We start from the raw sequence: 91,416 nt of genomic DNA on the forward strand, positions 1-91,416 counted from the left end.
GCCGGCGGACCACGCTCCGACGGCGAAACCGTTCGCCGAACGGAACGGCGCTCTGCTTGGCTCACCCCATGAGTGATCTCCACATCCGCTGCGCCGACCTCGCCGACATCGACGCCGTACTGCGGTTCTGGCGCGAAGCCGCCGAGGGAACGAGCATCAGCGACGACCACGACGGGGTGACCCGGCTCATCTCCCGGGACCCCGGAGCCCTGCTGCTGGCCGAGCGCGACGGCCGCCTCACGGGGACCGTCATAGCCGGCTTCGACGGCTGGCGATGCTCCGTCTACCGGCTGGCCGTGCACCCCGCCTGCCGCCGGGAAGGCATCGCCACCGCCCTGATGGAAGCGGCGGAACAGCGGTTCCTGGCACTCGGCGGGCGACGGGCCGACGCCATGGTCCTGGAGGCCAACGAACGGGCGCACCACACATGGGCCGCCGGTGGCTACCACCGCGAGGATCGTTGGCGGCGCTGGGTGAAGCCGCTCACGCACTGAGACAATCACCGAGGACCGGATGGCTTTGCCGGTCCTTTACCATGGGTGTTCCGCTGTCCGATCCTTCCGAAAGGTGTGAGCGTCCGCCCATGGGCGAGCCTCCCAGTAGCCGACACCGCCGGCATCGAGCGATCCTCCTGACCCTGCCCGATCATGGGACGGAGGTGAACCGATGACCGAAGTGCTTCTGCTGCTCGTGGCAGTGCTGCTCTCCCTGGCCTGCGGTGCCTTCGTCGCGGCCGAGTTCTCTCTGACGACGATCGAGCGCGGCCAGCTCGAACGGGCCGTCGAGCGGGGCGAGCGGGGCGCGGCGAGCGCCATGAAGGCCGTACGCAGCCTCACCTTCCAGCTTTCGGGCGCTCAGCTCGGCATCACCGTCACCAACCTGGTGGTCGGCATGCTCTCCGAACCGTCCATCGCGAAACTGATCCGCGGCCCGGTGGAGGCGGTGGGTCTGCCGCCGGGCGTGGCGTCCTCGGTGGCCCTCGTCCTGGGCACCGCCCTGTCCACCGTGTTCCTGATGATCGTCGGCGAACTCGTCCCGAAGAACTGGGCCATCTCCTCCCCGCTCGCCGTGGCCCGGACCGTCGCCACGCCGCAGCGGGCCTTCACCGCCGTCTTCCGGCCCTTCATCAGCCACCTCAACAACACCGCCAACCGGATCGTGCGCCGCTTCGGCCTGGAGCCGGCCGAGGAGCTGGCCTCCGCGCGCAGCCCGCAGGAGCTGGCGGCGCTGGCCCGGCACAGTGCCAAGCAAGGCGCGCTGGAGGCGGACACGGCCGAGCTGTTCGTCCGCACGCTGAACCTGGCGGAACTGACGGCGGAGAACGTGATGACTCCCCGGGTCCAGGTCACCGCGCTGGAGGCGCAGGCGACCGCCGAGGACGTCGCGAACGCCACCCGGGCGACGGGCCTGTCCCGCTTCCCCGTATACCGCGGCAGCCTGGACACCGTCATCGGTGTGGTGCACATCAAGGACGTGCTGGCCGTCCCGGCCGAGCAGCGCTCCCGTACCCGCGTCTCGGAGATGCTGCGCCAGCCGCTGCTGGTGCCGGAGACCCTCACGGTGGACCGGCTCCTCGACCGGTTGTCCGGACAGCTCGCCATGGCCGTCGTCATCGACGAGTACGGCGGCACGGCCGGAGTCGTGACGCTGGAGGACATCGTCGAGGAAGTGGTCGGTGAGGTGCGCGACGAGCACGACCCGCACGAGACCGCGGACCTCGCACCGGCCGGCGAGGACACCGACGGACGGACCCTGTGGTCGGCCGACGGCGCCGCCCGCGTCGACCAGCTGAAGACGATCGGACTGCGGGTGCCGGACGGACCGTACGAGACACTCGCCGGGCTCATCGCCACCGAGGTCGGCCGCATCCCCGCCGTGGGTGACACGGTCGAGCTGGCGGGCTGGCGGATCGACGTGGCCGACGCGTCCGGACGCCGCGCCGCACGGGCCCTGCTGCACGCGCCGCTGCCCGGCGACGAGCGGACGGAGGACGCACGATGATCGCCGTCCAGCTCTTCATCGGACTGATGACCCTGGTCGTCAACGCCTTCTTCGTCGGCGCGGAGTTCGCGCTGATCTCCGTACGCCGCAGCCAGATCGAGCCCGCCGCCGAGGCCGGGAACAAGCGGGCGCGAAGCGTCATCTGGGGTCTGGAACACGTGTCGGCGCTGCTCGCGGCGGCGCAGCTCGGCATCACCCTGTGCACGCTGGTGCTCGGTATCGTCGCCGAGCCGGCCATCGCGCACCTGCTGGAGCCGGTCTTCGACACGGTGGGCGTGCCGCACGGACTGATCCATCCGATCTCGTTCGTGATCGCGCTGTCCGTGGCGACGTATCTGCACATGCTCCTCGGCGAGATGGTGCCGAAGAACATCGCCCTGGCCGAGCCCGTCCGTGCCGCGCTGCTGCTCGGACCGCCGCTGGTGGCACTCGCCAGGGCGCTGCGCCCGGTGATCTTCGCGATCAACGCCTTCGCCAACGGGATACTCAAGATCCTTCGGGTCGAGACGAAGGACGAGGTGTCCGCCACGTTCTCCGACGACGAACTGGCCCGGCTGGTGACGGACGCGGGCGACGCCGGGCTGGTCGACGACCGCTCGGCCGAGCGACTGCGTCACGCCCTCGAACTGGGCCGTCGCCCGGTGCGGGATGTGGTGATGCCGGTGGACCGGGTCACGTACGCCAGGATCGGGACCACTCCGGAGCAGCTGGAACGGCTCTCCTACGAGACCGGCTTCTCGCGTTTCCCCGTGATGGACGGCGAGGAGCGGATCCTGGGTTACCTCCATGTGAAGGACGCCCTCGATGCCACGCCGCGCGATGTGCCCTTCCCGGTGACCGCGATGCGCCCCATCGCCCGGGTCCGGGCCGGCACACCGCTCGACGACGTCCTGACCGCGCTGCGGCGCAGCCGTACGCACCTGGCGGCGGTTCTCGACGAGGACGGCCGGCTGGCCGGGATGGTCACCATGGAGGACGTGCTGCGCGAACTGGTGGGACGCCCGAAGGCACGCTGACGGGCGCGGGGCGCGGTACGGATTCCGGCCGCGCCCCTTCCCCGGCAGGGCCGTGACCCCCGGAAGCGGCCGGTCCCACCGCGATACGATCGCATCGCCATGGAAATAAATGCCTCCTACACCAGTCTTGTCGCGGTCGGCGACTCGTTCACCGAGGGCATGTCGGACCTGCTGCCCGACGGTTCGTACCGCGGCTGGGCCGATGTCCTCGCCGGACGGCTCGCCACCCGCACCCCGGGATTCCGCTACGCGAATCTCGCCGTACGGGGCAAGCTGATCGGCCAGATCGTCGACGAGCAGGTCGATGCCGCCGCCGCCATGCGGGCGGATGTCGTCACCCTCGTCGGCGGGCTCAACGACACGCTGCGGCCCAAGTGCGACATGGGCATGGTCCGCGGTCGGCTCGAAGAGGCGGTGGAACGCCTCGCGCCCTCGTGCGAGAAGCTCGTGCTCATGCGGAGCCCGGGGCGCAACGGCCCGGTGATGGAACGCTTCCGTCCGCGGATGGAGGAGCTGTTCTCCCTGGTCGACGACCTGGCGGCCCGGCATGGCGCGGTGGTCGTCGATCTGTACGGAGCCCCGGCGCTGGGTGATCCCCGGCTGTGGGACGTCGACCGGCTCCATCTGACGGCCGACGGACACAGCAGGGTGGCCGAGGCGGTCTGGCAGACGCTGGGGCTGCCGCCGGAGAGCGACTGGCGAACGCCCCTGCCGGCCGCCGTGCCGCCCAAGTGGGCCAGGCGACGCGTCGACGACCTCCGTTTCGCCCGTGAACACCTGGTGCCGTGGATCGGGCGCCGTCTGACCGGCCGCTCCTCCGGAGACGGACGGACGGGGGCCCAGTACAGCTCCGAACTGGGAAGCGCGTTCTGGGTCACCCCCGAGAAGGGCCGCGCCCCCGGACCCGTGGCCACGTGGCGCCGGGTCGACCCGACGCCGCTCCCATAGCGACCCACGAACCGGACCGCATACCGTTCACCGCGGCGTGACCGATCCGCCGGTGCCGTGCGTCGTGGAGTCGCGCCCTTCACGTCTCCGGCTCTCGCATGAGCCGGCAGGCGTGCTCGCGGAAGAGCCGCTTCGGGTGAATTCCCGGCATGTTCCCGCCGGGTGGGTCCCCCTGCGCAGGGGTCCACGCCCACGCTCGGTCGGGACGGACCGCAGCCACCGGGAGATCGCCGTGCACATCCTGCTTGTCGCCAGCGCCTTCAACAGCCTTACCCAGCGTGTCCAGGCGGAGCTGAGCGACCACGGGCACTCCGTCGCCGTGCAGCTCGCACACGCGGAGGACGCGGTCCGGGAAGCCGTCCGCCGGGAGTGTCCGGACCTTGTGGTGGCGCCGTACCTGAAGACCGCGATCCCGAGGGACGTCTGGTCGGTCCGCACCTGTCTCGTCGTCCATCCGGGGCCGGTCGGCGACCGCGGGCCCTCCTCGCTGGACTGGGCCGTCCACGAGGGAGCGGACCACTGGGGCGTCACGGTGCTCCAGGCGAACGCGGAGATGGACGCGGGCGACATCTGGGCGTCCGTGACCTGTCCGCTGCCCCCGGTGGGCAAGAGCGACCTGTACCGCAACGAGATCTCGGACGCCGCCATGGAGGCGGTGCTTCTGGCGGTCGGACGTGTCGCGTCGGGGACGTACGCCCCGGCGCCGCAGGCCTCCGGCGCCGGGGAAGGCTGCCGCCCCCTGTTCCGGCAGTCCCTGCGCCGCATCGACTGGCGGTCGGACTCCACCGCGGCGGTGGTCCGCAAGCTCAGGGCGGCGGACTCCCAGCCCGGTGTGCTCGACGAGTTGCTGGGCGGTGATTGGTTCCTGCACGGCGGGTATGCCGAGTCCCGGCTGGGCGGGCGTCCGGGGGACGTGGTGGCCACCCGGGACGGCGCGATCTGCCGGGCGACCACCGACGGCGCGGTGTGGATTCCCGAGCTGCGGCCACGGCGGGCGCCGGGCGGCCCGGCCACCTTCAAACTCCCCGCCACCTCGGCGCTGGCCGGGCGGCTGTCCGCCGTACCCGAGCGGCCGGCTCCGCTGCTCCGGAGCGGGGACGACGACACCTGGTGCGAGATCGGCTACCGGGAGGAGGCCGGGACCGGCTTCCTGTCGTTCTCGTTCCGGGGCGGCGCGATGAGCACGGTGCAGTGTCAACGCCTGCTGCGTGCCTACCGGTTCGCCTGCTCCCGGCCCACCTCGGTGCTGGTCGTCGGCGGCGGCCGGGACTTCTTCTCCAACGGCATCCACCTCAACGTGATCGAGGCGGCGGCCGATCCCGGCGCCGAGTCCTGGGCCAACATCAATGCCATGGACGATCTGGTGGAGGCGGTGCTGACCACCACGGACCGCCTCGTCGTCGCCGCCCTGGCCGGGAACGCCGCGGCGGGCGGGGTGATGCTGGCCCTCGCCGCCGACGAGGTGTGGTGCAGGGCGGGCGCGGTGTTCAATCCGCACTACCGCCTGATGGGGCTGTACGGATCGGAGTACTGGACGTACACACTGCCGCGGCGGGTGGGCGTAGCGGCGGCCGACCGGCTCACGCGGGACGCCCTGCCGGTCAGCTCCACCGCGGCCCACCGGCTCGGGCTGGTCGACAGGGTGATCCCGTGCGCCCCTGGGTCGTTCGCATCGGAGGTCGGCGTCCTGGCGTCCCGCCTGGCAGCCCTGCCCGCGACGCAGTCCCGGATCCACGCGAAGAAGGAGGAGCGGGACCGGGTCGACCTGGCCCCGTACCGGGAGGCCGAACTCGCCCGTATGCACCGCATCTTCGCGGATCCGCACCACCCGTACCACGGGCTGCGCCGGGCCTTCGTCCGCAAGGAGCGCCCCGCGACCGGCACCGCGGTCCCGCGGCCCCCGGTCCCCCGGGGCTGACCGCGGTCCGGCGGCGGGGCGGCTACCGCTGCTCCGCCAGCCAGTCGTACCAGTGGGCCAGGCCCTCGCCGGTGGTCGCGGAGACCGTCAGCACGCGCACGTCCGGGTTCACCGAGCGCGCGTGCCGCTCGCACTGCTCCACGTCGAAGTCGACATGGGGCAGGAGATCGGACTTGTTGATCAGGATCAGGTCGGCGGCGGCGAACATGTACGGGTACTTCAACGGCTTGTCCGTGCCCTCGGTGACCGAGATGATCACGACCTTGCTGCGTTCCCCCAGGTCGAACAGGGCGGGGCAGACCAGGTTCCCTACGTTCTCCACCATGAGCAGCGAACCCTCGGCCGGGGACAGCGCCGTGAGGGCGTCCCGCATCATCTCCGCGTCGAGGTGGCACCCCGCCCCCGTGTTCACCTGCACCACGGCGCAGCCCGTACGCCTGATCCGGTCGGCGTCGAGCCTCGTCTCCTGATCACCCTCGACGACGGCCACCGGCCGACGTCCGCCGAGGTCGGTGACGGCGCGTTCCAACAGGGTCGTCTTGCCTGCGCCCGGCGAGCTCATCAGGTTCACGGCCACGACGCCGCGGTCGCTCATCCACGTCCGGTTGCGCTCCGCGAGCAGGTCGTTCTTGGCGAGTACCTTCTGCTCGATGGTGACGGTCCCACCGGCTCCACCCGGCCGAAGACGCCCATGCGGATGAGGGTGCGGATCCGGATGCGGATGTCCGTGGTCCGGTGCACCATCCTCCCTCAGCATCACGATCCTGGTCCCGCCGGACTCCTCGGCACAGCCGCAGGTACCGCACATGGTTCAGCCCACTTCCATGGAGACGATCTGCAGTTCCTGTCCCGATGTGATCTCCACATCCGCGCTGCCGCAGGGACACAGCAGAATCAGGTCGGTCAAGGTGAATGCGACGGCGCAGGTGCGGCAGCGGCCGGCGCCGGGCGGCTGGTCGATCTCCAACCGCGCGCCCTCGGCGGCCGTTCCCTCCGTGACCAGGCCGAAGCAGAACCGCATCGAGTCGGGCACCACTGCCGTGAGCACGCCGACGCGGACGCGGACCGACCGGATGGGACGTCCCCCGGCGCGTGCGCACACCGAGTCGACGACGCTCTGTGTGATGGCCAGCTCGTGCACCGGTGCTCGTCCTTCCGCGGGTGACTCCGACCGTAGGGCCACGGGAGGACCGGGGCGCCGTCCGACGGGACCGGTCCCCCGCGCGGATCACCCGAGCGGTCGACCGCATGCCGTCATTCGGGCCCCGGTGACAGGGCGGAGCGGCGAATTCCCCTGTTGCCGGGGCTCGCGAATCGAGGCGTGATGGTAGCAATGTGCGCATACCCACCTGTGGGGGCCGATGGCCGGAAGGCCGTCATTCTGAAAGGCGGCACTGCCATGCCGACAGAGGAAGCGGTAAAGGCGGAGGACACACTGATCCATGTCCTGTGGATCAACGCAGGACTGAGCTGTGACGGCGATTCCGTCTCCCTGACCGCCGCCACGCAGCCGAGCATCGAGGAGATTGCGCTCGGTGCCCTGCCGGGGCTTCCACAGGTCGCCGTCCACTGGCCGCTCATCGATTTCGAATGCGGTCCGAACGGCGGCGCGGACGATTTTCTCGAATGGTTCTTCAAGGCCGACCGGGGAGAACTGGAACCGTTTGTTCTCGTGGTCGAGGGATCCATTCCGAACGAGCAGCTGCATGACGAGGGTTACTGGTGCGGGTTCGGCAACGACCCCGCCACCGGCCAGCCGATGACGACCAGCGAGTGGCTCGACCGGCTGGCTCCGAAGGCGACGGCGGTCGTCGCGGTCGGCACCTGCGCGACGTACGGCGGCATCCACGCCATGGCGGGGAACCCGACCGGCGCAATGGGGGTTCCCGATTACCTGGGCTGGGACTGGAAGTCCAAGGCCGATATCCCGATCGTGTGTGTCCCCGGGTGCCCGATCCAGCCGGACAACCTCTCGGAGACGCTCACCTACCTGCTCTACATGGCCACCGGCCAGGCGCCGATGATCCCGCTCGACGACGCGCTGCGGCCGACGTGGCTGTTCGGGTCGACGGTCCACGAGGGCTGTGACCGGGCCGGGTACTACGAGCAGGCCGACTTCGCGACGGAGTACGGCTCGCCGAAGTGCATCGTCAAACTGGGCTGCTGGGGCCCCGCGGTCAAGTGCAACGTGCCCAAGCGCGGCTGGATGAACGGCATCGGCGGCTGCCCCAATGTCGGCGGCATCTGCATCGGCTGCACCATGCCCGGGTTCCCGGACAAGTTCATGCCGTTCATGGACGAGCCCCCCGGCGGAAAGCTCTCGACCAACGCGGTCGGGCCGTACGGATCGACGATCCGGCGGCTGCGCCGACTCACCACCCACGCCCTGGACCGCGAACCGAAATGGCGCAGGCCCGGCAGGAAACTCACGACGGGCGCCACACGCACCTGGTGAGTGACCGCGTACATCACCTCAACGGACAGAAAGAAGAGGCGGCCAATGACCGCGACGCAGCACAAGGGTGCCGGAGGCGGCCAGGGCAAGAACGACCTGGTCGAAATGGCGTGGGATCCCATTACCCGGATCGTCGGCAGCCTGGGGATCTACACGAAGATCGACTTCAAGCAGAAGGTGGTGGCCGAGTGCCACAGCACCAGCTCCATCTTCCGGGGCTATTCGGTCTTCATGAAGGGAAAGGACCCGCGGGACGCGCACTTCATCACGAGTCGCATCTGCGGAATCTGTGGTGACAACCACGCCACGTGTTCCTGTTACGCGCAGAACATGGCGTACGGGGTGAAGCCGCCGCACCTCGGTGAATGGATCGTGAATCTCGGCGAGGCCGCGGAGTACATGTTCGACCACAACATCTTCCAGGAGAACCTGGTCGGGGTCGACTACTGCGAGAAGATGGTCGCGGAGACCAACCCCGGCGTGCTGGAACAGGCCAACCGCACCCCTTCCCCGCACGCCGACGCACACGGGTACCGGACGATCGGCGACATCATGCGGTCGCTGAATCCGTTCACCGGCGAGTTCTACCGCGAGGCGCTCCAGGTCAGCCGGATGACCCGGGAGATGTTCTGCCTGATGGAGGGCCGGCACGTCCACCCCTCCACGCTCTATCCCGGCGGGGTCGGCACCGTGGCGACCATCCAGCTGATGACGGACTACATCACCCGCCTCCAGCGGTACGTCGAGTTCATGAAGAAGGTCGTGCCGATGCACGACGATCTCTTCGACTTCTTCTACGAGGCCCTGCCGGGGTACGAGCAGGTCGGCAACCGGCGGATCCTGCTGGGCTGCTGGGGCTCCTTCCAGGACCCCGAGCACTGCAACTTCGCGTACAAGGACATGACCGACTGGGGCCGGAAGATGTACGTCACCCCCGGTGTCGTCGTCGACGGGAAGCTGGTCACCACCGACCTGGTGAAGATCAACCTCGGCATCCGGATCCTGCTCGGTTCGTCGTACTACAACGACTGGGACGAGCAGGAGACGTTCGTCTCCCACGACCCCCTCGGCAATCCGGTCGACCGGCGCCACCCCTGGAACCAGCACACCAACCCGCAGCCGCAGAAGCGGGACCTGGACGACAAGTACAGCTGGGTCATGTCACCCCGGTGGTTCGACGGCAAGGACTACCTGGCGCTCGACACGGGCGGCGGGCCGCTCGCGCGGCTGTGGACCACCGCGCTGGCCGGTCTGGTCGACATCGGCTACATCCAGGCCACCGGCCACAGCGTCAGGATCAACCTCCCCAAGACCGCCCTCAAGGGGCCGGTGGAGCTGGAGTGGCACGTTCCGAAATGGAGCAACACCATCGAGCGCAACCGGGCGCGCAGTTACTTCCAGGCCTACGCGGCCGCCTGCGCCCTGCACTTCGCGGAGAAGGCGCTCGTGGAGATCCGCTCCGGGAACACCAAGACCTGGGAGAAGTTCGAGGTGCCCGAGGAGGGCGTGGGCTGCGGGTTCACCGAGGCGGTGCGGGGCGTCCTCTCGCACCACATGGTGATCCGGGACGGCAAGATCGCCAACTACCACCCGTACCCGCCCACTCCATGGAACGCCAGCCCCCGCGACACCTACGGCACACCCGGCCCCTACGAGGACGCCGTGCAGGGCCAGCCGATCTTCGAGGAGAACGACCGGGAGCACTTCAAGGGAATCGACATCATGCGCACGGTGCGCAGCTTCGACCCCTGTCTGCCCTGCGGTGTGCACATGTACCTCGGCGAGGGCAAGAAGCTGGAGCTCCTGCACTCCCCCACCCAGTCCGCGGGCAGTGAGTGATGGCGCAGCAGGATTCCCCGGCCGTGCCCGACTGGCGGACAGCCGGTGAACGCATCGACACCCTGATCGCCGCCAGCGGCTCGGGCGGCGCGGTCGCCCGCGAGCGCAGCGAGGAACTGGTCCGGGTCGTCGCCGACTTCTACGGTGCCGGGCTGGAACGGCTGCTCGACCTCGTGCACGAGCAGGGGCGGCTGGACGACGACGTCCTGGCCGCCCTGGCCGACGACGAGCTGGTGTCCGGCGTCCTGCTGGTGCACGGGCTGCATCCGTACGGCGTGGAGACCCGGGTCGAGCGGGCGCTGGAGAGCGTACGACCGTATCTGGGGTCGCACGGCGGCGATGTGGAGCTGCTGGCCGTCACCGACGAGGGCACCGTCCGGTTGAGGCTGCTGGGCAGTTGTGACGGATGCCCGTCGTCCTCGGTCACGCTCAAGCTGGCCGTGCAGGGCGCGGTGGAGGCGGCGGCGCCGGAGATCACCTCGATCGAGGTCGAGACCGCGGCCGACGAGGATGCCGGGGCAACGGGGCCGCTGGTACCGGTGGACTCGCTGTTCGCCCGGCTGCACGTGGAGTCAGGGCCGCACACGGAGTCCGGGACGGCCGGCGACGGCGCGTCGTGGGAGGTCGTGCCGGAGCTGTCGGGGCTGGAGTCCGGCGCCGTGGCCCGGTTCGATGTCGGCAGGATGCCGGTGGTGGCCTGCCGGGTGGGCACGGATCTCTTCGCCTTCGAGGACCGGTGCGCGCGCTGCGAGCGGCCGTTCGAGGGTGCCACGGTGGCGCGGCGGCTGGGTGGTCCGTCCGGGGACGCGATCCTGCGGTGCGCCGGGTGCCGTGCGCACTACGACGTGCGGCGGGCCGGGATCTGCCTCGACGTGGACGGTCTGCACCTGGCCCCGCTGCCCCTGCTCTCGGACGGTGCCGTGGTCTCGGTTTCGGTCCCCTCGGCGGTGGCGCCGTGATCGCCGCCGGCCGTTCCGCCTCGCCGGCCTCCACCCTGCTGCGGCTCACCCGCGACCGGCCGCGCCCGCCCGCCGGTGAGCGCTGCGAGATGTGCGCGGAACCGATCGGCGAGAGCCACCCCCATGTGGTGAATCTCGACAGCCGCGCCCTGATGTGCGGGTGCCGGGCCTGCTATCTGCTGTTCACCGACGAGAACGCGGAGCTGCGCTACCGGGCGGTCCCCGAGCGCTATCTGTACTTCGCCGGGCTGACCGTGGACGGGCGCGCCTGGGACGAGTTGCAGATTCCCGTGGGGCTCGCCTTCCTGTTCCGCAACTCCGTCCAGGACCGGATGGTCGCGTTCTACCCCGGGCCCGCCGGGGCCACCGAGTCGGAACTGCCGCTGGACGCCTGGGCGTCCGTCGTCGAGTCGAGCCCGGAACTCGCCGTGCTGCGTCCGGACGTGGAGGCGCTGCTGATCCGGCGTACGGCGGAGGGCGAGGGGTCGTGCCATCTGGTGCCGATCGACGCCTGTTACGAGCTGGTGGGGCAACTGCGCCGACTGTGGCGCGGGTTCGACGGTGGCACCGAGGCCCGTGGAGCGATGGACGGTTTCTTCGCGCGGGTGGCGGACCGCAGCCGGCCCGCCGCGGGGATCGGGGCGCCGTGAACGACTTCGCGTTCTCCGTGCTCGACGTCGTCGCCGAGCCGTACGCGGCCGCTCCGCAGCTGACCGCGCGGCTGCGGATCGAGGAGCGGACGGGCCGGCGGATCCACGCCATCGCGCTGCACTGCCAGGTCCGTATCGAACCGCAGCGGCGCCATTACGACGAGGCCGAACAGAGCGGTCTGGTGGCGCTGTTCGGCGGCCGGCACCGCTGGACGGACACCCTGAGGCCGTTCCAGTGGATGAGCTGCGACACCACCGTGCAGGGGTTCAGCGGTGCGACCGAGGTCGATCTCGCCCTGCCCTGCACCTACGACTTCGACGTGATCGGTTCCCGCTATCTGCACGCCCTGGGCGAGGGGTCGGTGCCCCTCGCCCTGATGTTCTCCGGCACGGTCTTCACCCGTGGCAGCAAGGGCTTCGGGGTCGAGCAGGTGCCGTGGGACTGCGAGGCCCGGCACCCGATGCCCGTCGAGGTGTGGCGGAGCATGGTGGCGGCGCACTACCCGAACACCGGATGGGTCCGGCTGGACCACGAGGTGCTGGCGCGCTTCGCGGACTTCCGGGCCCGGCGCGGGCTGATCAGCTGGGACGAGACGGTCCAGGCCCTCCTGGCCGAGCACGACGAGGTGGTCCGGTGAGTCTTGACCAGGTGCGTTCGATCGCCGATGCCGTCCTGTACGAGGGGTACCTCCTGTACCCGTACCGGGCGAGCTCGCACAAGAACCGGTCCCGCTGGCAGTTCGGGGTCCTCGGTCCGCCGCGGGCCACGGCTGCGAGTTTCGGCGAGGAGCCGGAGATGGAGATGCAGTGCCTGCTGGCACCGCACGACGGACCGGCCGCCGTCACCGTGCATCTGCGCTTCCTCCAGCTCCAGGTCCGCGAAGTGCGCAGCACGGGCGAGGACGGGGTAGACGTACCGGTCGGGCAGCTCATCGTCGACGGGGTGCCGGTGATGTCCTGGGACGAGGCCGTCGAGCGTGAAGTCGTCCTGACCGCCCTGCCGTTGGACGAGGCGGCGGACGCCGTCCACGAGGTCCCGGGCGGCGAGGAAACCGAGCCGGTGACCGACGCGCGGGGCGCGGTGGTGGGACGGATCGTGCGGCGGCGGTTGCCGTTGGCGGTCCGGGTCCGCACGCGGGCCGTCGTCGACGACGGGTATGTACGCCTCTCGGTGGCGGTGCGCAACGAGCATCCGGAGCCCGTGGCGACCAAGGACGCCGCGATCCGGTCCTCGCTGATCGGCGCGCATGTGCTGCTGCGGGCGCACGACGCCGGGTTCGTCTCGCTGCTCGAACCGCCCGCCGGGGCGGCAGCGGCCGCGGACCGGTGCCGGCAGCACAGGTGCTGGCCCGTGCTGGCCGGACCGAAGGGGACGACCGACACCCTGCTCTGCGCGCCGATCATCCTGTACGACTACCCGGAGGTCGCCGAGCAGAGCCCCGGCGCGCTGTTCGACTCGACCGAGATCGACGAGATCCTGACCCTCCGCGTGATGACCATGACGGAGGAGGAGAAGGCGGAGGCCAGGGCCACCGATCCCCGGGCCCGGGAGATCATCGACCGGTGCGACGGCATGTCGCCCGCCGATCTCCAGCAACTGCACGGCCTGCTGCGCGACCCGCACGCGCCGGGGCCCGCGACTCCCATGGGCCCGGTGGCCGATGTCCGGGACGTGGAGCCCGCCGCCTTCGACACTGCGGGCGCCCCCTGGTGGGACCCGGCGGCCGACGCCTCGGTACGGCCCGGGAGCGACGCGGTCGTGATCGACGGGGTCCGGGTGGCCAAGGACAGCCTGGTCCGCGTCCACCCCTCCCGGCGGGCGGACGCGCAGGATCTGTTCTTCGCCGGACAGGTGGCCCGGGTGACCGCGGTCCTCTCGGACGTGGACGGTGGTACGCACATCGCCCTGGTCCTCGTCGACGACCCCGCGTCGGACCTGCATGACTGGTACGGCCGCTACTTCTACTTCGCGCCCGACGAGCTGACACCCCTGAGCGCCGAGGAGACGGCGCTGCACCGAGAGGAGAACCGATCGTGAAGACCCTGGGCATCATCACCGCCGGAGCGGCCGCGGCCGTGGCGGTCGTCGCCGTGGCGGTCGGGATCAGGTCGATCCCCGACATCCGCCGCTATCTGCGCATCCGTTCGATGTGAACCCCGATCCGACTGAAGTGAGTGAGGAGCACCCCATGGCTGAGACACCGGAGAAGAACAGCGGCGTCGAGGAGGAGCCGCAGAAGGAACGGGGCCCGAAGGGATCCCGTGACACCGGCTCGGACCGGCCGTCGGGCGGCCCGGCGGACCGCCCCTCGGGCACCTCGGACGAACGCTCCGACACCTCCGTGCACCCGGAGAAGACCCAGGACCCGGATTCACCCGACCTCCCGTCCGGGGGCGGCTGAGCCGAGGATGACGACGGAACCCGACATGGCTGCCCGGGTGCTGGTCGCGGGCATCGGCAATCTCTTTCTCGGCGACGACGGCTTCGGCCCGGAGGTGGTGCGCCGACTGGCCCGCGACGGAGGGATGCCCCCGCAGGTCCGGCTGGTGGACTACGGCATCCGCGGCATGCATCTCGCGTACGACCTGCTCGACGGGTATGACGCGCTGGTTCTGGTCGACGCGTATCCGGGGGGCGGCGCCCCCGGGGAGATGACGGTGCTCCACATCGGCATGGAGGACCTCGGATCGGGTGAATTCGATGCACATGGGATGAATCCGGTTGCTGTCCTGGCAAATCTGGGTCAACTGGGCGGTACGCTGCCGCTCACCTACCTCGTCGGCTGCACACCCGCCGGGGTCGGGGAAGGCATCGGGCTCAGCGAAGCAGTCGACAGCGTGGTGCCCGAGGCGATGCAGGCAGTGCACACCCTGGTCCGGCAGCTCGTGCCGTCCGTACCGACCGTGTCCGTGAACAGCACCGAACCGCGGAGATCCTGATCATGTGCCTAGGCATTCCTGGCCGCGTCGTGGAGATCGTGGACGGGTATGCGGGCCAGCTGGCTCTGGTGGACGTGGAGGGCGCCAGGCGCCGCGTCAATATCGGCATGCTCGACGAGGCGCCCGGTCGTGACGACTGGGTGCTTCTCCACATGGGCTTCGCCGTCGAGCTCATCGACCGGGCGAAGGCCCGGGAGGCCCTGTCGGGGCTGGAGATGATGGGCCGCGGCCGCGAGCAGCGGGTCCGGCGCAGATTCGAGGTGCGCGGCGTCGTGCAGGGTGTGGGCTTCCGGCCCTTCGTCTATGTCACCGCCTCGGAGCTGCTGCTCACGGGCTCGGTGACGAACACCGGCGACGGGGTGCTGGCCGAGGTCGAGGGCACGGCCGGGGCCGTGGAGGAGTTCGGCCGTCGGCTGCGCTGCGACGCCCCTCCGCTCGCGGTCGTCGAGGACGTGCGGACGAGCGAACAGCCGACGCGCGGCGGTACGGGCTTCACCATCGAGCGGTCCAGCGCGTCCGACCGGGCCAGGACGCTGGTCTCGCCCGACATCGCCACCTGCCGGGACTGCCTGGACGAACTGGGCGATCCGTCGAACCGGCGCCACCGCCACCCCTTCATCACGTGCACCCACTGCGGCCCCCGGTTCACGATCGTCACCGGTCTCCCGTACGACCGGGCCGCCACCACGATGGCGGACTTCGAGATGTGCGGGGCCTGCCGGGCGGAGTACGAGGACCCGCTCGACCGGCGCTTCCACGCCCAGCCGATCGCCTGTCACGACTGCGGACCGCGGCTCGAACTCGTCGGCAAGCAGGGCGTGGCCCCGTCGCACCACGAGGACGCGCTGCGGACCGCGCGGAAACTTCTCGCCGAGGGCGGAATCATCGCGGTCAAGGGCCTCGGCGGCTACCACCTGGTGTGCGACGCCCGCGACGACGCGGCCGTGGCGGAGCTGCGCCGGCGCAAGCGGCGCGGTGGCAAACCGTTCGCGGTGATGGTGCCGGGCCTCGACGTCGCGCGTGAGCTGGTGAGTCTCACGGCGGACGAGGAGGAGCTCCTGAGCGGTGGGCGCCGGCCGATCGTCCTCCTCCCCCGGCACGCCGCCCGGCACGGGGTGGGGGTGTCCGACGCCGTGGCGCCCGGCAGCCCCCACCTCGGACTGCTGCTGCCGTACACCCCGTTGCACGTCCTCCTCTTCGGCATCGGTGACGACCCGCCGGGCCCGGACGCGCTCGTGATGACGTCGGCCAATCTGTCGGGTGAGCCGATCGTCACCGACGACGGCGACGCGCTGACCGCCCTGGCACCGCTGGTCGATGCCTGGCTGCGGCACGACCGGCGCATCCATGTGCCGTGCGACGACTCCGTCAGCCGCTGGGCCGCCGGTGCGGAACTGCCGCTGCGCCGCTCGCGCGGATACGCCCCGCTGCCGATCGCACTGCCCTTCGACGTGCCCCCGACACTCGCCGTGGGCGCCGACCTGAAGAACACCTGTGCGCTGGCCGAGGGCCGCTACGCCTGGCTGAGCCAGCACATCGGCGACATGGACGACCTGTCCACGGTCGACGCCCTGACCCGGACCGAGAAGCATCTGGAGGACCTCACCGGGGTGGCGCCCGCCCGGCTGGTGGCCGACCGCCATCCCGGTTACCACTCCGGCGACTGGGCTCGCGCCCACGCGGCCGGGCGGCCGGTCCGCACCGTGCAGCACCACCACGCGCACATCGCGTCCGTGATGGCGGAGCACGGCCTGGGCGCGGACGAGCGCGTGATCGGCATCGCCTTCGACGGCACCGGCCACGGCACCGACGGGGCGGCCTGGGGCGGTGAGGTCCTGGTGGCCGGCTACGCCTCGTTCAGCAGGGCCGCGCACCTGCGTTACGTACCGCTGGCCGGGGGCGATGCGAGTGTGCTGCGGCCGTACCGGATGGCCCTCGCCCATCTGTACGCGGCCGGCATCCCCTGGGACGAGGACCTGCCTGCGGTCCGTGCCTGCCCACCCGCCGAACGCGACGTGCTGGCCCATCAGTTCGCGACCGGGTTCGGCTGTGTGCCCACGTCGGGCATGGGACGGCTCTTCGACGCGGTCGCGTCCCTGGCCGGCGTCCGGCACGTGGTGGCGTACGAGGCGGAGGCGGCCATGGAACTGGAGGGGCTGGCCCGTACCTCGGCAGCCGGCCCCGCGACGTCCGAGGGCGGCTACCGCTTCGCCATCCGGCCCGGGAAGGGGGAGGAACCCGCCGTCGCGGATCCGGGCCCGGTCGTCCGGGCCGTGGTGTCCGATGTACGGGACGGCGTTCCGGCCGGGCTGATCGCCGCACGTTTCCACGCCGCCGTCGCCGCTCTGACCGCCCGCCTCGCTGACCTCTGCCGCACACATACCGGCCTGTCCACCGTGGCGCTGGGCGGCGGTGTCTTCCAGAACGCCGTACTGCTCGATGCGACGCAACGCGGCCTGACCGAAAGAGACTTCACCGTCCTTCGGCCGCGTCTGCTCCCGCCCAACGACGGCGGGATCGCCCTCGGCCAGCTCATGATCGCCGCATCGGGCTGACCCCACCGCACGACCGTACCGCCGTACCTCAAGAGGTATCCACAGAGGAGAGGGACCATGTGTCTGGCTGTTCCGGGGCGAGTCCTCAGTACCGCCGAAGTCGACGGCACCGTGATGGCCGAGGTCGACTTCGGCGGGGTGCACAAGGAGGTGTGCCTCCAGTACATCCCCGATGTGACGGTCGGTGAGTACGTCATCGTGCACGTCGGATTCGCCATTCAGCGCCTCGACGAACGGTCGGCCCTGAACACCCTCGCCGACTTCGAGCGGCTCGGCATCCTGGCCGAGGAGTTCGGGGACGGCCTCGAACGCGCAGCTCAGCAGAGTACCTCCCCAGAAGGAGCCGTCCGGTGAAGTACCTCGACGAGTTCAGCGACCCCGATGTCGCGAAGAAGCTGATCGACCGGATCCACGCGGCCACCACGCAGAAGTGGGCGCTGATGGAGGTCTGCGGCGGACAGACCCACTCGATCATCCGGCACGGCATCGACCAACTGCTGCCGGACAGTGTGGAGATGATCCATGGACCGGGGTGCCCCGTCTGCGTCACCCCGCTGGAGGCCATCGACCGGGCGCTGGCGATCGCCGCGCGCCCCGGCGTCATCTTCTGCTCGTTCGGCGACATGCTGCGCGTGCCCGGCAGCAGCCGGGACCTGTTCTCCGTCAGGAGCGCGGGCGGCGACGTACGCGTGGTGTACTCGCCCCTCGACGCGCTGAAGATCGCCCGGGACAATCCCGACCGCGAAGTGGTCTTCTTCGGGATCGGGTTCGAGACCACCGCCCCCGCGAACGCCATGACGGTGTACCAGGCCCAGCGGCTCGGGGTGCGCAACTTCTCCCTCCTGGTGTCCCATGTGCTGGTGCCGCCCGCGATCGCCGCGATCATGGAGTCCTCGACGTGCCGGGTGCAGGCGTTCCTCGCCGCAGGCCATGTGTGCAGCGTGATGGGGACGGCCGAGTACCCGCCGCTGGCCCGGAAGTACAAGGTGCCGATCGTGGTCACCGGCTTCGAGCCACTGGACATCCTCGAAGGGGTCCGCCGGACCGTCGTCCAGCTGGAAGAGGGCCGGTACGAGGTGGAGAACGCCTATCCCAGGGCCGTGCGCGAGGAGGGCAATGTGCCCGCCATGGAGATGCTCGCCGATGTCTTCGAGGTGACCGACCGGACCTGGCGCGGCATCGGCGCGATTCCCCGCAGCGGCTGGCGGCTCTCCGAGAAGTACCGGGCGTTCGACGCGGAGCAGCGGTTCGAGGTGACGGACATCCGCACCGCCGAATCGTCGCTCTGCCGCTCGGGCGAGGTCCTCCAGGGCCTGATCAAACCGCATCTGTGCGAGGCGTTCGGCAAGGAGTGCACGCCGAGGAACCCGCTCGGCGCGACCATGGTGTCGTCCGAAGGCGCGTGCGCCGCGTACTACACCCACCGCCGCCTGGAACTGGTCGATGCGAAGTGACTGACGCGATGCACGATGTGACCGCCGTGGTGAACGATGTGCCCGACCTCGACTTCGAGGGGTGGACCTGCCCGGTACCGCTGCGGGACATCCCGTCCGTCGTCATGGGCCACGGGGGCGGCGGGGCGATGTCCGGCGAGCTGATCGAGCACCTGTTCCTGCCCGCGTACGGTGCCGCGGCCGCCGCCGACCTCGGCGATTCGGCCGTCCTGACGGTCGGCTCCGGCACCCGTCTCGCCTTCTCCACGGACTCGTTCGTGGTGAAGCCGATGTTCTTCCCCGGTGGGTCGATCGGTGACCTGGCGGTGAACGGCACGGTCAATGACCTGGCCATGTCGGGTGCGACGCCCCTGTTCCTGTCCACCGCCTTCATCCTCGCGGAGGGCACGGCGCTGAACGACCTCGGCCGGATCGCGCAGGCCGTGGGCCGGGCCGCCGAGGACGCCGGCGTACGCCTGGTCACCGGGGACACGAAGGTCGTGGAGCACGGCAGTGGTGACGGCGTCTACCTCAACACCTCGGGCATCGGCGTGGTCCCTCCGGGCGTCGACATCCACGCGCGCCGGGCGCTCCCCGGCGACGCCGTGCTCGTCAGCGGCGACATCGGCGTGCACGGTGTGGCCGTGATGAGCTGCCGGGAGGGCCTTGAGTTCGGTACGACGGTGGAGAGCGACACCGCCGCGCTGCACGGGCTGGTCGCCGCCATGCTCGCCACCGGTACCGACCTCCATGTGCTCCGGGACCCCACGCGCGGAGGCGTCTCGGCTTCGCTGAACGAGATCGCGCGCGCCTCGGACGTGGGCATCGAACTGGTCGAGCGGCTGCTTCCCGTACCGCCCACGGTGCGCGACGCGTGCAGCCTCCTCGGGCTCGACCCGCTCCAGGTGGCCAACGAGGGCAAACTGATCGCGATCGTCCCGGCCGAGGACGCGGACCGGGTGCTGGAGGCGATGCGGGCCCATCCCCTGGGCCGGTCCGCCTGCCGGATCGGCAGCTGCGTTCCGGATCACGCCGGAATGGTCGTGGCGAGGACGGGGCTGGGCGGGAGCCGGGTCATCGGGCTGCCGATCGGCGAGCAACTACCGAGGATCTGCTGAGTGAGCGCCGAGGGCGCGCTGCTGTTCGCGCGATACGCCTACCCGCCCAACGAGCTCGGCTACTGCGGCCCCGCCGACGCGACGGCCCTCCTGCGCCGTGACGCGACCGCCGACATCGAACGGCGTGCCCGGCAGTTCGAGGGGGCCTGGTGCTATCTCCAGTTCCTCGCGGAGACGGCCGGACTGTCGGACCCGCTGGATGTGCGGGTGGTCGAGGCGTACTGGATCGGCAACGACCTGCTGGACCGGGCCGATCCCGCCGCTCTGGTGGAGCGCATGACCGACCGGTTCCGGGGGCAGCTCGGCGGCTCCTGGCGCGACGCCGGGCGGCGCGCCCTGGCCCATCACAGCTTCCAGGTGTTCGAGGTGTATCCATGGGCCCCGATGCTGCGGTCGATGGGCCATCCGACCGCCCTGTCCGTGCTCGACCAGTGCCGCATCCGTACGGGAGTGGTCGTGGCCGCCGACAGGGACCTCGCGACCGTGCGGTCACGCCCGCTGTGCTGGGACGGTGCGCGGCTGACCGACGGCGCGTGGCGGGAGGAGACCGTGCGCTGCTCGGCCGGTGGGCTGACGCTGCTCGACGGGCTGTCCGCCGGTGACCTGGTGGCGCTGCACTGGGACTGGGTGTGCGATGTGATCACCGACGAACAGGCCCGGCGTATCGAATTCCTCGAAGGGCGTCGCCGCACCGGCTTGGGCCTCTCGTCCTGCGAACCGGGTCGCGGCGCCCACGGCGCTCCGGGCTGACGGCCGCCGGCTGCGCCGATTCCTGCCCCGGCCGGTCGGGGGCGTGGCACGGTGAGTGACCCGTATACGTTCCGGCCGCGAGCCGACGGATTCCAGGAACAACCCTCAGGCGACGCGATATGCTGATGCAGATTGTGCAAGCCGTTTGCAAAATGAGGAGGGTCATGGCTACGCGGGCGACCGACGCCGGGACGAACCAGAGCGTCGAACGAGCGGTCTCGGTGCTGCGCGCACTCGACTCCGGCCGTCCGGAACTGCGCGTCTCCGACGTCGCCGAACTCACCGGACTGGGCTCCTCCACCACCTCCCGCCTCCTGTCCACGCTCGAACGCCTCGACATGGTGGAACGCGACCCCGTCAGCAACCTCTACCGCCTCAGCCTCGGCATCCTCCCGCTGGCCGCCACCGCCACCAACCGCCACCCCGTCCACCGCGCCGCCCGCATGGTCCTCCAGGACCTCGCCACCCGCACCGGACTCGGAGCCAACGTCGCCGTCCGCCGGGGCACCGAGCTGATGTTCCTGTGCAATTTCGAGGGGCCCCGCACCCCCAAGTCGTACACACAGGCCGGACACACCGCCCCGCTGCACGCCACCAGCATCGGCAAGTGCCTCCTCACCGGCCTCACGCCCAAGGAGCGCCGCAAGCTGCTTCCCGAGCCGCTCGTGGCGCACACCGACTACACGACGACCAGCCACGACCTCCTCGACACCGAGATCGACACCGTCCGACGCACGGGCTACGCCGTCGAAGCCGAGGAGCGCGCCCTGGGCCGTGCTTCGCTCGCCGCCCCCGTCCGCGACGCCTCGGGGGACGTCGTCGCCGCCATCTCCGTCTGGGGCCCCACGTCCCTCCTCGGCAACCACACCGAGGCCGAGGGGCAGCGCCTGGCCCTGACCCGCGAGGTCATCGAAGCCGCCGACGCCATCAGCCAGGCTCTCGGCGCCCTCTGAAACGCACGGCGAAGGGGCCGGGTGAAGGCCGTTCGGCCTTCACCCGGCCCCTTCGCCGTGCGGCTACGCGCCGTACGCCTTGAACGCGATCACGTGCGCGTGCCGCGCCCCGTGCGTCGCGTCCACCACGAGCCGTAGCGCATCGGTGCGCACGGGCCCGCCGTCCGGGCCGTTCAGCTCGTGCACGCGGTGGCGGCGGCGGTTGCCCGTCACGGTCAGCAGCGTGTGCCAGGTGCCGTCGGGCTCGCGGCTCTGGACGCGGTAGTCGCGGACCAGTTCCGGCATGACCTCGAACGGGGTGCGATGGCGGTGCAGGTTGTTGAGGTACTCGTCGACGTCGTCGTCGAACACCAGGCGCGTCTCGGTGAGTTCCCGCTCCTCGTCCCAGTCGAGGCGCAGCCACTGCGCGGCCCGGTCCGCGTCGGGCAGCGCTTCGGACGACCACATCTGCGGTCCCCCGTAGGCGCGCTGGAATCCGCCGACGGCCCGCTCGGGCAGGAACGCGGCGGTGTCCGGGGTGGCCCGGAAGCCGAAGGTCCGACGGCGCAGGCCGCGGGCCTGCCACTCCAGGACCAGCTGCCCCTCCTCCTCCGGGATGTCGTGGTCGACGGCCGCGTCCCCGTCGACCCTGCTGCGCAGGGCGAGGACGCCGTCGGTGCGTTCGGGGACGAGGACCAGCGCCGCGTCCGGGCAGGCGCGGACGATCAGTACGACGTTCTCCGGCGCGTCCGGGCGGTGGTCGAAGCGGGCCGTGACCCAGTGCGGGCCACCGGCCGGCACGGTCACCGTGGTGGTGAGCACGTGGTCGACGGGGACCGCGTTCTCGGGGCGGCCGGTGCTCCACAGTTCCACGGTCAGTTCGCTCGGCCGCTCGCCCCGGGCGCCGTGGACGAGCAGGTCGACCGTGTCGAGCGCCGGGTCCACCGGCAGCAGCAACGCGAGGTCCCGGGTGAGCGGGTACGGCTCGCCGGGCACGTCCGGCGTGGGCTCGGCGGCCAGGCGGCTCAGGTACGAGGAGGCGCTGACCCGGGCCGTGCGCGCCAGGTTGTCGGGGTCGTCGTCGAAGAGGCCGATGACCGAGGCGTCCTGTCGCAGCAGGGTGCGGCGCACCAGCTCGGGGTGGTCGGCGGCGAGTTCACGCGGGCCGATGCCCTCGGCGACGCACAGCGCGGCGGCCGTGCCCGCGGCCTCGCCGAGCGTGGCGCAGGTGGCCATGACACGAGTGGCGCCGAAGGCGATGTGGGTGGCGGAGATATTGCGCCCGGCGAACAGGAGATTCGTGACGTTCGCCGAGTACAGGGAGCGCAGCGGGATGTGGAAGATGCCGTCCGCGTACCGCTGGCGGGCGCCGGGCTCGTCGGCGTACATGCCCTGCACCGGGTGGAGGTCGACGGACCAGCCGCCGAAGGCCACGCGGTCGGCGAACTGCCGCTGTTCCAGGATGTCCTGCTGGGTCAGCATGTGATCGCCGAGGAAGCGGCGGTACTCACGCTTGCCGGGGAGACTGCCGACCCACTCCAGCGTCAGGTTCTCGGCGTCCGGGAACTCTCCGGAGTTCTTGATGTGGTCCCAGATGCCCATGATCACGGCCTGGAGTTCGTCGCGGATGCGCTCGTTGTCATGGACGGTGTCCAGCTCGCCGCCCCACTCGATCCACCAGTAGTCGCAGCCGTTGTCGCCGGTGCGCAGCACGCGGTTGCGCAGGATGGGCGTGGTGGTGAGGTCGCGGGCGCCGTCGGGGCGCACGAACTTCACCGGCCGACCCGTGTCCTTGGTGTGGAAAAGGATCGTCGACCCGAGCAGCGCCTCGTCCCCGTTCTCCGGCGCCCAGGGCTCGCCGAACTCCGAGCGTGCCTCGCGGCCGATCCGGTAGTGGGCACCTGCGAGGTGGCCGAGCAGGCCGTCGCCGGTGCAGTCGAGGAACTGCCGTGCGTGAAAGGTGATACGCCTCTCGGAGCCCATCATCCAGCCCGTGCAGGAGTGCACCTGGCGTGCGTCGTCCGGGCCGCTCGCGTCGACCTCCCGTACGTCGGTGTTGAGGTACAGGTCGATGCCGGGTTCGGCCCGGACGGCGTCGAGGACCACCTGGTCCCAGTAGTACGGGTTCCCTTCGGGGTTGCGGTACTGGTTCTCGGTGTACAGCTCGCCCATGATGCCGGTCTCGCGGGCCCAGCGGTGCACGCCGTGGGCCGTGGCGCCGCAGACCCAGACGCGGACCTCGCTGCTGGCGTTGCCGCCCAGGACGGGACGGTTGTTGACCAGGGCGACGCGTCGGCCGAGCCGGGCCGCGGCAATGGCCGCGCAGGTCCCCGCCAGGCCACCGCCGATGACGGCGATGTCGTAATGGACCTCTTCTTCCCGCACGGAGCGGCCTCCTTGGTGTGATGCTCGGATGCTCTCCGCCACAGCGGAGCGGCCTTGAACGTACATCACATCCATATTGTGCAACCACTGTTCGGACAGTGGGATGTGTTGTAAGTTTCCAGCGCAGCCGACGACACCGCCGCCGTGGGCCAACAGCCAAGCTCATGGCATGTGCGGCGACTTCGCCGGTCTGTACGGAACCGGCGATTCACCGACCAAAAGGGTTGACGCCGTCGCACGATATGGAGAACGATCCCGCATGCTGCAACTTGCGTTCGACGGAGCATGCATGGCATTCACACAGGGCCTCGGTCGAAGCAGGGGACGGCGCGGCTCGCCGCTCACACCCGGCCACGTCACGTCCGTCCACCGGCGCACGGCCTCCCGTGCCACGCCCTGCACCACCGCTCCCGCCCCGTTCGAGAGGACACACCCATGAGTACGGCCGCACCTCCACAGAAGGCCGCTCCACGCCGTGAGCGGTCCGGCGGACGGCTCTCCAACGGCGCGTTCGCACTGCTGCTGACCGCACCGGGGCTCGCCCTGTTCGCGGCGATCATCATCTATCCGCTGCTGTCCGCCCTGTTCACCGGCTTCTTCAAGCAGGACCTGCGTCTGCCGGGCCGGGAGTTCGTCGGCCTGGAGAACTTCAGCTACTGGCTGGACGGCGAGTTCCTCACGATCCTCAAGCAGACGCTGATCTTCACCTTCGGTGCGACGCTCGTCCCCTTCGTGGTCGGTTTCGCCCTCGCGCTCGCGCTGAACTCGGGCCTGAAGGGCAGCGGCTTCCTGCGTGGGCTGTTCCTCTTCCCCTGGGTGATCCCGGGCGTGGTGGTCTCCTTCCTGTGGATGTGGATCTTCAACGCCAACTACGGCGTACTGAACGGCGTCCTCATGAAGGCCGGGATCATCGAGGAGTCCATCTCCTGGCTCGGCCAGCCCGGCACCGCCATGCTCGCCGTCATCGTCACCAAGACCTGGGCGAGCTTCCCCTGGATGATGGTGATGCTCCTGGCCGGTCTGCAGACCGTGCCCAAGGAACTGCACGAGGCCGCGTCGATGGACGGAGCGGGCTCGATCCGTCGCTTCTTCGCCGTCACCTGGCCCCAGGTCCGCGGTGTCGCCTCGATCGTGCTGCTCCTGGAGTTCATCTGGAACTTCCAGCACTTCGACACCATCTACGTGCTCACCGGCGGCGGCCCGGCCGGAACCACCGAGACCTTCGCGACCGCCGTGTACCAGACCGCCTTCAAGGGCTTCGACATCGGCCGGGCGACCGCGCTGGGCGGTCTGTGGATGGTGCTCCTGCTCATCCTGGTCGCCGTCTACCTCAGGATCACCGAGCGGAAGGGCGACGCCCGATGACCTCCACGACCTCCACCCCGCTGGCCGGTACCGACCGGCTGAGGCCGTCCGCCACGTCCGCCGGACGCACCTCGCGACGCCGGATGCGCAAGGACCTGCTGCGCTCCCGGATCGCCGCCTGGACCGCGATCGTGGTGATCGGCGCCTTCGGCATGCTGCCGGTCTACTGGCTGCTGGCCACCGCCCTGAGCAGCCCCGAGCAGACCTTCCAGTTCCCGCCGAAACTCATCCCCACCGACATCACCTTCAGCAACTTCACGGCTCTCGCCGAGAACGACCAGCTGATCACGTACCTGGTCAACTCCCTCATCGTGGCCTCGATCACCGCCGTGCTGAGCGTGGTCGTCGCCACGTACATGGGGTACTCGTTCTCCAAGTTCCGCTACCGCGGGCGGCGGTCGCTGATGCACATGGTGCTGGCCTCCCAGATGTTCCCGCAGGCGCTCCTGCTGGTGACGCTGTACGCCGTGTTCTCCAGTTTCGGCCTGCTGAACACGTACACCGCCCTGGTGCTGTCCTTCACCACGTTCACGATGCCGCTGTGCGTCTGGATGCTGAAGGGGATCTTCGACACGATCCCGGACGCGCTGCTGGAGGCCGCGTCCATCGACGGCGCGTCCCGGTGGCGGACGCTGCACTCCATCGTGGCGCCGCTGGCCGCGCCCGGGATGATCGCCGCCGGGCTGTTCGCCTTCGTCCGCGGCTGGAACGACTTCATCTTCGCCGTGACGCTGGCCGACAAGGAGAAGCAGACCCTGCCGCCCGGCCTCGTCTCCACCTACATCGGCGAGTTCCAGACCGCCTGGCCCGAGCTGATGGCCGCCTCGCTGGTGGTGTCCGCGCCGGTGGTCGTCGCCTTCATGTTCCTGCAGCGCTACCTCGTCGGCGGCATGACCGCCGGCTCGGTCAAGAGCTGAGCCACCGGGACCTGCCCGCACTCTCCCCCACGCACTTCCCCTTCCGCCCACTCCCCATGGAGACACCATGACCACCTCTGGCATCACCCGGCGCGGCGCGCTGCGCATGTTCGGCATCGGCGCGCTCGGTGTGGCCGGCGCCGGCGCGCTCGGCGCCTGTGCGCCGTCCGGCGCCGGCACCTCCTCCGGCGGCGACACGAAGTCCAAGAACTTCGACTTCACCTCCTGGTCGCTCAACGAGGAGGCCGCCAAGCCCTCGATCGAGAAGATCATCGCGGCGTGGGAGAAGGCCGAGGGCTCCAAGATCCGCGCGGTCTCGTACCCGTACAACGAGTACCTGAGCCAGCTCACCCTCAAGCTGGGCGGCGGGGAGACGACCGGCGCGGTGCACCTCGACATCGCCTGGCTCGCCGCGGTGGCGCAGATGGGCAAGCTCGCCGACCTCGGTTCCGTGGCCCTCAAGGGCGGCTACACGAATGTGGCGCTGGACAGTGGCATGTATGACGGCAAGCAGTACGGCCTGCCGTGGAACACCGGCTCGATCGGTGTGATCGCCAACTCCAGTCTCCTGGAGAAGGCCGGCATCAAGAAGCACCCCACCACCGTGGAGGAGTTCGAGGGTGCGCTGCGGGAGCTGAAGGGGCTCGGCGGCGGTGTCGTGCCGTACGCCGCGGCTACCAAAGTCGCGCAGCTCAAGGACATCTTCCCGTGGATGCAGACCTTCGGGTGCACGCTCCTGGAGGACAGCAAGGTGACCATCGGCGACGACGCGTCCATCGACGCGGTCACCTGGTACAAGAAGCTGCACGACGAGAAGCTGATCGCCGCCGACGTGGACCGCTTCGACGCCCGTGCCCTGTTCGGGCAGGGCAAGGCCGCCTTCTACGACGACGCCATCATCGGCAAGGGTGTGACCGCGGCGCAGTCCAAGGACAAGACGCTGGCCGACGCGATGCGGCCGATGAAGCGGCCGGTGCTGCGGGCCGGTGACACGCCGCAGGCGCTGCTGTGGGGCGGTGTGATCGCGATCGTCAAGGGCAAGGGGCAGGACGCGGCGACGGAGTTCGCGCTGCACACCACCACCGACCGCGCCACCACCACCGAGTACTTCGCCGCCCGTGCGCTGCCGCCGTCGACCACGGCGGGCCTGTCCGACCCGAAGGTCGCGCAGGACACCTTCACCACCGAGTGGACCGAGAAGATCACCGATACGGCGACCGGCAGCCCGTTCTGGCAGTTCGCACAGAACGCCCAGATCGAGGAAGCCGTGGCCAAGCAGGTCCAGGCCGTCCTGGTCGGCACGTCGAAGCCGAAGGACGCGATGAAGAAGGCCGCCGAAGAGGTCAACGACCTCATCAAGCGCTGAACCGGAGCACGGGGGTCCGGGGCCCGGCGAAAGAGGACGTCCTTCGCCGGGCCCCTTGCCATGCCTGCACGCACCTTCCCCAAGGCGTATCTCAGATCCGCATTGCGCAATCTCTATTCACACTATGGGGATCTGTTGTAAGTTTCCGGCGCGACGGAGGGGTGGAGGGGTGGACCGGTCAGCGGGCCGCTCCTGTTCCGCCTCACCGTCACGCCCGTAGCGCCCCCGCTTCACGCCCGCATCACGCCCGCGAAGGAGTTCATCTTGCGTCGTCCCACGGCACGCGCGTATGCCGCCTCAGCCGCGGCCCTGGCCGCCCTGCTCACGCTCGTCCCGGCCGCCCAGGCCGACAGCACGGACCTCACGGCAGCCGCGACGACGGTGATCGAGAAGGTCCCGTACGCGATGGACTCGTCGAACCAGGCCGCGTGGTGGACGCCGGCCGCCACGTACAAGGGCCGGGGTCAGTACACGTACTTCGCCTTCAACGAGCCCGGGGCGACGGCTGCCACACACCGTCCGGCCATCGCGCGGCGCGACCCGGACGGGGTCTGGAGCCGTCTGCCGCTGCTCGACAAGAACGGACAGCAGGCCGAGTTCGCCGACGACAACGGTCACAATCAGCCGTCCGTCGCGCGCGACGGCAGCGGCCGCCTGCATGTGTTCGCCTCCATGCACGCCAACGCCTGGCGCTACTTCCGCACCGAGGCCCCCGGCGGGGACGTCACGGACCACGCGGCCGAACTGCCCGACCAGGGCGTGGGCATCACCTACCCGATCGTGACGACCGCGCCCAACGGCGATCTGTACCTGGCCGCCCGCGTCGGCGCCGGTGCCGACCAGCGGCCCGGCAAGCTGTACCGCTGGGACAACGCCGCCGCGCAGTGGAGCGTGGTCGCCACCTTCGCCGGTGCGCTGAACCGCTCCGTGTACCCCGACGACCTGACGGTGGACGCCGCCGGGCGCGTGCACCTGCTGTACGAGTGGGCCAAGGCCCCGGCGACCGGGTTCCGGCACCAGCTCTCCTACCTGCGCTACGACCCGGCGACCGGCGCCTTCACGGACAGCGCAGGCGCGGCCGCCACCACTCCGGTGACGCCCGCGACGTCCGATGTGATCCAGGACCTCACCGCGGGCGAGGAGTGGAGCATCGACAACGCCTACACGGGTCCGGCGGTGCAGAGCGCCAAGCTCACCCTCGACGGCTCCACCCCGAAGGTCGCCTACCGCTACCGGTCGGCCGACAGCGGCGGAGACTTCCGCGTCTACTACGCGTCTCCGAGCGCCGGCGACTGGGCCCGCCAGACCGTGTACGCCGGTGGCCCGACCACCGCGGCCCTCGGTATCACCTGGGACGAGACGGACGCCGGACGCGTCTACTACGTGACCGGCTCCGGCACCGACCGCGTCTTCGCCGCGACCTCGGCGGGCAGCACGTGGACCTCTCAGTCCGCCGCGCCGGGCGTGAGCGCGGACCGGCTCGCGGTGCGCCGCGACTCGGACGGGAACGACGTGCTGTACCTGCCGGACACCGCCCACGGCTCGCTCTACTACGGGCGCCGTTGATCCCCTGCCCCATGGGCACTCCCGGCGGCGTGATGGACCGCTGACCGCTGCGGCAATCGGTGACCTGGAAACGCCGGGCCGGAGCCGTCTCGTCTCACGCACGTCTCACACGGCGTGCGTGAGACGGCGGCGCAGGCACCTCTGACCTGGACCTTCCTGGACCCCATGGACCCCGCGGGCGCTCACGAACCGCCGGAGACGGCAGGTAAGCTCTGGACACGTGACTGCTGTGTCTGCGAAGCCTCGCATCCCCAATGTCCTGGCCGGCCGCTACGCCTCCACGGAGCTGGCCGTCCTCTGGTCCCCCGAGCAGAAGGTGAAGCTGGAACGCCAGCTGTGGCTGGCGGTGCTGCGCGCTCAGAAGGACCTCGGGATCGAGGTGCCGGACGCCGCGCTCGCCGATTACGAACGTGTCATCGACCAGGTCGACCTGGCCTCGATCGCCGAGCGCGAGAAGGTCACCCGGCACGACGTCAAGGCCCGGATCGAGGAGTTCAACGCCCTCGCCGGCCACGAGCAGGTCCACAAGGGCATGACGTCCCGCGACCTCACGGAGAACGTCGAACAGCTTCAGATCCGGCTCTCCCTGGAGCTGATGCGCGACCGCACGGTGGCGGTCCTGGCCAGGCTCGGCAAGCTGGCGGGTGAGTACCGCGAGCTGGTCATGGCCGGTCGCTCGCACAACGTCGCCGCTCAGGCGACCACGCTCGGCAAGCGCTTCGCGACCGCCGCCGACGAGCTCCTGGTGGCGTACGGGCGGCTGGAGGACCTGCTGGACCGCTACCCGCTGCGCGGCATCAAGGGCCCCGTGGGCACGGCTCAGGACATGCTCGACCTGCTGGGCGGCGACGCCGGGAAGCTCGCCGACCTCGAACAGCGCATCGCCGCGCACCTCGGTTTCGCACAGGCCTTCACCTCGGTCGGCCAGGTCTACCCGCGCTCGCTCGACTACGACGTGGTGACCGCGCTGGTCCAGCTGGCCGCGGCGCCCTCGTCGGTCGCCAAGACGATCCGTCTGATGGCCGGGCACGAGCTGGTGACCGAGGGCTTCAAGCCGGGTCAGGTCGGCTCGTCCGCGATGCCGCACAAGATGAACACCCGCTCCTGCGAGCGCGTCAACGGCCTGATGGTGATCCTGCGCGGCTACGCGTCGATGACCGGCGAGCTGGCCGGCGACCAGTGGAACGAGGGCGATGTGTCCTGCTCCGTGGTTCGTCGCGTGGCGCTCCCTGACGCCTTCTTCGCGTTCGACGGTCTGCTGGAGACCTTCCTCACGGTGCTGGACGAGTTCGGGGCGTTCCCGGCCGTCGTCGCCCGTGAGCTGGACCGCTACCTCCCCTTCCTCGCCACGACCAAGGTCCTGATGGGCGCGGTGCGCGCGGGTGTCGGCCGTGAGGTCGCCCACGAGGCGATCAAGGAGAACGCCGTCGCCTCGGCCCTCGCCATGCGTGAGCAGGGCGCCGAGCGCAATGAGCTGCTCGACAAGCTGGCCGCCGACGACCGCATCCCGCTGGACCGCGCACAGCTCGACGCCCTGATGGCCGACAAGCTCTCCTTCACGGGCGCGGCGGGCGACCAGGTCACCGCGCTGATCTCCCGCATCGAGGAGATCGCCAAGCAGCACCCCGAGGCCGCCGCATACACGCCGGGCTCCATCCTCTGACTGCCTCGACCACAGTCGGATGACGCCCGAAGAGCTCCAGGCCGCCCGCGACCGCACCGTTCCCGACGTGGTCGCGGGTGGCCTGCGTGTGCTGTTCTGCGGAATCAACCCGAGCCTCATGACAGGGGCTACGGGGCACCACTTCGCCTACCCCGGCAACCGCTTCTGGCCGGTACTCCACCGGTCCGGCTTCACACCCCGGCAGTTGAAGCCGGCCGAACAGGCCGAACTGCTGCGGTACGGCCTCGGCATCACCAACGTGGTCGCGCGGGCCACTGCTCGCGCGGACGAGCTGTCCGCAGAGGAGTTCCGCGAGGGTGGGAAGATCCTGGCGGCGAAAGTCGAGGACCTGCGGCCACAGTGGCTGGCGGTCGTAGGTGTCACCGCGTACCGCACGGCCTTCGGCAGGCGAACCGCCCAGATCGGTCCGCAGGAGCACACGATCGGCGGTGCCCGCGTCTGGGCCCTGCCCAACCCCAGCGGCCTGAACGCTCACTGGAACGCTCAGACGATGGCAGAGGAGTACGGACGCCTCCTCGCCCGCGTCGGCCCCGACGCCGCCTTCACCACCGAAGAGCCCTGACACCTGGCCCTCGACGCCTGTGCCAGCACCGGCAGGACGGCCTCGGTCGGTTCGGTCGGCTTCGGTTGGGTTGGCTTGGGTTGGCTTCGGTCGAAGAGTCCGGCAACCGTGTCGGTCTCCACCCCCGCGATGGCCCCGGCCTACCGCCCACCACCTGCCACCTGCCACCTGCCACCTACCGGCAGACGTCGGCCGCCGCAGCCTGATCTGCTACCTCCGCCCGTCTCACCCGGCGTGCAGCGGCCCGTCGCGAAGTGAGCAGTGTCCGGGCCCCTCGCAGGGACCGGAACCGGACTCCGACCTGCCCGCCCGTCCCGCCGAACGGTGGACGGTGGCGGAGCTCGTCGCGGCGCGATTCCCCGACCCGGCCACCGCAACAAACGGCTCCGTGCCCGTCCAGCGGGGACAGCGGCCTGTTCACCTCACGGCGGATCGCTCTCCGTCACCACGACGTTCAGCTCGCACCCGGGACCTTCCTCCTCCAGGTAGAGCCCCATGGCGATCCAACGGTCCTCGATCCTCCACACTTGGAGGTACTCGCAGCCCGCAATCGCCTCGACCCATGCCTCCGGTATCTCCTCACCGGCGGCCATCCGCTCCTGCGCACTCCACAGGCTGACCAGCTGTGGTTCACCCCAACGACCGGTAAGCAGCGTGAGCAGTGCATCGTGCTCCGCGAGGCACTGGGCCCGGTGCTCCAGTCTCCGCACCTCGTCGTCGTCCCAGTGATCGACGTCCGCGTGCAGGGACGCCGTGTGATACCCGGGCCCGCTGACTCCCGAGCCAGACCGGATGCGCTCCGTGGGAAAGTCCAAGGTGCGCATCGCGTCGATGAGGCGGAGATGATGTGCGGTGGTCATGCCGCCAGTAAACCGCCCGGCACTGACAATCCGCTCCTCGCCAGGAGCTTTGAGGCCCTTTCAGCCGTTCTGATCCGCATTGAAGCCGTTCCGAGCGGCATCCGAATCGTGGCAGTGGCCTACGCGTCCCTGCGCCGAACCGCCCACCACCCTGCCAGCAGCGCAGCCACGGCCCAGACCGCAGCCACTGCGAGTCCACCCCACGGTCCGAGGCTTCCCTCGGGGTTCTGATGGAGCACCATCTGTCCCGCCCGGTCCGGCAGAAACTGTGCGACGCCGCTGGAGGCGTCACCGACCACGAACGAGACGATGAGCACGAACGGTATGAGCAGGCTGAGTACGGCTACGGCACTGCGCAGCACCACTGTCAGTCCGGCGGCCAACAGCGCCATCAGCATCAGATAGATGGCGCCACCGAGGGCTGCCCGCAAAGCTCCCGGCTCGCCCAGGTCGATCGCGTACTTCCCCATGAACGTCTGGCCCAGGAAGAAGGTACTGAAGCTGCTGACCAGGCCGACGGCGAGTGCCGGCGCCCCGACGACGGTGATCTTGACGGCGTAGAGGAGACTGCGACGCGGTACAGCGGCGAGTGATATCCGCAGAGCTCCGTTGAGGTACTCGGCGGAGAGCGCGGTCGCCCCGAAGCTGATGGCCGCGATCTGGCCGAAGTTCAGTGCGTAGAAGGCGTTGAAGACCGGATCGGCACCGGCTTGGGCCGCCTCGGACTGACCGACCGTGGAGAAGGCGAGCAAGGTGACGGCGAGTGTCACGATGAGGACGGCTATCAGGGATCCCGCCACGGAGCGGAGCGATCTCATCTTGATCCACTCGGAACGCAGCACTGCGGTGGTCGACATGTTCAGGCCTCCTGAGGGTGGGCGGACGAGGCCGACGCGAATTCCGTGGCGTCGGCGGTGAGGTCGAGATAGGCCTGTTCCAACGTGGCCTGCTCATCGGTGAGTTCGAGGACAGCAATGCCTTCGGTAGCGGCTATCGCGCCGATCTCCCCGGCCTTCGCTCCTTCGATGGTCCAACGGCCGTCTTCGCCCTGCACAGGGTCGTAACCTTTGCGTATCAGGACATCGCGCAGCCGTGTGGAATCGGTCGTGCGTACTCGTGCGCGGGGTCTGCTGCGGGAGTCCAGGAACTCCTGCATCGGCAGGTCGGCGAGGAGCCGGCCGCGGCCGAGGATCACGAGGTGGTCGGCGAACGACGAGGTCTCGTTCATCAGATGGCTGGATACGAGGACCGTGCGTCCCTCCCGGGCAAGCCGTTTCATCAGCTCGCGGATCCAGATGATGCCTTCCGGGTCGAGGCCGTTGGACGGCTCGTCCAGCATCACCACCTCCGGATCACCCAGCAGGGCGGCCGCTATGCCCAGCCGCTGTCGCATGCCGAGTGAGAAGGTCTTGATCCGGGCTTCTCCCACCTCGCCGAGGCCGGCCTCCACCAGGACTTCCTCGACCCTGCGCGCACCGAGGCCGTTGCTGACCGCCAGGGCGAGCAGGTGATTCCGTGCGGTGCGCGCGCCATGGGCGGCCTGGGCGTCCAGCAAGGCGCCCACCCGGCGCAGTGGATCGCCGATGGTGGCGTAGAACTGCCCGCCGATGGTGGCCGTGCCGCCGGTGGGCCGGTCGAGGCCGAGAACGAGTCGCATAGTGGTCGACTTGCCCGCGCCGTTGGGGCCGAGAAAGCCGGTGACACGTCCGGGGCGCACGCTGAACGTGAGGTTGTCCACGGCACGGGTCGAGCCGAATTCCTTGGTGAGTTCATGGACGTCGATGCTGGTCATGTCCCAAGCCTCGCGGCCACGCCCCGTGTCTCACCTCCCCCACGGGTGGGGATCGTCTCCCTCTCTCGGGGGAGCCGCCACGACCACTCGGACTGACACGATGGCTTGCATGTTCCGCCTCCTGCGCCCGCTCGCCGAATCGGCCACCTACACCCGGTGGCTCCATCTCCTCATCCCGATGGCGGGCTACAGCGTGTGGGTATTCATCTCGCCGAACACGCCCTGGGTGCCCGTGCTCCTCGCCGTGCCGGTCGGGCTCGTGCCGGGGATGCGGCTCGCCGAGGGAGTGCAGGCACAGCTTCTGCTCGCGCCCGAGCAGAGAGGCAGCGCCCACGCCACGATCTCCGCGGCCAAAGCGACCACTTGGGCCGATCGCTGGAGAACGGTGCTGTGGCTGGAGGTACGAATAGCGCTCGCTGTCCCCGTGTGGTTCGCCACGGTATGGCTGCCGGCAACCACGGTGGACCTCGTTCTCACCTCTTTCGGCAACGGCCCCAGCGATGAATGGCTCTTCCGCGGAGCGGAGCCGCACTGGTGGTATGCCCTGCTGGCGCCCCTGCCGCTCTTGATGCTGCTTCCCATCGTCGTGATCAGCGGCCGGCTGACCACCGCGAGCGCTCAACGTCTTCTCGGCCCCTCGCAGGTGCAGCGGTTGACCGCTCTGGAGGAGCGCACCGAGCAGTTGCTGGAGCGCAACCGCATCGCACGTGAGCTGCATGATTCGATCGGGCACGCGTTGACGGTCGCGGTCGTGCAGGCCGGCGCGGCCAGGGCGGCTCAGGACCCGGATTTCACCGAACGGGCACTGGCCGCGATCGAGGAGACGGGCCGGGACGCGCTCGACGATCTGGAACGGGTCCTGCGGGTGCTGCGTGAATCGGGCACACCGGTGGGACAGCGGCCGACGCTGGTGGAAGCGGACCGGCTCCTGGACTCCGCGCGCGGTTCGGGTGCGAAGATCGACGCGGACGTGTCAGGGCCGTTGGAACAGGTTCCTGGCGCGATCTCCCGCGAGGGGTATCGCATTCTTCAGGAGTCCCTCACCAACGTGCTGCGTCATTCGGGGGCGGTCCCTGTCCGCGTGCGGATCACTGTCGCCAACCGCCGACTGGAGTTGGAAGTCACCAATCCGCTTAGTGGGGCGACCGTCGCGCCGGGGGGCGGGAGCGGGCTGCGGGGCATCCGGGAGCGGGCCTCGCTTCTGGGTGGAAAGGCCGAGACGGGTCCACACGAGGGGGAATGGCGGGTGCACGCGAGCCTTCCGCTGGACGGCCTGAGGGTTGCCCCGTGAGCCCCGGTGAATCCACGAGCGGCGTCGCATGCCACGCGTCGTACGGCGGAGGGGCACCTGCGTACCGGGCGGACAGGGGCGCCCGGGGCGCCCGGGGCTCCATGGGTATACGAGGCGTCCCTGGCCGTGACGCCAGTACGGCGGGGTGGTGCGGCCGATGTCGTACGCCCACCAGGGACCACTGGACAGCCCGTAGGCTGGCCCCATGCCGGTTAGCGTACTTCTGGTCGACGACGAGCCCCTTGTCCGCGCGGGGTTGCGCGCGGTTCTGGAGGCTCAGCCCGATATCGAGGTGGTGGGCGAGGCAGGCGACGGCGCCGCTGTGATCCCACTGCTGCGTCAGCTGCGCCCCGACGTGGTGGCCATTGACGTCCGGATGCCTTTGATGGACGGCATCGAGGCCACGCGAGTGGTGCTGCGCACAGTGCCGGATCCGCCGAAGATCCTCGTGGTGACCACCTTCGAGAACGACGAGTACGTCTACGAGGCGCTGCGTGCCGGTGCGGACGGCTTCCTTCTCAAACGTGCCCGGCCCGCCGAAATCGTGCACGCGGTACGTCTGGTCGCAGAAGGCGAGTCGCTGCTCTTCCCGGCGGCGGTCCGGCAGCTCGCCGCCGAGTACGGGACGAGCAAGGCGCGCGCCGCCATGGACCGGGCGGCGCTCACCGAGCGGGAATCCGTGGTCCTCCGGCTGATGGCCCGTGGCCTGTCGAACGCGGAGATCGCCGCCAAGCTCGTGGTCGGTGTCGAGACGGTGAAGACCCATGTCAGCGCGGTACTGGCCAAGTTGGGTGCGAGGGACCGCACCCAGGCGGTGATCGCGGCATACGAATCCGGGTTCGTCGCTCCGGGCTGATGTCCCCGGCCGGGGAAGCCCATCGCGGCCCACGGTCGCCCCGTACCTGGGCAGCGAGTACCATCCGCCTGACATGCGCTCGAGCTGGGAGGACACACCGTGGGCCGGCTGACCGGTGGGGATCCATCGCTGTTGCGACGCATCAATTCCGCGGTGGTGCTGCACGCTCTGCGTGGCGCCGACTCCCCTACTCTGACGGACCTGACCCGGATCACCGGGCTGTCCCGTCCGACGGTCGAAGGCGTCATGGAGGGGCTCTTCGAGGCCGGACTGGTCGTCGAGTCGGTGCCGGACGAGGGCGAGGCCCGGCGTCAAGGGCGTCCGGCCCGCCGGTTCCGGTTCCGTGCCGAGGCCGGGCATCTGCTCGGCATCGAGATCGGCCCGCATCGCGTCTCCGCACTGCTGTCGGGGCTGGATGGACGGATCATCGGCGCGGGTGCCCGCGAGGTGTCGGAGACCGCCTGCGCCGACGACCGGCTCGACAAGGTCAGGGCCGTGGTGGCCGACCTCCTGCGACGGACGGGGGTGGCCCGGAGCAGCCTCCGTGCGGTGGGGGTGGGCAGTCCCGGCATCGTGGAGGCGGACGGGACGGTACGGCTGGGGACCGCCCTGCCCGGCTGGACGGGTCTCGCGCTGGGCGAGCGGTTGAGGCGCTCCTTCCGTTGTCCCGTTCTGGTGGAGAACGACGCGAATGCCGCGGCCGTCGCGGAGCACTGGAAGGGTGCGGCCACCGAGTCCGACGACATCGTGTTCGTTCTGGCGGGGCTGAGTCCGGGCGCCGGTTCGCTGATCGGCGGACGACTGCACCGCGGCTTCGGCGGCGCGGCGGGCGAGATCGGTGCGCTGCACCTGCTCGGACGTGAAGTGACGCCGGAGCGACTTCTCTCCACGACCGACACCCCGCTCGATCCCTTGGACGAACCCGCGGTCGCCCATGTGTTCGCGGAAGCCCGGCAGGGCGATGTCCGGGCGCAGGCGGCGGTCGAGCGCTTCATCCAGCGCCTGGTGCACGATGTCGCGGCGCTGGTGCTGGCGCTGGACCCGGAGCTCGTAGTGGTGGGTGGCTGGGCCACCGGTCTGGACGGTGTGCTGGATCCGCTCCGCAGCGAACTGGCCCGCTACTGCCTTCGGCCACCGCGGGTCACGCTGTCGCTGCTCGGCGAGGCAGCGGTGGGCACCGGTGCCCTGCGGCTGGCACTCGACCACGTCGAGGAGCAGCTCTTCGCGGTGGAGGGATCGGTGACGGCCCGCCGCTGAGCGCGACGGGCCGTACGTACCGACGGGGAGTCGGCGGAGCCGACCGTGCTCAGGACGCCTGGCGCTCCTGGTCGTGGTGGCTGATCTCCAGGTCACCCGAGTCCCCGAAGGTGAGCCGGCAGGTGTCGGCCCGGTACGTGGCGACGGAGAGCGCGGCCGTGCCGCCCGCCACGAGGTAGCGGGTGGTGACGACGAGTACGGGGGCACCGGGAAGCCGGTCGAGTTCCTTGGCGTCGTCCGCCCGTGCCGATCCGAGCTCCACCGACCGGTCCTGGCCGTCGAGACCGAGACGGTGCAGCTCGCGCAGGACTCCGCGTGCCCGCGCGGGTCCGGACGGGGCCTCGATCGCGGAGAGTTCGGGCACGGACGACGACGGGACGTAGAGGAGTTCCGCCGCGACCGTCTGGCCGTGGGTCACCCGGATCCGGCGCACGATGTGCACCGGCTCGTCGGCTTCCACGTCGAGCACGGATGCCACCGAGGACGGCACGACCGCCGTCGTGCAGTCCACCGGTTGCCAGGCCTCCACCGCACCGCCGCCGGACCAGTCCCGCTGCGCCGTGGAGACGGCGACTCCGACGCGCGGCGGGGCGACGGTGGTCCCGACGCCACGGCGACGCTGCAGCCTGCCTTCGAGTTCGAGCTGCTCCAGCGCCTGCCGGAGCGTGGCTCGGGCGACTCCGAAACGGGCGGCGAGCTCGCGCTCGTTGGGCAGGATCTCTCCCACCGCAAAGTCCGAGTCGAGTGCCTCACTGAGCACGGTCTTGAGGTGCCAGTACTTCGGCTCCTGCACCGATTCCAGCTGCGTGGTCCCCACCCTGTCCTCCGCAATCGCCCAGCGGCTATTCCGCGATGTTATTTATTAAAGGTTCCTGTCTTAACGTTGAGACCATAAGACCGTACACACCCTTGGTCAAGACCAATCCTCGGTCCGTCACGCAGCGAAACGGGCCTCTGCCGCAGAGCGTTCACAGGACGTTCGTAGTGCTGTGGGGCGAGCACAGGACAAAGCCCCACAAAAAGGAAGAATGCGAGGCTTCCACGAGCAAAGCGACGCAAGCCCTGGACAGCCGGAGTCACTGGCCCCGGCCGCACGTGCGGCAGGCAGGCAGGCAGGCAGGCAGGCAGGCAGGCAGGCAGGCAACGGTCCGCCAACCCTGGGCCCGCTACTCCTCCGGGAGGTCCGAGAAACGTGTGAGCTTGTCAGGGTTCCGCACGATATATACGCACTGGATGAGCCCGTCCCTGACGTCCACCTGAACGACCGAGTCGACCTTCCCGCCCAGGAACAGCAGCAGGCCCGGCCCGCCGTTGAGCTCCAGGAGCCGGGAGTCGAAGGCCTCGACCTGACCATGGGCGACCGCGAAGAGGAAGCGCCCGACCTTGTCGGCGCTCTCGATGACCCGCAAGGGCGCCTTGGACTTTCCACCGCTGTCCCCGACGAGGCGCGCGTCCGGCGCGAGCAGGGCCAGCAGCTCCTCGATGTCGCCGCCCGCCGCCGCGGCGAGGAACCGCTCGGTGAGGTCACGGCGATGGACCGGGTCGACGTCGTAGCGCGGTTTGCGCTCCTCCACATGGCGCCGCGCACGCCCCGCCAGCTGACGCACCGCGGCCTCGGTCCGGTCCAGCGCCTCGGCGATCTCCGCGTATGGAAAGCCGAACGCCTCGCGCAGCACGAAGACGGCTCGTTCCAGCGGCGAGAGGGACTCCAGGACGACGAGCACGGCGACCGATACGGAGTCCGCCAGGACAGCCTGTTCCGCGGTGTCGGGCACCGCCGGTCCGAAGTCGGTGCGGAGCGGTTCCGGCAGCCACGGGCCGACGTACGCCTCACGCCGGGACTGCGCCTGTCGCAGCCGGTCGATGGCGAGGCGGGTGATGATCCTCATGAGGAAGGCGCGCGGCTCCCGTACGTCCTCGCGGGAGGCTGAGGACCAGCGGAGCCAGGCCTCCTGCACCACGTCCTCGGCATCGGCGATCCGACCCAGCATGCGGTAGGCGACGCCGGTGAGCACGGGGCGGTGGCTCTCGAAGACATCAGTCGCGGTGTCGGCTGTCACCCCTCCATCCCAGCCGACCCGTCGCACCCTGTCCAGCGCGAATCGCCCGCCCCTCTTGAACTGCAGACTACTGAGCGGTAATTGTTATTGACGAGACGTCTAAGTCGCCTTCAGGCATGGCCCCTTCATGCCGGATCACCCCGGGAGCACCAGCATGGCCACCACGGTCTCGTTCAGCGTCGACTCACCGAATGGCCCGCGGACCGTGTCCGTGGCGTATGAACGGACCGGCTCCGGTGAGCCGCTGCTCCTGCTCCACGGCATCGGCCACCACCGTCAGGCCTGGGACCCGGTGTTGTCCGTACTCGCCGTGGAGCGGGAGGTCATAGCCGTCGACCTCCCCGGTTTCGGCGCCTCTCCGGAACTGCCCGCCGGACTGCCGTACGACCTGTCGACCGTGGTCGGGGTGCTCGGCTCGTTCTGTGAGGAACTGGGCCTGGACCGGCCGCATGTGGCGGGCAATTCGCTCGGCGGTCTGCTGGCGCTGGAGCTCGGCCGGGAGAAGCTCGTGCGGTCGGTGACGGCTCTGTCGCCCGCCGGTTTCTGGACCGAGAGCGAGCGGCGCTACGCGTTCGGGACGCTGCGGGCCATGCGGCAGGCCGCGTTGTCGATGCCGGTCCCGTTGATCGAGCGGCTCTCGCACAGCGCGGCCGGGCGCACGGCACTGACCAGCACCATCTACGCCCGGCCCGGCCGTCGTTCACCCGATGCCGTCGTCGCGGAGACCCTCGCCCTGCGCGAGGCCACCGGCTTCCACCGGACGCTCGCCACCGGGCGGAGCGCCGCGTTCACCGCCGATGTGCCGGGGCTGCCCGTGACCGTCGCCTGGGGCAGCCGGGACCGGATCCTGCTGCGTCGGCAGGGAATCAGGGCCAAGCACACCATCCCCGACGCCCGGCTGGTCCGGCTGCCGGGCTGCGGTCATGTGCCGATGAACGACGATCCGGCGCTCGTGGCGCGCGTCATTCTGGACACCAGTCGCTGAGACCGTGCCGGGCGCCGCCTCCGCGCCCCGGGCCGCTCCGTTCCGGGTCAGGACGCCCGATCCGAGGGCGACACCCAGCCCGACCAGAAGGCTTCCGCCGGCCTGTGCGGTGCCGTACGAACCGGCGCCGACCAGCGGGGCGGTGAGCGCGGCGGAGACCGGGATCAGGCCGGAGAACAGCGTGGCGCGCTCGGCGCCGATGCGTTGCATGCCCATGTACCAGCAGACGAACCCGATGACGGTGACCACGGCCGCCTGCCACAGCAGCGCGGTCGCCTCTGCCGCGGTGGGCATCCGCAGAAAACCGCTGCCGTCCAGGACCACGCCGAGCCAGGCCGATTCGACGGCGGCGATGCCGCAGACCGTGGCGGAGAGCAGCTTCGGCCCCAGCGGCCGCAGGACCGGTACGGCCAGGACGGCGAAACCCACCTCGCCCGCGAGAGCGCCGACCGAACAGAGGATGCCCGCCAGGTCCGTGCGCCCCCAGCCCTGGACGGTGAAGGCCCCGGCGGCGACAAGCGCAGCCGCGTACAGGACCGTGCGCGTGGGCCGACGGCCGTCGGCGAGCGGCACGAGTACGGCGACGAGGATCGGGGCACAGCCGACGAACACCCCGGGGACGGCGGGTTCCGCCGATCGTTCCGCACCGAGCACGGCAAGGTTGAAACCGACCATGCCGATGGCTGCCAGCAGCGCGAGCCGTCCCCATTGGCGCGGGGTGAGGGTGCGCAGCACGGCGATCGGCCGGGACCGCCCGTCGCGGGTCAGGAGAGGCACGAGCAGCAGGGCCGCGAGGCCGTAGCGCAGGGCCTGGCCGCCCGCGTACGGATACTCGCCCAGAACACTGTTGGCGGTGAAGGAGGCACCCACGAGGATGCAGGCGAAGGCGGCGAGGAGCGCCCCGCGCAGAGAGCTGACGTTCATGGAACCGACGCTAGGCAGCCGGGCGGACCGGATTAAGGTCCACTTTCATGATGTCTTCGGGGACCAATCCGCAGCCGGACCGTTCAGGGAACGACGAGTTCGGCTCCGCGGCCTGGGAGTTGCTGCTTCCGGCCGCCGCGGAACCGGCCCGCCGACGCGGTCGCGCCCTGCAGTCGGCACTGCGCGAAGCCGTACGCTCCGGCCGTCTCGTTCCCGGCACGCGGCTGCCGTCCAGCCGTGCGCTCGCCACCGATCTGCGGGTGTCGCGGGGACTGGTCACCGAGGCGTACGAGCAGCTCACGGCCGAGGGCTATCTGCGCAGCGGACGTGGTGCGGGTACCTGGGTGAGCGAGTCGGTCCGGGCGCCGGTACCGGGGGCGCGTGATCTCGCGCCGCGCGCCGCGGGCGTACGCGTGGACTTCCGGCCCGGCACACCCGACCTGTCGCTGTTCCCGCGCGGTGCCTGGGCCGCCGCGTACCGCTCGGTGCTCGGCCGGCTGCCGCACGGTGCGCTCGGCTATCCCGATCCGCGCGGGCTGCCCGCGCTGCGGGACGCCCTGGCCGCGCTGCTGTCCAGGCGCCGCGGGGTGGTAGCCGATCCGGAGCGTCTGGTGGTGTGCTCCGGCGTGGCGCAGGCGACGACCCTGCTGGGGTTCGTGCTGCACGGGCGGGGACTGCGGACCGTCGGTGTCGAGGACCCCGGAAGTCCCGAACACTCCGCGCTGTTCGCATCCGCGGGGATCACCACCCTCGGCCTGCCGCTCGACGCCGAAGGCCTCGCCGTCGAGCCCCTCGTACGCTCGGGCGTGCGCGCGGCCGTCACCACACCGGCGCACCAGTTCCCCACCGGAATCGCCTACTCCGCCACTCGGCGCAGCCGGCTTCTGGACTGGGCGCGCGCCGTGGACGGACTGATCGTGGAGGACGACTACGACGGCGACTTCCGCTACGACCGCGCACCCGTCGGAGCCCTTCAAGGGCTCGACCCCGAGCGCGTCGCGTACACCGGCTCGGTGAGCAAGTCGCTGGCACCCGGGCTCCGGCTGGGCTGGCTGCTGGCACCCGCGGCGATGACCGACGAGATCGTCGACCGCAAGCGCACGATGGATCTGGGGAATCCCGCCGTCGACCAGGCGGTCCTCGCCGACTTCATCACCCGGGGCGGCTACGACCGGCAGCTGCGCCGCTGTCAACGCGCCTACCGCGAACGCCGCGACACGCTCACATCGATGCTGGCGGAGCATTTCCCCGGCACCGAGGTGAGCGGGATCGCCGCAGGTCTCCACATCATCGCCGCGCTGCCCGAACGGTACGGCCCGGAGCCGGTGTTCCTGGCGCGCGCGGCCGGTGCCGGAGTCGCCCTGCGGCCGCTCGGCGCCTGTGGCACCGCGCCCGGCGAGGACCGGGCGGTGCGCCTGGTCCTCGGCTACGCGCATCTGGCCCCGTCCGACATCGAGAACGGCGTACGGCTGCTGGCTGCGGCCCAGCGGGACACGGACGGACCGGCGACCGGCGGGGGCCGCAGCCGGGTGTTCATCTGAGGTTGGTGTGTGAGCCGCCGACGGGCACAAAGGTGGAATCGCTCGCCCAGCCACCCGTTCGTCCGCCGACCAGTGCCCCGGAGGTGCCCCGATGTCCGACCGCCCGCGAATCCCGTCCCCCGCCCGCCGCAGTGTGCTGCGAGGTTCCCTCGCCGTCCCGGCCGCGCTGGCGCTTCCCGCGGTGGGCGCGGCGGCTCCCGCCTTCGCGCTGTCCGGACGGCCGCGCGCGGCGTGGGGCGTGCAGGTCGGCGATGTCACCTCGTCCTCCGCGCTGGTCTGGGTGCGGTCGGACCGGCCGGCCCGGATGATCGTGGAGACATCGGCGACGGACTCCTTCCGGCGGGCCCGCACATGGCACGGCCCACTCGTCGGATCCGGCACCGACTTCACCGGGACGACACCGCTGTACGGGCTGCCGCCGGGCGAGCAGGTGCACTACCGGGTGACACTCGCCGATCCCCAGGACCCCCGCCGCACCGGGGAGCCGGTGCGCGGAACGTTCCGGACGGCGCCCGCCCGACGCCGGGACGGGGTGCGCTTCCTGTGGTCGGGCGACATCGCGGGCCAGGGCTGGGGCATCAATCCGGACATCGGCGGCTACGTGGTGTACGACGAGATGCGCCGTCTCGACCCGGACTTCTTCCTCTGCAGCGGTGACAACATCTACGCGGACGGGGTGATCGAGCCGCGTGTGACGCTGCCCGACGGGCGGGTCTGGCGCAATGTCACCACCGAGGAGAAGGCGAAGGTCGCCGAAACCCTTGCCGAGTACCGCGGGAACTTCCGGTACAACCTGCTCGATCACAACCTCCGTGCGTTCAACGCCCAGGTGCCGTCGATCGTTCAGTGGGACGACCACGAGGTGCGCAACAACTGGTATCCCGGGCAGATCCTCGACGACGCCCGGTACACCGAGAAGAACGTGGATGTGCTCGCGGCCCGTTCGATGCGGGCGTTCGGCGAGTACTTCCCGGTGTCCACGCTGCATGCCCGCTCCGGTGAGGGCCGGATGCACCGCGTGGTGCGACACGGGCCGCTGCTCGATGTGTTCGTCCTCGACATGCGGTCCTTCCGCAACGCCAACTCCCCCGGCCGGCAGCCCGATGACACGACGGGCATCCTCGGTGCGGAGCAGCTGAGGTGGCTCAAGCACGAGCTGTCCCGGTCCCGTGCCGTGTGGAAGGTCATCGCCGCGGACATGCCGTTGGGACTGGTGGTCACCGATGGTGAGACGGACTTCGAGGCGGTCGCGCAGGGCGATCCCGGAGCCCCGCTCGGCCGGGAGTTGCAGATCGCGGAACTGCTGCGGTTCATCAAGCACCGCCGGATCACCGGAACGGTCTGGCTGACGGCGGATGTGCACTACACATCGGCGCAGCACTACGCGCCCGAGCGTGCGGTGTTCAAGGACTTCGCGCCGTTCTGGGAATTCGTGTCGGGGCCGCTGGCGGCGGGTCAGTTCCAGGCGAACGCGCTCGACGCGACGTTCGGGCCCGACCGGGTCTTCGTGCGGGCGCCGGACCGGGCGAACGTGTCACCGATGGAGTCGCCGCAGTACTTCGGAGAGGTCGACATCGACGGCGACAGCGGCGAACTGACCGTGCGTCTGCGGGCGCAGGGCGGTTCCGTACTCTTCACCAAGGTGCTGCAGCCGGGGTGCGTCGGGCAGTGAACCACCGCCCCGCGATCGGTCCCCGGACAGTCGCCGGGGACCGATTGTCAGTGGTGGGTTCTACGGTTTTTCCATGACCCGATCCGTTCAGGCACTGGCCTACGCACGCCCGTCCTCCCTGGAGTCCTCGCAGGCGGGGCCGCTTCTCGGTCTGGAGACCGCCGGTGGCCTCACACCGCGCGGCGCCGAGCCCCACCCCCGGTTCTTCTCCGGCTTCCTCACGTCGCCGGATGTCGCGGCCCGGGGGCTGCTGGCCGTGGCGGACGTGGCGTCCACGCGCTACTACCAGCGCACCCTGCCCTCGTCGCTCGACCCGGTGGTGACGGGCAACGGTGACCGTCTGCGCTTCGAGTCCTTCTCCGGCTGCTGCGGGGTGTACGCACGCCTCGATGTGCTCCAGGAGGGTCTGGACGGTGCACGGACGGGTCACGGCACCACGAATGTGGACGTCAACAATCCGCTGCGGGAGGCGCTCTCGCGAATAGCGGGCGACGATCCGCTGCATCTGCGGGTGGGCCCGGACGAGATGGCCGTCACCACGCTGGACGGTCCGGTCGTGGAGAAGAAGGTGCCGCTGCCCGACCGGTGGCTGCGCGGCTTCGCCGAGGCACAAGTGGCGTCCGCCGGCTTCGATCTGCGGGCCGAACTGCCGGCCGCCGAGGCCGTCCGGTTCCTCCGTTCGCTACCGCGTTCGTCGGGGGGTTCCTCGCGGGGCGCCCGGTGGGTGGTGCCCGCCGGCAAGACGCTCCGTCCGACGACCCGGCCGGTGGCGGGGGCCGTGTGCCTGCCGGGTCCCGAGCGGCTGGCCGCACTGCAACGGGTGCTGCGTCATGCCACGTCGCTACGGGTGTACGGGCCGGTCACCGACGGGGCGGCGACCGCGAGCGCCTGGGAGGTCGTACTGCCGGGCATGCGTCTCACCCTGACGCTCTCGCCCGATGCCTCCCGCGGCTTCTCGGGCGAGGGCGGGGTGCTCGACGCGCTGGCCACCGACGACGCCGCGGCCGACGCGGAGCTGGTGTCGGTGCTGCTGGCCTGGGAGCCGCGGATCGACACCGCCGACCTCGCCGAGCAGTCCGGTCTCACGGTGGAGCGGATACGGGCGGCGCTCATCCGGCTGGGCACGGCGGGCCGGGTCGGCTACGACCTCGCCGACGCGGCCTACTTCCACCGCGAGCTGCCGTACGACGCCGACCGGGCCGAACGGCACAACCCGCGCCTGGTGGCGGCCCGGCAGCTGGCCGACTCGGGTGCGGTCGTGTGCGACGGGGACGTGGCGGCCGTGGCCTCGGGAGAGCGCCGCTATCAGGTGAGGGAGAGGGACGGAATGCTGAGCTGCACCTGTCAGTGGTGGGTCGACCACCGAGGACGGCGGGGCCCGTGCAAGCACGCCCTGGCCGTCCGGATGGTCCGTCGCGGAATCCAGCTCGCCGGAGGTGTGCGATGAAGGAACTGCTCACCGCCGTCCGGGAATCACGCACCCACGAAGTGCCGGCGCTGCTGGCCGGGATGGACCGGGCGGAACGCAGAGCGGCGCTGGTCGAACTGAAGGCCCTCCGGAAGGAAATGCGGGGCTGGCACTGGGAGAAGCAGAGCAAGATCGCCAAGGCCCTGCTGGTGGCCGGTGCGGGGTGCCACACGGGCGCCGCGGGGTGCGCCACCTGGATCGGCGGCCGTGATCTGACCGGTTGGCACCGCTCGCCCGTCCCCCTGATCCTCGCGGCCCTGGCGGACCGCGAACCGGACTGGCTCGGTGATGTCGCGCATCGGCTGGCGGCCCGGCCCGCGACGGCGGAGACCACGTACGAGCTGATCTCCGGGCTGGTGAAGAAGGCGCAGTGTCCCGTGCCCACGACGGAGGGCTTCGTGCGGGGCTGGGCCAATGAGGTCACCATGGGGCAGTGGCAGCAGCGGCGCAGGAAGCCACTCGTCGAGGTGCTCCGCGCCGACCCGTACGCGGCGGCACTCCTGCCGCGCATCTTCGAGGTGCCGGAGCTGCCGCCGCAGATGCTCTGGACCGACCAGCCGGACGATCCGTGTCGGTGGGGCAGCACGCTGGCCGCTCTCCCGGCGGAAGGACTGCTGGACCGGTCGGTGCTCGTCGACGGCTGCGTGACCCGGCTGCTGCGTGGCGGCAGGTCCAGCGAGCTGCGCTTCTTCCTCACCATTCTGGGCGAGCTCGGTCTGACCGAGCAGGAGGAGGCGGAGCGGCTCCCGGACTGGATCGGGATGGCCGCCGACGGCATCTCCACCGTGGCCGGTCACGCCCAGGGGGTGCTCACCCGGCTGGACGGGCGCGGTGGGCTCTCCGTGCGGGCTCTGGCGGATGTCTCGGCGTCGGTGCTGTTCCGCACCGAGAAGAAGCTGGTCCGGTCCCAGCTCGTGCTGCTCGGCAAGGTGCTGCGCCGCGATCCGTCGGCGACCGACGAACTGCTGCCCGTCGTCGCGGGCGCGTTCGAGCACGAGGACATCGACATCCAGGAGCGGGCGCTCAAGCTCGTGGGCCGGCATCTGCCCGCCGCCGGAGCCCCGGTCCGGGAAGAACTCGCCCGGTCGGCCGCGCTGCTGGGGCCGGCGCACCGCGCGATGGTGGCCGAGGTGTTCGGTGGTCCGGCGGCCGGGCCGTCACGGACGGAGGAGTACGAGGAGCTGCTGCCCCCGGCGCCGGTCCCCCGGCTTCTCGACCCGGCGCCCGCGACGCTGTCCGAGCTGGTCGAGGACGTGGTGGTCCTGACGAGATCGACGGCTCCGGACGTCACCGTCTTCGAGCGGGCACTGGACGGGCTGGTGCGCCATGCCCGGCTGGACCGGTCCGCGTTGACCGACGCCTTGCGTGAGACGCTGGCGGGCGAGTGGTGGCTCGACGGCGAATCGCAGGCGCCGATCGAGCGGCAGTTTCGTTCGGAGACGGGGATCGGACTCGTCGCGGCCACGCTGCTCGGACAGGTGTCGGCACAGGCGTTGCAGGAGGGACGTGCTTCCTGGACCGGCACGGGGACCTGCGTCCACGCCGCGCTGGAGGGAGTCCTGAGGGCCCGGCTGTGGGAGGCGGCCGACGCGGTGCTGACCGGCGATGCCCCGTTCCTGCTGGCCCTCCCCACCTGGCACACCGGCTCGCTGGACCCGGCCGTGCTGGTCGAGCGGCTGCGCGCGTATCAGCTACTCGGGATCCGGCCCGGCGAGGCCGATTTCGCCCAGGCCCTGCTGCGTGTGCGTCGCGGCGACCAGCACGAGGCCATGGCGGCGGCCGCACTGCTCGGCACCCCTGAGGGGGACCGGTTGGCGGCATGGCTGCGGGCCGACGAGCCACTCGCCCAGGTGCATCCCTTCGATCTGGAGACGAAGACCCGCAATGGGCAGACGGTCGTCCGGTCGCACCGTCTCCTGATGGCCAGCCGCGAACGCCCGTTCATCCAGGACGAATTCCCCCGGTCCTTCCATTGGCTGGGTCGGCGGCAGATTCCGGCACATCGCCTCTGCTACCACTGGGGCGGCCACCCGGAGCAGTGGACCGCCACCCTGCCCGAGGACGCCGAGACGCTGGCCGCCTGGCTGCTGCCGAGCGTCGCGGCCGGCGCGATCGACGAGCTACGGGACACTCTCCGGCCGCTCACGCTGCTGGCCGAACTCGACGCGCACGCGGGCGAGGCCGTTCATCTGACGGTGGCGTACGGTCTGGGGTCCCGGTATGCGGAGGACCGGTTGTCGGCGGTGGACGCCTTGCTGATGCTCGCCGCCCGTGGGCGACTGGACGCGGCACAGCTCGGCGAGCAGTTGGCAAGTCTCCTCGGCCACGGTCTGATCAAGCCCAGCCGGCTTGCGGATTCCGCCCGTACCGCCACTGCCACCGGCGCGTACCGGACGATGCTGTCCGTACTGACCGGTGTGCTGCCGGGGCTGCTGGTACACGAGAAGGCACCTCGCGGGGTGAGCGACCTGCTCTCCGTGGCCGCCGAATGCGTCGAACACTGCGGCACCGCGGAGGCCGAGCGGATACCCGGGCTCGCCGAGACGGCCGTACGCGGCGGGACTTCGCAGCTGGTCCGTCAGGCGAGACGCCTGGCGGACGCCTGGGAGCGGAGTGCGGAACAGGCGTAACGCTCCGGAGCGCCGCCTGAGTGCCCCGGAACGTGCCGGAGCGCCCCTGAATACCCGTGGGCGAAGGCTCTCGGCGGATGGAATCAATGGCCGAAATCCACAGGAAAGGGATCAGATTCGCACTTAACCCATCGGTCACAGGGCGTTCGTGGTCAGGCAACAACGCTCGGTCAGAGTGAATCCATGACTGACAGGGCTGACAGGACTGACATGACTGATGTGACTGATGTGACATCCAAGAAGACCACCCGCCACTCCCACCACTGGCGGCGGGACGTGACCGAGCTGGCCGCGCTGTTCACCGCGGTCGCGGTGGCCGACGCCGTCGCGAACCTGATCGGGCACCAGCCGGACGGACCGTACCTGCTGATCGCCTCGGCCGTGGCCCTGGCGGTGACGGCCGCGTTCCACACCTGGTGGGCACGGAGGCACAGCCACGCCCCGCCGCCGACCGGTACCGGCTTCCCCGCCGAGGAGGACGGCGACGGCGCGGTGCCCGACCGCCACGCCGATGCCGCCACGACCGCGCCGGTGAGTACGCCCGCCGGCGCGGGTCCGGCCCCGTCTCCCGGGGACACGGTGCTGTGGCGGGTGCGGACCACGGTGCGGGACGCCCCCGGCAGCCTGGCGGCGCTGTGCGGTGCCCTGGCCCGGCACCGGGTCGACATCCTCACCCTGCAGACGCACCCGCTGGCCGAGGGCACGGTCGACGAGTTCCTGCTGCGTGCGCCCGCCCCGCTCTCGGCCCAGCAGCTGAGCCGGGCGATCTCCGCCGCCGGGGGCGGCTCGACCTGGATCGAGCGGGCCGACGCACACGATCTGGTCGACGCCCCGACCCGTGTCCTGGGCCTCGCCACCCGCACCGCCCTGGACGCCGCCGAGCTCCCGCTCGCCCTGCGACAACTGCTCGGCCGCTGCACCATCCACTCGCTGCCCGGCGTCTCGGTCACCGGCCGGGAGACCGGCGAGACCGCGCCTGTCGAAGGAGCGCTGGAGGAGACGGTGATGCGGCTGCGCGACCCGTCCGGGGGTGCCATCACGATCGAGCGGCCCCATCTCCCGTTCACACCGACCGAGTTCGCCCGAGCGCGTGCCCTGGTCGAGCTCGATGCCCGGCTCGGTCCCCGTGTCCCGCGCGGCGAGCATGTGCTCACCCTGCCCGAGGGCAACGAGATCACCGTGCGCCGCGCGGACCACAGCGACCTCCGGGCCGCACGCGCGATGCACGACCGCTGCTCCGACCGGACCCTCCGGCTGCGTTACCACGGGCCGGTCCACGACGCCGACCGCTATCTGGACCACCTGCTCAGCCCCCGCTTCGGCCGCACGCTGGCCGTGCAGACCGCCTCGGGCCGGCTGGTCGCCCTCGGCCATCTCCTCTGGGACGGCGACGAGACCGAGGTCGCCCTCCTCGTCGAGGACGACTGGCAGCGCCGCGGGATCGGCTCCGAACTCCTGAGCCGCCTGGTGGCACTCGCCGTCGAGGCGGGCTGCGAGAGCGTGTACGCCGTCACCCAGTCCTCCAACACCGGCATGGTCGCGGCCATGCGCGCGCTGTCCCTGCCGCTCGACTACCAGATCGAGGAGGGCACCCTGGTCATCACCGCCCGGCTGGGTGCGGCACCGGTGCGCTCGCTGCCCCCGTACGAGGAGGCCGGTCGCTGATTCCCGCCGCCGAGGCCCCGTCCACCGAGGCCCCGCCCACGGGGACCTCGCGCGTCGAAGCCCCGGCCGCGTCGGTGTCCCGTTCGGGCTCCTGCGAGCTCAGCGCACGGCACAGATCGGCCCACAGGTCCTCGACGTCCTCCAGACCGACCGACATGCGCAGCAGCCGGTCCCCGACGCCGGCGGCCCGCCGGTCTCCCTCGGCCACGATGCGATGGCTGATGGAGGCCGGATGCTGGATCAGGGTGTCCACGCTGCCGAGGCTCACCGCGGGTGTGATGAGCCGCACGGCCGAGATCACCCGGTGCGGGTCCCCGTACACCTCGAACGAGACCATGGCGCCGCCCAGTCCCGGGTAGTGGACCCTGGCGATACGCGGATCGGCGGCCAGTCTGCGGGACAGTTCGGCGGCGCTCGCGGACGCCGCCCGCACCCGTACCGGAAGCGTGGCCAATCCGCGCAGCAGCAGATATCCGGCCATCGGGTGCAGCACCCCGCCGGTGGCGAAACGGACCTGCCGCAGTCGGGCCGCGAACTCCTCGTCGCAGGCGACGACCCCGCCCATCACATCACCGTGCCCGCCGAGGTACTTGGTGGCGCTGTGCAGCACGATCCGGGCGCCGTGCTCGACGGGCCGCTGCAGCACCGGAGTGGCGAAGGTGTTGTCGACGAGCAGCGGCACGGATCCGCAGGACTGCGCGATCGCGCGGATGTCGACCTCGGCGAGGGTCGGGTTGGCGGGCGTCTCCACCATCACCAGACCGGTGTCCGGACGGATCGCCTCCGCGATGCCCGCCGGGTCGGTCCAGGTCACCTCCGTACCCAGCAGCCCCGCGCCGAGCAGGTGATCGCTGCAGCCGTAGAGCGGCCGGACAGCGACCACATGGCGCAGCCCCATGCTCGCGCGGGCCAGCAGCACGGCGGTGAGCGCCGCCATTCCGCTGGCGAACGACACGGCGCTCTCGGTCCCTTCGAGCCGGGCGAGTGCGGTCTCGAACCGGGCCGTCGTCGGGTTGTCCAACCGTGCGTAGACGGGCGGCCCTTCGAGTCTGGCGCCGGTGGTGGCGAAGCCGTCGATCCGCTCCGCCTCTCCTCTTGAGTCGTACGAGGGGTAGGTGGTGGACAGGTCGATCGGCGGGGTGTGCAGTCCGAGGGCGGCGAGATCGTCGCGGCCCGCGTGCACGGCTTCGGTGGCCAGCGCCCTGGACCGGGATGTGGTCGGGGGCGCCGTCGAGAATTCGGTGTCCATGCCAACACTCTGAACAAGCACCGGACTCTGGGGATCATCTCCCGTGCTACGTTCGGCAGATGGCCGATTCCGTCGCTCTTGATCCGGTGGATCTGCACATTCTGCGACTGCTGCAGAACGATGCCCGGACCACCTACCGCGAGCTGGCCGCCGAGGTCGGTGTCGCACCGTCGACCTGCCTGGACCGGGTGACCAGACTGCGGCGCTCGGGCGTCATTCTCGGCCACCAGTTGCGGCTGGACCCGGCGCGGCTCGGCCGCGGCCTGGAGGCGCTGCTCTCCGTGCAGGTCCGGCCGCACCGCAGAGAGCTCATCGGGCCGTTCGTCGAACGCATCAGGACGCTGCCGGAGTCCCGTGCGCTGTTCCATCTGACCGGACCCGACGACTATCTGGTCCATGTCGCGGTCACGGACACGGCCGATCTGCAACGCCTCGTGCTGGACGAATTCACCTCGCGCCGTGAGGTGGCGCGGGTCGAGACCAGGCTGATCTTCCAGCAGTGGGAGTGCGGCCCGCTGCTGCCGCCGTCCGCAGAATCGGCGGAGTCGGGCCACTGAGGCCGAATGATGATGACGCGGAAGCCCCCGCCGTACGAAGATGTCCACATGTCAGACACTTCCAGCAGCGCGCTGCCCCGCCAGATCGCCGACACCTACGTCGAGGCATTCATCGAACTCGACCCGGTCACCGGCACATATCTCGGAGTCGCGGAGAGCTCGCGCCGCCTTCCCGACTTCTCCCCCGCCGGACAGAAGGCCCTCGCCGAGCTGGCCCGCACCACCCTCGCCCAACTCGATGCCGCCGAGCGGCTGCCCGGCGCGGACAGCGACGCCGAGCGCCGCTGCGGCCGCCTTCTGCGCGAGCGGCTCACGGCCGAACTCGCCGTTCATGACGCCGGTGAGGGGCTGCGCACGGTCTCCAATCTGGCCTCCCCGGCGCACAGCATCCGTGAGGTGTTCACGGTGACTCCGACCGCGACCGACGAGGACTGGGCGGCGGTCGTGGACCGGCTGCGCGCGGTGCCCGCCGCGCTGGAGGGCTACCGCGAGTCCCTCGCGCTCGGTCTGGACCGCAAGCTCTTCGGCGGTCCGCGCGCCACCGCCACCTTCATCGGCCAGCTCGACGAGTGGGCCGGAGACAGCGGTCCGGGCTTCTTCCAGGAGTTCGTGGCCGCCGGACCCGAGGGGCTGCGGGCCGATCTGGACGACGGCGCCCGGCAGGCCACGGAGTCGGTCGCGGCCCTTCGCGACTGGATGCGCGATGTGTACGCCCCCGCGATCGAGGGTGCGCCGGACACGGTGGGCCGCGAGCGCTACGCCCGCTGGTCGCGCTACTTCAACGGCACCGACCTGGACCTCGACGAGGCGTACGCGTACGGCTGGTCCGAGTACCACCGGCTGCTCGCCGAGATGCGGACCGAGGCCGAGAAGGTGCTGCCCGGCGCCGGTCCCTGGGAGGCGCTGGCCCATCTCGATGTGCACGGCAAGCACATCGAGGGCGTCGACGAGGCCCAGGCCTGGCTGCAGGGCCTGATGGACGAGGCCATCGAGGCACTCGACGGCACGCACTTCGAACTCGCCGAGCGGGTACGGAAGGTGGAGTCCCGGATCGCACCGCCCGGCGGCGCCGCGGCCCCCTATTACACGGGCCCGTCCGAGGACTTCTCGCGCCCCGGCCGCACCTGGCTGCCCACCATGGGCGAGACCCGCTTCCCGGTCTACGACCTGGTCTCCACCTGGTACCACGAGGGCGTGCCCGGTCACCACCTGCAGATCGCGCAGTGGACACATGTCGCCGACAGCCTCTCCCGCTACCAGGCGTCGATCGGCATGGTCAGCGCCAACGCCGAGGGCTGGGCGCTGTACGCGGAGCGGCTCATGGACGAGCTGGGCTTCCTGCCGGACGCGGAGCGTCGCCTCGGCTATCTGGACGCGCAGATGATGCGGGCCTGCCGGGTGATCGTGGACATCGGCATGCACGCCGAGATGGAGATCCCGGCGGACTCCCCGTTCCACCCGGGCGAGCGGTGGACCCCTGATCTGGCCCAGGAGTTCTTCGGCAACCACAGCGGCCGCCCGGCCGACTTCGTGGAGAGCGAACTGACCCGTTACCTCTCGATGCCGGGACAGGCCATCGGCTACAAGCTGGGCGAGCGCGCCTGGCTGCTGGGCCGGGAGAACGCCCGCAAGGCGCACGGCGACGCGTTCGACGCCAAGGCCTGGCACATGGCCGCCCTTTCCCAGGGGCCGCTCGGACTCGACGATCTCGTCGACGAGCTGTCCCGGCTCTGACCGGACACCCCGCGCGGCACCACGGCGACCGGGCCCGGTTCACACCGTGAGCCCGGCCGCCGGACACGTCCGCGGCCGGAACGCCCGGCCGGTCACCACGGCCGGGACGGTCAGCAGCCGCAGTCGGCGGAGCCGGCCGGTGCGGTGAGCGGGTCCGGGCCGCGCCGCTCGCGCCCCTCCCGGGTCTCGAACTCGAAGCCCTCGCGGACCCAGTACTCGAAGCCGCCGAGCATCTCCTTGACGTGGTAGCCGAGTTCGGCGAGGGCGAGCGCGGCACGCGCCGCGCCGTTGCAGCCGGGCCCCCAGCAGTACGTGACCACGGGGACCGCCGGGTCGAGAAGGTTCCCGGCCCGCTCGGCGACGGCCGCCGTCGGCAGGTGGACCGCGCCGGGGACGCGCCCCTGGTCCCAGGACTCGGTGGAGCGCGCGTCGAGGAGCACGAAGCCCGGGTCGCCGTCGGCCGCGAACGCGACGGCGACGTCGGAGACATCCGTGTGGAAGGCGAGCGAGGCACCGAAGTGTGCGGCGGCCGCCGCCGGTGAGGCCGGCGGGACGCGGAGGACGGAATGGGGCGCGGTGGAGGTGGGCTGCGATGTCATGTCCAGAAATCTATGGTCGGTGATCCACTCCCGGAAGACGAGATCCCTGGCACACCGCTTGATCCGCCGGGGATTTCCCTGTTGTCTCCCGGGTATGACCGACTATTCCCCGGACGCCACCGACTGGCGCATCCTCGATGTCCTGCAACGCGAGGGGCGTGCGTCCTTCGCCGAGCTGGCGCGCGCGGTGGCGATGTCCCCGAGCGCCGTGACCGAGCGGGTGCGCAGGCTGGAGGAGGCAGGGGTGATCAGCGGCTACGCCGCGGTGGTCGACCCGGAGCGGCTCGGGCTGCCGATCCTCGCCCTGGTACGGCTGCGCTATCCGAACGGCCACTACAAGCCGTTCCACGATCTGCTCGACACGACACCGGAGATCGTGGAGGCCCACCACGTCACCGGTGACGACTGCTTCGTGCTGAAGGTCACCGCCCGCTCGATGCGTCATCTGGAGGAGGTCTCGGGCAGGATCGGCACCCTCGGTTCGGTGACCACCAGCGTCGTCTACTCCTCGCCGCTCCCCCGTCGCGCCATCAGCCGCTGAACGCGCCGGTGGTGCGGTGCCGTACCGCGGATCCGTGGCGTTCCTTCACCACTTCGAGCTGTGCGGGAATGCGGCGGCGCAGGTCGGCGACATGGCTGACGATGCCGACGCTGCGGTCCCGTTCGCGCAGGGAGTCCAGTACGTCGAGCACCTCGTCGAGGGTCTGGTCGTCCAGGCTGCCGAAGCCCTCGTCGATGAAGAGGGTGTCCAGCCGTACACCACCCGCCTCGTCGGTGACGACATCGGCGAGGCCGAGTGCCAGGGCGAGCGAGGCGAAGAACGTCTCGCCGCCCGAGAGTGTGGCCGTGTCGCGCTCGCGGCCGGTCCAGGCATCGACGACATGCAGCCCCAGGCCCGATCTGCGGCCTCCGGTGCGGGCGTCGGAGTGGACCAGCGTGTAGCGGCCGGACGACATGCGCTGGAGCCGCGCGGTGGCCGCGGCGGCGACCTGTTCCAGCCGGGCGGCGAGCACATACGACTCCAGCCGCATCTTGCGTTCGTTGTCCACGGAGGTGCCCGCGGTGAGCCCGGCCAGCCGTGCCACCCGGTCGTACTCCTCGCGCAGGGGGCCGAGTCCGCGCACCTCGTCCGCGGCACCGCGCGAGAGCCTGCCGAGTTCGGTGCAGCGTTCGCGCGCGGCGGCCAGCGCTGCGGAGGCGTCACGCAGCAGCCTCTCGGCCGTGTCGTACGCGGCCCGCGCGGCCTCGACCGCGGCCCGCGGACGGTCGGCGGCGGCCCTGCTCTCCGTCTCCGCCAGCCGGTCGGCCACCGCCGCGGCCTCGGACTGCCAGGCGTCGACGATCCGCTGGAGTTCACGCTGGGCGGCCTCGTCGAGGAGGGTGTCGGCGGCGGCCTGCGGGGTGTCGAACCCGGCCCGGAACGCGGCATCCGCGAGCCGGTCGTCGGCCTCCTTGCGGCGCCGCGCGGCCGCCTCCTCCTCACGTACCGCGTCGGCGGCCGCGGCGAGCAGCGCGACCCGGCGTTCCAGCAGCGCGGCGTGTTCGGCCACGCTGCCCGCCTCGCCCCGGGCTGCCACCAGATCGGCTTCCAGCGCAGCCTGTTCGCGGTCCAGGCCCTCGCGCTGGGAGGTGCGGGCCGCGGCCCGGCGTTCGGCGAGCCGGCGCCCGTCGAGCCGTTCGGCCTGTTCCCGCTCGGCGGCCGCGAGTGCCTCACGCGCGGCGTGCATCCCGGCCGCGGTGCGGTGGGCCTCGGCGTGCAGGCCCGCCAACCGGTCGACGAGCGTGGCGAGTTGGGCGACGGTGGGGTCGGCGTCGGGCCCGGTGCCGATCGGGCCGACGGCCGCCTCACCCGTCCCGGCGGGCAACGGCGCCCCGGCCGATCCGGCGGCCGCGCTCCCGGTCAGGCAGCCGGACGTGGCGGGATCCGCGGCATCGGCCCCGCCCCTCGGCTGCGGCACCGCCGACCGGGCGGCCGCACGGGCCGCCGTGTGCTGCTCGCGTACGGCCCCGAGCTCCCGGTCGGCCCGGCTGCGCGCCTCCTCGGCGCGCCGGTAGCTGTCGAGGGCCCTCTCCTCGGCGGCTTTGTCGACATGTCCCTCGGCGGCGCGGGCCGGCCGGGGGTGGTCGGCCGAGCCGCAGACCTTGCAGTCCGCCCCGTCCACCAGCTCAGCCGCCAGTTCCGCCGCGATGTCCCGCAGGCGCCGTTCGCGCAGCTCCAGCCATGTCTCATGGGCTTCGGCGGTCCGCTCGCGGGCCGTGGTCAGCCGTTCGGCGGCGGCCGACACCTGGGCGGCGAGCGCGTCGCGGCGGCGGGCCGCGTCCAGCCGCGCACGGGCGGGCTCCAGCCGGCCGGCGAGCTGTTCGGCGCGGGTGGCGGCCTCCTGGGCCGCCTCGATACGGGCCCGCAGGCCGTCGCGGGTGGACTCCCAGTCGGCCAGCCAGCCCTCCGCCTCGCGGATCAGCTCGTCGTCGGCCCTGGCCTGGCGCTCCAGTACGGCCCGCTCGGTGTCGATCTGTGCGCTGCGCCGCTCGGCACGCCGTGCGGCGTCGAGCCCGCCGAGCTCCTGGCGGAGCCGTCGCTCCAGCTCCGCCAGCTGTTCGGCACCGGCGTCGGCCAGGGTGCCGGGCAGCACCGCGCGGGCGTGGTCACGGGCCCGGCAGGCCGTGCGGTAGGCGCGTTCGGCCTCCTCGCACAGCTCCAGGGCGGGCGCGACGAGGTCCGCCTTGCGGGCCCGTGCGAGGCGTTCGTGGTGCCGGTCGTGTGCGGGGCGGCGGGCTTCGAGTGCGTCGGCGCGGCGCCGCGTCTCCTCGTACCGCTGCTGGAGTGCGGCGAGTTCGCGTTCACGGTCGAGGGCCAGGCGGGCGGCCGACTGGCGGCCCTCGGCCATGGCCAGGACACAGGCGGCGATGTCGAGCCGTTCGCGGGCGCCGCTGCGGGCCGTCGCGGCCCACTCCAGCACGCTCTCGGCGAGACCCGGGTCGCCGGGCTGGAGGTCGGGGAGCGGGGATTCGCCCGCGGCGGGGCCGGCGGCCTGGGCGATCCGCTGGGCCACCGCGAGAACTCGCTCGTCCCCGGCCCTGACCTTGGTCTCGGCGGCACGGCGCAGTTCGGCCAGGCGGTCCTCGACGGCGGCGAAGCGGTGGGTGTCGAAGAGCCTGCCGAGGAGTCTGCCGCGGGCCTCGGCATCGGCGCGCAGGAAGCGTGCGAAGTCGCCCTGCGGCAGGAGCACCACTTGGCAGAACTGCTCCCGGCTCATCCCGACGAGCTGGGTGATCTCCTCGCCGATCTCCTGGTGCGAACGGCTGAGCGGCCGCCAGCCGTCGTCGGGGTCGTACTCGCGCAGCCGGCTCTGGGCCTTCTCCGTCGTGAAGCCGCTGCCCTTCTTCTTGGGGCGGGGCTGTGCGGGGCTCCGGGTGATGTCGAGGCGCCGGCCGCCGACGGTCAGTTCCAGGCCGACCTCGGTGGCGAGGTCCGCCGGGGCGTGGTCGCTGCGCAGGGAGGTGCCGGGGCTCTGGCGGGCGCCGGGCACCGCGCCGTAGAGGGCGTAGCAGACCGCGTCGAGGACCGAGGTCTTCCCGGCGCCGGTCGGCCCGTGCAGCAGGAAGAGCCCGGCCGACGAGAGGGCGTCGAAGTCGATCTCCTGGGTGGTGCCGAACGGCCCGAAGGCGGTGACGGTGAGCCGGTGGAGTCTCAACGGTTCACCTCGCGCACGCCGTCGTCCACCCGGACGTGGTCGAAGGCGCCGCGCAGCACCGTTCGTTCCTGTTCGTCGGCTGCGGAGCCGCCGCGCACATGGGCCACGAAGTCCTCGGCGATCTGCTGGTCGTCGCGCCCCCTGAGGCGCTGCGCGTACGAGGCGAGCGGGTCGTCGGGGGCGCGGTCGGGCTCGAAGACGAGGCTGAGCGTGTGCGGGAACCGCTCGACAAGCCGGGCCATCGGCTCGACCGGGCGCACCGGGTCGGTCAGGGTGGCCTCGATCCAGGACTCCCGGTGCCGCTCCAGCGCGGGGTCGTCGACCAGCTCGTCGAGACGTCCGCGGAGTCTGGCCAGGGGGCGGGGTACCGGGCAGTCGACGCGTTCGGCGGCGACCGTGCCCGAGGCGTCGAGGTCGATCAGCCACATCGTCTTGCGGTGGGTGACCTCGGAGAAGGAGTACGCGAGCGGCGAGCCCGAGTAGCGGACGCGTTCGGTGACCGTCTGGCAGCCGTGGAGATGGCCGAGGGCCACGTAGTCGACGCCGTCGAACACCCCGGCGGGTACGGCGGCCACCCCGCCGACGGTGATGTCGCGCTCGCTGTCGCTGGGCTCGCCGCCCGCGACGAAGGCGTGGGCGAGCACCACGGAGCGGGTGCTGTCCGGGCGTGCCGCCAGATCCGCGCGCACCCGCTCCATGGCGGCGGTGAGCACTGCTTCGTGTCCCGGCCGCTCCGCCTTGAGGACGTCCTTCACCAGGGCCGGTTCCAGGTAGGGCAGTCCGTAGAACGCCACCTCGCCGTGCGCGTCCCGCAGGACGACGGGGGTGGCGCAGTCGGCGGGGTCGGTCCGCAGGTGGATCCCGGCGCGCCCGATCAGTCCCGCGCCGACGCCCAGCCTGCGCGCCGAGTCGTGGTTCCCGGAGATCATCACGGTGGGCACGCCTACGGCGGCGAGCCGGTGCAGCGCGCCGTCGAAGAGCTCGACGGCGGACAGCGGCGGAACGGCCCTGTCGTACACATCACCCGCGACGAGTACCGCGTCCACCTCGTGCTCGCGCACCGTCGCCACCAGGTGGTCCAGATAGGCGGCCTGGGCTTCGAGCAGGGAGACCCGGTGGAAGGAGCGCCCCAGGTGCCAGTCCGATGTGTGCAGAATTCTCAAGACCCGGCTCCGACCCGCATTGTCCTCTTCCTCCGCCCCCGGGGCTCCTGCCCGCCGCGCACCGCTTTCGCGCCGTGCCGTCACGGAGCGCGGTTGTCGGCTCCTGCCACGTCGGCGGCGGTGAGTCCCTCTCTTCTCACCCACCACAGTCTCGCATCACCGCCGACCACGTCCGGGCCTTCGGCCCGACGATGGATCCGCGTCCCGTCGGCGGGTCCGGTCAGGCGTCCCCGTACGCCTCGCCGCCCAGTTCCAGCTCGGCCTCGCCCGCCGTCGCGTCGGCCAGCCAGGCGCGGAAGGACTCGACGTCGGCGTCCGGCAGCCCGATCTCGATGACGACGGCCTCCGCGTAGCGGACCTCGCGCACACGACGGCCGGTGGCGCGAAGGTCGTTCTCCAGCTTGCCCGCGCGTTGGTGGCCGATGGTGATCGTGGCGAGGCGGAACCGTTGCCGGGTGAGGGTGCCGAGCTCGTCGAGGGCCTCGCCGACCGCTCCCCCATAGGCCCTGATCAGTCCGCCGGCTCCGAGCTTGACGCCGCCGTAGTAGCGGGTGACGACGGCGACGACGTAGCGCATCTCACGGCGCATCAGCATCTGGAGCATGGGGACGCCCGCGGTGCCGCCGGGTTCCCCGTCGTCGCTCGCCTTCTGCACGGAGGCGTCGGCGCCGATCACATAGGCGAAGCAGTTGTGGGTGGCGGTCGGGTGTTCCCGGCGGATGCGTGCGACGAACTCCTGCGCCTCCTGCTCGGTGGCGGCGGGGGCGAGCGCGCAGATGAAGCGCGATCGGTTGATCTCGGTCTCGTGCACACCCGCTCGGGCGACTGTCCGGTACTGCTCCTGCATCCGGCCACCCTATGCCCCCGCACGGGAATGGCCGGGGGCCGCCGTCCGTTGTGCGGATCATGTACGCAGACGAAGAGACGATCCGCCGGATCCTCCGGGACAGCGGCGACACCTGGGCCGTGGTCGGCCTGTCCACCAACCGCTCGCGTGCGGCCTACGGCGTCGCCGAGGTGCTCCAGCGCTTCGGCAAGCGGGTGGTCCCGGTCCATCCGAAGGCGGAGCGGGTGCACGGCGAGGACGGATACGCCTCGCTGGCCGACATACCGTTCCCGGTCGATGTGGTGGACGTCTTCGTCAACAGCGAGCTGGCGGGCTCGGTGGCCGACGAGGCGGTCGCGGCGGGTGCCAGGGCCGTCTGGTTCCAGCTCGGGGTGGTCGACCCGGCGGCATACGACCGCACACGTGCGGCGGGGCTGGACATGGTCATGGACCGGTGCCCCGCCGTCGAGATCCCGGCGCTGGACCGATAGGGCCGGTGGACGTACCCGCGTCCCTCGGCCGGATGTGCGTGGTGTCGCACCCGTCGTCCGGCTGGGAGAATGGCCCGCTGTGACTACTACGACCGCACCGACCGCCGTCCACTGCCGGAGCGGGCTCGCGGGGCAGCTGTCCGGGCTCGGCGTGGAGCGCGGCGGTGTCCTTCTGGTGCACGCCTCGATGCGCGCGGTGGGCCCCGTGAGCGGTGGGGTCCGTGCGGTGGTCGGTGCGTTGCGGAACGCCCTCGGAGAGCGCGGCACGCTCGTCGTCCCGGTCTTCACGCCGGAGAATTCCGATACGTCACCGCACTACCGCGACCGGGTGCGCGGCCTCGACGACCGGGCGCGGGAGGCCGTGCGGGCGAGCATGCCGCCCTTCGACCCGGCGGTCTCGCCCGCACCGTCGATGGGCCGCCTCGCGGAGGCGGTGCGGCTCAGTGACGGCGCGGCGCGCAGCGACCACCCGCAGACGTCCTTCGCCGCGCTCGGCCCGACGGCCCGGAAGCTGATGGCGGGTCACCGCCCCGACTGCCATCTCGGCGAGGACTCGCCCCTGGCCCGCCTCTACGATCTGCGCGCCCAGGTGCTCCTGCTGGGCACCGGATTCGACACCTGCACCGCGTTCCATCTCGGCGAGTACCGGGTGCCCGCCCCGCCTCGCCGCAGCTACCGGTGCGTGGTGACGGCCGGGGGCCGCCGCCAGTGGTGGGAGTACGAGGACGTCGCGCTGGACGACGGCGACTTCTCGGCCCTGGGTGCGGACTTCGCCCGTACGGACGACGGCGGGACCGTACGCACCGGTCCGGTGGGCTCGTCGACGAGCCGTCTCTTCCGGATCACCGACGCCGTCGACTTCGCCACGGGCTGGCTGGCTTCTCACCGGGTCGGCGCGCAGGTCCGGGCCCTCTGCCACTCCCCCGGCTGAGCGCTCCGGCCCCCCGGCGGTCGCCGTCTCAGCCCCGGAGGCCCAGTCCCTCGACGGTCACCGCGCCCGGCAGTGCCGCCAGCGCCTTGCCCGGGACGATCAGCTTGCCGCGTCGGCTGCCGCTGCCGATGAGTACCCACTCCTCGTCGACGACGGCGGGATCGAGCAGCAGGGGCCAGGAGACGGGGAGGCCGATGGGGGTGATGCCGCCGTACTCCATACCGGTCTCGCCGACCGCCGTGTCCATCGGGGCGAACGATGCCTTGCGGGCGCCCAGTTGCCTGCGGACCGCGCCGTTCACATCGACGCGGGAGTGCGACAGCACGACGCAGGCCGCGAGCGTCACCTCGCCGCCGCGCTTGCCCGCCACGACGACGCAGTTGGCCGACCGGTTCAGCAGGTCGGCCCCGTGGTGCTCGACGAAGACGGCCGTGTCGGCGATGTCCGGATCCGTGTCGACATGGATGATCTGCTCGGAGGGGAATCCGCCCCACCCCGCGGTCACGGCCGCGGCGACGGGGTCGGTGAGCAGGTCGAGGCGGTCGGACGCCGGAGCTGCGTTGTCGAAGGAGCCGATGGGAGCGCGCATGCGCCCACGCTAACAGCGGCAGGTGGCACTCCCGGGGCCTTCGGCGGGCCGTCTCACCGTACGGGCGGGATTCTCACCGTACGGGTGGGATGGAGACCGCCATGGTGATCTCGGCGGGCTCGGCGCCGTCGTTGCGGTAGGCGTGCGGGTGATGCGCGTCGAACGAGGCGGAGCCGCCGGCCGGGACGGCGTACGGGGTGCCGTCGACGACCAGGGTGAGCTCGCCCGCGGTGACGTGGAGCAGTTCGACGGTGCCCTCGGGATGCGGGTCGGAGGCACTGCTGTCGCCGGGCATCAGGCGCCAGGACCAGAGTTCGAGCGGCCCTCGTGCCTCCGTTCCGACGTGCAGGGTGGTGGAACTGCCCGCGCCGGTGGACCACATGCGCACCGCCTGGCTCTCGGGCACCAGCCGGACCGGGGAGCCCTGCTCGTGGTCGAGCAGCGTGGTGATGCTGATGCCCAGCGCGTCGGCGAGCTTGACCGTGGTGCCGACGCTCGGGTTGGTGCGGGCCTGTTCGATCTGGATGATCATGCCGCGGCTGACTCCGGCACGGGCGGCGAGAACGTCCAGGGTGAAGCCGCGTTCCCCCCGCCAGCGCTTGAGATTGCGTGCCAGCGACTGTGTGAGCTGATCGAGGTCAGACACATTCCGTCCAATATTTTGGATGACAGGGTCAAAAATACTGCACTACGGTGCGGTGCACCCAACCGTTCATCGCACTGTACTTCGAGGCATGCCATGAGAGCACTGTTCGCGCCGGCCACCAGCCCGCTCTGGGGGCTGGCCGACGTCGGCGGCGGACTGCTCGCCCGGCGCATGCCCGCACTCACCGTGGTCGTCGTCCCGCAGGCCGTCGCGGCCGCGGTGCTGGGTGTCGTGGTGATCACGACCGGCGGCTGGAGCGAGGCGGGCCCGCAGCTGTGGTTCGCCGTCGCGGCGGGCGTCGTCGGACCGGTCGCGATGCTGTGCTTCTACAAGGCCCTGCCGCTCGGCCCGATGGGCATGGTCTCCCCGCTCGGCTCGCCGGGCGTCGCCGTGCCGGTGGGTGTCGGGCTCCTCCTCGGGGAGCGGCCAGGGCTGCCGCAGTTCGCGGGGGTCGGGATCGCCCTGGTGGGCACGGTGCTGCTCGCGACCGGATGAGGCCGGGCCATGGTCACTCGGCGGGCGGGGCCGCCGTCTCGCCCGCTTCCGCCAGGGCCAGCAGCTGCTCGGGCGTGACACCCGTCGGGATCGGCACCGGAGCAGGGGTGCGCAGCGGCGGCTGCCAGCCCTTCTCGGCGTCCCAGCTGCGCACGACGCGGGCGGGGGCACCGGCCACCACCGCGTGGTCGGGCACCTCTCCCCGTACCACCGCCCCCGCGGCGACCACCACATTGCGCCCGAGCGTGGCCCCCGGGAGGATCACCGCTCCGGTGCCGATCCAGCAGCCCGGCCCGATGGCGACCGGCTCCATGCGGGGCCACTGCCGGCCGACCGGCTCGTGCGGGTCGTCGTAACTGTGGTTCGTCGACGTGATGTAGACGTACGGCCCGCAGTACGTGTCCGGGCCGATCGTCACCGTGGTGTCGGCGACCACGTGGCTGCCGCGGCCGAGCACCACCCCGTCCCCCAGGGTCAGGATCGGATCGGGGCCGAGGTCCAGGTCGGGCATGAGCCCGGCCGTCAGGGTGACCTGCTCTCCGATCACACAGTGCGAGCCGAGTTCGATCCACCGCTCCCCGAAGACCGTGCCCTGCGGAAAGGCCAGCCGGGTACCCGGCCCGATCCGGCCGAAGCGCAGCGCGCCGGGGCGGTCCGCGGTCACCGCGCCCGACTCCTGCACCCAGCGCCAGCCGCGGTGGACGGCCCGGGACAGGGCGCGCCGCCGCCAGGCGGCAAGGGAAGAGAACGTGTTCCTGTTCGTCGGCACTCGCTCACGGTAGTCGGGGGCGACCGGCCCGATCACCGCGACGACCTGTGATGTTCACCCCACTCGGCCACGGTCCACCGGCCTTCGCATACCGTTCCCCTGACGCGATCGAACAGCCGCGGCCGGCTGCCGGGACCGGACGACCACGGCCGCACGACACCTGGGCACGGAGGAACGCGCGATGGCGGAGCAGGCGTTGATCACGGGAATGGGCGGCAAGGAGCCGGACATCGACGAGGATGCCTTCACGGCACCGACCTCGGTCGTCATCGGTGAGGTCACGATGGCCCCGGGCTCCAGCCTCTGGTACCACGCCGTACTGCGCGCCGACTGCGGCCCGATCGTGATCGGGGCCGACAGCAATATCCAGGACAACTGCAGCGTCCATGTCGACCCCGGGTTCACCGTCACGGTCGGTGAGCGCGTCTCGGTCGGGCACAACGCCGTGCTCCACGGCTGCACCATCGAGGACGACGTCCTCGTCGGCATGGGATCCACCGTCCTCAACGGCGCCCGCATCGGCGCCGGTTCACTGATCGCGGCGCAGGCGCTGGTCCCGCAGGGGATGCAGGTGCCCCCGGGCTCGCTGGTCGCCGGTGTCCCCGCCAAGGTCAAGCGGCAGCTGACCGAGGAGGAGCTCGAAGGCATCAAGTTCAACGCGGTGGGTTACGTGGAGCTGGCCAAGGCGCACCGCCAGGCCCACGAGGCCTGAGCGGGGCCGGGAGAGCGCGGAAGCGGGCGCCGGGCGGCTCTCCATGCGCCCGGCGCCCGCGGCGTACCGTCCCCGTCCGGTCAGTCGGCGGCCGGTACCGCCGTCGGCTCGGGCACGGAGTCGCCCGAGCCCCGCGCCGCCGCCTTCTTGGCCCGGTTCTTCACGATCAGCATCGAGGCGACACCGATCAGCACCGCTGCCACCAGGCCGAGATAGGAGAACCGCTTGAGCCAGGCCTCGGCTACGACTCCCACCGTGTAGATGACGGCCGTGGTGCCGCCCGCCCAGACGATGCCGCCGAGCACATTGGCGATCAGGAACCTCCAGTACGGCATGTGCAGTACGCCCGCGAGGGGACCGGCGAAGATCCTCAGCAGCGCCACGAAGCGGCCGAAGAACACCGCCCACATGCCCCACTTCTGGAACGAGCGCTCCGCCATCCCGATCTGGCTCTCACCGAAGTGCCTGGGGAACTTCCCGCCCAGCCAGGCCAGCATCGGCCGGCCGCCCTTGCGGCCGATGGCGTATCCGATCGAGTCGCCGACGACCGCTCCGGCGGAGGCGCAGGCGCCGAGGATCCACGGGTTGATTCCGTCGTGCCCGGCGGCCAGGAGCGCCGCACTGATCAGAACGATCTCGCCCGGCAGCGGAATACCGAGGCTCTCCAGCCCGATGACCACGCCCACCAGGGCATAGACGCTGACCGCGGGGATGGTCTCCAGCCATTCCTGGATGTGCAACGCCGGTTCCTCCGAAACTGATGTGAGTTGCCCGCCGGGCAACTCCTCGGCGCACGGCGGGAAGCCTACCTGCCCCGCCAGCTGCCCGAACAGTGCGAAAAGCCGCCACGCGCCCTCTCGTTGGGGTGCGTGGCGGCTCTCGGTGGAACCGGCCGGGATCAGGCGTTGGGGCGCAGCGTCCAGACGACCGTCATCTCGCCGGTCACCGCGCCGTCCTCGCGCCGGATCTCGATGGCGACGGGGAACTCCGGCCGCTCGCCCGCGTCGAGCTCGGCGATGACCTCGGCCACCGGGCGGCCGAGCGTGGCCGTCGCGGTGACGACGCCCTTGGCCAGCTTCTTGTAGCCGATCTCCGCCTTCACCGCCAGCGGCACGGCGCGCGACAGCTGGTCGCCGAAGGCGGCGATGACGATCGCTCCGCTCGCCGATTCGGCCAGCGTGAACATCGCTCCGGCGTGCGGTCCGCCGATGTGGTTGTGGTATTCGGCCTGGTCCGGCAGGCGGACCACCGCGCGGTCGGCGGTCGTCTCCAGGAACTCGAGATTGAGGGTCCGGGCCATCGGGACCGTCGCGACGAGCATCTCGCCGACGGTCATCTGTTCAGCGCTCATGACCAGATGTTACTCACGGGTAGAGATTCTTGACCATCCCCGGCGCCCATCCCTGATCGTCTCCTTCACCGTCCGCACACGGGGGCGGGCTTAGCAGACCGGCCATCTCCCCTCTATCGTTACTCGCCATGTGGCCAGGACAGCAGCCGCCCGGGGGCGAGCAAAACCCGCAGGACCAGAATCAGAACCCGTACCAGCAGCCGGGGTACCAGCAGCCGAATCCCTATCAGCAGCCGGGATATCAGCAGCAGGGACAGCCGGGGTACCAGCAGCAGGGCCAGCAGCCCGGCTATCAGCAGCCGAACCCGTACCAGCAGCAGACCGTGCCGCAGTACGCGGTGCCCGGTCCGCCCGGCGGCCCGCAGCCCGGCGACAACAACAAGAAGAAGACCACCGCCGTCGCGATCGTCGCGGCCACCGCTGTCGTCGTGGCCGCCGTGGTGACCGGCGTCGTCGTGATGAACAAGGACGACAAGGGCAAGGACGTCGCCGACGACAAGCAGTCCACGGCGCCCGTCAAGCCGTCCGGGTCCGCCTCGGACGGGGCGAACCCGCGCGGCGACGAGGGGGACCCCAAGCCCCTGATCCCCGGGTGGAAGGTCGTCACCAACCCCAAGTGGGGCACGCAGTTCGACGTGCCCGGCGACTGGGAGGTCGGGACGCCCGGCACGTTCTCGTACTTCGAGGACGACAAGAAGGGTGACAAATCGCCCCTCATCGGCTTCTCCGCGCCCGCGTACTTCCAGAAGAAGTGGTGCGTGGACGACTCCGACAAGAACGGCGTCGAGGAGGACATGAGCCTCGCGAGCGCCGGCACCAGGGGCGCCCAGGGCGCCACCGACGCCGCCAAGAACGCCCACAGCGAGGCCGGCACCTGGGCGTGGGCCGCCTACGCGCAGCACATGCCGCAGAGCACCATCAAGTTCACCGAGGCCAAGCAGTACACCACCAAGTCGGGCCTGACCGGCCAGGTGGTCACCGCCACCGCCCCGAATGTCACCAAGCGGAAGAAGTGCGACAGCGACGGCAAGACCATCGCCTTCACCTTCAAGAACAAGAAGGGTGAGTTCGCTTCCTGGGTCCTGTACGGAGCCGATTCCGTCAAGGACGAGCTCCCGGACACGACGATCCAGAAGATCCTGAGCACCGTGCGGCTGGTGGACGTCGTCAAGACCGACTGACCCCCTTCGCCTCCCCGGGAAAACAGTTGGCACGGCCGGGGGTGCGCGGGCGATGGTTCCCCAGTGACCGTCACCCCCGCCCCCGCATCCCGTCCTCCGCGTCCCGGCCGCAACTACCGTCTGCTGACCGCCGCCGCGATCATCACGGGCCTGGGTACCCATGGCGCGCTGATCGCGGCGGCCTTCGCCGTTCTGGAGGCCGGCGGCGACGGCGGCGACGTCGGCCTGGTGGCCGCGGCCAGGACCGCGCCGCTGGTGCTCTTCCTGCTGATCGGCGGGGCGATCGCGGACCGGCTGCCGCGCCACCGGGTGATGGTCGCGGCGAATGCCCTCAACTGCCTCTCGCAGGCCGCGTTCGCCTGGCTGGTGCTGGCCGGTGATCCGCGGCTGTGGCAGATGATGCTGCTCACCGCCTTGTGCGGCACCGGGCAGGCGTTCTTCAACCCGGCGGCCGAGGGCATGCTGATGTCCAGCGTCAGCCGTGAGCAGGCGAGCCGCGCCTTCGCCCTCTTCCGGATGTCGATGCAGGGCGCGGCGATCGGCGGTGCGGCGCTCGGCGGCGCCATGATCGCGGCGATGGACCCGGGCTGGGTGCTGGCCGTCGATGCCGCGGCCTTCGCGGTGGCGGGCGCGCTGCGCGGCTTCCTGGACGTCGGCCACATTCCCCCGCGTGCTCCGGGCGGCGGTCTGCTCGCCGATCTGCGGGACGGCTGGCAGGAGTTCATCGGCCGCCCCTGGCTGTGGAGCATCGTGGCCCAGTTCTCGGTGGTCGTCGCCGCGGTGGGTGCGGCCGAGTCCGTGTACGGTCCGCTGGTCGCCCGGGACGAGCTCGGGGGCGCCCGCCCCTGGGGCTTCGCGCTGGCCGCGTTCGGGGCCGGCACCTTGGGCGGGGCCTTTCTGATGATGCGCTGGAGGCCCCGGCGTCTGCTACTGGCCGGGACGCTCTGTGTCTTCCCGCTGGCGCTGCCGGCGGCGGGGCTCGCGGTGCCGTTGTCGGTGGGCGGGCTCTGCGCGGTGATGCTCGTGAGCGGCGTCGCCATCGAGGTGTTCGGGGTTTCCTGGATGACGGCCATGCATCAGGAGATCCCGGAGGAGAAGCTCTCGCGGGTCTCGGCGTACGACTGGTTCGGCTCGGTGGCGATGATGCCCGTGGCGACCGCGCTCGCCGGTCCGGTGGAGTCGCTGGTCGGCCGGAGTGCGGCCCTGTGGGGCTGTGCGGCGCTGATCGTGCTGGTCACCGGGGCGGTGCTGTTCGTTCCTGACGTACGCCGTCTGACCCGGGCCCCGGTCACCACCGGGGCGGCGGAGGACCGGGGGCCCGCCTCAGCCGATGCTGAAGGCGCCGTCGGGCGGCTCGGGTGAGGCGACCGCCTCACCGTCCCCGACCGGCCGGGCGGCGCCGGCCAGCCGGTCCAGCGCGGCGCCGTGCTCGACCCGGGCGGGGAAGGCGTCGGCGGCGCAGCGGCGGGTGAGCGTCGCGGTGTCGAGGGGGCTCGGGGAGGCGACCAGGACGAGGTTGCCGAAGCGCCGGCCGCGCAGCACCGCGGGTTCGGCGATCAGCGCGAGCTCCTCGAAGACCGCCGCGAAGGTGGCCAGTTGGGAACGGAGGAAGCCGAAGGGCGCACCGTCCGCGAGGTTGGCGGCGTAGATCCCGTCCTCCCGCAGCGACCGGCGGGCGGCCCGCGCGTACTCGACGGAGGTGAGGTGGGCGGGCACCCGCGAGCCGCCGAAGACATCCGCGATCAGGAGGTCGACGGAGCCGGGCGCGGTCCGCTCCAGCAGGCCGCGGGCGTCGGTGCCGTGCACGGTGATTCCGCTGCCGTCGGGGACCGGCAGATGCTCGACGACCAGTTCGAGGAGCCCGAGGTCCGCCTCGGCGACGTCCTGGCGGGAGCCGGGCCTGGTCGCGGCGACGTAGCGGGGCAGGGTGAGTGCCCCGCCACCGAGGTGGAGGACGTCCAGCGGTGCGCCCGGTGCCGCCGCGCAGTCGACGACATGGGCGAGCCGTCGCGCGTACTCGAACTCCAGGTGCTCCGGTGCGTCGAGGTCGACGTAGGACTGGGGCGCGCCGTCGACGGTGAGCAGCCAGGCCCGCTCCCGGTCCACGTCGGGGAGAAGCCTGGCGGTGCCCTGGTCCACGTCCCGGATGACCGGTATCGAGTCGTTCATTCCCCCATTGTGGGGTGTCGATCAGGCGCTCAGCACCGCGGCCACGGATGGGGCGTGGGCCGCCGACTGGGCGAGACCGGCGCGGGCGGCCGCGGCCCGGCAGCTCGGGTCGAGGGGGTTGCGGCCGAAGGCCTTCTTCGCCTCCGCGTCCGGGGTGATGAGCTCGACCCGGGCGCCGTTCGCGGCGAGCGCGGCCGCCTGCGAACCCGGCGAGGCGATGGCCTTGTTGCCACTGGCCGACGGAGCGATGACGACGACACGTCCGTATCCGGCGGCGAGGTGGGCGTTGGCCGTGGAGTGCACCCCGCCGTCGATCCAGTCCCGTCCTCCGGCGCGGGCGACGGGCCACACGCCGGGGACGGCGCAGCTCGCGGTGACGGCGTCGACGAGGGACACCCCGCCGTCCTTGTCGAAGGTGTGGAGTTCGCCGGTCGTGGCGTCGACGGCGGTGACGGTCAGGGGGCGCCCCGGCCACTCGGGCGACAGCAGACGGCTCGCGATCGCCGCGCGCCGGTCCTCGGCGGAGACGCCGGGCCGGGTGTCCTGGGCGATCCTGCCGAGCTTTTGGCCGTACGCCTCGGGGGTCCGGGCGGACAGTACGGCTCGCGCGTAGCGCAGCAGGGTGGCCGCGCCGAGCCTGCCGCCCGTCATGTCCTGCGGGTCGGCGAGCTGGAGTTCGTAGAGTTCGGGAAGGCCGAGCAGTCCGGAGGCCAGCTGGGCGCCGACCATCGCTCCGGCCGAGCTGCCGATGATCAGATCCGCCGCGGAGAGGTCCGCACCCGACTGCGCGAGCCCGTGCAGGATTCCGGTCTCCCAGGCGCCGCCGGTGACACCGCCGGAACCCAGGACCAGTGCTGTGTCCGTCATGCCGTCAGTCTTGCGCACGGCGTCGGGCCCGCCGCCCGTGGGGTACGGGGGCGGGCCCTTGGCGCACCGCTGTTCAGAGCAGGCCGGTGACGGTGCCGGCGCCGACCGTGCGGCCGCCCTCGCGGATCGCGAAGCCGAGTCCGCTCTCCAGCGGGACGTCACGTCCCAGCTCGACGGTCAGGTCGACCGTGTCGCCCGGACGCGCCACCGCCACCTCACCGAGGTCGACGTCGCCGACGACGTCCGCGGTGCGGATGTAGAACTGCGGCCGGTAGCCGGTGGTCACCGGGGTGGTCCGGCCGCCTTCCCGCGCCGACAGGATGTACACCTGCGCGGTGAAGCGCCGACTCGGTGTCACGCTGCCCGGCGCCGCGACGACATGGCCGCGGCGGACCCGGTCGCGCTCCACACCGCGCAGCAGCAGGGCCACGTTGTCGCCGGCCTCCGCGGACTCCATCGGCTTCCCGAAGGTCTCCAGGCCGGTGACGACCGTCTCGATGTCCTGGTCCGGTCCGAGGACCGACACCCGGTCGCCGGTGCGGACGGTGCCGCGCTCGACGGCTCCGGTGACGACGGTGCCCCGGCCGGTGATGGTCAGGACGTTCTCCACCGACAGCAGGAACGGCGCGTCGGTGTACCGGACCGGCATCGGCACGTAGGTGTCGACCGCGTCCAGCAGTGCCTCGACGGCCGCCGTCCAGCGCGGGTCGCCCTCCAGCGCCTTCAGGCCCGACACCCGCACGACCGGAACGGAGTCTCCGCCGTACCCGTGCGCGGAGAGCAGCTCGCGGACCTCCAGCTCGACCAGGTCGGTCAGCACCGTGTCCTCGCCGTCGTCGACGGCGTCCGCCTTGTTGAGGGCGACGACGATGTGGTCGACGCCCACCTGACGGGCGAGCAGCACGTGTTCGGCGGTCTGCGGCATGATCCCGTCGAGCGCGGAGACGACCAGGATCGCCCCGTCGAGCTGGGCGGCGCCGGTGACCATGTTCTTGATGTAGTCGGCGTGCCCCGGCATGTCGACATGCGCGTAGTGACGGGTGTCGGTCTCGTACTCGACGTGCGCGATGTTGATGGTGATGCCGCGCTGCGTCTCCTCCGGCGCCCGGTCGATCCGGTCGAACGGGACGAAGGTGCCGGTCCCGCGCTCGCTGAGGACCTTGGTGATGGCGGCGGTCAGGGTGGTCTTGCCGTGGTCGACGTGGCCCATGGTGCCGATGTTGAGGTGCGGCTTGGTGCGCACATATGCCGTCTTGGGCATGGTTCATTCCTTGGTGTTCGAAGCTGAGAGAGAAGACCCCAGGGCCCCGCCGACCCTCCCCTTGCGGGGTCCGCCGGACTGTCGGGGGAGGGTCAGCTTCGGGCGCCGCCGATGGGCGCTGCGGCAGCGGTGAACGCTGCTGCGACAGAACTCACGGCAGCCTTCGGCGCGTCCGCGACTGCGGACGGCGCTGCGAGGAAGGCGTACCGGAACATGGGTCCGATGATGTCCGACGGGCGCGGCCGCGTCGAATGGTTTTCGGGCGGACACCCTGGTCCCGGCCGGAGGTTCGGGCCCGCGCAGGCCATCGGAGCGGGCCGGTGGTGCGGCGTCGGCCGCTCTGCTCCCGCGGCGCACGTTACGGCGATCAGACACGGGTGTCGGTTACTCTCCCCGCATGCTCGACCCCGTCCCCGCCGCCCGGCCCGCCACCGGCCTCGCCGTGCGCTGCACGAGGGCGCTGCTCTCGCCCTGGTCCCGCTTCTCGCTGCTCGTGGCCGTGCTGCTGGGCGCCGCCGCGACGATGCTCCTCCTCGAACCCCAGCGGCTGCTCGCCACCGGCTGGCCCGCCCAGCTCGACGGCGGCGCCGTCGCGGTGACCCTCTTCGGTGTGGCGTACGGGGTCTGCACCGTGGCCTTCGTCCCCCGGCCGCTGCTCAATCTCGCCGCCGGTGCGCTCTTCGGTACGCAGGCCGGGCTGGCCGCCGCGCTGGCGGGGACGGTCCTCGGCGCGGGGATCTCGTTCGGTCTGGGCAGGGTGCTGGGGCAGGACGCGCTGCGTACGTTGCTCCGCGGGCGGTGGCTCAAGGCCGCGGACGGCCAGTTGAGCAGGCACGGGTTCCGCTCGATGCTGGCGCTGCGGCTCTTCCCGGGTGTGCCGTTCGCGGCGGCCAACTACTGCGCGGCGGTGTCCCGCATGGGATATCCGCCGTTCCTGGTGGCCACCGGGATCGGCTCGATCCCCAACACGGCGGCGTATGTCGTGGCGGGCAGCGAGGCCTCGTCACCGACGTCTCCGGTGTTCCTGGCCGCGATGGGTTTCATCGTGCTCACGGGGATCGGCGCGGCCGTCGTCGCCTGGCGCAAGCGCCACCGGCTGGGCGCCGGGTGAGCGGGGCCCCTGACGGCGAGCACGGGACGGGGGACGGCCGTGGCCCGCGCAACGCTGTTCATCTGGGGGCGGTACCCTGCCCGCGACCGACCGAAGATCTCCGGGCCCGTCACGGCCCTGCCCTCCATTGACCGCAATGCGCACGCTGCCGACGGCCTCGCCGTCGGCCGATGCACGATCACCTCCGGGATGGCCAAAGCCCCATGAGCTGGTTCGAATCGTTCGTCCTGGGCCTCGTTCAGGGACTGACCGAGTTCCTGCCGATTTCCTCCAGCGCACATCTGCGGCTCACCGCAGCGTTCGCCGGCTGGCACGACCCGGGTGCGGCGTTCACCGCCATCACCCAGATCGGCACGGAGGCGGCAGTCCTCATCTACTTCCGCAAGGACATCGTCCGGATCGTCTCGGCCTGGTTCCGTTCGCTGACCGACCGGTCGATGCGCGGCGACCACGACGCCCAGATGGGCTGGCTGGTCATCGTGGGCTCCATCCCCATCGGCGTGCTCGGTGTGACGTTCAAGGACCAGATCGAGGGCCCGTTCCGCGATCTGCGGCTGATCGCCACCACGCTGATCGTGATGGGCATCGTCCTGGGCTTCGCCGACCGTCTCGCCGCCCGTGACGAGGTGGGCGGGAAGCACCGGGCCGGCAAGGAGCGCAAGACGCTCAAGGAACTCGGGGTGAAGGACGGCCTGATCTTCGGTTTCTGCCAGGCGATGGCCCTGGTCCCGGGCGTCTCCCGCTCCGGAGCCACCATCAGTGGTGGTCTGCTGATGGGTTACACCCGCGAGGCCGCGGCCCGGTACTCCTTCCTGCTCGCGGTCCCGGCGGTGCTCGCCTCGGGGGTCTTCGAGTTGAAGGACGCGGGCGAGGGGCATGTGGCGTGGGGGCCGACGATCTTCGCGACCGTCATCGCGTTCGGTGTGGGATATGCCGTTATCGCATGGTTCATGAAGTTCATCACCACCAAGAGCTTCATGCCGTTCGTCATCTACCGCGTGCTGCTCGGCATCCTGCTGTTCGCCCTGGTGGCGGCGGGTGTGCTGAGCCCGCACGCGGGCGAGTCCGCGGGCTAGACAGGACGCGCTCGGCAGTGACGGGCCCTGCCTCCGCGGAGCGCCGAGGCAGGGCCGTACACCTCCTACCGGCCGACCGGGGCCGGGAGAAGGACTGCCGCTAGGACGGAGGCATGAGGACCTCGTCGACGAGGTACACCGTCGCGTTGGCCGTCTTGATGTCGCCACAGACGATCTTCGCGGTGTCATTGACCTTGAACGACTCGCCCGACCCGGAGGTCTTGAGCGTGGAGCCCTCCAGCGTCTTGAAGCTGCCGTTGGGAAGCTCGCTGGGGGTGATGGCCTTGTCCACGACGTGGTAGGTCAGGACCTTCTTCAGCTGCGCCTTGTCCTTGAGGAGGTCGGCGAGCTGCATCTTGGAGACCTTGTCGAAGGCCGCGTTCGTGGGAGCGAAGACCGTGATGTGCTTCGCGTCGTTGAGCTTCGTGGTGAGCCCGGCATCCTTCAACGCGAGTGCCAGCTTGGTCAGTTTCGGGTTGTTGGCCGCCGCGCTCGCCACACGTTCCTTGGACATCTCGGTGGTGCTGCCCTTGCCGCTGTTGGGCAGCGAGGAACATCCGGTACCGAACGGACTCGGTGTGTCCGCGGACGCTTGTGGAGCGAAAGCGCCGAGCGAGAGCGGGAGGGCCACCACAGCGGCGATCGCCGCTGCGCTCGTGCGGATGCGATGTGAACTCATACTCGATTCCTCTTCCCTCTAGGAGGAAGTCCGCGAGGTGTCGATGACCACCATCGCCGGACGAGAGGGTGACCGCTGCTGGCCGGGGTGTCGTCTGCACCGCGCCGGACGTGCCCAGTGGGCCACCGGAACAAGCCTAGACATCGCTCGGCGAGAAGCGCACCCGGAGGGAGAACGGGTAGTCGCACCACTCATCCACGACAGGCGGAACCGCTCGACCTGTGCTGGGGCAATCAGCCGAGCGGGCGGACCCCGGGGCGGGCCGCAGGGTCAGCGCCTCGCACGGCGGCGGAACAGGTATCCGCCCAGGACCAGACCGACGACCAGGGTCACGGCCAGTACCGCCCAGAGCGGCAGGGTGACGGTGGGAATCCACAGCCGGATGGCGATCGAGCCGGTGTTCGCGGCGATGAACCAGATCGCGAGCCCCGCCAGTACCAGGGCCCCGATGGTGCGGACGCGTACGTTCCGGCCTTTGACGGTCAGGGTCGGCGGGGCATGCGGTCCGGATGTCTTCTGTGCCATACATCCAGTATCGAGCGGTTCAGGCGATCGGTCCTGATGAGGCGCGTGCGTTCACGCGCCGAAGTGCCGGGCCGTCGAGGAGGCCCGGCCGCCGCCCGCACACCCTGGCGGATCAGGGTATGTCGCCCCGCCAGTCCCAGCGGTCGGGGTCGCCGTCGCGCGGCCCGTACTCCGCTCTGCCGCCCGGACCGAACCGCCCGATCTCCGTGGTCAGCGCCGCACCCTCGCGCAGCGGCCGGTCCGTCCAGCCCGTCACGTCGAGCAGCAGGCCGTCGAGCGGGCCGCCCACCAGCTCCCGGTAGCTGTGACCCGGCCGGGGCCCCGGGTCGGGATCGTCATGGTCGGCGCCGTACACGCGCCGCTGCCGCATCAGCTCGTCCATGGGGGCAGGATCGCACCCGGCACTGACAATCGGGGGGTGGTGGGCGACGGGCCTCACGGAGCGCAGCGGCGCGCCAGGTGCGCCTCGATGCCCGCGACAGTCTCCGCGTTGTCCGTGAACAGGAGTCCCCGCATGCCGAATGCCTCCGCCGCGGCGATGTTCGCCTCGGCGTCGTCGACGAAGAGGCAGTCCCCGGGCCGGACGCCCAGCCGGGCGCACGTCACCTCGAAGGCAGCCGCCGCGGGCTTGCCGACCCCGATCTCGTGCGAGTACACGATGTCGTCCACCAGATCACCGAAGCCGTACAGCCTCTGCTCCCTCTCCCGGGCCCCGACGAAGCTGTTGCTCAGGATGCCGAGGCGGCAACGGGTCCGGAGGCTTCGCACGTAGGCGATCAGATCCTCGTTGGGGCTGCCGAGGTACTCGTCCCACAGGTCGGCCATGAAGGCGTCCGTCCGCACCGCGTCCAGGCCCAGCACCGCCGCGACCCGGGTCCGGACCTCGTCCTCGGTGATCCTTCCGACGCTCCCGGCCTCCCAGATGTCGTCCAGTCCCCGGTGCATGGATCCCGTCGGCAGGCCGAGCCGCCGCTCCCACTCCTCGTCCCATCCCGTCGCCGGGGTCACCTCCAGCACTCCGCCGATGTCGAGCACGACACAACGCGTTTCCATCCGGGTCTCTCCCTCTCCTCGGAACCGGGTGCCGATGCTGGGGTCTGCCCCGGGGGGAAGGTCAAAGGGCCGGGGCAGAGGGGCCCTACGAGGCCGGCGGAATGCCCCGGATCTTCCGGGCAGATAGGGTCGAAAGTCCCTGCCGCACCGTGTCCGCTCCGACCAGCCTGGGACATGCACCGCCGGAATCTGGAGGGAAATCATGACCAGCACCGATCATCCCGTGATCGCCGCAGTCGACGGCTCGTCGCACAGCCTGGAGGCGCTCGACTGGGCCGCCCACGAAGCCGTACGCCGGGGGCTCGGGCTGACGATCGTGCACGCCCGGACGCCCGACCGCCGTGTCGCGCAGGACACGCAGCGGCGCGAGGCGGAGGAGCTGCTCGACCGGTCCGTACGGAGGGTGTCCGAGATCGCTCCGGAGCTGCGCCCGTCGACGCTGACGCCGCTGGACTTCGCTTCCGCGGCGCTCACCTCGCTCAGCCGCAACGCCTCGCTGGTGGTCGTCGGCTCGCGCGGTCTGGGCGGCTTCCGGTCCCTGTTGCTCGGCTCCAACAGCCTGGCGACCGCGTCGATGGCCGATTGCCCCGTCGTCGTGGTCCACAGCGGGCCGTCCGACGAGGACGCGGCAGAGCGGGCGGAGGCGCCCACCGACCTCGTCGCGGGGGTGGCCGCCGACGAGAGCAGCGAAGGGGTTCTGGAGTTCGCCTTCGAGACCGCCGCCGCACGCCCCGGTGCGCGACTGCGGATCGTGCACGGCTGGACGATGTTCTCCTCGATCCTGTCCGGCGGCCCCGCCTTCGACCGGGACGCGGTCGCGGACTCGGCCGAACGGACCCTCGCGGAACTCACCGCCGGGTGGCGGGAGAAGTACCCGCAGGTCGACGTCGTCAGGGAGCCGGTCGGCGGCTCCGCCTCGCGCACCCTGGTCACGGCGTCGGCGACCGCCGCGCTGACCGTGATCGGGCGGCGCCGGGGCGGCGAGTCCCTCGGGCTCGGGCTCTCCCCCGTCGCCCAGACCACGCTCACCCACGCGCTCGGCCCGGTCGCCGTGGTGCCCTGCTGACGACGGCGCCGCCCCGCCGTGCGTGCACGCCTCTTGGCCTGGCACACCGGCGGGCGGACACTGACCCGATGACACAGCGCGTGGATCTCGCGACCGTGATGGACCGGCTGTCCATCGACGCAGTGCTCACCGGCTACGCGAGGGCGGTGGACGACGGTGAATGGACTGACTACCGGGCGCTGTTCACCGCCGACGGCCGGGCCGACTACCGCAGCGCCGGTGGTGTCGAGGGGCCGGCGCCCGAGGTCGCCCGGTGGCTGGCGGAGACGATGCTCCTCTTCCCCGTACGTCAGCACCTGATCGTCAACCGGCGGCTCGACATCGAGGACCTGGGCGGCTATCCGGGCGACCGGGCCGAAGCGCGGGCCGACTATCTGAACCCGATGCGGCTGGAGAGCGCCCCGGCCGGTACGAGCGGGGCGGAGCCACGGACCACCACGCCGAACTTCGTCTCCGGCGGCCGGTACGCGTTCACGCTGTCGCGTACGGACAGCGGATGGCGGATCCGTACCTTGACCGTCCATGAGAAGTGGCGCGGCACGGGGAACCTCTCCCCCGCGGGCTGATCCCGGTCCTCCGGTGCTTCCGCTCCCGCGCACCGGGGAAGAACTGCGGGACGGGAAAGCAGGGGGGAGACTGCTGAGCAGGCAGGACGAGGAGGCGCGGCATGCGGATTCCGGCCGGTCGGAGCGGGCGGTGGGAGCGGATGCTACGGTCCGGCCGGTGGCGCGGCTGTCTCGCACTGCTCGCGGGGGCGCTGCCCGCACTCGCGTTTCCCGCGCCGTCCCTGTGGTGGCTCGCCGGTGTCGGCCTGGTTCCGTGGCTGCTCCTCCTGCGGTCCGCCGGCACGGGGCGCCGCGCGGCGCTGGAGGGCTGGCTCGGCGGCACCGGCTACATGCTCGCGGTGCATCACTGGCTGATGCCCAGCCTCCATGTCTTCATCGTGGTCCTGGCGGCGCTGCTCGGTCTGTTGTGGGCTCCCTGGGGGCTGCTGGTCTTCCGGACTCTGGGCGGGGCGGTCTCCGCCCCGGCCGCCGTCCGCGCGCTCGTCGTGGTGCCCTGTGGCTGGCTGATGATCGAACTGGCCCGCTCGTGGGAGGCGCTCGGCGGTCCCTGGGGGCTGCTCGGCGCCAGTCAGTGGCAGGTGGCTCCCGCGCTCCGGGTGGCGTCCGTGGGCGGTGTGTGGCTGGTCAGCCTCGTGGTGGTGGCGGTGAACACGGCGGTCGCCCTGCTGTTCGTGACCGCGGCCGCCCGCACGGTGGCCGCGGTGGGCCTCGTGGTGTGCGCGCTGGCCGTGGCGTCGACGGCGAGGTGGGCGCCGCAGCCCGAGGAGAAGGGCGTGGCGAGGATCGCCGTCGTCCAGCCGGGTGTGTTCGCGGGGGCCGACGGCGCCGGGCGCCGGCTCGCACTCAGTGAGCGGCTGACCGGCTCGCTGGCCGGGCGCGATCTCGATCTGGTGGTGTGGGGCGAGAGCAGTGTGGGGGTGGACCTCGCACGGCACCCGGACGTCACCGCCCGGATCGCCGCCCTCTCGCGCCGGGTGGGTGCGGATGTGCTGGTCAATGTGGACACCCGGCAGACCGACCGAGCGGGCCGGACGGGGATCTTCAAGTCGGCGGTGCTGGTGGGTCCGAACGGGCTGACCGGCGACCGGTACGACAAGATGCGGCTGGTGCCGTTCGGCGAGTACATCCCGGCCCGGTCGGTGCTGGGCTGGGCCACGTCCCTGGGCCGGGCGGCGGGCGAGGACCGGTTGCGGGGCACCCGGCAGGTGACGATGTCACTGCCCGGGGCCGATGGCGGGAAGGGGCTGCGCATCGGGCCGCTGATCTGCTTCGAGTCCGCGTTCCCCGACATGAGCCGTCGGCTCACGCGGGACGGTGCGCAGGTGCTGATCGACCAGTCGTCCACCTCGTCGTTCCAGCACAGTTGGGCACCCGAACAGCATGCCTCGCTGGGGGCACTGAGGGCCGCCGAGAACGGCCGCCCGGTGGTGCATGCCACCCTCACCGGCGTGAGCGCGGCGTACGGCCCGCGGGGCGCGCGGGTCGGCGCCCCACTCGGTACGGACACACGCGGGGCCGCCGTGTTCGAAGTGCCGCTGGCTACGGGCACCACGCTGTACGTGCGGCTGGGCGACTGGCCGCTCCCGGGGGCGGCGGCGGTGCTGGCCGCGTTCTGCGCCGTCGAGGCGGGCCGGTCGATCAGGCGGCGTGGCCGGGCCGGGGCGGCCGCCGGGCCGGTCGTCCGCCCGGGGCCGTGAGGCGGGCTCGCGCGGACGCCCCGCCCGTCAGGGGCCGTTCACCGAGACGATGGTGCCCCGGGCGTCGACGGTGAGCGAGACCCGCTCGACCTTGTTGGTCACCGCCAGCACCAGCCACACACCACCCCAGAGGAAGCAGGTGAACACCATCAGGATGGCGTGCAGCACATGGTTCAACGGGTGTCCCCGGACCATGACGGCCTGTGTCCCGGAGCGGGATTCCACCCGCCAGCCGCTCGCGATCCGCTGGTTGACCGCCCAGTCGAGGATCAGGGCGCGCTGCGTCTCGTCGGGCGGACGCCCGTCGGCCGAGTAGTAGCCCGGCGGCGGCTGGAGCGCTCCCCAGCCCTTTGGCTCGTCGTGAGGTCTCACGAGGTCACCTCCACGGCCGGCGGTCCATCACCCCAGCCTGCATCGGAGCGGGGCCCGACGCATCCGGAGGCCGACCGGCGGCCGCCCCGGGGCACGGCCCTCAGGCGCAGTCCAGCTCGCGCAGGATGTGTTCGCAGAGTTCATGGGTCCGCAGGGCGTCTTCGGCGCTCAGCACCTTTCCGGCGCGTACGGCGTCCAGGAACGACAGCACGCTCTGTTCGATGCCGCGCTGACGGGCCACCGACACCCAGTCGCCGCGCCGCCGCAGGCTCGGCTGCCCCTTGTGGTCGATCACCTCGGCGAGATTGACGACTTCGCGCTTGGAGTCCTGGCCGGAGACCTCAAGGCGTTCCTCGGTCGAGCCGCTGAGCCGGTTCATCGTGCCGATGGCGGTGAACCCGTCACCGGACAGCTGCAGCACGACATGGTGCATCAGGCCCTCGCGGATCCTGGCCCGCACGACGGTGTGCTCGACCGGACCCGGCGCCAGGAAGCGCAGGGTGTCGACGACGTGGATGAAGTCGTCGAGCACCAGGGTGCGCGGATCCTCCGGCATGCCCACGCGGTTCTTCTGCATGAGGATCAGCTCGCGCGGCTGCTCGGCGCACTGCGCGTAGCCGGGCGCGACCCTGCGGTTGAAGCCGACGGCGAGACTCGCCCCGCGCTCCTGGGCGAGGGCCACCAGCCGCTGGGACTCGGCGAGTTCATAGGCCAGCGGCTTGTCGACGTAGGTGGCGACGCCCGCCTCCAGCAGCCGGGTCACGATCTCCGGATGCACGGTCGTGGGGGCGTGGACGAAGGCGGCGTCCAGCCCCTGGGCGATCAGTGATCCGAGGTCGGTGTGGCAGTGCGCGGCCGGGATCCGGTGGGCCTCGGCGACCGCGGCCAGAGTGGCGGGGGTGCGGGTCTGCAGATGCAGTTCGACCCCGGGCAGGGTGGTCAGAACCGGCAGATATGCCTTCTGCGCGATGTCGCCGAGCCCGATGCAGCCGACCTTCACAGGGGTCTTCCTCTCACTGTTCGGCGTCCACCGGCGCGGTGTCCGCCTCGCGAGGGGCAGCATACGTGGGCCGCGGTGGCTGCCAGTCGGCTATCCCGTCGAAGGTGCGCAGGATCAGGGTGGGCACGAAGCGCGAGGCGAGGGACGTCAGCGCGTCACGCGTCGCGACGGCGGGGGCGCTGGTCAGGCGCATCAGCCGGGCGGTCCGTGCGGACTTGCGGACGACGGCCGTTGTGCGAGGCAGCCGGTCGGCGGTGTACGCGGCCGCCCCGGCACCGAGGTCACCGTCCGGCGTCAGATGGTGGGCGAGCACGATCGCGTCCTCGATGGCCTGGTTGCCGCCCTGGCCGAGGCTCGGCGCCATCGCGTGCGCGGAGTCGCCGACGAGGACGGTGCGGCCCCGGTGGAAGGAGGTCAGGGGGTCGATCAGCTGGTGGACGTCGTTGCGGAGCACCTGTCCGGGGTCCGCGGCGGCGATGACCGAGGGGATCGGGTCGTGCCAGTTGCCGAACCGGCGCAGCAGCTCCGCCCTCTCACCGTCGGCGGCATGGGCCCCGGCGGGGGCGACAGCGGCTCCGTAGGCGTAGATCCGGCCGTCCTTGAGTGGCTGGGTGCCCCAGAGGGCCCCGCGCCCCCAGGTCTCGTGCGGGGCGAAGGGCCGCCCGGTCGCGGGGACGACGATGCGCCAAGTGGTGAATCCGGCGTACGAGGGGCCGGGGTGACCGGGGAAGAGGACCCTCCGTACCGCCGAGTTGATGCCGTCGGCGCCGACGACGAGGTCGGCCTCGGTCTTCCCGGCCCCCGTCCCGACCACGGCGGGCGCACCGCCCGCCGTCCCCGGGTCCAGCAGTTCAGCGGCGGTACCCGTCCGGACGGTGGCCTCGGGAAGCCGGGCCACGAGTCGGTCGACGAGGGCGGCCCGGTGCAGCAGGACGACCGGGCCGCCGAACCGCTCGGCAGCTACGGCGCTGTCCGTACGGGAGAGCCAGCGGCCACCGGGGACGCGCATGCCGCCCTCGCCCTGCCAGGCGGCGAGGGCCCGGATCTCGTCGCCCATGCCGATGACGTCCAGGGCGCGCTGGGAGTTGGGGGCGAGGGCGATACCGGCCCCGACGGGCTCCAGGGAGGCCGCGCGCTCCAGCACGGTGACGCGCCAGCCGCGGTCGTGCAGGGCCACCGCCGCGGTGAGGCCGCCGATTCCGCTGCCGATGACGACGGCACGGGGCTTGTCCATGACTCCTCCATGAATCATCGAGATCACGGAACCCGGAAGGCCTGAGGCCCAAGAGGTCCGGGACCTGGAAGGCCCGGAACCCGAGACCGCCGGAATCCGGGAGCTGTGGAACTACATCCGTAGTGACAGGCTCACCGTACTACGGATGTAGTTCCGACGGTAGGTTGGCCCCATGGCCACACGCACCGCCGGTACCTCCCGGGCCGATCTCATCGCCGACGCCGCCCTAGCCCTCCTCGCCGAACGCGGGATGCGCGGCCTCACCCACCGCGCGGTGGACGAGCACGCCGGACTCCCCCAGGGCTCGACGTCCAACTACGCCCGGACCCGGCAGGCCCTGCTGGAGGTGGCGGTGCGACGGCTGGCCGAACGGGAGGCGCGGGTGCTCGCCCCCGGTGAACTCCCGGTCCCGGGCGCCGCCCCGGACAGCGGCGCGCGGGAGGGTTCGAACGGCGGCCCGGAGCATGGTCCGGCTCTCGGGGCGACGGCACTGGTCGGCGCTCTCGCGCTGGCGCTGCACCGCTATCTCACCCGCCACCCCGAACTGCTCATCTGCCGCTACGAGCTCGCCCTGGAGGCGACCCGGCGCCCGGAGCTGCGGGAGTTCTTCGACGCGACGGGCCGGCAGTTCCGCCAGCCGCTGATGGCGCTGCTGACGGCTGCCGGATCGGCCGAGCCGGAGCGGCACACCCTGTCCCTGGTGGCCTGGTGCGAGGGGCTGATGTTCTCGTGCGCCGCGGGGTCGTTCAACCGCTCCGTCCCCAGCGAGGAGGACCTGCGCACCGGCTTCGCCGAACTGCTGAGCGGAATGCTGGGACCGCAGTGGGCGCCGCGCTGACCGGCGTCACCCATGTGGGCCAATCCCGGCCGACCGGCCCACCGGAGCCCCGTCCGCGCCTCAGAGTGATCAGGTGCAACGAACCAGAATCACCGTGAGCCTGCTGGTCGGCATGGCCGTCACGACGCTGTCCGGCTGTGTGTCCGTGCAGCCGCGAGCGGACGTTCCGCCCCGACCCCGGTCCAGTGGGCCCACCCAGGACCTGTCTCCGCAGATCGTGCTGCCCCCCGTCCACGACTCCCTGGGAGCCGTACCGACGCCCGAGCCGTCTGCCTCCGCGTCCCACCGCACGGACGGCGCGCCACCGGACACCCGCCGCTCCGTGCCCCGCGCGCCGCGACAGCAGCAGCAACGGCAGCAGCAGCGGTATCCCTCCGCTACGCGGCCCCGGCCGCGCCACGCCCCGCCCGCCGTGACCGTGCCCGTCCCGGCTCCGCCGCCCCCCGTCGCGGGTACGGACATCTGTGCGCTGGGACGGGGCTACGGGCACTGGCCCGCGGGCAGCCCGCAGTCCCGGATCTGCGACGACACCTACGGCCGCTGAGCCCGGAACGCAGGAACGAGCGATGACCCGTCCGCCATGGACGGGCCACCCTCACAGTTCGCCCAGCCGCAGCTCCAGGCGCACGATCGCCGCCCGCACCCCCGCCCCGTACCCGTCGTCCGCCCCGTCGTCCGCGAGCACGCCGGAAGCGGCGCGGGCGCGGTCCAGATGGAACCGCGCCGCGTCGGGTCGCCGGAGCTTCACGTAATCGGCGGCGAGATTGAGATGCAGCGACGGGCGGAAGGCAGACACCGCGGGCGCATCGGGGTGCTGGGCCGCCCGCTCGTCGGTCAGCTCGTCGGCCGCGGTCAACGCCCGCAGGTTCCAGGCCAGTTCATCGCCGGGGTCGTCCTGGGTGTCGGCCATGTAGTGGGCGAGGGTGCACCGGTGCAGGGCGTCACCGTCCTCGCCGATCTCGGACCAGAGCACGCCGAGGCGGTTGCGGGCCTCTTCCCGGTCGCCGCCGTGCAGCAGCATGATCGCCTGGCCGATCCTGGTCATGACGGCGTCCCTGGACGCCTCCCGCTGCTCCGTCACCGCGACCTCCCTGAGCGCCCGTCCCCCCGTTACCGTTCGACGCTAGCCGCAGGTGCGGCGGATCCCGCTGAGGCTCGGGCGGGCGTCCCGGACCGGTCGCCGGACGCCCGCCGCCGACCGGTCCGGAGCCCGGGTCTCAGCCCAGGTCGGGGATGCGCCAGTCGATGGCCTCATGCCCCTGCGCGGCCACCGCCGCGTTGATCTGCCGGAACGGACTGGAGCCGAAGAACTTCTTGGCCGAGAGCGGCGAGGGGTGCGCCCCCTTCACCACCACATGGCGCTCCTCGTCGATCAGCGGAAGCTTCTTCTGGGCGTAGTTGCCCCAGAGCACGAAGACCGCCGGGTCGGGGCGCGACGCGACCGCGCGGATCACGGCGTCGGTGAACTTCTCCCAGCCCTTGCCCTTGTGCGAGTTGGCCTCGCCCGCGCGCACCGTCAGCACGGCGTTGAGCAGGAGGACGCCCTGCTCGGCCCAGGGCATCAGATATCCGTTGTCCGGGACCGGAAGACCGAGCTCCTCCTTCATCTCCTTGTAGATGTTCCGCAGCGACGGCGGCGTCTTCACGCCCGGCCGCACGGAGAAGCACAGCCCGTGCCCCTGCCCCTCCCCGTGGTACGGGTCCTGGCCGAGGACGAGGACCTTCACCTTGTCGTAGGGGGTGGCGTCCAGAGCGGCGAAGACCTGGTCGCGCGGGGGATAGACCGGCCCCTTGGCCCGCTCCTCCTCGACGAACTCGGTGAGCTCCTTGAAGTACGGCTTCTGCAGCTCTTCGCCGAGGACGCCGCTCCAGGACTCGGGCAGCAGGTCGGTGTCGGTCACTTCAACAACCTCCGGTAAGCAATCAGCTTTTCACCCGAGAACCTACCGGGGGCCACTGACAACGCGCCCTGCCAGCCCCGTCGGGGGCCTACCAGCTGGCCTTGCGGTACAGCTCCCACATCTGCATGACCGTCTGCGGGTCCAGGGCGCGCTCGCCGCCGCCGATGTCCTCGCCCGAGGCGACGTACAGCTTGCCCTGCCACAGGGGCAGCAGCCGCACGTCGTCGACCAGGATCTGCTGGGCCCGTTCGAACTGCTTGCTGACCGCGCCCCGGTCGCTCTCCTTGCGGGTCTGCGGCAGCAGTTCCTTGCTGATCTCGTCCTTCAGGTACGGCATCCCCGTGATGCTCTCCTTGCCGACGAACGGGGCGATGAAGTTGTCCGGGTCCGGGAAGTCGGGGAACCAGCCGCGGCCGAAGACGGGGTACTCGCCCTTGGTGAAGCCCTCCTGGAAGGTCTTCCAGGGCTTGCTCTTCAGGGTGATCCTGAACAGTCCGGAGCTCTCCAGCTGCCGCTTCAGCTCGGCGAACTCGGGGGCGGTGGAGGATCCGTACCGGTCGGTGGTGAACCAGAAGGTCAGCTCGACCGGCTTGGTGATGCCCGCCTTGGTCAGGATCTGCTTGGCCTCGCCCTGGTCCGGGTCGCCGTAGGCGTCGAAGAAGCTGGTGGTGTGTCCGGCGATCCCCTTGGGGACCATGGAGTACAGCGGTTCGGCCGTGCCCTGGTAGACCTTGGCCACCAGGGCGTCACGGTCGATGAGCTGGGCGATGGCCCGGCGTACGGCCACGTTCCCGGCCGCCGGGTCCTTGGGGTTGAAGACCAGGAACCGGATGTCCGCGCCGACCGTCTCGACGATCTGCAGATTGCTGTCCTTGTCCTGGTTGTCCTCCAGGCTGACGACCTCCTCGGCGGTGAGGCCGCGGTAGATCGCGTCGATCTTGTTCTTCCGCAGCGCCGCGACCACGGGGGCGGACTCCTTGAAGTACCGGATGGTCACCGCGTCGTTCTTGCGGTCGGCGAATCCCTTGTAGTCCGGGTTCTTCACCAGTTCGGCCCGGTCACCGGGCTTGTACGAATCAAGGAGATAAGGACCGGATCCGGTGATCTTTCCATCGGTGCGGATCTTGTGCCTGGAATAGTCGCCGGGGGCCACCAGTGACATCGCGGGCGTGGCGAGAATGAAGGGGAACGTGGCGTCCGGCTTGGTGAGGTGGAAAACGACGATGTCGTCCCCCTTCGTCTCCACGCGATCGAGCGAACCGAGCATGCCGACCGGGCCGCCCTTGAACTTGATCTCCGTGATCCGGTCGATGGAGTACTTCACCGCTTCGGCGTCGAGCGCGTCCCCATTGGAGAATTTCAGCCCCGCGCGGATCTTGCACCGATAGGAGGTGCTGGTGGTATCGGTGAACTTGCACCATTCCGCGGCATCGGGCTCGGGGCTCGTACTGCCCGTGGGGAAACTCACCAGGGTCTGGAAGACATTCCGCATCAGCTCCCAGGAGTTGTCCCACGCCGCCGCCGGATCGAGGGTCGAGGGCTCACTGGTCGTACCGACGACTATCTTCTGCTCGACTTTCGAACCGCTGTCGGAAAGAAGTCCGCAGCCTGCCAGCAGTGAAAGGGAAGCAAGGACTGCAGCGGCCTGCAGACTGGCCCGGTAGAACACGTGAACGCTCCTCGATCAGCCATGGGTCGGCAGACCATACCGCAGTGCCCCGCCGGGTCAATCCGCAGGCCCGGCAGGGCACTTGAGTCAATCAGGGCCAAATCAGCTCAGGCCGGTTCAGCCCACGCCCGCGTTGAGAAAGATTCCGCCATCGACCACCAGGGTCTGTCCCGTGATCCACTCCGCCTGGCTCGATGTGAGGAACGCGGCGGCGCCGCCGATGTCCTCGGGAACCCCCAGCCGTCCGAGCGGATACGCGGCGGCGGCCTCCTCCTCACGGCCTTCGTACAGCGCTCGGGCGAATTTCGTCTTCACGACCGCGGGAGCGATGGCATTGACCCGGACGACCGGCGCGAACTCATGCGCCAGCTGAAGGGTCAGATTGACCATGGCGGCCTTGCTCACGCCGTACGCGCCGACGAAGGGCGAGGCGGAGAGACCGGCGACCGAGGCGATGTTCACGATCGCCCCGCCGTTCTCCTTCTGCCAGGCCTTCCAGGTCCGCTGCGCGAAGCCGAGCGCCGAGACCACATTCGTCTCGAAGACCTTGCGGACGACATCGAGGTCGAGGTCGGCGAGCGGCCCGAAGACCGGATTCGTACCGGCGTTGTTGACAAGGAAGTCGACCCGGCCGAACGCCTCCAGGGTGCGCTCGACGGCCACCGCCTGGTGCGCCTCGTCGTGGGCCTTGCCCGCCACGCCGATCACCCGGTCGGCACCCAGCCGCTCGACGGCCGCCTTGAGCGCGTCCTCGCCGCGTCCGGTGATGCACACCCGGTCGCCGCGGGCCACCAGTGCCTCGGCGATCCCGTAGCCGATGCCCCGGCTCGCCCCGGTGACGAGCGCGACCTTCCCGCTGTCCTGCACAGTCATGATGTTCCGTAGCCCTTCGGGTCAGTTGAGCGGTCCGCCGGCGACGTACATGACCTGGCCGGAGACGAAGCCCGCCTGGTCACCCGTGAAGAAGGCGATGGCGTTGGCGATGTCGTCGGGGTGCCCGACGCGCTGCACCGGGATCTGGGTGGCGGCCGCGGCCTGGAACTCCTCGAAGCCCATGCCGACCCGGGCCGCGGTCTGGGCGGTCATCTCGGTGACGATGAAGCCGGGGGCCACGGCGTTGGCCGTGATGCCGAACTTGCCGAGCTCCTTGGCCAGGGTCTTGGTGAAGCCCTGCAGACCGGCCTTGACCGCGGAGTAGTTGGCCTGGCCGCGGTTGCCGAGCGCCGAGGAGGAGGAGAGCGAGACGATCCGGCCGAACTTGGCGTCCACCATGTGCTTCTGGACGGCCTTGGCCATCAGGAACGCGCCCTTGAGGTGCACGTTCATCACGGTGTCCCAGTCGGACTCGGTCATCTTGAAGAGCAGGTTGTCGCGGAGTACGCCCGCGTTGTTGACGAGGATCGTCGGGGCACCGAGCTCGGTGGCGACCCGCGCGACCGCGGCTTCCACCTGGGCGCTGTCCGACACGTCGCAGCCGACCGCGAGGGCGGTGCCGCCGGCGGCGGTGATCTTCTCGACGGTGTCCTTGCAGGCCGCCTCGTCGAGGTCGAGTACCGCGACGGCGCGGCCCTCGGCCGCCAGGCGTACCGCGGTGGCGGCGCCAATACCCCGCGCCGCTCCGGTCACGATGGCGACGCGCTGCTCGGTGGTGGACATGCTTGGTTCTCCTCGCCCTTGGATCGCCGCTCAGCGGACGTCGGGGCACCCCGGCGCGGAATCCCGAGCGCCGAACCTTCCCGATGGCTGAGCAACCGCTTAGTACCTTCAGCAGACGAGACGCTAGAAGCCCTGGCACCCGGTGTCAACGGCGCGCGGCCGCCGGGGCGCATGTCACACCCGGCGGCGCCGCTCGCGCGGTGGTCGCGGGCGGCGTCGCGGGGCGGCGGATCAGCGGACCAGCAGATCGAGCAGCCGTTCGACCTCGGCCTCCGGGTCGGCCGTCAGGCCGCTGTGCACGGGGCCCGGCTGGACGACAGTGGAGCGCGGCGCGATCAGCCAGCGGAAGCGGCGGCCGACGTCGTCCCGGGCCGCCTGGCCCGCGTCCGTACCGCCGCGGCACACGCCCTCGACGGCGCGCAGGGCGGCCCGTACGCCGACCACGTCGGCGCTCGGGTCCAGGACCCTCAGCTTGGTCTCGTCGAGATGGGTGCGGGCGGCGACGAAGCTCCGGGCGCGGCAGTAGACCACCACGCCGGCGTTGAAGAACTCGCCGCGCTGTACCCGCGGGACCACACGCAGCAGCGCGTACTCGAAGACATCGCGCTCGCTCAACGCCGGCCGTCCTTGTCGTTCTTCTTGGTGGGGTGCGGCCAGGGGGTGAGGTGGTCGGTGAGCCAGCCGGGGGCCTGGGAAGGCTTGGGCTCGGTGGGACCGTCCAGCGTGATGCGCTCGTGGATGGTCGCGGCGCGCGGCAGCAGTGCCGCCACATAGGCGCGGCGCAGCTCGTCGGTGCTGTCGAAGCCCGGCTCGTCCACCAGCCACTCGTCGGGGACGTCCGCCGCGACCTCGGTGAGGAGTTCCTCGGTGACCAGCGGGGCCAGCTCGGCGGCGGCCGCCGCGATGTCGGGCGCGAACGGGGCCAGCGCGTGGTCGGAGGCGTTGTACGGCTTGGCCGCGGACGCCTGGGCGCCGGGCCAGTTGTGGTGCCAGATCATGGTGGCGCCGTGGTCGATGAGCCAGAGGTCGCCGTGCCAGATCAGCATGTTCGGATTGCGCCAGGACCGGTCGACGTTGTTGATCAGCGCGTCGAACCAGACGACCCGTCCGGCTTCCTCCGGGTCCACCTGGTAGGCGAGCGAGTCGAAGCCGATCGAGCCGGGCAGGAAGTCCATCCCGAGGTTGAGCCCGCCGCTGGCCTTCAGGAGCTCCTGCACCTCCTGGTCGGGCTCGGCGAGGCCGATGACCGGGTCCAGCTGCATCTGCACCAGGTCGGGGACGCGCAGCCCGAGCCGCCGGCCGAGCTGTCCGCAGATCACCTCCGCGACCAGTGTCTTGCGCCCCTGTCCGGCGCCGGTGAATTTCATGACGTACGTGCCGAAGTCGTCGGCCTCGACGATCCCGGGGAGCGAGCCACCCTCACGCAAAGGCGTGACATAGCGAGTCGCTACGACTTCTTCCAACACTTTCCCAGGCCACCAATCTCTTCAGCCTTACAATCCACGGAAGGCCTCTCCGGGGGCGTAGAGGTAGGAATCACCGGCCAACGGCGCTGGGGAGAATCCGGGGGGTTTCGGCTGACGAGCCGGTCTCCCCGTTCCCCAACAGACCGTCGATCGTGCCGCGCCCCTTGCTGCCGGCTTCCGGCATGAAGTGAGCATACTAACCGAGGGTGATCGCCGGTGAGGAGTGTCCGAGCCACCGAGCCAGGGTCACGACGGACTCTCCGGCTTCCAACATGATCGAGGCGTAGGTGTGCCGCAGCACACGGAAACCGTCCTTCGGGGCCGCCGCCCACTGCCAGGCTTTCGCCCCCTCGGCACGGGGCGGGATGACGCCCGCCTGAGCCAAGGCGGGCTTCCAGATGTACGTGTTCCATGCGTTCACCGCGACGGCGTTGCCGAAGCGCGTGGTGAGCAGCAGGGAGAACTTCTTTCCTCTCTCCCTCCGGTCTCCCCCACGACAGCTCCACCTCCACCGGCGGGAACGTATCGATGTGACGCTTGAGTTCCTCGGCTACCGAGGGGCAGATCCACCGTGCGGATCTTCTTCCCTTTCGGCAGGGCGAAGTACGGCCTTCCGTGAATCGCCTGAGCCTCTGACCTGCATAAATATCCAGATGCTAGATCTCGGCCGACTTGAACATGGTACGCAGCATCGAGGTGCTCCCGAATCTAGCCCCCCTGCCCGCGTTTTGCAGGTCAAGGGCTGTTCCCCCATCCCACAACAAGCCGTATGTCCGGGCAGCGTTCCCCGGGTTCTTCAGGACTCGTGCTGACCACTTGCCGACTCTTCTGACATATCGTCAGGCGATTTCGGAGGGATTCACCCACTCTCTCCGGCAATGGATCGCCGGTCACTCAGGTTGAACTCGTGGTGCCGTAGCGGCTGACGGGCTGTACCTCTCTGCGGTATCGCCGGGGCATGCGGTACCCGCAGGGTGGTGGGTCGACCGCCGTGAGAGCTTCTCCTGGCGCGACCACCGGGACCTGCTGATCGCCGCACATCAGCAGCGCGGCGGCCCGATCGCGCCCATCCGGGACAACCTCGACATTCACAAGGCTGCCGACCTGCGGGGGTTCGCTGCCGACCGGGACTGACCGACCATCCACCACCTCCCGCCCTGCACCCCCCGACCTCGACCCCGTCGAAGGGATCTCGTCGCTCCTGCGACGCGCCCGGCTCTCCAACGTCGCCTTCAGCACTCCCGAACACCTCGTCCGGCGCATCCGAAGCGTCCTGTCGCACATCCAGTACCGCAGCGACCTCATGGACGGCTGCCTCGCCGAGGCGGGCCTGACCACCAGACCCGCCTGAGCGACGACGCGACTCCACGAGTCCGATCTAGGTAATTGTTTGATTGGGACAAATTCCCGCTTTCGAATCGGTCGACTCCTAGCCTGATTTCCCATATGGACGCTGGCATGATCCCCATGAGGGCAAGTCATGAACTATGTGGTCTACACAATTCAAGGAGGCTCGTGTGACCCGTAACGGTCAGGTGCTGGTGACGGGCGTCGGTGCGATGACGCCGCTGGGAGCGGATGCGCCGTCGTCGTGGGCCGGGCTGCTGGACGGTAAGTCGGGGGTGCGGTTCCTGGAGGAGGAGTGGGCCGTGGACCTGCCCGTGCACGTTGCGGCCGGGCTCACGGTGGACCCTGCCTCCCTGCTTCCGAGGACCGAGGCCAGGAAGCTGGACCGCGGTGAACAGGTCGCCCTGCTCAGCGCGCGCGAAGCCTGGCAGGACGCCGGTGCTCCGCAGGTCGAGCCGGAACGACTCGCCGTCGTCATCGGTACGGGGACCGGTGGTGTCCTCACCACGCTGGGA

The 91,416-nt window shown here is 70.9% G+C and carries 87 protein-coding genes and 3 pseudogenes; 53 read left to right on the plus strand and 37 right to left on the minus strand.

Annotated elements, in window-relative coordinates; genetic code table 11:
* Window positions 1-68 precede the first annotated feature (68 nt).
* The 5 genes from GA0115234_RS32270 to GA0115234_RS32290 all read left to right on the plus strand — a co-directional run bounded on the left by GA0115234_RS32270 (window position 69) and on the right by GA0115234_RS32290 (window position 5,883).
* On the plus strand, window positions 69-494 hold the full coding sequence (locus GA0115234_RS32270; protein ID WP_093548817.1) for a GNAT family N-acetyltransferase: 426 nt from the start codon (window positions 69-71) through the stop codon (window positions 492-494).
* 172 nt (window positions 495-666) lie between these two features.
* Complete coding sequence (locus tag GA0115234_RS32275) at window positions 667-2,001, plus strand: hemolysin family protein (protein WP_093548819.1); 1,335 nt, start codon at window positions 667-669, stop codon at window positions 1,999-2,001.
* Window positions 1,998-3,017 carry a hemolysin family protein gene (locus GA0115234_RS32280; protein WP_093548821.1) on the plus strand — a complete coding sequence of 340 codons (1,020 nt, stop codon included), beginning with the start codon at window positions 1,998-2,000 and terminating at the stop codon, window positions 3,015-3,017. The genes GA0115234_RS32275 and GA0115234_RS32280 overlap by 4 nt, the downstream gene beginning before the upstream one ends.
* Window positions 3,018-3,116: 99 nt before the next feature.
* Window positions 3,117-3,965, plus strand: a complete 849-nt coding sequence (locus GA0115234_RS32285) for an SGNH/GDSL hydrolase family protein (RefSeq protein ID WP_093548823.1) — start codon at window positions 3,117-3,119, stop codon at window positions 3,963-3,965.
* 232 nt (window positions 3,966-4,197) lie between these two features.
* Entirely contained in the window at window positions 4,198-5,883 is a 1,686-nt protein-coding gene (locus GA0115234_RS32290) for an enoyl-CoA hydratase-related protein (RefSeq protein ID WP_093548825.1), read from the plus strand.
* Between the two features lie 22 nt (window positions 5,884-5,905).
* On the opposite strand, the gene hypB is transcribed toward GA0115234_RS32290, so the two are convergent.
* Together hypB and GA0115234_RS32300 are read right to left on the minus strand one after the other, a co-directional pair.
* Window positions 5,906-6,691 (minus strand): hydrogenase nickel incorporation protein HypB, encoded by a 786-nt coding sequence (gene hypB / locus GA0115234_RS32295; RefSeq protein WP_093548827.1) that lies wholly within the window; start codon window positions 6,689-6,691, stop codon window positions 5,906-5,908.
* A 3-nt stretch (window positions 6,692-6,694) separates the two neighbouring features.
* Window positions 6,695-7,024, minus strand: coding sequence for a hydrogenase maturation nickel metallochaperone HypA/HybF (locus GA0115234_RS32300; protein WP_093548829.1), 330 nt, complete (start codon window positions 7,022-7,024; stop codon window positions 6,695-6,697).
* 258 nt (window positions 7,025-7,282) lie between these two features.
* Here GA0115234_RS32300 and GA0115234_RS32305 point away from each other — a divergent pair, with 258 nt between their 5' ends.
* The 15 genes from GA0115234_RS32305 (at window position 7,283) to GA0115234_RS32370 (ending at window position 21,535) form a co-directional block, all read left to right on the plus strand.
* Window positions 7,283-8,338: an NADH-quinone oxidoreductase subunit B family protein gene (locus tag GA0115234_RS32305; protein ID WP_093548831.1), complete on the plus strand. Its 1,056-nt coding sequence runs from the start codon at window positions 7,283-7,285 to the stop codon at window positions 8,336-8,338.
* 45 nt (window positions 8,339-8,383) lie between these two features.
* Window positions 8,384-10,177, plus strand: coding sequence for a nickel-dependent hydrogenase large subunit (locus GA0115234_RS32310; protein WP_093548833.1), 1,794 nt, complete (start codon window positions 8,384-8,386; stop codon window positions 10,175-10,177).
* Window positions 10,177-11,136 (plus strand): NifU family protein, encoded by a 960-nt coding sequence (locus GA0115234_RS32315; RefSeq protein ID WP_093548835.1) that lies wholly within the window; start codon window positions 10,177-10,179, stop codon window positions 11,134-11,136. Before GA0115234_RS32310 ends, GA0115234_RS32315 begins: the two co-directional genes overlap by 1 nt.
* Window positions 11,133-11,786 (plus strand): DUF5947 family protein, encoded by a 654-nt coding sequence (locus GA0115234_RS32320; RefSeq protein ID WP_256088879.1) that lies wholly within the window; start codon window positions 11,133-11,135, stop codon window positions 11,784-11,786. The genes GA0115234_RS32315 and GA0115234_RS32320 overlap by 4 nt, the downstream gene beginning before the upstream one ends.
* Window positions 11,783-12,424 (plus strand): DUF6084 family protein, encoded by a 642-nt coding sequence (locus tag GA0115234_RS32325; RefSeq protein WP_093548837.1) that lies wholly within the window; start codon window positions 11,783-11,785, stop codon window positions 12,422-12,424. Before GA0115234_RS32320 ends, GA0115234_RS32325 begins: the two co-directional genes overlap by 4 nt.
* Window positions 12,421-13,824 carry a hypothetical protein gene (locus GA0115234_RS32330; RefSeq protein WP_093548839.1) on the plus strand — a complete coding sequence of 468 codons (1,404 nt, stop codon included), beginning with the start codon at window positions 12,421-12,423 and terminating at the stop codon, window positions 13,822-13,824. The genes GA0115234_RS32325 and GA0115234_RS32330 overlap by 4 nt, the downstream gene beginning before the upstream one ends.
* Window positions 13,821-13,940, plus strand: a complete 120-nt coding sequence (locus tag GA0115234_RS44515) for a DUF6893 family small protein (RefSeq protein ID WP_370804632.1) — start codon at window positions 13,821-13,823, stop codon at window positions 13,938-13,940. The genes GA0115234_RS32330 and GA0115234_RS44515 overlap by 4 nt, the downstream gene beginning before the upstream one ends.
* 35 nt (window positions 13,941-13,975) lie before the next feature.
* Window positions 13,976-14,188: a hypothetical protein gene (locus tag GA0115234_RS32335; RefSeq protein WP_093548841.1), complete on the plus strand. Its 213-nt coding sequence runs from the start codon at window positions 13,976-13,978 to the stop codon at window positions 14,186-14,188.
* A 7-nt stretch (window positions 14,189-14,195) separates the two neighbouring features.
* Window positions 14,196-14,726 (plus strand): hydrogenase maturation protease, encoded by a 531-nt coding sequence (locus GA0115234_RS32340; RefSeq protein WP_237541908.1) that lies wholly within the window; start codon window positions 14,196-14,198, stop codon window positions 14,724-14,726.
* Between the two features lie 38 nt (window positions 14,727-14,764).
* A complete protein-coding gene (hypF, locus tag GA0115234_RS32345) occupies window positions 14,765-17,281 on the plus strand; it encodes a carbamoyltransferase HypF (protein WP_202554399.1) in 2,517 nt (838 codons plus the stop codon).
* A 57-nt stretch (window positions 17,282-17,338) separates the two neighbouring features.
* Window positions 17,339-17,635 (plus strand): HypC/HybG/HupF family hydrogenase formation chaperone, encoded by a 297-nt coding sequence (locus GA0115234_RS32350; protein WP_093548847.1) that lies wholly within the window; start codon window positions 17,339-17,341, stop codon window positions 17,633-17,635.
* Window positions 17,632-18,735 (plus strand): hydrogenase formation protein HypD, encoded by a 1,104-nt coding sequence (gene hypD / locus GA0115234_RS32355; RefSeq protein ID WP_093548849.1) that lies wholly within the window; start codon window positions 17,632-17,634, stop codon window positions 18,733-18,735. The genes GA0115234_RS32350 and hypD overlap by 4 nt, the downstream gene beginning before the upstream one ends.
* Window positions 18,736-18,743: 8 nt before the next feature.
* Entirely contained in the window at window positions 18,744-19,832 is a 1,089-nt protein-coding gene (gene hypE, locus GA0115234_RS32360; RefSeq protein ID WP_093548851.1) for a hydrogenase expression/formation protein HypE, read from the plus strand.
* A complete protein-coding gene (locus tag GA0115234_RS32365; protein ID WP_176729337.1) occupies window positions 19,833-20,582 on the plus strand; it encodes a DUF6390 family protein in 750 nt (249 codons plus the stop codon). It begins immediately after the preceding gene.
* A gap of 164 nt (window positions 20,583-20,746) precedes the next feature.
* Window positions 20,747-21,535 carry an IclR family transcriptional regulator gene (locus GA0115234_RS32370; RefSeq protein ID WP_093548853.1) on the plus strand — a complete coding sequence of 263 codons (789 nt, stop codon included), beginning with the start codon at window positions 20,747-20,749 and terminating at the stop codon, window positions 21,533-21,535.
* A gap of 63 nt (window positions 21,536-21,598) precedes the next feature.
* Here the strand turns inward: GA0115234_RS32370 and GA0115234_RS32375 are convergent, their stop codons facing one another.
* Window positions 21,599-23,899: an FAD-dependent oxidoreductase gene (locus GA0115234_RS32375; RefSeq protein ID WP_093548855.1), complete on the minus strand. Its 2,301-nt coding sequence runs from the start codon at window positions 23,897-23,899 to the stop codon at window positions 21,599-21,601.
* 435 nt (window positions 23,900-24,334) lie between these two features.
* Here GA0115234_RS32375 and GA0115234_RS32380 point away from each other — a divergent pair, with 435 nt between their 5' ends.
* The 6 genes from GA0115234_RS32380 (at window position 24,335) to mug (ending at window position 31,359) form a co-directional block, all read left to right on the plus strand.
* A complete protein-coding gene (locus GA0115234_RS32380; RefSeq protein ID WP_093548857.1) occupies window positions 24,335-25,264 on the plus strand; it encodes a carbohydrate ABC transporter permease in 930 nt (309 codons plus the stop codon).
* A complete protein-coding gene (locus tag GA0115234_RS32385) occupies window positions 25,261-26,181 on the plus strand; it encodes a carbohydrate ABC transporter permease (protein WP_093548859.1) in 921 nt (306 codons plus the stop codon). Before GA0115234_RS32380 ends, GA0115234_RS32385 begins: the two co-directional genes overlap by 4 nt.
* Window positions 26,182-26,248: 67 nt before the next feature.
* Window positions 26,249-27,547, plus strand: coding sequence for an extracellular solute-binding protein (locus GA0115234_RS32390; protein WP_093548861.1), 1,299 nt, complete (start codon window positions 26,249-26,251; stop codon window positions 27,545-27,547).
* A gap of 264 nt (window positions 27,548-27,811) precedes the next feature.
* Window positions 27,812-29,113 carry a BNR-4 repeat-containing protein gene (locus GA0115234_RS32395; RefSeq protein WP_093548864.1) on the plus strand — a complete coding sequence of 434 codons (1,302 nt, stop codon included), beginning with the start codon at window positions 27,812-27,814 and terminating at the stop codon, window positions 29,111-29,113.
* 220 nt (window positions 29,114-29,333) lie between these two features.
* Window positions 29,334-30,776 (plus strand): adenylosuccinate lyase, encoded by a 1,443-nt coding sequence (gene purB / locus GA0115234_RS32400; RefSeq protein ID WP_093548865.1) that lies wholly within the window; start codon window positions 29,334-29,336, stop codon window positions 30,774-30,776.
* A 19-nt stretch (window positions 30,777-30,795) separates the two neighbouring features.
* The gene (gene mug, locus GA0115234_RS32405; protein ID WP_093548867.1) at window positions 30,796-31,359 is read left to right on the plus strand and encodes a G/U mismatch-specific DNA glycosylase; all 564 of its coding nucleotides are present in this window, start codon (window positions 30,796-30,798) and stop codon (window positions 31,357-31,359) included.
* Between the two features lie 422 nt (window positions 31,360-31,781).
* Here the strand turns inward: mug and GA0115234_RS32410 are convergent, their stop codons facing one another.
* The 3 genes from GA0115234_RS32410 to GA0115234_RS32420 all read right to left on the minus strand — a co-directional run bounded on the left by GA0115234_RS32410 (window position 31,782) and on the right by GA0115234_RS32420 (window position 34,011).
* Window positions 31,782-32,219: a hypothetical protein gene (locus GA0115234_RS32410; protein WP_093548869.1), complete on the minus strand. Its 438-nt coding sequence runs from the start codon at window positions 32,217-32,219 to the stop codon at window positions 31,782-31,784.
* A 119-nt stretch (window positions 32,220-32,338) separates the two neighbouring features.
* Window positions 32,339-33,076 (minus strand): ABC transporter permease subunit, encoded by a 738-nt coding sequence (locus tag GA0115234_RS32415; RefSeq protein WP_176729338.1) that lies wholly within the window; start codon window positions 33,074-33,076, stop codon window positions 32,339-32,341.
* Window positions 33,077-33,078: 2 nt separating this feature from the next.
* Complete coding sequence (locus GA0115234_RS32420) at window positions 33,079-34,011, minus strand: ABC transporter ATP-binding protein (RefSeq protein ID WP_093548873.1); 933 nt, start codon at window positions 34,009-34,011, stop codon at window positions 33,079-33,081.
* A gap of 109 nt (window positions 34,012-34,120) precedes the next feature.
* Between GA0115234_RS32420 and GA0115234_RS32425 the strand changes: the two genes are divergently transcribed.
* The 3 genes from GA0115234_RS32425 (at window position 34,121) to GA0115234_RS32435 (ending at window position 37,415) form a co-directional block, all read left to right on the plus strand.
* The gene (locus tag GA0115234_RS32425; RefSeq protein ID WP_093548874.1) at window positions 34,121-35,302 is read left to right on the plus strand and encodes a sensor histidine kinase; all 1,182 of its coding nucleotides are present in this window, start codon (window positions 34,121-34,123) and stop codon (window positions 35,300-35,302) included.
* Between the two features lie 205 nt (window positions 35,303-35,507).
* The gene (locus tag GA0115234_RS32430) at window positions 35,508-36,158 is read left to right on the plus strand and encodes a response regulator (RefSeq protein ID WP_093548876.1); all 651 of its coding nucleotides are present in this window, start codon (window positions 35,508-35,510) and stop codon (window positions 36,156-36,158) included.
* A gap of 99 nt (window positions 36,159-36,257) precedes the next feature.
* Window positions 36,258-37,415, plus strand: a complete 1,158-nt coding sequence (locus tag GA0115234_RS32435; RefSeq protein ID WP_093548878.1) for an ROK family transcriptional regulator — start codon at window positions 36,258-36,260, stop codon at window positions 37,413-37,415.
* 49 nt (window positions 37,416-37,464) lie between these two features.
* Here GA0115234_RS32435 and GA0115234_RS32440 read toward each other — a convergent pair whose 3' ends face one another.
* Both GA0115234_RS32440 and GA0115234_RS32445 read right to left on the minus strand, forming a co-directional pair.
* Entirely contained in the window at window positions 37,465-38,232 is a 768-nt protein-coding gene (locus GA0115234_RS32440; protein WP_093548880.1) for a GntR family transcriptional regulator, read from the minus strand.
* A gap of 349 nt (window positions 38,233-38,581) precedes the next feature.
* The gene (locus GA0115234_RS32445) at window positions 38,582-39,475 is read right to left on the minus strand and encodes an RNA polymerase sigma-70 factor (protein WP_093548882.1); all 894 of its coding nucleotides are present in this window, start codon (window positions 39,473-39,475) and stop codon (window positions 38,582-38,584) included.
* Window positions 39,476-39,629: 154 nt separating this feature from the next.
* Here GA0115234_RS32445 and GA0115234_RS32450 point away from each other — a divergent pair, with 154 nt between their 5' ends.
* Complete coding sequence (locus GA0115234_RS32450; protein ID WP_093548884.1) at window positions 39,630-40,460, plus strand: alpha/beta fold hydrolase; 831 nt, start codon at window positions 39,630-39,632, stop codon at window positions 40,458-40,460.
* Between the two features lie 123 nt (window positions 40,461-40,583).
* Here the strand turns inward: GA0115234_RS32450 and GA0115234_RS32455 are convergent.
* Window positions 40,584-41,384, minus strand: a pseudogene (locus GA0115234_RS32455) (DMT family transporter); the annotation flags it as partial.
* Window positions 41,385-41,431: 47 nt separating this feature from the next.
* On the opposite strand from GA0115234_RS32455, the gene GA0115234_RS32460 reads away from it, so the two are divergent.
* The 5 genes from GA0115234_RS32460 to GA0115234_RS32480 all read left to right on the plus strand — a co-directional run bounded on the left by GA0115234_RS32460 (window position 41,432) and on the right by GA0115234_RS32480 (window position 50,360).
* Complete coding sequence (locus GA0115234_RS32460) at window positions 41,432-42,925, plus strand: MocR-like pyridoxine biosynthesis transcription factor PdxR (RefSeq protein ID WP_093548886.1); 1,494 nt, start codon at window positions 41,432-41,434, stop codon at window positions 42,923-42,925.
* 91 nt (window positions 42,926-43,016) lie between these two features.
* Window positions 43,017-44,597 (plus strand): alkaline phosphatase D family protein, encoded by a 1,581-nt coding sequence (locus tag GA0115234_RS32465; RefSeq protein ID WP_093548888.1) that lies wholly within the window; start codon window positions 43,017-43,019, stop codon window positions 44,595-44,597.
* A gap of 73 nt (window positions 44,598-44,670) precedes the next feature.
* A complete protein-coding gene (locus GA0115234_RS32470; RefSeq protein WP_093548890.1) occupies window positions 44,671-46,044 on the plus strand; it encodes an SWIM zinc finger family protein in 1,374 nt (457 codons plus the stop codon).
* On the plus strand, window positions 46,041-48,695 hold the full coding sequence (locus tag GA0115234_RS32475; RefSeq protein ID WP_093548892.1) for a DUF7824 domain-containing protein: 2,655 nt from the start codon (window positions 46,041-46,043) through the stop codon (window positions 48,693-48,695). Before GA0115234_RS32470 ends, GA0115234_RS32475 begins: the two co-directional genes overlap by 4 nt.
* 210 nt (window positions 48,696-48,905) lie before the next feature.
* Window positions 48,906-50,360 (plus strand): GNAT family N-acetyltransferase, encoded by a 1,455-nt coding sequence (locus GA0115234_RS32480; RefSeq protein ID WP_202554400.1) that lies wholly within the window; start codon window positions 48,906-48,908, stop codon window positions 50,358-50,360.
* Here GA0115234_RS32480 and GA0115234_RS32485 read toward each other — a convergent pair.
* Window positions 50,296-51,609 carry a trans-sulfuration enzyme family protein gene (locus GA0115234_RS32485; protein WP_093548896.1) on the minus strand — a complete coding sequence of 438 codons (1,314 nt, stop codon included), beginning with the start codon at window positions 51,607-51,609 and terminating at the stop codon, window positions 50,296-50,298. The two genes, GA0115234_RS32480 and GA0115234_RS32485, sit on opposite strands and share 65 nt — an antisense overlap.
* 59 nt (window positions 51,610-51,668) lie before the next feature.
* Between GA0115234_RS32485 and GA0115234_RS32490 the strand changes: the two genes are divergently transcribed.
* Both GA0115234_RS32490 and GA0115234_RS32495 read left to right on the plus strand, forming a co-directional pair.
* On the plus strand, window positions 51,669-52,166 hold the full coding sequence (locus tag GA0115234_RS32490) for an Lrp/AsnC family transcriptional regulator (protein ID WP_093548898.1): 498 nt from the start codon (window positions 51,669-51,671) through the stop codon (window positions 52,164-52,166).
* Window positions 52,167-52,214: 48 nt separating this feature from the next.
* Window positions 52,215-53,900 (plus strand): DUF885 domain-containing protein, encoded by a 1,686-nt coding sequence (locus GA0115234_RS32495; protein WP_093548973.1) that lies wholly within the window; start codon window positions 52,215-52,217, stop codon window positions 53,898-53,900.
* A gap of 110 nt (window positions 53,901-54,010) precedes the next feature.
* Here GA0115234_RS32495 and GA0115234_RS32500 read toward each other — a convergent pair whose 3' ends face one another.
* Entirely contained in the window at window positions 54,011-54,499 is a 489-nt protein-coding gene (locus GA0115234_RS32500; RefSeq protein ID WP_093548900.1) for a rhodanese-like domain-containing protein, read from the minus strand.
* Between the two features lie 94 nt (window positions 54,500-54,593).
* On the opposite strand from GA0115234_RS32500, the gene GA0115234_RS32505 reads away from it, so the two are divergent.
* The gene (locus GA0115234_RS32505; protein ID WP_093548902.1) at window positions 54,594-55,040 is read left to right on the plus strand and encodes an Lrp/AsnC family transcriptional regulator; all 447 of its coding nucleotides are present in this window, start codon (window positions 54,594-54,596) and stop codon (window positions 55,038-55,040) included.
* Here the strand turns inward: GA0115234_RS32505 and GA0115234_RS32510 are convergent.
* From GA0115234_RS32510 to GA0115234_RS32520, 3 genes are all read right to left on the minus strand, one after another.
* Window positions 55,030-58,194 carry an AAA family ATPase gene (locus GA0115234_RS32510; protein WP_093548904.1) on the minus strand — a complete coding sequence of 1,055 codons (3,165 nt, stop codon included), beginning with the start codon at window positions 58,192-58,194 and terminating at the stop codon, window positions 55,030-55,032. The genes GA0115234_RS32505 and GA0115234_RS32510 overlap by 11 nt on opposite strands.
* Window positions 58,191-59,357, minus strand: a complete 1,167-nt coding sequence (locus GA0115234_RS32515; RefSeq protein WP_093548906.1) for an exonuclease SbcCD subunit D — start codon at window positions 59,355-59,357, stop codon at window positions 58,191-58,193. The genes GA0115234_RS32510 and GA0115234_RS32515 overlap by 4 nt, the downstream gene beginning before the upstream one ends.
* A 220-nt stretch (window positions 59,358-59,577) precedes the next feature.
* The gene (locus GA0115234_RS32520; protein ID WP_093548908.1) at window positions 59,578-60,204 is read right to left on the minus strand and encodes a YigZ family protein; all 627 of its coding nucleotides are present in this window, start codon (window positions 60,202-60,204) and stop codon (window positions 59,578-59,580) included.
* Window positions 60,205-60,263: 59 nt separating this feature from the next.
* Here GA0115234_RS32520 and GA0115234_RS32525 point away from each other — a divergent pair, with 59 nt between their 5' ends.
* Both GA0115234_RS32525 and GA0115234_RS32530 read left to right on the plus strand, forming a co-directional pair.
* The gene (locus GA0115234_RS32525; RefSeq protein ID WP_093548975.1) at window positions 60,264-60,674 is read left to right on the plus strand and encodes a CoA-binding protein; all 411 of its coding nucleotides are present in this window, start codon (window positions 60,264-60,266) and stop codon (window positions 60,672-60,674) included.
* Window positions 60,675-60,753: 79 nt separating this feature from the next.
* Window positions 60,754-61,605: an aminoglycoside N(3)-acetyltransferase gene (locus tag GA0115234_RS32530; RefSeq protein WP_256088880.1), complete on the plus strand. Its 852-nt coding sequence runs from the start codon at window positions 60,754-60,756 to the stop codon at window positions 61,603-61,605.
* 28 nt (window positions 61,606-61,633) lie between these two features.
* Here GA0115234_RS32530 and GA0115234_RS32535 read toward each other — a convergent pair whose 3' ends face one another.
* Window positions 61,634-62,194, minus strand: a complete 561-nt coding sequence (locus GA0115234_RS32535) for a YbaK/EbsC family protein (protein WP_093548910.1) — start codon at window positions 62,192-62,194, stop codon at window positions 61,634-61,636.
* Window positions 62,195-62,267: 73 nt separating this feature from the next.
* A complete protein-coding gene (locus tag GA0115234_RS32540) occupies window positions 62,268-62,840 on the minus strand; it encodes a helix-turn-helix domain-containing protein (protein WP_093548912.1) in 573 nt (190 codons plus the stop codon).
* A gap of 93 nt (window positions 62,841-62,933) precedes the next feature.
* Here GA0115234_RS32540 and GA0115234_RS32545 point away from each other — a divergent pair.
* Window positions 62,934-63,320 (plus strand): annotated as a pseudogene (locus GA0115234_RS32545) (EamA family transporter); the annotation flags it as partial.
* A gap of 28 nt (window positions 63,321-63,348) precedes the next feature.
* Here GA0115234_RS32545 and GA0115234_RS32550 read toward each other — a convergent pair.
* Window positions 63,349-64,104, minus strand: a complete 756-nt coding sequence (locus GA0115234_RS32550; RefSeq protein ID WP_093548979.1) for an acyltransferase — start codon at window positions 64,102-64,104, stop codon at window positions 63,349-63,351.
* A gap of 181 nt (window positions 64,105-64,285) precedes the next feature.
* Between GA0115234_RS32550 and GA0115234_RS32555 the strand changes: the two genes are divergently transcribed.
* On the plus strand, window positions 64,286-64,816 hold the full coding sequence (locus GA0115234_RS32555; RefSeq protein ID WP_093548914.1) for a gamma carbonic anhydrase family protein: 531 nt from the start codon (window positions 64,286-64,288) through the stop codon (window positions 64,814-64,816).
* Window positions 64,817-64,896: 80 nt separating this feature from the next.
* Here the strand turns inward: GA0115234_RS32555 and GA0115234_RS32560 are convergent, their stop codons facing one another.
* Window positions 64,897-65,556, minus strand: a complete 660-nt coding sequence (locus tag GA0115234_RS32560; RefSeq protein ID WP_093548916.1) for a DedA family protein — start codon at window positions 65,554-65,556, stop codon at window positions 64,897-64,899.
* A 158-nt stretch (window positions 65,557-65,714) separates the two neighbouring features.
* Complete coding sequence (locus GA0115234_RS32565; protein WP_093548918.1) at window positions 65,715-66,152, minus strand: DUF4442 domain-containing protein; 438 nt, start codon at window positions 66,150-66,152, stop codon at window positions 65,715-65,717.
* A gap of 143 nt (window positions 66,153-66,295) precedes the next feature.
* Between GA0115234_RS32565 and GA0115234_RS32570 the strand changes: the two genes are divergently transcribed.
* Together GA0115234_RS32570 and GA0115234_RS32575 are read left to right on the plus strand one after the other, a co-directional pair.
* On the plus strand, window positions 66,296-67,348 hold the full coding sequence (locus tag GA0115234_RS32570; RefSeq protein WP_093548920.1) for a hypothetical protein: 1,053 nt from the start codon (window positions 66,296-66,298) through the stop codon (window positions 67,346-67,348).
* 63 nt (window positions 67,349-67,411) lie between these two features.
* Window positions 67,412-68,710 (plus strand): MFS transporter, encoded by a 1,299-nt coding sequence (locus tag GA0115234_RS32575; RefSeq protein ID WP_093548922.1) that lies wholly within the window; start codon window positions 67,412-67,414, stop codon window positions 68,708-68,710.
* On the opposite strand, the gene GA0115234_RS32580 is transcribed toward GA0115234_RS32575, so the two are convergent.
* From GA0115234_RS32580 to tuf, 3 genes are all read right to left on the minus strand, one after another.
* Window positions 68,672-69,517, minus strand: coding sequence for a spermidine synthase (locus GA0115234_RS32580; RefSeq protein WP_093548924.1), 846 nt, complete (start codon window positions 69,515-69,517; stop codon window positions 68,672-68,674). The genes GA0115234_RS32575 and GA0115234_RS32580 overlap by 39 nt on opposite strands.
* Before the next feature lie 21 nt (window positions 69,518-69,538).
* The gene (locus GA0115234_RS32585) at window positions 69,539-70,384 is read right to left on the minus strand and encodes a patatin-like phospholipase family protein (protein WP_093548927.1); all 846 of its coding nucleotides are present in this window, start codon (window positions 70,382-70,384) and stop codon (window positions 69,539-69,541) included.
* A gap of 73 nt (window positions 70,385-70,457) precedes the next feature.
* Window positions 70,458-71,645, minus strand: a complete 1,188-nt coding sequence (tuf, locus tag GA0115234_RS32590; protein ID WP_093548929.1) for an elongation factor Tu — start codon at window positions 71,643-71,645, stop codon at window positions 70,458-70,460.
* 397 nt (window positions 71,646-72,042) lie between these two features.
* On the opposite strand from tuf, the gene GA0115234_RS32595 reads away from it, so the two are divergent.
* Together GA0115234_RS32595 and GA0115234_RS32600 are read left to right on the plus strand one after the other, a co-directional pair.
* Complete coding sequence (locus GA0115234_RS32595; protein ID WP_093548931.1) at window positions 72,043-72,756, plus strand: TVP38/TMEM64 family protein; 714 nt, start codon at window positions 72,043-72,045, stop codon at window positions 72,754-72,756.
* A gap of 203 nt (window positions 72,757-72,959) precedes the next feature.
* Entirely contained in the window at window positions 72,960-73,832 is an 873-nt protein-coding gene (locus GA0115234_RS32600; protein ID WP_093548933.1) for an undecaprenyl-diphosphate phosphatase, read from the plus strand.
* A 100-nt stretch (window positions 73,833-73,932) separates the two neighbouring features.
* Here GA0115234_RS32600 and GA0115234_RS32605 read toward each other — a convergent pair whose 3' ends face one another.
* The 4 genes from GA0115234_RS32605 to GA0115234_RS32620 all read right to left on the minus strand — a co-directional run bounded on the left by GA0115234_RS32605 (window position 73,933) and on the right by GA0115234_RS32620 (window position 76,089).
* Window positions 73,933-74,511 (minus strand): fasciclin domain-containing protein, encoded by a 579-nt coding sequence (locus GA0115234_RS32605; protein ID WP_093548935.1) that lies wholly within the window; start codon window positions 74,509-74,511, stop codon window positions 73,933-73,935.
* 270 nt (window positions 74,512-74,781) lie between these two features.
* A complete protein-coding gene (locus GA0115234_RS32610; protein WP_093548937.1) occupies window positions 74,782-75,036 on the minus strand; it encodes a LapA family protein in 255 nt (84 codons plus the stop codon).
* A 112-nt stretch (window positions 75,037-75,148) separates the two neighbouring features.
* Window positions 75,149-75,418: a hypothetical protein gene (locus GA0115234_RS32615; RefSeq protein ID WP_093548940.1), complete on the minus strand. Its 270-nt coding sequence runs from the start codon at window positions 75,416-75,418 to the stop codon at window positions 75,149-75,151.
* A gap of 53 nt (window positions 75,419-75,471) precedes the next feature.
* Window positions 75,472-76,089 (minus strand): HAD-IA family hydrolase, encoded by a 618-nt coding sequence (locus GA0115234_RS32620; protein ID WP_093548942.1) that lies wholly within the window; start codon window positions 76,087-76,089, stop codon window positions 75,472-75,474.
* 202 nt (window positions 76,090-76,291) lie between these two features.
* On the opposite strand from GA0115234_RS32620, the gene GA0115234_RS32625 reads away from it, so the two are divergent.
* The 3 genes from GA0115234_RS32625 (at window position 76,292) to lnt (ending at window position 79,418) form a co-directional block, all read left to right on the plus strand.
* Window positions 76,292-77,155 carry a universal stress protein gene (locus tag GA0115234_RS32625; RefSeq protein WP_093548944.1) on the plus strand — a complete coding sequence of 288 codons (864 nt, stop codon included), beginning with the start codon at window positions 76,292-76,294 and terminating at the stop codon, window positions 77,153-77,155.
* Between the two features lie 68 nt (window positions 77,156-77,223).
* A complete protein-coding gene (locus tag GA0115234_RS32630) occupies window positions 77,224-77,721 on the plus strand; it encodes a nuclear transport factor 2 family protein (RefSeq protein WP_093548946.1) in 498 nt (165 codons plus the stop codon).
* A gap of 101 nt (window positions 77,722-77,822) precedes the next feature.
* Entirely contained in the window at window positions 77,823-79,418 is a 1,596-nt protein-coding gene (gene lnt / locus GA0115234_RS32635; protein ID WP_093548948.1) for an apolipoprotein N-acyltransferase, read from the plus strand.
* A gap of 27 nt (window positions 79,419-79,445) precedes the next feature.
* Here lnt and GA0115234_RS32640 read toward each other — a convergent pair whose 3' ends face one another.
* The 3 genes from GA0115234_RS32640 to GA0115234_RS32650 all read right to left on the minus strand — a co-directional run bounded on the left by GA0115234_RS32640 (window position 79,446) and on the right by GA0115234_RS32650 (window position 82,024).
* A complete protein-coding gene (locus GA0115234_RS32640) occupies window positions 79,446-79,790 on the minus strand; it encodes a hypothetical protein (protein ID WP_093548950.1) in 345 nt (114 codons plus the stop codon).
* A 100-nt stretch (window positions 79,791-79,890) separates the two neighbouring features.
* The gene (locus GA0115234_RS32645) at window positions 79,891-80,790 is read right to left on the minus strand and encodes a Gfo/Idh/MocA family protein (RefSeq protein ID WP_093548952.1); all 900 of its coding nucleotides are present in this window, start codon (window positions 80,788-80,790) and stop codon (window positions 79,891-79,893) included.
* Window positions 80,791-80,803: 13 nt separating this feature from the next.
* On the minus strand, window positions 80,804-82,024 hold the full coding sequence (locus GA0115234_RS32650) for an FAD-dependent monooxygenase (protein WP_093548954.1): 1,221 nt from the start codon (window positions 82,022-82,024) through the stop codon (window positions 80,804-80,806).
* 172 nt (window positions 82,025-82,196) lie between these two features.
* Here GA0115234_RS32650 and GA0115234_RS32655 point away from each other — a divergent pair, with 172 nt between their 5' ends.
* Complete coding sequence (locus GA0115234_RS32655) at window positions 82,197-82,862, plus strand: TetR/AcrR family transcriptional regulator (protein WP_093548956.1); 666 nt, start codon at window positions 82,197-82,199, stop codon at window positions 82,860-82,862.
* Window positions 82,863-82,935: 73 nt separating this feature from the next.
* Complete coding sequence (locus tag GA0115234_RS32660; RefSeq protein ID WP_256088881.1) at window positions 82,936-83,406, plus strand: hypothetical protein; 471 nt, start codon at window positions 82,936-82,938, stop codon at window positions 83,404-83,406.
* A gap of 51 nt (window positions 83,407-83,457) precedes the next feature.
* On the opposite strand, the gene GA0115234_RS32665 is transcribed toward GA0115234_RS32660, so the two are convergent.
* From GA0115234_RS32665 to GA0115234_RS43920, 8 genes are all read right to left on the minus strand, one after another.
* Window positions 83,458-83,943 (minus strand): hypothetical protein, encoded by a 486-nt coding sequence (locus tag GA0115234_RS32665; RefSeq protein WP_093548960.1) that lies wholly within the window; start codon window positions 83,941-83,943, stop codon window positions 83,458-83,460.
* Window positions 83,944-84,079: 136 nt separating this feature from the next.
* The gene (locus GA0115234_RS32670; RefSeq protein WP_093548962.1) at window positions 84,080-84,763 is read right to left on the minus strand and encodes a uracil-DNA glycosylase; all 684 of its coding nucleotides are present in this window, start codon (window positions 84,761-84,763) and stop codon (window positions 84,080-84,082) included.
* 88 nt (window positions 84,764-84,851) lie between these two features.
* The gene (locus GA0115234_RS32675) at window positions 84,852-86,432 is read right to left on the minus strand and encodes an ABC transporter substrate-binding protein (RefSeq protein ID WP_093548964.1); all 1,581 of its coding nucleotides are present in this window, start codon (window positions 86,430-86,432) and stop codon (window positions 84,852-84,854) included.
* A 117-nt stretch (window positions 86,433-86,549) separates the two neighbouring features.
* Window positions 86,550-87,305 (minus strand): SDR family oxidoreductase, encoded by a 756-nt coding sequence (locus GA0115234_RS32680; protein WP_093548965.1) that lies wholly within the window; start codon window positions 87,303-87,305, stop codon window positions 86,550-86,552.
* Window positions 87,306-87,326: 21 nt separating this feature from the next.
* On the minus strand, window positions 87,327-88,088 hold the full coding sequence (gene fabG / locus GA0115234_RS32685; protein WP_093548967.1) for a 3-oxoacyl-ACP reductase FabG: 762 nt from the start codon (window positions 88,086-88,088) through the stop codon (window positions 87,327-87,329).
* Window positions 88,089-88,319: 231 nt separating this feature from the next.
* Window positions 88,320-88,703, minus strand: a complete 384-nt coding sequence (locus tag GA0115234_RS32690; protein WP_093548969.1) for a DUF3037 domain-containing protein — start codon at window positions 88,701-88,703, stop codon at window positions 88,320-88,322.
* Window positions 88,700-89,554, minus strand: a complete 855-nt coding sequence (locus GA0115234_RS32695) for a HipA family kinase (protein ID WP_176729339.1) — start codon at window positions 89,552-89,554, stop codon at window positions 88,700-88,702. The genes GA0115234_RS32690 and GA0115234_RS32695 overlap by 4 nt, the downstream gene beginning before the upstream one ends.
* Before the next feature lie 196 nt (window positions 89,555-89,750).
* Window positions 89,751-89,975: a hypothetical protein gene (locus GA0115234_RS43920; RefSeq protein ID WP_237541909.1), complete on the minus strand. Its 225-nt coding sequence runs from the start codon at window positions 89,973-89,975 to the stop codon at window positions 89,751-89,753.
* 563 nt (window positions 89,976-90,538) lie between these two features.
* Here GA0115234_RS43920 and GA0115234_RS44520 point away from each other — a divergent pair.
* Both GA0115234_RS44520 and GA0115234_RS32715 read left to right on the plus strand, forming a co-directional pair.
* Window positions 90,539-90,905, plus strand: a pseudogene (locus GA0115234_RS44520) (transposase); the annotation flags it as partial.
* Between the two features lie 166 nt (window positions 90,906-91,071).
* On the plus strand, window positions 91,072-91,416 hold a 345-nt coding region (locus tag GA0115234_RS32715), incomplete at its 3' end, for a beta-ketoacyl synthase N-terminal-like domain-containing protein (RefSeq protein WP_305123109.1).

This window comes from Streptomyces sp. DvalAA-43, assembly GCF_900091725.1.
In the GTDB taxonomy this organism is placed as follows: Bacteria; Actinomycetota; Actinomycetes; order Streptomycetales; family Streptomycetaceae; genus Streptomyces; species Streptomyces pulveraceus.

Bases quoted from the DNA above. Each gene is read 5' to 3' on its own strand.
- GA0115234_RS32270 (WP_093548817.1), top strand. From the start codon at position 69: ATGAGTGATCTCCACATCCGCTGCGCCGACCTCGCCGACATCGACGCC.
- GA0115234_RS32275 (WP_093548819.1), top strand. From the start codon at position 667: ATGACCGAAGTGCTTCTGCTGCTCGTGGCAGTGCTGCTCTCCCTGGCC.
- GA0115234_RS32280 (WP_093548821.1), top strand. From the start codon at position 1,998: ATGATCGCCGTCCAGCTCTTCATCGGACTGATGACCCTGGTCGTCAAC.
- GA0115234_RS32285 (WP_093548823.1), top strand. From the start codon at position 3,117: ATGGAAATAAATGCCTCCTACACCAGTCTTGTCGCGGTCGGCGACTCG.
- hypB (WP_093548827.1), bottom strand. From the start codon at position 6,691: ATGTGCGGTACCTGCGGCTGTGCCGAGGAGTCCGGCGGGACCAGGATC.
- GA0115234_RS32305 (WP_093548831.1), top strand. From the start codon at position 7,283: ATGCCGACAGAGGAAGCGGTAAAGGCGGAGGACACACTGATCCATGTC.
- GA0115234_RS32310 (WP_093548833.1), top strand. From the start codon at position 8,384: ATGACCGCGACGCAGCACAAGGGTGCCGGAGGCGGCCAGGGCAAGAAC.
- GA0115234_RS32315 (WP_093548835.1), top strand. From the start codon at position 10,177: ATGGCGCAGCAGGATTCCCCGGCCGTGCCCGACTGGCGGACAGCCGGT.
- GA0115234_RS32335 (WP_093548841.1), top strand. From the start codon at position 13,976: ATGGCTGAGACACCGGAGAAGAACAGCGGCGTCGAGGAGGAGCCGCAG.
- GA0115234_RS32340 (WP_237541908.1), top strand. From the start codon at position 14,196: ATGACGACGGAACCCGACATGGCTGCCCGGGTGCTGGTCGCGGGCATC.
- GA0115234_RS32350 (WP_093548847.1), top strand. From the start codon at position 17,339: ATGTGTCTGGCTGTTCCGGGGCGAGTCCTCAGTACCGCCGAAGTCGAC.
- hypE (WP_093548851.1), top strand. From the start codon at position 18,744: ATGCACGATGTGACCGCCGTGGTGAACGATGTGCCCGACCTCGACTTC.
- GA0115234_RS32370 (WP_093548853.1), top strand. From the start codon at position 20,747: ATGGCTACGCGGGCGACCGACGCCGGGACGAACCAGAGCGTCGAACGA.
- GA0115234_RS32380 (WP_093548857.1), top strand. From the start codon at position 24,335: ATGAGTACGGCCGCACCTCCACAGAAGGCCGCTCCACGCCGTGAGCGG.
- GA0115234_RS32385 (WP_093548859.1), top strand. From the start codon at position 25,261: ATGACCTCCACGACCTCCACCCCGCTGGCCGGTACCGACCGGCTGAGG.
- GA0115234_RS32390 (WP_093548861.1), top strand. From the start codon at position 26,249: ATGACCACCTCTGGCATCACCCGGCGCGGCGCGCTGCGCATGTTCGGC.
- mug (WP_093548867.1), top strand. From the start codon at position 30,796: ATGACGCCCGAAGAGCTCCAGGCCGCCCGCGACCGCACCGTTCCCGAC.
- GA0115234_RS32410 (WP_093548869.1), bottom strand. From the start codon at position 32,219: ATGACCACCGCACATCATCTCCGCCTCATCGACGCGATGCGCACCTTG.
- GA0115234_RS32415 (WP_176729338.1), bottom strand. From the start codon at position 33,076: ATGTCGACCACCGCAGTGCTGCGTTCCGAGTGGATCAAGATGAGATCG.
- GA0115234_RS32420 (WP_093548873.1), bottom strand. From the start codon at position 34,011: ATGACCAGCATCGACGTCCATGAACTCACCAAGGAATTCGGCTCGACC.
- GA0115234_RS32425 (WP_093548874.1), top strand. From the start codon at position 34,121: ATGTTCCGCCTCCTGCGCCCGCTCGCCGAATCGGCCACCTACACCCGG.
- GA0115234_RS32430 (WP_093548876.1), top strand. From the start codon at position 35,508: ATGCCGGTTAGCGTACTTCTGGTCGACGACGAGCCCCTTGTCCGCGCG.
- GA0115234_RS32450 (WP_093548884.1), top strand. From the start codon at position 39,630: ATGGCCACCACGGTCTCGTTCAGCGTCGACTCACCGAATGGCCCGCGG.
- GA0115234_RS32460 (WP_093548886.1), top strand. From the start codon at position 41,432: ATGATGTCTTCGGGGACCAATCCGCAGCCGGACCGTTCAGGGAACGAC.
- GA0115234_RS32465 (WP_093548888.1), top strand. From the start codon at position 43,017: ATGTCCGACCGCCCGCGAATCCCGTCCCCCGCCCGCCGCAGTGTGCTG.
- GA0115234_RS32470 (WP_093548890.1), top strand. From the start codon at position 44,671: ATGACCCGATCCGTTCAGGCACTGGCCTACGCACGCCCGTCCTCCCTG.
- GA0115234_RS32475 (WP_093548892.1), top strand. From the start codon at position 46,041: ATGAAGGAACTGCTCACCGCCGTCCGGGAATCACGCACCCACGAAGTG.
- GA0115234_RS32480 (WP_202554400.1), top strand. From the start codon at position 48,906: ATGACTGATGTGACTGATGTGACATCCAAGAAGACCACCCGCCACTCC.
- GA0115234_RS32485 (WP_093548896.1), bottom strand. From the start codon at position 51,609: ATGGACACCGAATTCTCGACGGCGCCCCCGACCACATCCCGGTCCAGG.
- GA0115234_RS32490 (WP_093548898.1), top strand. From the start codon at position 51,669: ATGGCCGATTCCGTCGCTCTTGATCCGGTGGATCTGCACATTCTGCGA.
- GA0115234_RS32495 (WP_093548973.1), top strand. From the start codon at position 52,215: ATGTCAGACACTTCCAGCAGCGCGCTGCCCCGCCAGATCGCCGACACC.
- GA0115234_RS32500 (WP_093548900.1), bottom strand. From the start codon at position 54,499: ATGACATCGCAGCCCACCTCCACCGCGCCCCATTCCGTCCTCCGCGTC.
- GA0115234_RS32505 (WP_093548902.1), top strand. From the start codon at position 54,594: ATGACCGACTATTCCCCGGACGCCACCGACTGGCGCATCCTCGATGTC.
- GA0115234_RS32520 (WP_093548908.1), bottom strand. From the start codon at position 60,204: ATGCAGGAGCAGTACCGGACAGTCGCCCGAGCGGGTGTGCACGAGACC.
- GA0115234_RS32525 (WP_093548975.1), top strand. From the start codon at position 60,264: ATGTACGCAGACGAAGAGACGATCCGCCGGATCCTCCGGGACAGCGGC.
- GA0115234_RS32535 (WP_093548910.1), bottom strand. From the start codon at position 62,194: ATGCGCGCTCCCATCGGCTCCTTCGACAACGCAGCTCCGGCGTCCGAC.
- GA0115234_RS32555 (WP_093548914.1), top strand. From the start codon at position 64,286: ATGGCGGAGCAGGCGTTGATCACGGGAATGGGCGGCAAGGAGCCGGAC.
- GA0115234_RS32565 (WP_093548918.1), bottom strand. From the start codon at position 66,152: ATGACCGTCGGCGAGATGCTCGTCGCGACGGTCCCGATGGCCCGGACC.
- GA0115234_RS32570 (WP_093548920.1), top strand. From the start codon at position 66,296: ATGTGGCCAGGACAGCAGCCGCCCGGGGGCGAGCAAAACCCGCAGGAC.
- GA0115234_RS32580 (WP_093548924.1), bottom strand. From the start codon at position 69,517: ATGAACGACTCGATACCGGTCATCCGGGACGTGGACCAGGGCACCGCC.
- GA0115234_RS32585 (WP_093548927.1), bottom strand. From the start codon at position 70,384: ATGACGGACACAGCACTGGTCCTGGGTTCCGGCGGTGTCACCGGCGGC.
- tuf (WP_093548929.1), bottom strand. From the start codon at position 71,645: ATGCCCAAGACGGCATATGTGCGCACCAAGCCGCACCTCAACATCGGC.
- GA0115234_RS32595 (WP_093548931.1), top strand. From the start codon at position 72,043: ATGCTCGACCCCGTCCCCGCCGCCCGGCCCGCCACCGGCCTCGCCGTG.
- GA0115234_RS32600 (WP_093548933.1), top strand. From the start codon at position 72,960: ATGAGCTGGTTCGAATCGTTCGTCCTGGGCCTCGTTCAGGGACTGACC.
- GA0115234_RS32605 (WP_093548935.1), bottom strand. From the start codon at position 74,511: ATGAGTTCACATCGCATCCGCACGAGCGCAGCGGCGATCGCCGCTGTG.
- GA0115234_RS32610 (WP_093548937.1), bottom strand. From the start codon at position 75,036: ATGGCACAGAAGACATCCGGACCGCATGCCCCGCCGACCCTGACCGTC.
- GA0115234_RS32615 (WP_093548940.1), bottom strand. From the start codon at position 75,418: ATGGACGAGCTGATGCGGCAGCGGCGCGTGTACGGCGCCGACCATGAC.
- GA0115234_RS32620 (WP_093548942.1), bottom strand. From the start codon at position 76,089: ATGGAAACGCGTTGTGTCGTGCTCGACATCGGCGGAGTGCTGGAGGTG.
- GA0115234_RS32625 (WP_093548944.1), top strand. From the start codon at position 76,292: ATGACCAGCACCGATCATCCCGTGATCGCCGCAGTCGACGGCTCGTCG.
- GA0115234_RS32630 (WP_093548946.1), top strand. From the start codon at position 77,224: ATGACACAGCGCGTGGATCTCGCGACCGTGATGGACCGGCTGTCCATC.
- lnt (WP_093548948.1), top strand. From the start codon at position 77,823: ATGCGGATTCCGGCCGGTCGGAGCGGGCGGTGGGAGCGGATGCTACGG.
- GA0115234_RS32650 (WP_093548954.1), bottom strand. From the start codon at position 82,024: ATGGACAAGCCCCGTGCCGTCGTCATCGGCAGCGGAATCGGCGGCCTC.
- GA0115234_RS32655 (WP_093548956.1), top strand. From the start codon at position 82,197: ATGGCCACACGCACCGCCGGTACCTCCCGGGCCGATCTCATCGCCGAC.
- GA0115234_RS32680 (WP_093548965.1), bottom strand. From the start codon at position 87,305: ATGACTGTGCAGGACAGCGGGAAGGTCGCGCTCGTCACCGGGGCGAGC.
- fabG (WP_093548967.1), bottom strand. From the start codon at position 88,088: ATGTCCACCACCGAGCAGCGCGTCGCCATCGTGACCGGAGCGGCGCGG.